Genomic DNA, 115,343 nt, shown 5'->3' on the forward strand with positions numbered 1-115,343 from the left:
CAGTACGTGGAGAATGTTGCACGTGAAACATTTAAAAAATACAATTATGGTGAAATTCGTACGCCTATGTTTGAACATTACGAGGTCATTTCACGTTCAGTAGGTGATACAACTGATATCGTTACTAAGGAAATGTATGATTTTCATGATAAGGGAGACCGTCATATTACACTCCGCCCAGAAGGAACAGCACCGGTTGTACGCTCTTATGTAGAAAACAAACTCTTTGCGCCAGAGGTCCAAAAACCTGTTAAAGTTTATTATATTGGATCAATGTTCCGTTATGAACGTCCTCAAGCAGGACGCTTGCGCGAGTTCCACCAACTAGGTGTAGAGTGCTTTGGCTCAAAAAATCCAGCAACAGATGTTGAAACAATTGCCATGGCCTACCAACTCTTTAATACGCTTGGCATTAAGGATGTTACTCTTCATTTGAATAGTCTTGGAAATACTGACAGTCGTCTGGCTTATCGTCAGGCCTTGATTGACTATTTGACACCAATGCGCGAGAGTTTGTCAAAAGATAGCCAACGCCGTTTGGAAGAAAATCCTTTGCGAGTACTTGATTCAAAAGAAAAAGAAGATAAGGTTGCAGTTGAAAATGCTCCATCTATCCTTGATTATTTAGATGAAGAAAGTCAAACTCACTTTGATGAAGTGCGTGCCATGCTCGATAGTCTTAACATTCCATATGTGATTGATACCAATATGGTACGTGGTCTGGATTACTATAACCACACGATTTTTGAATTTATTACCACTATTGACAAGTCTGAGTTAACAATCTGTGCGGGCGGTCGTTATGATAGTTTGGTTGAATATTTCGGTGGTCCAGAAACAGCTGGATTTGGTTTTGGACTTGGTTTAGAACGCTTGCTTTTGGTTCTTGATAAGCAAGGCATTAAACTTCCGGTAGAAGAAAGTCTTGATGTCTACATTGCAGTACTTGGTTCGGGCGCTAATGGCAAAGCTCTTGAGTTAGTTCAATCCATCCGCTACCAAGGATTTAAAGCTGAACGTGATTACCTTGGACGTAAGATTAAGGCACAGTTTAAGTCAGCAGATACCTTCAAAGCCAAGACTGTTATCACATTAGGTGAGAGTGAAGTGGAGTCAGGTGTGGTTAAGGTCAAAAATAATGCTACTCGTGAGGAAGTTACTGTAAGTTTTGAAGAGCTAACTACAAACTTCGCAACAGTCCTCAAACAGTTAGAAAAGTAGGGGGTATATGGTTAGTATAGTTGATATGCTCAAACGGAGTGAAAAATTCAGTTTGGCTTTTGATCGTAGTATGCCCATTCGTTTCCAACAACAGTTTTGGCAGTTGATTGCATTTCTCGATAAACATGAGATTACGTGGTTTAATGATGAACCTGCGAGTGATCATGCTATGTGTCAACAATTGCTTGGTCAAGTTTGGCGCCAAGATTGTCAAGATGTAGTTTTGAATTTTGAAACCCAGGAACGCTATTTGGGCTGGCAAGTAGATGAGGAAACTGATGAACTTAGTGTTATCATTGAAGATGTTTATGGTTTCCGTTGGAATAGTTTGCTTGATTTAGAAACAGCTGACTACCGTTTTGAAGATTTTGAAGAATTTGCTGAAGATTATGTGGATACTAGTGAATTGTTTAAACAATTTGGTAAATAGTTTTATAAAAAAGAAAGTCTATTAAAATTCGATCCTGAAATGGGTGGGGTTTTGATGGGCTTTTTGCTATAATAGTTAAGACTAAAAAATTAACGAAAGAAGTGTATTTATGGAACGTTCTATGTATGCCGGTCGTGTTCGTAGTGAACATATCGGAACTACTATTACTTTGAAAGGTTGGGTATCTCGTCGTCGTAACCTCGGAGGTTTAATTTTTATCGATCTTCGTGACCGTGAAGGTTTGATGCAGTTGGTTGTTAACCCTGAAAATACTGATGCAGCTGTTGTTGAAACAGCTGAGAGCTTGCGTAGCGAATTTGTTATTGAAGTAACAGGAACAGTTGAAGCGCGTGAACAAGCTAATGATAACTTGCCTACAGGTGCTGTCGAGCTTAAAGTTGAAGATCTTAAAGTCCTTAATACTGCCAAAACAACACCGTTTGAAATCAAAGATGGTGTTGAGGCTAGTGATGATACACGTATGCGTTACCGTTACTTGGATCTTCGTCGTCCAGAGATGTTGGAAAACTTTAAGCTTCGTGCCAAGGTAACTCATACCATTCGTAATTATCTTGATGACTTGGAATTTATCGATGTTGAAACACCAATGTTGACAAAATCTACACCAGAAGGTGCACGTGATTACTTGGTTCCAAGCCGTGTTAGCCAAGGCCACTTTTACGCTCTTCCACAAAGTCCTCAGATTACTAAACAATTATTGATGAATGCTGGTTTTGACCGTTATTATCAAATTGTAAAGTGTTTCCGTGACGAAGATTTGCGTGGTGATCGTCAACCTGAGTTTACACAAGTTGACTTGGAGACTTCTTTCCTTAATGAGCAAGAAATCCAAGATATTACAGAAGGATTGATTGCTAAGGTTATGAAAGAAACTAAAGGGGTTGAGGTGACACTACCATTCCCACGCATGTCTTATGATGATGCTATGAATAACTATGGATCTGACAAGCCAGATACACGCTTTGACATGCTTTTACAAGACTTGACAGAACTTGTCAAGGATGTAGACTTCAAAGTATTTGCTGAGGCACCAGCTGTTAAGGCGATTGTTGTTAAAGGAAATGCAGATAAGTATTCACGTAAAAGCATTGACAAGTTGACAGACTTTGCCAAACAATTTGGTGCTAAAGGTCTTGCTTGGGTTAAGATGACTGATGGAGTTCTAGCAGGTCCAGTTGCTAAATTCTTGACAAGTATTGAAGAAAAGTTGACAGATGCTTTACAGATTGAAGAAAATGATTTGGTTCTTTTTGTAGCAGACACACTTGAAATCGCTAATAACACACTTGGTGCTTTGCGTAATCAAATTGCTAAAGAACTTGACATGATTGACAACACTAAATTTAACTTTCTTTGGGTTGTCGATTGGCCAATGTTTGAGTGGTCTGAAGAAGAGGGCCGTTATATGTCCGCCCACCACCCATTCACTTTACCAACAGAAGATTCTGCAGCAGAACTCGAAGGAGATCTTTCTAAGGTACGTGCTGTAGCCTATGATATTGTCTTGAATGGTTATGAGCTTGGTGGTGGTAGTCTACGTATCAATCAGAAAGACTTACAAGAACGTATGTTGAAAGCCCTTGGTTTCTCTGAAGAATCTGCCTATGAGCAATTTGGTTTCCTTCTCGAAGCTATGGACTATGGATTCCCACCACATGGTGGCTTGGCTCTCGGGCTTGACCGTTTTGTTATGCTTCTTGCAGGTAAAGATAATATTCGTGAAGTGATTGCCTTCCCTAAAAATAATAAGGCATCCGATCCTATGACTCAGGCTCCAAGTCTTGTGGCTGATAAACAGTTGGAAGAACTTGCCCTTCATGTAGAATTAGAAAATGAATAAAGCACCTCTTCATAAATATGTTAAGTATATAGAGAAAAAATCTGCAAAGAAAATGGGCGTTTTACAAGCGGCACGTAGTATCTCTCGTGAAAAATATACTGAAAAATTTTCAGCGTCAGTACTCTATGGGCTCTTGTCATCAATTGCTGTGAATTTCTTCTTTCAACCTGGGCATGTCTACTCCAGTGGATCTACAGGGTTGGCGCAGATATTATCAGCATTGAGTCTCAGGACTCTAGGCTTTGAGATTCCAGTATCATTGACTTTCTATGCGATTAATATTCCACTCTTGATTTTAGCTTGGTATAAGATTGGCCACAAATTTACCATCTTCACCTTCATTACGGTAACAATGAGTTCCCTTTTTATTCAGGTGATGCCTCATGTGACCTTAACGGAGGACCCATTGATAAATGCTATTTTTGGTGGTCTGGTCATGGGAGCAGGGATTGGTTTCGGTTTAAAATCACGTATTTCTAGCGGAGGAACAGATATCGTCAGTCTCACTATTCGTAAGAAAACGGGTCGTGATGTTGGGAATATCTCCTTGATTGTCAACGGGATTATCATGATTTTTGCAGGTATTCTTTTTGGCTGGAAATACGCTCTCTATTCTATGGTTACAATTTTTATTTCTAGTCGAGTAACGGATGCAATTTTCACTAAACAGAAGAAAATGCAAGCCATGATTGTCACAAGTAATCCTGATCCAGTTATAAGGATGATCCATAAGAAACTTCACCGTGGTGTAACGATGATTAACGATGCGGAAGGAACTTATAATCACGAAAAGAAAGCAGTATTGCTAGCTATTATTACCCGTGAAGAGTATACGGACTTCAAGTATTATATGAGAAAAGCAGACCCTAAAGCTTTTGTTTCAATCGCAGAAAATGTACATATTCTAGGTCGTTTTGTTGATTTAGATGATTAATAAAGAAGGGAGTTGACGACTGTTTGCTTCCTTTTTTACTAGAGAGAATTCTTGACGAAATGCCAGCATGGCTTTACAATAACAATATGATTAAATTTTTAATTCCAACTGCAAAAGAAATGAAGCCCAGTAAGGAAGTCCCCTCCCAAAAACTATCTGAAAAGAGTGAAGCTATTCTAACAGAAATGGCTAAGTTATCCACAGACGATTTGTCCATAGCTTATAAAATAAAGCCTGAGCAGGCTGAGAAAGAAAAGCAGCGTTGGGATGCAATTTTAGCAGGTGAAGCGAAGAATTACCCAGCTGTCGAGCTTTTTAACGGACTGATGTATCGTTACATTAAACGCAAGGACTTATCCACATGTGAAAAAGATTTCCTCAGTCACCAAGTATTTATCACATCTTCTTTTTATGGGATTATTCCCGCTTTCTATCCGATTCAAGAACATCGTCATGACTTTCATACAAAGGTTAAGGTTAATGGTCAGTCCTTAAAAAATTATTGGCGTGCTGAATATGACCAATTCCTAGAAGATAGTCAAGTTCCAGTTGTTTCCTTGCTTTCAAGTGAATTTGAAGATGTCTTTAGTCCAAGTCTTCGTAAGCAGTTATTCACAGTTAGTTTTATGGAAGACCGTAATGGTATTCTTAAGACACATTCAACGATTTCTAAAAAGGCTAGAGGAGCTTTTTTGACAGCTGTAATGGAGGAAAGTTGTCAAACCATAGATGCCTTACGAGACTTATCCTTTGATGACTTTTACTATCGTAAGGATTTATCTTCTGATAGTGAATTGTTTTTTGTAAGAAAAGTTAAAAAAGCCTGAGTTACAAACTCAGACTTTTTCTTATATCATGTCTTTACGATCGACTTGCTCATAGTTTTTTTGACCGTCATTCAACTTGTCCCAGATAACAACCTTTCCTTGATCAAGAGATTTTTTGACATCAATAATACGTTGATTAGATGATCCTCGAAACTGGAGCATAAGGTTCTTTTTAGTAATATCAAAACGTCCATCTACGAGAATGTCAACGAGATGAAGAAGTTCTATCTTATCAGGAGTTTCAAGCATTAGCTCTTCCCAAGTATAACCAGTCCAAGACCAAATGTCTTTTTCGGGTAGTTCCTTACGGATACGCTTGACTAAGGGAGTTAGAATACCAGTATTTAGAAAAGGTTCTCCACCCAGTAGTGTGAGACCTTGCACATAGGGTTGTGCTAAATCTTGTATGATTTGTTCCTCTAGTTCTTTGGTATAGGGAATCCCTGCCTTGAAGGACCAGGTAGCAGCGTTATAGCATCCCTCACAGTGAAACATGCAACCAGAGACATAAAGTGAGTTACGGACCCCTTCACCATCAACAAAATTAAAGGCCTTATAGTCAATAATGCGTCCTTGGCTAAGCTCTTCGGACTTCCATTCTTGTGGTTTTGGTGTATTCCATGTCATGATTTTACTCCAAATCTATCCAATAGCGCTCAGTTTCGTTACAAATGTCCTCTAGTTGACCACCGTTGGCTAATATAACAGCTCGGCTGGCTGGATTTTCTGTGCTACAAGTGACCAGAGCACGCTGAATATTCTTCTCCTTGGCTACTTGCAGGCCTTGACGGAGAGATTCTTTTGCATACCCCTTGCCACGTTCAGATGGACGGATGGAGTAGCCAATATGACCACCTTTTTCTAGTAAGCGCCCATTTAAACGAAGACGAAGATGTAGAAAACCAAGAGCATGACCTGATTCGTTGAAACTGACCAGCTGTATAGCAGGAACCCAGTTTTCAGGGATATTAAGTCCTGCTTCTGACTGAAGATTTTCTTCTAGCCATTCTTCATAAATAAAATTGTCCGTGTTCCAAAATCCACCATCATGGACAGATTTCTCCCTTTCAAATTCACCCATCATGTCTAAGATAGCTTCTTTATCTGCTTGACTTGGTCGGCGTAAAATCATCTTATTTCTTCTTTCCAGCTTTTTTTAAAAGGGCTTGGACACGTGCTTTTTTGTCATTTTTGACGGTTGCATTTTTTTCGTGGTAACGTTCCACCTGTTGCATACCTTTATAATCTAATTGATATTTACCCATTGTATCCCTTTCTAAAAACTAAATAAGCAAAGCAGTTGGAGGGAATTGGAGGGTATTATCCAGCTGCTTCTAGTTTATTATAATGCATTATAGGTCTTATTAGAGATGTTTGCCACCATATTTGATAGTTGAACCATTCATATGTTTGACTCGGGCTGAGATTTCTTTGTGGCGTCCTTTAACCATAGGGCGGGCCTGTGGATTCCCTAAATAACCGCAAGTACGTTTGACGACATCAACTGTTTTAGGATCTGTGTTACCACAATTAGGGCACATGAACCCACGTTCTGTTGGAGTGAAATCCCCTTCAAAGTCACACTTGTAGCATTTATCAATTGGAGTATTAGTGCCAAGATAGCCGACACGGTCATAGGCAAAATCCCAAACAGCTTCAAGTGCCTTAGGATTTTGTTGTAGGACTGGATATTCACAATAATGGATGAATCCACCAGTTGCACCAGCCTCTGGGTAATCTTTCTCAAATTCCAACTTTTCAAATGGTGTTGGATTTTTACGGACATCGTAGTGGAAGGAGTTGGTGTAATATTCTTTATCTGTGATATCAGTTACGACACCGAATTTTTCAGTATCCAATCGACAGAAGCGATCTGTTAAACTTTCTGATGGTGTTGAATAAACAGAGAAATGATAGTCATATTCGTCAGACCAACTTTCACAAGCATTTTTCATCGCTTTAACGATATTTAAAGTAAATGTCTTGGCTTCTAGATTAGTTTCCCAATCGCTACCATAAAAAACAGATGCTACTTCATAAAGTCCAATGTAACCAAGTGATACGGTTGCACGACGATGTTTGAAGAGTTGGTCGACGCTGTCGCATTTACGCAGACGCTGACCAAAAGCGCCATACTGATAAAGAATAGGTGCATTGGCAGGTGTAGCTTCTTTTACCCGCTCAACTCGGTAAACGAGAGCATCTTTGGCAATTCCCATTCTTTCTTCAAAAATTTCCCAAAATTTATCTTGGTCTCCTTTAGACTCTAGCGCAATTCTAGGGAGATTAAGGGTGACTACGCCAAGATTCATTCGTCCAGAATTAACTTCAACGCCATTTTCATCTTTCCAACCCTGAAGGAAGGAACGACATCCCATAGGGGCTTTGAAGGAGCCTGTCAATTCAATGATTTTGTCATATGATAGGACATCTGGATACATACGCTTAGTTGCACATTCAAGTGCTAGCTGTTTAATGTCGTAGTTAGGTGAGTTAGGTTCCAAGTTAAGTCCGCGTTTTAGGGTGAAGATGAGTTTTGGGAAAATGGCTGTGCGGTGCTCTGATCCAAGGCCTAAAATACGAACTTGGAGGATAGCTTTTTGGATTTCACGTTCAAACCAGTTTGTTCCCAAACCAAAACCGAGAGAGGTAAATGGTGTTTGACCATTTGAGGTGAAAAGCGTATTTATCTCATATTCAAGAGATTGCATAGCATCATAGATATCTTTACGCGTTTTAGCACGAGCATAGTCTTCCTGTTTTTCCTCAGTCACCCATTCTTTAGCATCTGCTAAATGTTTCTTGTAGTTGAGTTCTGCATAAGGCGCCAAGAATTCATCGATGCGATCTGCTGTACAGCCACCATACTGACTAGAGGCAACATTTGCGATGATTTGTGAAATTTGTGCTGTTGCAGTTTGAATGGATTTGGGACTTTCTACTTCAGCGTTACCGATTTTAAAACCATTTGCCAACATGCCTTTGAAGTCAATCAAACAACAGTTTGTCATAGGCGTGTAAGGGCTATAGTCTAAATCGTGGAAATGGATATCTCCCTTTTGATGAGCATTTGCTACATGTGGAGGAAGCATCTTAAGTCCAACGGATTTTCCAACAATACCTGCGGTTAAATCACGTTGTGTATTGTATAAATCACTATCCTTATTGGCATTCTCATGAACAACAGCCTGATCTTTATTAACAAGTTTGTTAATGGTGAAATTGATATCAGTAGCCTGAGAACGCTCAAAATCACGTTTGGTACGGTAGTTAATGTATTCTTGAGCGATAGCGTATTCGTTAGCTTCGAGTAACTCATGCTCTACGATACTTTGAATTTCGTATATTTTGATATTGTGAGAGAAGCGATCATTGATTTCGGCCACAACACGGTTGGCAATTCCCTCCAATTTAGTCTCAATTAATGGTGTGATAGGTGTAATAGTTTCGCTTGCTTTGAGAATAGCTTCATATATTTTACTTGAATCAAAAGTAACCATACGCCCATCGCGTTTGATAACTTTGATATCGGGGTTGACTGTAACTTTTTCTTTTTCTAATATAATCATCTAAAAATCACCTCGCTGCTAATTATAGCACTAATTATAGCACTAGGCAAAAAAAATCAATATATTGTGGTGTATTTTTATCTCAACCACTATATATTGATTTTCGACCTATTTTAGGACATAGATAGTATATCGTTCAACGCCTTTTACAGGTGCTTTTTTATAGTTTTTTGAAAGTGTCGATTTAAACTCAGAAGGCAATTGCGTATCTTGTTGGACAACAAGATATTGTGCAGAATCTTGAACAAGAGTGTCTAAAAGAGCCTTTTGATGACTTGATTTAGCTGTGTTAAGATCAGGAAGAACAAATGGTGAAGCTGATTTACGATTACTTTTCAAATAAATTTTTGCCGATGAATCATAAACGTAAATAGTTTCATCTTTCTTGGTATTTTTAGCGAGGTAATTTGCGACACTGCTACGTTCAGCATTATTTCCTAAATCAAATAGGAACATGATGATTGGTATAGCAAAGGCAAATGCAAAAACGACTATAGGTAAGAAATAATTACGGCTAAGGAAGATACCAAAAACTTTTAGCGTGCGGATTTGGTTATCATTACGACGTTGGTGAGAGGTTCGCTCCGCTCTCTTTTTAATAGCATCATCCAGAGAAAGTGCAGTCAAGACTAAACCATATGGGACGATGGTAAGAATGCTGTAAAGTCCAAAACTTTGAGAGAATAGACTGTAAACTAGTGTAAAGATAAAGCTAAGGATTAATACCCATTTAATGATTTTATCTTTAGCATCACCAAGGAGATGGTTACCTATAGTAACTACACCAATAAGGAGTCCAGAACCTATAACAGCAAAACTTTGGTAAGCCAATGTCAGTAGGAAGTTATTTTTTTCTACAGCGAGTTGTGTAAAGTTGTAAACTAGAACTTGATTAATATAGTCCGAAGTGATTTGCAAGTTTAGGATGAAATAAAGGCATAGGTACAGTACTAAAATATTACCAAAAATAATACAAAGGACTTGATAAAAACCACGAGCAAAGTGCTTGTTGACAAGATTGTAAACGAATATTGTCACAAGTGACAATACCCAGAAAATAAGAGTTCGAGCTTCAAAGAGTGCTCCAGTAGCACCAGCAAAACCGTAAAGAATAAAGGCTTCATCACGACTGTGACCAGCAAAGTACCGGGTTAAGAAGAAAATAGCACCGAGGACAAAAGGCATGGCAAATTGGATAGGATAGAGTCCACCAAAACCAAGTGTTCCATTAATTAAAAAGAAAATAATACTAATTAGAGTTGCAATTTCCTTCTTATTTGTCATATGCATGACAACCTTGTAAAGGTAGCTGCCAGAAAGATAGTAGGTTAGAAACTGTATTGGAATTAACCAAAGAGTAGACCCCAGACGAAAAGCCAGAGAAATTAGGAAATAATAGAAGAACCCACCTGTCGCAAAAAAGTCAGAATAGGGTAAACTACCGTTGGCAAACATTTTTGCAATGTAAAGGTTTTGGGATTGTATATTATTGGAAAAGTCTGTAAAGCAAGGGACTGATATACTACATGCACTCAAAATCAGACTGAGGATAAGGATATGTGTTTTATGCTTACAAGGAAGTGAAATCTTAGTTTTTTTCTCTATCTGATAAGAAGTTGATTCTTTTGTACGCCCTTGAATTGTTACTTCACCCTTTTCAGATTGCTTATCATGTGTATGAGATTGATGGGGGCTTCGATGATAACCTTGATAGCTACCTGATCCTGGGATATTGTCTTTGTTATATGGACTCAAATTAAACTCCTTTGCTGTCATTTTGAAAGTTACAAATAAGGGAAAAATCCAAAATTTCTTATTTAAAGTATATCAGATAATACCATTTAGTCAATTTCTCTCTTATTTCTTACATTTAAGAAAAAACCGTCTAAAAAAGAGACTGAAATAAACTATTTCAGTCTCTTTTTTAGAAGTAAATGATTAGGCTTAGTTACGCCCAATATTATTTTTTAGTTTTCATCGATAAAGCTATTGAAAACTTCTTCGATCATATCCCATTCAGCATCTGAATCTTCAGGAATTGGTTGAAGGTCGCCTTCAGTGCCATCCTCATTTTCAGTGAATGAGTATGCCTGGATTTCGATTTCTCCATCTGCATCTTCTTCAGCACCAGCTGGAACCAAAAGAACGTAGTTCTTACCGAATTCTTCACGTCCATCAATCGTTAATAAGATTTCAAAAAGTGTTTCATTCCCTTGTTCGTCTACTAAAGTGATGACTTCATGGTCATGGTTGTGATCGTGATTGTGTGACATATTGTTCTCCTTTTTGAAGAGAGTACTCAATAGTGAGGTGAATCTAGAAGTTCTGACTGGTAGTTCACTAGATTGTCGCTCGACTAATCGGTCTCTATTTACAGTTTATTAAAACATTCGATCGAGGTAGTTTTGCAGAATAAGTTGAGCAGCCAATTTATCAATAACTTTTTTACGCTTATCACGGCTGACATCTGCTTGTTCAACTAACATACGTTCTGCCTGAACAGTTGTCAATCGCTCGTCTTGATAATCTACAGGAAGGTTAAAGATTTCCTTAATTTTATCACCATAAGCTTTGCTAGCCTCAACACGTGGTCCTTCAGTGTTATTCATATTTTTAGGGAGACCAACGACAAATTTATCTACCTGATATTCTTTAACGAGTTCACCTAGACGGTCGAAGCCAAACTCTTTAGCTTCCTCGTTAATTTTGATAATTTCAACGCCTTGGGCCGTAAAACCAAGTGGGTCACTAATAGCAACACCCACTGTTTTTGAGCCAACATCAAGTCCCATTACTCGCATTAGAGGTCAGTTCCATTTCCTTTAAGATAATAGCGAACGAGTTCTTCAACGATTTCATCACGTTCGTATTTGCGAATTTGGTTACGGGCATCATTGTAACGCGGAACATAAGCAGGGTCACCGCTCAGAACATAACCAACGATTTGGTTGATAGGATTATAACCTTTCTCAGCCAACGAACGGTAGACATTTGTCAAAGTATTACTGATTTCATTTTTATCACCGTCGTTTAGGTTGAAACGAACAGTTTCATCTGTAAATCCCATACTGACACCTTCTTTCTATAAGGATTATCTATTAGTTCCTTATTATAACATAAGTATACCCAAAAGTGAAAGACGATGAACATTAAAAGAGATGACTGATGTCATCTCTCTTAATGTCTAATAAGATTAAACGCGTTCAACTTTACCAGATTTAAGTGCACGAGCTGAAGCCCAAACTTTTTTAGGTTTACCGTCGATAAGAACAGTAACTTTTTGAAGGTTAGGCTTAACGACACGTTTAGTTTTGTTCATAGCGTGTGAACGGTTGTTTCCAGAAACAGTTTTACGTCCTGTAAAGTAACATACTTTAGCCATTTCGTGTTTTCCTCCTAGGTAGAATTTATTACGGATGTGCTAGCACCACATACCAAAATATTCTATCATAAGAATTTAGGTTTGACAAGAACTATTTATAATTTCTTTTTACAGAAAAATAGTATATTCTTATTATAAGAAGAATAAATAGTTAAAAAAAGGAGAGAAGATGCCAGATAATCTTGCCTTACGCATGCGTCCACGTTCAATTTCAGAGGTGATTGGTCAGAAACATTTAGTTGGTGAAGGTAAAATTATTCGCCGTATGGTAGAGGCGAATATGCTGTCGTCAATGATTCTCTACGGACCTCCAGGAATCGGGAAAACCTCGATAGCCAGTGCTATTGCAGGAACAACAAAATTTGCTTTTAGAACTTTTAATGCCACTGTCGATAGCAAAAAACGTCTACAGGAAATTGCAGAAGAGGCTAAATTTTCAGGTGGTTTAGTTCTACTTCTAGATGAGATCCATCGTTTGGATAAAGCGAAACAAGATTTTTTGTTACCATTATTAGAGAACGGAAATATTATCATGATTGGTGCCACAACCGAGAATCCGTTTTTTTCTGTAACACCAGCCATCCGTAGCCGTGTACAAATATTTGAGTTGGAACCACTCTCTAATGAAGATATCAAGGAAGCTATTTTGAATGTTCTAGGGGACAAGGAGCGTGGCTTCGCCTTTGAGGTTCACTTAGATGATGATGCTCTAGATTTTATTGCGACAGCTACTAATGGTGATTTACGATCGGCATATAATTCTTTGGATCTGGCTGTCATGTCGACACCAGCTTCAGGAAATGGTCAGCATCATATTACCCTAGACATAGTGGAAAATAGCTTACAACGCAGTTATATTACTATGGATAAAGACGGTGATGGGCACTATGATGTCCTTTCTGCCTTGCAAAAATCTATTCGAGGATCTGATGTTAATGCCAGTCTTCACTATGCGGCACGTTTGGTTGAGGCAGGGGATTTGCCTAGTCTAGCACGTCGCTTGACTGTGATTGCCTATGAGGATATTGGTTTAGCTAATCCAGATGCACAAGTTCACACGGTCACAGCCTTGGAAGCTGCACAGAAAATAGGTTTTCCGGAGGCACGTATTTTGATTGCCAACGTAGTTATTGACTTAGCATTATCACCTAAGTCGAATTCGGCTTATAAGGCAATGGATGCTGCCCTGGCGGATCTTAGAAAGTCTGGGAATTTACCTATTCCGCGTCATCTGAGAGATGGACACTATGCTGGAAGTAAGGCACTGGGTAATGCACAAGATTATAAGTATCCACATGCCTATCCTGAAAAGTGGGTTAAGCAACAATACCTTCCAGATAAATTAAGAGGAGTCAATTATTTCCAACCTAATGAAACTGGGAAATACGAAAGAGCTCTTGGAGCTAATAAAGAACGAATCGATAAGTTATCTAGATAATACGAGAAGAATCAACGAAAACGATTGCAAAAAAAATGATTTTTCCTCTTGCAATAATTTTCAAAAGTGGTATTATAAAAACATAGAAATTGCTGTGGTATACGAATCCACATATAAGTGTTGACCGACTAATTTTTGTATTATCGGGAGACAGAGGTCTATTAACAGTGTGCAGGCTGGCTCACCCAGAAGCAACTGAAGTTAGTAGCGAGTCGCCCACCTGCTTTTTTACGTCGCGGGTTCAATACAAACTGTGGATCATCGGTACCAATACAGCATCCAGCCTCCTTAGCTCAGTTGGTAGAGCAGTGGACTCTTAATCCATGGGTCACAGGTTCGAGCCCTGTAGGGGGCATCAAACTTCAACAGTAAAAGCCTTGATAACCAAGGCTTTTTTGCTTGTCTTAAGAGCATTTGCCCCATCGTTTGCCCCACATTTTTTTATGAGCAATCTTTCCAGATATCTCTGATTTGATTAAATTCCTCAAAAATTTTCTCTTCTAAAGTGTATCCATATACTTCTACCAACATTGAAATATCTCTATGCCCTAGAATTTTTGCAATAACTCCAAGGTCAAACCCTTTGTGCCAGAGGTAGCTTCCATAGGTGTGACGTGCTCCTTTTGTCGTGATAATTGGATAAATGTCCAACTCATTTAAGAGAACACTCAAAGCTTTATTGACGCTTGCAATATCTGGAACTGAATGAATATATCCAAAATGTTGAAAGATCATTCGATATCGATTTTTGATTCCTAACTCCATGTTTGCTCTTTCTTGCTCCGTTTGTAAAAGGCGCAAAATTTTGATACACTCTTCGTCTATTGGAACCATCCGAATAGACGTTTTATTTTTTGGTGGAACAAACTTATGAGAGAGAGTATTATACCTCCTGTATGTTTTTAACAATCCTCTGTCAAAATCAACCTCATTCCAAGTTAACGCTACTAACTCTCCAAACCTCATGCCTGTTTTTAATAGAAAATAGACGATATAAGGAACAATTGAACGTTGGTAATCGAATTTTCTCTTTACTGCTAAAAGTAAATCCAGATAGTCCTTTTCTGTATGTAAATATTTCTCTTCTGTCATCTGTTGTTCTTTGGATGAAAACAACTCGACATGTTGTGTAAAATCATCTATTAGAACTTTGTCAGCAATTGCCATTTGGATGCTCTGATGAATCCCCGTATTCAATCTACCAAGAAAATTTCTACCAACTGTTTGCCCATACTTATTCATAATTCTTTGGTATTCACTCGCACGAATTTGAGTGACTTTTTTATTTCCAAATAATCTTTCAATTGTGTTTTTACGGAGAAGATATTTTTTCTTTGTTTCTTCCGACCTACTACTTGGTAAAATTTTTAGTTCAAGCCATTCTTGATATAGATCGGCAAGAGAAATATCTCTAGAAATTCTTTTTCCTAAACGAAGTTCTTGCAGAATCGGTTCAGCTTCTGACTCTGCAAGTTTTTTTGTTTTAAAACCGCTATTATGAGCAACAGTTTTTCCTTCGTTACGAATTTCATAGGTCCATAAATTACTATCTCCTCGCTTTCGGTAAAGAACACTTGCCATATTACGCCACCTCTGTTCCTAGAATCTCATTTACAACACTTTTTGGAACAACCATCAAACGTTTGCGATTATAAAATGTATAGACTCGTGATACAAGTAATTCTCTTGCCTGATGGATGATATCATTTGCAGTGTGAGGGCGATAGCCCATTTCAATTAATTCTTTGTTGCTAATTAAATTATTATCCATAGTTATCCTCCTTATTGATTTTCTAAAGTCAGAAACTCACCTACAAGTAGTTGTAATTCTGTATTTAATTTAGGGAGATTCTGTATTAATACTTCTTTTAATTCTTCCGCAAATTGATTCGTTTCTTCTCTCAATAGTTTGCGGACTCTTGTTTTTTTCTTTTTGATGCTGTCTGATTTTAAATTTGGAAAAGCTAATGATAACAGTTCAGGATTGCTTAGAAAGATAATTGTAAAGGCTCTTTGATCCACTCGAATATGTTCTAGCTTATAAAATCCGAAATTATCAAGTCGATTCATAATATCTTGCACCATATCCTCCCCAATCGCTTTAGTTCTGAGTTGGAACTCTAGTCTCCACCAAAACGGATTTACACCCAAATCTAGCTTCTCTTCGTGCTTATGAGCAATGATTTCTTTATTCTTATCATATAACCTAACTTGTACATTACTACCGCTAGAACCCCAATATTTCGTCTCTAATTCGCCCCCTCTACCATAGAAGACCTTATGGGTAACACCACCTTTAATATGTTGCAAATTAACGATTTCAGGCCTGTTGAAAATGTCAAATGCCAAATCAAAACGAGACAAACGTACCGTCAATGAATTCAATCTGGCAAAGTACATTAATTACCTCCATACTTTCATTCCATCAAATTCTTTTAAAGTGTTAGGATTGAAATCAATCCGAATCAATTGTTCACCTCCATAAGTGGATAATTGGAAAAATATAATATTGATTGAATCATACTCATTAAAATCCTTAGCTAAAGTAAAGACATCATCTCGCACGTTATCATGTATTTCAAATGAGTCAACTCTTGTACTTATTGCCTGTTTCAGATTTTTGAAAATTCGTCTTAGGGGACCAGTGTCTGTATCCCAGATAACCGTTAATCTATCAATACTGACATCTAACCTCTGTACTAATTCTCCTATTTCACATCGTTCTTGAATGCTTCTTAAATCTTGTATAGAAATCAACAAAATTGTCCCCCCTTCTTTTAGATTTTTTAGGCCTCAGAAACACCGTCAAATCAACGTTTGCTCGTTCCGTCGTTCTTTGGACGTTGTCCTAAGTGTACCTTTTTGCTGGCTGTTAGAATAGCCAGCTTTTGCTTGGCTAGAAATTGTCTGGACGGCAGCCTGCAGGACTTCGCCTGACTTCACGTCAGGCTCGTCCCTTGCCCTTGTCCACACAATTTCTAGCTCCAAGGCTTCGAATAGTCATCAGTCATAGTCATAGTCTCGTCCTCAAATTCCTCCTCACTCACTATTCCTAAACATATGAGCTATTTGTATCATTTAAAAAATATTTTGAGCAGTCAACTAAAAACTTGATTTGTAAGTTTATAGGTGATAGAATAAGTTTAAAACACAACATAGGAGTTTATCATGACCTTTATTATTCAGAATTTTGGACCCAATTTGGCACGACTACGCATAGAAAAAGGAGTAAGTCAAACTCAACTTGCGGAATATTTAGGAATCGGTAAACAATCCATCTCTGACTACGAAAAACAAAAAAGCTATCCTACCTTTGCAAATTTGGATAAGATAGCAGAATATTTTAATGCAACTCCAACCCAACTATTTGGAACTAGTAAAGAGATTGAATTAGAAAAGAGTGTTCTTGAATCGAATGAATACTCTGATAAAGTAAGTGAGATCTTAAAGGCTGTCAAATACATCGAAAATTTTCTAGAAACTGATGGACAGTACTTAGAGGATTTACTTTACCTAACAAGAGGCAAACAACTATACACAGAAGATGGAGACGAGTTGTATACTGATCCAACTTCTCAGAAAAGAACATTTCATAACCAATATGAACCTGGTTTTATTGTAGCAAGAGACAAATCTCCACTAGAACTCTTGATTGAAAATAAGGAATTATTTGATAAATAGAAAAAGCGAGTTTGAACTCGCTTTTTCTGTTATGAAAGAAATAACTTATTTTCTAGTTTTTTAGATAAATCCTCTCTCCAAATATCCGTCACGGTCGCTTCTTCCCAGTTCTTTGGGCTTACGCAAGATTTTAATCAATTTTGAGTTAAAAATAAATACTCTAAATACTCATTCAATTCATTAATTATTTAGTCAATGGTTGCTTTGTATCCACAATTCCAAATAGTTCTAAATGAGATTTTAGGAACTTTGAAAACTTTAAAAAACGCATTCTTATCACTTTGAAGATAAGAAAAGAGAGAACGAATTGTGTCCTCTCTCGATGTTAGCTTTTCATCAACTCAAGACAGTTGACAAAGAGCCTTTCAGATATACAATTTGTCTATAGACACTATTGGCATAACTACTTTTTCAAATGAATCACTTTATCATAGCGCTTCAAGTCTTCCTTGGTGTAGTGGTGAATGACCTCCACCACAGCTTGAGGAAGTGAAAAGAGCAGCTGGTTGATTTTTTCTTGATTTTTGGCGTCCAGGTTAGCCTTGACCTCATCTGCTAGGATAAACTGTCGCTTGTGATAGAGAGCACGGGCGATTTCAAGGCGCTGTTTTTCACCGCCTGATAAAGTTTGGTTGCTGGGTACCTTGCCTTTTAGGCTGAGGAGCCCTGTTTCTTGCAAGATGTTATCCATTCTTTGCTGGTCAATTTCCTGTCCCAGAGCGATGTTTTCCTCCACAGATAAATCGTCAAAAACATGACTAGATTGCAAGATATAGGCACCAGCCTGATAGAGTTGACAGCTGGTTAGTTCCCGTCCTTGATAACGAATTTGCCCCTGACTAGGATGGATTTCCCCGTATAGGATGTTGAGCAGGGTGGTTTTGCCCGCTCCGCTTTCTCCGATGATAGCAATCTTTTCCCCAGCGTGGATAGTCAGATCACAAGGAGCTAGAATGGTCTCCCCATCCTTCTCCACACTGACCTGCTCCAACTGGATAGGAAAGACAGATTGGTCAAATATGCTGTCAGTAGCCAACTTATTTCCAAACAAGTCTTGATACTTATCGCAGAGGGACTTGGCAGACTTGCGGGTATTGATAAAGTAGGACAGTTCTTGAAACTGGTAGCCGATGTTGTGGGAGACCAGATAAATGCCGACAAAACTAGCCGCAGAAAGGTAGTTCTGGTAGGTCATGAATCCGCCAATCACAATGGGCGCCACAGAGCAAAATGCATCTATACTGTTGATAAATAAACTGTTCAGTGACCGTTGCTTTTCGTAGGACACTTCTTCTTGCAACGCCTGTTCTAGGTCTTTAGAAAATCTCTTGAAAAACAAATTCTGGCCCTGATAATGACGAATAGGAGCAATACCTGCAATCATATTGTTGACACGGGCGATATAATTCTGATTTGCCAGGGATTTTTGCTCCGCAATCCTATCCAAACGCTTCGAACCCAGTCCGCTACACAAAACTGGTACCGAGTAAAAGATGATAAACAATAACCCCAGATAGAAATTGGTCCAGAGGGCATATGCGATGGAAACGACTGTAAAACCTAGCGAGGATACGATAATGACGGTCGGCTCTATATAGCTATTTTCCAACTGTTGGACATCATTTTCCAGATCAGACAGCACCTCCTCATCAGGAATCTGACGGCTGTATAAAAAAGTCCGAAAAATAGCGCGTTTTATCCCAACCTTAAAGTCAGTCATCAAACGAGCATAGTAATAGCGCTTCCCAGCCAAGCCCAGGACAAGCACCAGATTGCCCCCAATCCCCCAGAGCAAAATCTGCCAGAGGAGATGCAACTGGCGGTTGGTAAAACTAGCGACGATATACTGGATAAGGGCAGGGGTGATAATGGCCTCTAACCAAGTGATGACGATGGCTAGAAAATAGAAGGTGAGATGTTTTTTCGTTACATAACTCCTAAGCATAGCGTATAAACCCCCTAAAATTATTTACCAACCTAGATAATTTTTCTCTGTCCTTGGATAAATATATAATCTGTTTAATACAGTATTCCATCAGTTCTGGTTTAGAGCATTCAAGAAATTCCCCATCTTCACTAATTACAGAAGAATATCCATCAATAACATTGGCAACACATTCCAAGCACATACCTCTACACCAGCAGTTTTTACACTTTTCAAAGTTATCTTTGTTGTTAAATGATTCCGCTTTAGGACTGTTGTGAGTTCCCCAAAATCTGAAACATAGTTTCTTACTACCATCTACATCATAAGTTAATGTATTCGAAGGGTCAATATCATCACAAAATGTACGATTCGTACTCTTGTATATCATTGATATTAATACATCATATAAAATAGGACTGATAAATGCCTTCTCATTGTTGTTGATTACATGTTGAATGGATTTATCTATGAACTGTTTTCTTTCAGCCAAACTTTTTTCCATTTCTTTCACAATTAGCACTTTATTTTTAGTAAAAACATCATTTATATTAAAATGCACATCCATATCAGTAAAATATTGAAAGATATCTTCTCTACTTAGACCATTTTTTTGATGAAGTCTAGTATATGTCGAGGCTATTTCAAAATTTTCATAATCAATATTCTTTAAATAATTAATAAAACGTAATGTTTTTCGATGGCTCCCTCTTCCTCTGAGTCTATCATGAACAATTTCTGGTCCATCTAAACTTATGGTTAAATAAGGATGAAATTTAACAAGCATTTCTTTAACACGCTTATTTAAAACAGTACCATTAGTAACTGTTTCAATTTTCACTACATTTAATAATGTAGATAATTTTTCTATAAAATATATAAATAATTCTATATTTAAAAAAGGTTCTCCCCCGAAAAGTATGAGACGGTTGATTTGTGTAACTCCTTTACTTGCTATCTCTTGGATAATATTATCAGCAGTAGTTAAATCCATAATACGATTATCCATACCATAGTTACCACCATCTGCATAACAATACGAACAAGATAAATTACAACTATTAGAAATATTTATAACTACTTTTTTAATACACCATCTTCAACAGAATCTAGAGTTGGTGAACTTTGTTTTGAAATAGGTGACAAAGATAAAGTAAAATTAACAGAATCAAAATAATATGTTCCTATATCTGTTTCTATTGTCTTTATCATAATTATCCTCCAGACTAAAAACTGAGATGAGGAATCACTCCTCATCTCGGAAGAAGCTATCGACCACCGCCACAAGAATGACTTGGACCACAGCTAGCATTAATTACATACCCTTGATCAAACTCTAAAAGTTCTTCAAGGTCAATCACCTGAAGTTTTTCCATGGTTTTTACCTCCTTTATTTGATAGTTTCATTATATAACCTTATCAGAAGAGGATAATATTTTCCCTTATACGCAATTCACCTCATGTCATCTAATACTTTTTGTAAATAATTTTCAAATTTTATAGATATTTGATTGCTATCTACCAATTTCGTGGCAGCAATACATTTTCTCATTTCCAAAACAGCATGTCGATTATTATTTTTCTTTAGATCATATAAATTATTAGCATAATGGAGCACTAGTTTTTCATACATTTCAGTCTCTGAAAAGTTACAATATTTTAGCTGTTTTTCAAAATAAAGAGCGTCCATCCATTCATTGCGTTCAATACAGGTGATATAAGCATTGAGCAACATAGTTGCCAATAAACGTCTATTATTTGGAATATCTCTATAAAAATCCAAACGATGACACATTTCTTTGGCTAAAATCATCATTGTGTTATGATTTAAAGCGTCTATTGTATTCATAAACAGTAGCAATTCATAATAACCCCAGTATTCCGCAGAAAACAAGTAATCACTGATAGTAACAATCTCTTGGTCTGTTACATAAGTTTCTCCTGATAAATCCTGTAATCTTATTTTAATCAAAATTGTGTTAAATGAAGCGAAAGGTTCCTTTTTATCCTTCTTTTCCATTTGGCTAATTAATAGCTTTTTCATTCCGTCTATATCACGATTTGATACTAAATACCGAATCTTTTCTAAAAGTTCATTAAAGTCATCTCTGCGGAAATCACGTACAGCGTAAACAAATTCTTCGATAGGCATATGTATTGCATCTAACGCTAAAAAAATTGCTGATGGTTAAATCAGCCTCATCATTTTCAAATCTTGAGAGATGGGAACTTGAAAGACCTGATTTTGCAACATTTTTTAAAGATAAACCTCGAGATTCTCTAAATTTTTTAAAAATTTTTCCATATTTCATTCTAGTCACCTCCTAAATTGCTTATAAGGGAAATTTCTTCACAAATATTAAAAATATTATATCATATAAGAAAACGAAAAGAGGTATTTACCATGAATAAAAAAGCATTGTTTAGTTTGTTGTTTGTAATACTTGAAGGTATTATCGTTATCGGAGTAGGTTAGCCAAATGATAAAGAGATTAGGCAAGAAACCTTAAAAATAAAAAATAGCTTAGAATTGCGTCATTATAAACGTTGATTCCAAGCTATTTTTGGTTATTAAAATTTTAATCAGAAGGGTAAACTTGTAGTTTTTGCCCAACCTCTCTTGATTTTATGGAAAAAGAATCCCGTATTTTGGATACGAAATGCTTTCAATAAGTGTAAATCAGTTTTAACGTTTACTAAATTTCGATGCTTTACGAGCCTTTTTCAAGCCTGGTTTTCAAAGCAAGTTGGAAACCTTTATGAGTCATTCGTTTTTGCCCCACTTTTGCCCCATTTTGAAATAATTATATTTAAAAATGCTCCAAGTATCTTCTAAAAATAACTTATATTTCAACATTTTTGATTATTTTCAATATGAAAAATTCATACAAATTCATGTAGGGGGCATCATACTATACATAAAAAAGCCTTTAAATAAAGGCTTTCTTACTTGTCTAAAGAGGAAATGTCCCATCATTTGTCCCCGAAATAATTTCCAAACTTTTGATAAATATTATTTTTGTATAAATTAATTTTTGTTGTGTATAGTAACATTGAATTCTCAATTTAAAGTGTAATAATACTATGAAATCTATCTAGTAGTTTTTCCTGTAAGTGATGAGAGACAGTAATGTACATCCTTGTAGGATCGTTTAATAGCTGGTTCTCAATTAGAAAAGCGTTATCTCTATCTAAATTTGCCATAGATTCATCCATTATTATTACGTTAGTTTTAGTAAGATAGGCACGTGCAATACCTAATCTTTGCTTTTGCCCTTCTGATAAAAAAGACATACTTACTTCATCATCTAATCGTGGAATTAAATCTATTAAATTAACTTGTTTAAGGATATTGATAATTTCTGATTCATTTATTTTATTATCCCAAAGTGTTAAATTATTTCTAAGAGAATCATGATAAATATGAGTAATATTTCCTATATATGAAACGCTTTTAAACAATTGAGATTCTTCAATATCAGATATCTCTACATCATTGTATTTTACACTTCCACTATATTGCTTATTATTTCCTAAAATTATATTTATTAAAGTTGATTTTCCACTACCTGACTCTCCAACTATGGCATAATTTTTTCCTTTTTCAAAACTACAATTTATATTTTTGAAAATTTCCTTATCTTTGAAGGAATACCCGACATTAGTTAACTTGATTTCTTCAATATCTTTATCAATATATCTATAATGGGAACTCTTCTCAAAAGCTCCAAATTTTTCAAATATAATATTTACTGATGATATTGATACCTGTAATTGATTAAACGTAGTTAATGAGTTAAATATATTTCCGGAAATTTGTCCGACTGATGATATTGAACCAATTGAAACTTGTTTTAAAATGATAAGATAACCTGTTAAAAGTAGTACTAACATTTGAGAAATAATTGAAAATAAACTCATTATTATTTCAATTAAGCTACTAGTTTTAATAAATACTATTTTTTCAAAAATAAATTTTTTTATTACCTCTCCACATTTAATTGATAACATCTCTTTTTTATTTGAATAATATAGCGTATCATATCCCAGTAATTGATCTGTTAGTGATGAAATAAATGTTTCATTACCTATAGAAAATCTTTTCATAGCTTTTTCCATCTTATGGGCAAAACTTCGTGGAAGGTAAGTTAGGATCAAAGTAAGTAGTATAGATAAAAGCACTATTCTATAATCATAACTAAACAGAGCAATAATTGAAAAAAAAGTTGTGAAAACTGTTGAAACTAATGAATAAAAACTTTCAAATCCGCTTTCTTCGATAATTTTTATATCGTTATTTAAAATTGACAAGTGTTCTCCAACAGTCTTATTTTTAAATTCACTAAACGATTTTCTAGTTAGACTGTTAATATAATCATCTCTGAGAGAAAGAGTCATTTTTTGAATTAATTTAGTCTGATTTACTCTAATTAAGTATGTATCTGCCAAAAATAACAAATAAACTCCAAATTCAATGCCTAACCATATGAGGAAGCCTTTAAAATCACTTTCAACCAATTTATTTAACATGATTGAGAGTGTGACTGATGCTCCAACTAAAAATGCAGAACTAAATCCTATTAATATTATATGTATAAGATTTAGCAGTTTATATTTTAGTATATATTTTTTCATTATGTTATTCCTTAATTATATTTAGCAACTCATTAATAAAGTACAACTGCCCCAACATTCCTTTTGAATATGTATAATCAATTTCTTCGGACATCGGGTCTATCAATATAGTTTTTGTATTTTGTTTAATAGAAAAATCAAAAATATGTTCGCAAATCTTAATACTCGTTTTAAGAAATGAAGTTTCTTTAAAATAATAATAAAGCCAAGCATTTGCCAAACCCAATCCTGCTAATCCATAATACAATGAGGTTCCCTTAGCATATGTATAACTAATTCCTTCTGATAAACTTCTAATCCATTCATCGAACTTCATTGTATTGTTATTTTTACTGAACTTAATAAGTTCAATGATTAACCCAGAGTTACCAGTTATTAAATATGGGCTAAAATACTCATTGGATTTTATATATTTCACTCCATCAATACACTTAATATCATTTTTGATGATTGAATTTAGGACCTTTATAAAGTAGACTCTATCACATATTTTAGTGTCATTGAAAAGTCTGAGTAGATAATATTTTTGATAGTAGCTCATATTATGTAGTAGTTCATCTAAATTACAATTTAAAAAAAGTTCAAAATTATTATCAAGTATAGCGATTCCGATTAAGTCATCTATACTTTTATTACAATTATCATAAAGAGAAGAGAAACTGGGATCGCTAGAAAATTTTAAATCCATATTACTAATATGTTTATAATTATCAATTGACTCTAATATTGTTTTTCCATAAATTGATACTGTCAATAATTATGTGTAAACACTCAAGTAGAGTTGAAGAATGTTAATCAAATAAGCTTTCAAGTGTGTCAGCACATTGGCCAAACCCTTTATGGATGCGTTGATTTTGCTTGAAATTATAATCTTCAAACAGGGTAACTAAATAACGTTCCAGAGCCTCCTCGTTAGGAAAAAGAACCTTCTTTTTCGTTTGACGTTTGATTTCTTTGTTAAGAGACTCAATGAGGTTTGTCGAATAAATGCTATGCCAAATCTGGTAGGGAAACTGATAAAAAGTTAAAAGATTATCCGTATTCTCCAGACTTTCCATGACTTTCCTATACTTTGGTTTCCATTCGGCGATAAAGTTCTCTAAAATTTGCACTGCCATTTCTAAATTTTCAGCACGATAAATCGTTTTAAATTGCTCCAGAATAACCGCTCTATCTGCTCGTTTCACTTTACTAGCTAGATTTCGACTAATATGAATTAAGCAACGTTGTTGTTTAGCTAATGGGTAAGCCTGATTGATAATCTGTTCAAGCCCCTTGAAGCCATCGGTCACTACAAGAGAAACCTGTTGGATTCCTTGGTTTTGAAGCTTGTCTAACAGGGTGGACCAAGAAGCATTGTTTTCATTTGGGGCGATTTCATATCCAAGAACAGCCTTCTGTCCTTCTGGTGTAATGCCAAGTGCGATATGAATACATTCTTTACTAACGGTTCCACGTCTTAAGGGGAGATAGGTTCCGTCAAGAAATAAAACAGAGTAATTGGCTTCTAAGCTTCGCTCATGAAAAGTAGCGACATTCTCCTGAGTTGCTTTTGAGATATTAGAAATTGTGGCAGGACTATAGTGATGACCATACATTCGCTCGATGATATCACTAATTTCTCGAGTCGTTACACCGGTTTGATAGAGTTTGATAACCATCTCTTCCAAGTGGTCATCTCGACGTCCATAAGCGGGAAGCAAAGCTGGACTAAAGTTCCCATTACGATCTCTAGGAATACTCAACTGAACAGTCCCATATTTGGTTTCGAATTTCCGTGCATAGCTTCCGTTACGACTATTCCCAGAATTATAGCCTAATTTATCGTAAGGTTCATACCCTAAAAAGGCTGATAACTCTGCTTGAAGCAGATCATTCATTGCTGTTTCAAGAGAAGTACGGAAAAATTCATCAATATCTTGCTTTTGGGCTAGGAAGTTAAGTAGTTCTGTGGTAAACTGAGTCATAGGAATAAATCTCTTTCTAGTAATGTTTTGCAACTCTACTATAACGGATTTATTCCTTTTTGTGTTTACACAACTTATTTTACACTACCCATAAATTTCAAAAGTATTATGGGAAAGTATAGTTTCTGTTAAATCTTGTTGCATTCTAACTATTTTTTCTATATTTAAACCCATTTCAATAAATTTTATTATAAATGTATTCTTAAAGTCCACTATACTAAAATCATTAATAAATTTTTTTCTTAAAGATTTAGGTAAATTATTCTCTAAACTCATTTTATAAAATAAATTTAAGGTACTCACTCCTGTATTATCATATTTTAAAAGACTAGTAGAATTAGTTAATAAATCAATTATACAATACCACATTTTAACAATATCTCGCTGTTCATTTTTTTGAGAAATGTTTTTGGGATAGCATTCATTTGTCGTCTCAACAATAATTCCATCATTCTTATTATATGCGGTTTCGAGATCAATAAAAAATACTCTATCATCATTTGTTAAAAGAATATTACTTGAAGATATATCCTCTAATATTATTCCCTCCTGATGGATTTTATATAAACTTAAAAATAGATTAGAAATTATTTTTTTTACTTTTTTATTATATCTTCCTAACTCGCTAGAATTTCGTTTTATCAACAAATTATATTCAGGCTTTAAAATATCCAATCTTTGTCCATCAATGAATTCCTCAACAAGATATAAATTTCCCTCAATTGTAAAGCACTCAATGTAATTTGGAATATCGACTTTACCTTTCAATTTTTTTAGAATACATTTTTCATTTAAAAGGAGATCTATTGCTAAAATCTTTTCTGTAATATATACTTTTTTTCTAGCTTCTTTTATAATAACCTTTTCTTCATTAATAGTATCAATCGCAATATATACATTACCTGCTCCTGATTTATGAATAATAGATTCCATTTGATATCTATCATGGAATAAAGATTCAATATTATAGTCATCTACAACTTTATTAAATATGATATCTTCAACAAATGGGGGACATGTATAGTATGGTTCCGTTATATCTTCATAAAAGGTTCCATTAAATTTAAGTTTTGGTCGCTCATTATTAATTAAACGTGCATTCATTACTCCATATCTATAAAAAATTATTTCTGAGTCTTTATAACTTCTATCTGTCAAAATTTGAACTCCAGTATATTTGGGTATCTTATCATATAGTTCTTCCAATAATAATAAAAAAGTTTCTTTGTTTTTAGGATATATAGTTATAAATTTTCCAATCTCTAATTGCGAAACGTGTTTTGATAAAATACGGAATAACTCAGATATTTTATTGATATACTTAAATGGCGTTTGAAAAATAGAACAAACATGGTAAACATTATCTAAAATAGACTGATAATCTATTAAATTAGCAGATATATGAATTTTCCAACCTTGATAAGGAACAAAAGCATTTGAATATGAAATATAATCATATATTTCCCCTTTTTTTCTATTAATGATTCTCTTTTCACTTGGTGTAATTAGTTCTTCCATGATAAATCTCCTATTAAAAATAAAATACTGCTGTATAACTATATAACTAGTGTAACAGCAGTATTTTATTTTTAGTAAAAAGTGTCATATAATAGAATTCAATAATTCTTCATATTCATTTTCTCTCATTAGCAGTAAATTCTCAGCACCTAAATTTTTGAGGGATTCCAAAGCTAGTTCAATTTTCTTCTTGCCGACTTCTATTTTACCTATAAGTATCCAATATGTACCTATTAATATATTATATTCCACTCGCTCATAGAGATAAACTTCAGGAATGGTAAGTGTATCAAAAAGATCAATATAGAACTTGGCATAATTTAGTTCTTTCCTCTCTAAAAATATTGAGATTCCGTTTAAAATAAGATCAATTTTTATTTTTTTATTTTCCTCATTATTACCAAATAAAGTAGTCTTATAAATAATTTCTTTTATTAATAAATTTAATGTATTTGTAGGCACCGCTGACATACTATTACCTAATATTACTAACTCTCTTTTCCCCCATTGATCTACATCGAAAAGATAATCAGAAATAACTTCAATATGTTTTTTATTCATTTTTTTACCTGTTATCGATATTAAAAATGAATCAATCAAAATAGAATTATATAAAAATATTTTTTTGTGTGTTGAATTAAACTTTTCTATTTCTTCATAATAATATTTTTTTAGAGCAGGTATGTTATTTTGTTGAAATGCCTTACTGACCCTTGCTAGTAATTCCTCAGTTCTTGTAGGATTATCTTTCGATAAAATTCCGTAAATTTCTTCGATACTTACATCCAAATTTTCCAATATACAAAGAAAACGAGAAAGTGAAATCTCAGACTCGCCACGTTCAAACTTAGATAAAAACGAAACCGAAAGATAATCACCAGCAACATCTTTTAATGAAAGTTTTTTTGATAATCTAATTTTTTTCGTTAAAGAACCTATGTCAATAGTATCAATCATAAAATAACTCCTTTTATACAATTATAACAAAAAACGCAAACATAGTGCAGTCTGCGTTAACCTTTTGAATATTAGGAGTATATTGTAATACGAAGTCTAGATACTGTCAATAATTATGTGTAAACACTCAAGTAGAGTTGAAGAATGTTAATCAAATAAGCTTTCAAGTGTGTCAGCACATTGGCCAAACCCTTTATGGATGCGTTGATTTTGCTTGAAATTATAATCTTCAAACAGGGTAACTAAATAACGTTCCAGAGCCTCCTCGTTAGGAAAAAGAACCTTCTTTTTCGTTTGACGTTTGATTTCTTTGTTAAGAGACTCAATGAGGTTTGTCGAATAAATGCTATGCCAAATCTGGTAGGGAAACTGATAAAAAGTTAAAAGATTATCCGTATTCTCCAGACTTTCCATGACTTTCCTATACTTTGGTTTCCATTCGGCGATAAAGTTCTCTAAAATTTGCACTGCCATTTCTAAATTTTCAGCACGATAAATCGTTTTAAATTGCTCCAGAATAACCGCTCTATCTGCTCGTTTCACTTTACTAGCTAGATTTCGACTAATATGAATTAAGCAACGTTGTTGTTTAGCTAATGGGTAAGCCTGATTGATAATCTGTTCAAGCCCCTTGAAGCCATCGGTCACTACAAGAGAAACCTGTTGGATTCCTTGGTTTTGAAGCTTGTCTAACAGGGTGGACCAAGAAGCATTGTTTTCATTTGGGGCGATTTCATATCCAAGAACAGCCTTCTGTCCTTCTGGTGTAATGCCAAGTGCGATATGAATACATTCTTTACTAACGGTTCCACGTCTTAAGGGGAGATAGGTTCCGTCAAGAAATAAAACAGAGTAATTGGCTTCTAAGCTTCGCTCATGAAAAGTAGCGACATTCTCCTGAGTTGCTTTTGAGATATTAGAAATTGTGGCAGGACTATAGTGATGACCATACATTCGCTCGATGATATCACTAATTTCTCGAGTCGTTACACCGGTTTGATAGAGTTTGATAACCATCTCTTCCAAGTGGTCATCTCGACGTCCATAAGCGGGAAGCAAAGCTGGACTAAAGTTCCCATTACGATCTCTAGGAATACTCAACTGAACAGTCCCATATTTGGTTTCGAATTTCCGTGCATAGCTTCCGTTACGACTATTCCCAGAATTATAGCCTAATTTATCGTAAGGTTCATACCCTAAAAAGGCTGATAACTCTGCTTGAAGCAGATCATTCATTGCTGTTTCAAGAGAAGTACGGAAAAATTCATCAATATCTTGCTTTTGGGCTAGGAAGTTAAGTAGTTCTGTGGTAAACTGAGTCATAGGAATAAATCTCTTTCTAGTAATGTTTTGCAACTCTACTATAACGGATTTATTCCTTTTTGTGTTTACACAACTTATTTTACACTACCAAACAATGCTTCTTGGTCCACCCTGTTAGACAAGCTTCAAAACCAAGGAATCCAACAGGTTTCTCTTGTAGTGACCGATGGCTTCAAGGGGCTTGAACAGATTATCAATCAGGCTTACCCATTAGCTAAACAACAACGTTGCTTAATTCATATTAGTCGAAATCTAGCTAGTAAAGTGAAACGAGCAGATAGAGCGGTTATTCTGGAGCAATTTAAAACGATTTATCGTGCTGAAAATTTAGAAATGGCAGTGCAAATTTTAGAGAACTTTATCGCCGAATGGAAACCAAAGTATAGGAAAGTCATGGAAAGTCTGGAGAATACGGATAATCTTTTAACTTTTTATCAGTTTCCCTACCAGATTTGGCATAGCATTTATTCGACAAACCTCATTGAGTCTCTTAACAAAGAAATCAAACGTCAAACGAAAAAGAAGGTTCTTTTTCCTAACGAGGAGGCTCTGGAACGTTATTTAGTTACCCTGTTTGAAGATTATAATTTCAAGCAAAATCAACGCATCCATAAAGGGTTTGGCCAATATGCTGACACACTTGAAAGCTTATTTGATTAACATTCTTCAACTCTACTTGAGTGTTTACACATAATTATTGACAGTATCCATTGTTTTCATTTGGGGCGATTTCATATCCAAGAACAGCCTTCTGTCCTTCTGGTGTAATGCCAAGTGCGATATGAATACATTCTTTACTAACGGTTCCACGTCTTAATGGAAGATAGGTTCCGTCAAGAAATAAAACAGAGTAATTGGCTTCTAAGCTTCGCTCATGAAAAGTAGCGACATTCTCCTGAGTTGCTTTTGAGATATTAGAAATTGTGGCAGGACTATAGTGATGACCATACATTCGCTCGATGATATCACTAATTTCTCGAGTCGTTACACCGGTTTGATAGAGTTTGATAACCATCTCTTCCAAGTGGTCATCTCGACGTCCATAAGCGGGAAGCAAAGCTGGACTAAAGTTCCCATTACGATCTCTAGGAATACTCAACTGAACAGTCCCATATTTGGTTTCGAATTTCCGTGCATAGCTTCCGTTACGACTATTCCCAGAATTATAGCCTAATTTATCGTAAGGTTCATACCCTAAAAAGGCTGATAACTCTGCTTGAAGCATATCATTCATAGCTGTTTCAAGAGAAGTACGGAAAAATTCATCACTATCTTGCTTTTGGGCTAGGAAGTTAAGTAGTTCTGTGGTAAACTGAGTCATAGGAATAAATCTCTTTCTAGTAATGTTTCGCAACTCTACTATAACGGATTTATTCCTTTTTGTGTTTACACAACTTATTTTACACTACCAAATTATTCTGACAAAACAATAGTTTTAAAGAATCAAAAGCAGTTAAACAATTATATGAAGAAGGTTAAAAAATATAGTAAGTAATTAGTTGCAATCTGGATTGTAACTGTCAGAATATTTTGATATAAAAGATTTCATCGTTGAACAATTAGTCTCTTTTCTGATATAATAAACTGTAACGCAAAACTTGTGGGTGAAATTCCCACCGTGAAGTTTTTCAAGAAAGGTGGGGACAGTCTCGTAAAGATGGAGCTGTCCGTTATCAAAATAATATGACATCAGTAGTTGTTATAGGTACCCAGTGGGGTGATGAAGGTAAAGGGAAAATCACAGACTTCCTAAGTCAAGATGCCGAAGTAATTGCACGTTATCAAGGTGGGGACAATGCAGGTCACACGATTGTTATCGATGGTAAGAAATTCAAATTGCACTTGATTCCATCAGGTGTTTTCTTCCCAGAGAAAATCTCTGTCATTGGTAATGGTGTCGTAGTGAATCCTAAATCACTTGTCAAAGAGTTGGAATATCTTCATACAGAAGGTGTATCAACAGAGAATCTTCGCATTTCTGACCGCGCACATGTTATCTTGCCATACCATATTAAACTTGATCAACTGCAAGAAGCTGCTAAAGGTGACAATAAAATTGGTACAACTAACAAAGGTATCGGTCCGGCCTATATGGATAAGGCTGCGCGTGTTGGTATCCGTATTGCCGATCTTTTGGACAAAGAAATCTTTGCTAGTCGCTTGAAGACAAACCTGGCTGAGAAAAACCGTCTTTTCAGTAAGATGTATGAGTCTGAAGAGTTATCATTCGATGAGATTTTCGAAGAATACTACGCCTACGGACAACAAATTAAACAATACGTCACAGATACATCTGTTATCTTGAATGATGCTCTTGATGCAGGTAAACGTGTCCTCTTTGAAGGAGCTCAAGGAGTTATGCTTGATATTGACCAAGGAACATACCCATTTGTAACGTCATCAAACCCAGTTGCTGGTGGTGTTACAATTGGTTCTGGTGTTGGGCCATCTAAAATTAATAAGGTTGTGGGTGTATGTAAGGCCTATACAAGTCGTGTCGGCGATGGTCCTTTCCCAACTGAGTTGTTTGATGAAGTGGGTGAACGTATCCGTGAAGTTGGCCATGAATATGGAACAACAACGGGACGTCCACGTCGTGTGGGATGGTTTGACTCAGTGGTAATGCGTCATAGCCGTCGTGTATCAGGTATTACAAACCTTAGCTTGAACTGTATCGATGTTCTTTCTGGTCTTGATACTGTGAAAATTTGTGTAGCCTACGATCTTGATGGTGAGCGCATTGATTACTATCCGGCTAGCCTTGAGCAATTGAAACGTTGTAAACCAATTTATGAAGAATTGCCAGGTTGGGAAGAGGATATTACAGGTTGCCGTAGTTTAGATGAGCTTCCTGAAAATGCCCGTAATTATGTTCGTCGTATTGGTGAGTTGGTCGGTATACGTATCTCTACCTTCTCTGTAGGACCTGGACGTGAACAAACAAACATTCTTGAGAGTGTTTGGTCAAATATCTAATAATGAAGATAAAGAATCTAGGAAACTAGGTTCTTTTTTTCTTTAGTCAGTAAACATAATAAGGTCCTAAATGACTTGGTAACTGTTAAAAAAAACGCGTGTCAATTTTTCGATAGTATTAGAAGAGAAATCTTTCTATTTGATTAGTTTTTCGGTATAATATGGTTTGATTAAATGAAAATTAACGAGAACCTACTTTCATGATTTAGGAGTATAGCAACAATTGTAACCAAGAGAATAAGTGAGCAAATTTCTTAATAGCTTTGGGGTAAGAGGTGAGTAATGAATAAGGTTGTATTTGTTTGTCTGGGAAATATTTGTCGAAGCCCTATGGCGGAGTTTATAATGAAAGCGCTTGACCAAGATGGGTCTTTGCATATTGAAAGTCGTGCAACTTCGTCTTGGGAACATGGAAATCCAGTTCACCAAGGAACTCAAAAGATTTTAAGGAAATATGGGGTTTCTTTTGATTCTTCCAAAGGCTCACAACAGATAAGTCAGTCAGATTTTGAATTCTTTGATCTGATTGTGGGGATGGATGAGTCAAATGTTGAGGATCTCCTACAAGTATCTGCGGGTCGTTATGACGATAAAATTAAGCTCTTTAGACCTGGTGGGGTTCCAGACCCATGGTACACAGGTGATTTTGAAGAAACATACAATTTGGTAACTGCAGCTTGCCAAGATTGGCTACAGTGGATTAGGGATAGACAATGAATTTTAAACAGCTAAAGAATTTTGATTTCAAAAATATTGATATTAATCGTAATCAATTTGAGCATATCACGGTAGGGCTTATTATTTTATGCGCTCTGTCCTTGTTGTTGGTGACTATAAAAACGCAACATTCTATTAAAATTGATGGGACTAAAATCACCTATAAAGGTCAGATGCAGAACCATCGTTTAAACGGTCAAGGAACTCTGACCTATGATAATGGTGATACCTATACGGGTGGATTTAAAAATGGTTCTTTTAATGGTCAAGGAACTTTTAAATCTCACGAAGGTTGGACTTATGAAGGAGAGTTCAAGTCTGGTCAAGCAGATGGCCAAGGAAAATTGACTACTGAAAATAAGGTTATCTACAAAGGAAAATTTACACAAGGGATTTTTAAAGGATGAGAATTAACTGGTTTTCTTATATTCGTGTGACAGGGCTCCTTTTAGTTCTTGTCTATCATTTTTTTCCAAGCGTTCTTCCTGGGGGATTCATTGGTGTTGATGTCTTCTTTACCTTTTCAGGCTATCTGATTACGGCACTTTTGATTGATGAGATGTCTAGGACACATCGCATTGATTATCTTGGTTTTATGCGACGACGCTTTTACCGTATAGTACCCCCACTTGTACTGATGGTTCTTATCTGTACCCCTTTAGCACTCTTGGTTCGAAATGATTTCATTGCAGGCATCGGGCATCAGATCACCTCTGTTATTGGTTTTGTAACTAACTATTATGAAATTTTAACTGGGGGGAATTATGAGAATCAGTTTAACCAGCATATCTACCTCCATACATGGAGTCTGGCTATTGAGGTTCATTATTATATTCTCTGGGGTGCCTTACTTTGGTTCCTAGCAAAGCTTGTTAAGCATCAAAATCAATTTAGAGGCCTAGTTTTCATGGTATCTCTTACCTGCTTTACGGTGAGTTTCCTATCAATGTTTATTAGTGCTTTCTTTGTTGATGGTTTTTCTCGCTTGTATTTTTCTTCAATCACGCACGCTTATCCTTTCTTTTTAGGTTCGATTCTTGCGACACTTTCAGGTGTACATGAGACGACTGCTAGGTTTAAGAAAAATGTTCGCCTATGGGAACTTAAAAAGACAGTTCTTTATATGGTTGGTAGCTTTGCTCTGCTCTTATTGTTGGGCTTAGTCCTTCATTTTGAAGAACGTATTACCTATCTATTTGGGTTTGTTTTGGCTAGTTTGTTTACAGCTGTCATGATTTACTCCGCACGTATTCTCCATGAGAAGCTACCTGGCAAATCAGAGCCTGCTTTTATTAGTTATTTGGCGGAAATCAGTTACAGCGTTTATTTGTTCCACTGGCCGCTATATATTATCTTCAGCCAATTAACCAATAATATCATTGCAGTCATACTGACAACAATTTTGTCAATCGTTTTTGCAACACTTTCCTACTATATAATAGAGCCGTTTATTGCGGGAAGAAAGGGAAGTCTCTTTGGAATAGATTTGGACTTGACACCTTACCGACATATTGTGCTCTATATCTTCAGTGGGCTCACCTTAATTACAGTGCTCATTTCTCTCTTTGCGCCAGCTGTTGGGAACTTTGAGAAAGATTTGGTAGCTAAGGGATTGTCACAAGCTCAGACGAAGATGAAATTAACACGTACCAATGCTGAAAACAGTCAAGCTACCTCTTTTGGTGTGAATAAAGGAGTGGTAATTCTAGGGGATTCCGTTGCTCTTAGGTCGAAAGATCAGATTGAATCAAGTATTGATAATGTCGCTATAGATGCAGTAGTCAGCCGTAATCTATCAACTATTAATGATTTACTTAAAGATTATGCAGATAGTAACGCCCTTGCAAAAGATGTTGTTATTGCTGGTGGTGTTAATGAGATTGATGACTATAAAGGGGTCATTAATAAAATGATTAAAAATCTACCTAAAGGTCACCATATCATCTTTGTGACACCATATAATGGTAGTAAGTCTGGAAGTAAAGCCGTATCTTTGGTTCAGTTACGTAAGTATGAGTTAGAGATGGCTAAGAAATATGACTTTGTGACGGTTGCTGATTGGTATCAAGTTGCTAAAGAAAATATTTCTATCTGGAATGGTACAGATGGGGTTCACTTTGGCTCCGATAGTGACTCTATTAACCGTGGGGCTAAATTATATACCAATACGATTAAAGAGGCTATCGCGAAAGCAAATCAGAAACCTGTTAAGGGTGGTAAAAAATAATAAAAAAAAGAAGATAAGAGTTGTCTTCTTTTTTTGTGGACAAATTTTGACTCAGTTTTTTGTTTTGTGCTAAAATAAGCCTATGGCAAGAATATTAGATAATGATTTACTAGGAGATGAGGAGTATGTGGAGCGTACCCTTCGCCCTCAGTACTTTAAGGAATATATTGGTCAAGATAAGGTTAAGGACCAATTAAAAATTTTTATAGAAGCAGCTAAACTCCGTGATGAGGCTCTAGACCATACCCTTTTGTTTGGCCCACCTGGTTTGGGTAAAACGACTATGGCATTTGTAATCGCCAATGAGATGGGAGTGAATTTGAAGCAAACATCTGGGCCGGCAATTGAAAAGGCTGGTGATTTAGTTGCCATACTCAATGACTTGGAGCCGGGAGACATCTTATTTATTGATGAGATTCATCGTATGCCTATGGCAGTGGAAGAAGTTCTTTATAGCGCTATGGAAGATTACTACATCGATATCATGATTGGAGCAGGTGAAACAAGTCGTAGTGTTCATCTAGACCTGCCTCCCTTTACTTTGGTTGGTGCGACCACACGAGCAGGTATGCTGTCAAATCCCTTGAGAGCTCGCTTTGGAATCAATGGTCATATGGAATATTATGAGTTACCTGATTTGACAGAGATTGTAGAACGTACTTCGGAAATCTTTGAAATGACAATAACACCAGAGGCTGCCTTGGAATTAGCACGGCGTAGTCGTGGAACACCACGTATTGCTAACCGCCTGCTTAAGCGCGTGCGAGACTATGCTCAAATCATGGGTGATGGTGTCATTGACGATAAGATTGCAGATCAGGCATTGACTATGCTGGATGTAGATCATGAAGGGTTAGACTACGTTGACCAAAAAATCCTCCGAACTATGATTGAGATGTATGGGGGAGGCCCAGTTGGCTTAGGTACTTTATCAGTTAATATTGCTGAAGAGCGAGAAACAGTGGAAGATATGTATGAACCCTACCTAATCCAAAAAGGTTTCATTATGCGTACACGAACAGGACGTGTCGCAACTGCTAAAGCCTATGAGCATATGGGATATGACTATACTCGAGATAATTAATAAAGAATCCATCTAGAAAGGTGGATTCTTTATTTAGTTTAAAAATAAAATAAAACAAGGGAAAAATTTCAAAAATCCCTTGCAATGAATGGGTTCTTCTGTTATTATATTATGGTGCTGTTAAAACAGTGCTTAGCTATGATACAAGAGGTTGCGACACGCCTGGTTGCACTGCCACGCAATCCGTGTTGGTTTTCTTGAGGAGCTAGCCTATTATCTTAAATAGACGAAAGAGGAGAAAAAATGGCAAACAAAAAAATTCGTATCCGTTTGAAAGCTTACGAACACCGTACGCTTGATACAGCGGCTGAAAAAATCGTAGAAACTGCAACTCGCACTGGTGCGACAGTTGCTGGGCCAGTCCCACTTCCAACTGAACGTAGTCTCTACACAATTATTCGTGCGACTCACAAATATAAAGATTCTCGCGAACAATTTGAAATGCGTACACACAAACGTCTCATCGACATTATCAACCCAACTCAAAAAACAGTTGACGCTTTGATGAAACTTGATCTTCCAAGTGGTGTGAACGTCGAAATCAAACTTTAATTTAAAGATTGATTCATTGAGCATAAAAAACGCTCGTTAAAAACTTTTTTGAGCATAAAAAACGCTCATAAAAAACTTTTTGAAATACATTATTAAAGTAAAGGAAGTATTTTCTCATGACAAAAGGAATCTTAGGGAAAAAAGTGGGAATGACTCAAATCTTCACTGAAGCAGGTGAATTTATCCCTGTTACTGTCATTGAAGCTACTCCAAACGTTGTGCTTCAAGTTAAAACTGTTGAAACAGACGGTTACGAAGCAGTTCAAGTTGGTTTTGATGACAAACGTGAAGTATTGAGCAACAAACCTGCCAAAGGCCACGTAGCGAAAGCTAACACAGCTCCTAAGCGCTTCATTCGTGAATTCAAAAACATTGAAGGCTTAGAAGTTGGATCAGAAATCACAGTTGACATATTCGAAGCTGGAGATGTTGTTGATGTAACTGGTACTTCAAAAGGTAAAGGTTTCCAAGGTGTTATCAAACGCCACGGTCAATCACGCGGACCTATGGCTCACGGTTCTCGTTACCACCGTCGTCCAGGTTCAATGGGACCTGTAGCGCCTAACCGTGTTTTCAAAAACAAACACTTGGCAGGACGTATGGGTGGCAACCGTGTGACAATTCAAAACCTTGAAATTGTACAAGTTATCCCAGAGAAAAATGTTATCCTTATCAAAGGTAACGTACCAGGTGCTAAGAAATCTCTTATCACTATCAAATCAGCAGTTAAAACTGCTAAATAATAAGAAAGGAGAAATCAGTTAAAAATGGCAAACGTAAAACTATTTGACCAAACTGGTAAAGAAGTTAGCACAGTTGAACTTAATGACGCTATCTTCGGTATCGAACCAAACGAATCAGTAGTATTTGATGTCGTAATCAGCCAACGTGCTAGCCTTCGCCAAGGTACTCATGCGGTTAAAAACCGTTCAGCAGTATCAGGTGGTGGACGTAAACCATGGCGTCAAAAAGGAACTGGACGTGCTCGTCAAGGTTCTATCCGCTCACCACAATGGCGTGGTGGTGGTGTTGTCTTCGGACCAACTCCACGTTCTTACGGATACAAACTTCCACAAAAAGTTCGTCGCCTTGCATTGAAATCTGTATACTCAGCTAAAGTTGCAGAAGATAAATTTGTAGCGGTTGAAGCTCTCTCATTTGCGGCTCCAAAAACTGCTGAATTCGCAAACGTTCTTTCAGCTCTTAGCATCGATTCTAAAGTACTTGTTATCGTTGAAGAAGGAAACAAATTCGCTGAACTTTCAGCACGTAACCTTGCAAACGTAACTGTTGCAACTCCTGCAACTGCAAGCGTACTTGACATCGTAAACGCAGATAAACTTCTTGTTACTAAAGAAGCTATCTCATCAATCGAGGAGGTTCTTGCATAATGAATTTGTATGACGTAATCAAAAAACCTGTTATCACTGAGAAATCTATGATTGCTCTTGAAGCAGGAAAATACACTTTCGAAGTTGATACACGTGCACACAAACTCTTGATCAAACAAGCAGTTGAAGCTGCATTTGAAGGTGTTAAAGTTGCTAGCGTGAACACTGTAACTGTTAAACCAAAACAAAAACGTGTAGGACGTTACACTGGTTTCACTTCAAAAACTAAAAAAGCTATCATCACTCTTACAGCTGATTCTAAAGCAATCGAGTTGTTTGCAGCTGAAGCTGAATAATCAAAGGAGAAATTAACGTGGGTATTAAAGTTTATAAACCAACGACAAATGGCCGTCGTAACATGACTTCTTTGGATTTCGCAGAAATCACTACAAGCACTCCTGAAAAATCATTGCTTGTTTCTCTTAAGAACAAAGCTGGTCGTAACAACAATGGTCGTATCACTGTACGTCACCAAGGTGGCGGACACAAACGCCACTACCGTTTGATTGATTTCAAACGTAACAAAGATGGCGTTGAAGCAGTTGTTAAAACAATTGAGTACGATCCAAACCGTACTGCAAACATCGCTCTTGTACACTACACTGACGGGGTTAAAGCTTACATCATCGCACCTAAAGGTCTTGAAGTAGGTCAACGTATCGTTTCAGGTCCAGATGCGGATATCAAAGTTGGTAACGCTCTTCCACTTGCAAACATCCCAGTAGGTACAGTTATCCACAACATTGAGCTTAAACCAGGTAAAGGTGCTGAACTTGTCCGTGCCGCTGGTGCTTCTGCTCAAGTTTTGGGTCAAGAAGGTAAATACGTACTTGTTCGTCTTCAATCAGGCGAAGTTCGTATGATTCTTGGAACTTGTCGTGCAACTATCGGTACTGTGGGTAACGAACAACAATCACTTATCAACCTTGGTAAAGCTGGTCGTAACCGTTGGAAAGGTGTTCGCCCAACAGTTCGTGGTTCTGTAATGAACCCTAACGATCACCCACACGGTGGTGGTGAAGGTAAAGCACCAGTTGGACGTAAAGCGCCATCTACTCCATGGGGTAAACCTGCGCTTGGTCTTAAAACTCGTAACAAGAAAGCTAAATCTGACAAACTTATCGTTCGTCGTCGTAACGAAAAATAATTTAGTCGCTTAGTATATGACATCCGCCAACTCGGTAGCGCTTCTTAGCGCAAGCCGCTGTGGTACATTTAATTTAAAGGAGAAAACTACAAAATGGGACGTAGTCTTAAAAAAGGACCTTTCGTCGATGGGCATTTGATGAAAAAAGTTGAAGCTCAAGCAAATGACGAAAAGAAAAAAGTAATTAAAACTTGGTCACGTCGTTCAACGATTTTCCCAAGTTTCATCGGATACACTATCGCAGTTTATGATGGACGTAAACATGTTCCTGTTTACATCCAAGAAGACATGGTAGGTCACAAACTTGGTGAATTTGCACCAACTCGTACTTACAAAGGTCATGCAGCTGACGATAAGAAAACACGTCGTTAATAGGAGGAGGACACAATGGCAGAAATTACTTCAGCTAAAGCAATGGCTCGTACAGTGCGTGTTTCACCTCGTAAAACACGTCTTGTTCTTGATCTTATCCGTGGTAAGAACGTTGCTGATGCAATCGCAATCTTGAAATTCACTCCAAACAAAGCAGCTCGCATTGTTGAGAAAACACTTAACTCTGCTATCGCTAACGCAGAAAACAACTTTGGTTTGGAAAAAGCTAACTTAGTAGTATCTGAAACATTCGCAAACGAAGGACCAACAATGAAACGTTTCCGTCCACGTGCGAAAGGTTCAGCTTCACCAATCAACAAACGCACAACTCACGTAACAGTAGTTGTGTCAGAAAAATAAGGAGGTAAACTCGTGGGTCAAAAAGTACATCCAATTGGTTTGCGTGTCGGGATCATCCGTGATTGGGATGCGAAATGGTATGCTGAAAAAGAATACGCAGATTACCTTCACGAAGATTTGGCAATCCGCAAATTCATTCAAAAAGAGCTTGCAGACGCTTCAGTTTCAACTATTGAAATCGTACGTGCTGTAAACAAAGTTATTGTTTCACTTCACACTGCTAAACCAGGTATGGTTATCGGTAAAGGTGGATCAAACGTTGATGCTCTTCGCGCTCAACTTAACAAATTGACTGGAAAACAAGTTCACATCAACATCGTTGAAATCAAAAAACCTGATTTGGACGCTCACCTTGTTGGTGAAACTATTGCTCGTCAACTTGAGCAACGTGTTGCTTTCCGTCGTGCACAAAAACAAGCTATCCAACGTGCAATGCGTGCTGGAGCTAAAGGGATCAAAACTCAAGTATCAGGTCGTTTGAACGGTGCAGATATTGCCCGTGCAGAAGGATACTCAGAAGGGACAGTTCCACTTCACACACTTCGCGCTGATATCGATTACGCTTGGGAAGAAGCTCACACAACTTACGGTAAACTTGGTGTTAAAGTTTGGATCTACCGTGGAGAAGTTCTTCCAGCCCGTAAAAACACTAAAGGAGGCAAATAACAAATGTTAGTACCTAAACGTGTTAAACACCGTCGTGAATTCCGTGGAAAAATGCGCGGTGAGGCTAAAGGTGGTAAAGAAGTATCATTCGGTGAATACGGTCTTCAAGCTACAACTAGCCACTGGATTACAAACCGTCAAATCGAGGCTGCTCGTATTGCCATGACTCGTTACATGAAACGTGGTGGTAAGGTTTGGATTAAGATCTTCCCACACAAATCATACACTGCTAAAGCTATCGGTGTACGTATGGGTTCTGGTAAAGGGGCACCTGAAGGTTGGGTAGCACCAGTTAAACGTGGTAAAGTAATGTTCGAAATCGCAGGTGTTTCTGAAGAAGTTGCACGTGAAGCGCTTCGTCTTGCTAGCCACAAATTGCCAGTTAAATCTAAATTCGTGAAACGTGAAGCAGAATAAGGAGAAGACATGAAACTTGAAGAAATCAAAAAGTTTGTTGCTGAGCTTCGTGGCTTGTCTCAAGAAGAGCTTGCTAAAAAAGAAAACGAACTTAAGAAAGAACTTTTCGACCTTCGTTTCCAAGCTGCAGCAGGTCAACTTGATCAAACTGCCCGTTTGAACGAAGTTAAAAAACAAATTGCACGTATTAAAACTGTGCAATCTGAAATTAAATAATAGATTGGGAAAGGAGCAATTCTAATAATGGAACGTAATCAACGTAAAACCCTTGTTGGACGCGTAGTATCTGACAAGATGGATAAAACAATCACAGTTGTAGTTGAAACTAAACGTAACCACCCAGTCTATGGTAAACGTATCAACTACTCTAAAAAATACAAAGCACATGATGAAAACAACGTTGCTAAAGAAGGCGATATCGTTCGTATCATGGAAACTCGTCCACTTTCAGCTACAAAACGCTTCCGTCTTGTAGAGGTTGTGGAAGAAGCTGTTATTATCTAATAAAACTAAAAGGAGACAATTGAAATGATTCAACAAGAAAGTCGCTTAAAAGTTGCTGATAATAGCGGTGCTCGTGAGATCTTGACTATCAAAGTTCTTGGTGGTTCAGGACGTAAATTCGCTAACATCGGCGACGTTATCGTTGCAACTGTTAAACAAGCTACACCAGGTGGAGCTGTTAAAAAAGGTGATGTTGTTAAAGCTGTTATCGTACGTACAAAAACTGGTGCTCGCCGTTCAGACGGTTCATACATCAAGTTTGATGACAACGCTGCAGTAATCATCCGTGATGACAAAACTCCTCGTGGAACTCGTATCTTTGGCCCTGTTGCACGTGAATTGCGTGAAGGTGGATACATGCGTATTGTATCTTTGGCGCCAGAAGTACTTTAATCTGAATTAACACAAACTTAGTCCCCTGATATGTTCAGGGTGCCCATTAGGGCGTAAGAAATAATAGGAGAAATACTCAAATGTTTGTAAAAAAAGGCGATAAAGTTCGCGTTATTGCTGGTAAAGACAAAGGAACTGAAGCAGTAGTTCTTAAAGCTCTTCCAAAAGTAAACAAAGTTGTTGTTGAAGGTGTTGCAATCATCAAAAAACACCAAAAACCATCAGCTGAAAACCCTCAAGGTGCTATCGTGGAAAAAGAAGCACCAATCCACGCTTCAAACGTTCAAGTTCTTGACAAGAACGGTGTAGCTGGACGTGTAGGTTACAAAGTTGTTGACAGCAAAAAAGTTCGTTACAACAAAAAATCAGGCGAAGTGCTTGACTAATCACGAAGGAAAGGAGAAAGTATTAAATGGCTAACCGTCTTAAAGAAAAATACACTAATGAAGTAATTCCAGCTTTGACTGAAAAATTTAACTATTCTTCAGTTATGGCTGTGCCAAAGGTTGATAAAATTGTTATTAACATGGGTGTTGGTGAAGCTGTAAACAACGCTAAAACTCTTGAAAAAGCTGCTGCTGAATTGGCACTTATTTCAGGTCAAAAACCATTGATTACTAAAGCTAAGAAATCAATCGCTGGCTTCCGTCTTCGTGAAGGTGTAGCAATCGGTGCTAAAGTTACCCTTCGTGGTGAACGCATGTACGAATTCTTGGATAAATTGGTATCAGTATCACTTCCACGTGTTCGTGACTTCCATGGTGTTCCAACTAAATCATTTGATGGACGTGGTAACTACACACTTGGTGTTAAAGAACAACTTATCTTCCCAGAAATCAACTTCGACGATGTTGATAAAGTACGTGGTATGGATATCGTTATCGTAACTACTGCTAACACTGACGAAGAAGGTCGTGAATTGCTTAAAGGCCTTGGAATGCCTTTTGCAAAATAATCTAGGAGGTAAATAAATTGGCTAAAAAATCATTGATTGCTAAGAACAAACGCCCTGCGAAGTTCTCTACGCAAGCTTACACTCGTTGCGAACGTTGTGGACGTCCACACTCAGTTTATCGCAAATTTAAACTTTGCCGTGTTTGCTTCCGTCAGTTGGCTCACAGAGGTCAAATTCCAGGTGTTACCAAAGCTTCTTGGTAAAAACATGGTACATTTAAGTTAGTTTCACCTAATTTGAATGTATTTAACACAATCTGAGCCTAGCTCAATCATTAACTAGCAAGTGAATTATTCAAACTACTAGTAAGAGGAGAAAATATAAAATGGTTATGACTGACCCAATTGCAGATTTCTTGACACGTATCCGTAACGCTAACCAAGCTAAGCACGAAGTTCTTGAAGTACCTGCATCAAACATTAAAAAAGGTATTGCTGAAATCCTTAAACGTGAAGGTTTTGTAAAAAACGTTGAAGTTATTGAAGATGACAAACAAGGTATCATTCGCGTATTCTTGAAATACGGACAAAATGGTGAACGTGTTATCACTAACTTGAAACGTATCTCTAAACCAGGTCTTCGTGTTTACTCTAAGCGTGAAGATATTCCTAAGGTTCTTAACGGACTTGGAATCGCGATCATTTCTACTTCAGAAGGTCTTTTGACTGACAAAGAAGCTCGTCAAAAGAACGTTGGTGGAGAAGTTATCGCTTACGTTTGGTAAGAGGTTAACAGTAAGCGCGATTGTTTAACTAGTCGTGCGAGTTTCATTGATTTAATTCTTTGAAACTCATCCCCGTGAAAACTAGTCACTTAGTGGCTTGATAATCTAACAGGAGAATTAAAGACTATGTCACGTATTGGTAATAAAGTAATTACTTTGCCTGCTGGTGTTGAAATAACAAACAACGATAACGTTGTTACTGTTAAAGGACCTAAAGGCGAACTCACTCGTGAGTTTAACAAAAACATTGAAATCAAAGTTGAAGGCAACGAAGTTACACTTCACCGTCCAAACGACTCAAAAGAAAACAAAACAATCCACGGCACTTCACGTGCAAACTTGAACAACATGGTTGTTGGTGTTTCTGAAGGTTTCAAAAAAGAACTTGAAATGCACGGTGTAGGATACCGTGCTCAACTCCAAGGAACAAAACTTGTTCTTTCAGTTGGTAAATCTCACCAAGACGAAGTTGAAGCTCCAGAAGGCATTACTTTTGAAGTACCATCTGCAACTTCAATTGTTGTTAGCGGTATCAACAAAGAAGTTGTTGGTCAAACAGCAGCTTACATCCGTAGCCTTCGTTCTCCAGAACCTTACAAAGGTAAAGGTATCCGTTACGTTGGTGAATACGTACGTCGTAAAGAAGGTAAAACTGGTAAATAATAGGATTTTATCCTTGTGGCTATTCTTTTTGGATTTCCCACTTACCAAAAGCTCTCATGAGCAATCATTATAATTAAGAGGTGAAAATTGTGATTTCGAAACCAGATAAAAACAAACTCCGCCAAAAACGCCACCGTCGCGTTCGCGGAAAACTCTCTGGAACTGCTGATCGCCCACGTTTGAACATTTTCCGTTCTAATACAGGCATCTACGCTCAAGTAATTGATGACGTAGCGGGTGTAACGCTCGCAAGTGCATCAACTCTTGATAAAGAGGTTTCTAAAGGAACTAAAACAGAACAAGCCATTGTTGTCGGTAAACTTGTTGCTGAACGCGCAGTAGCTAAAGGTATTTCTGAAGTGGTGTTTGACCGCGGTGGATATCTCTATCACGGACGTGTTAAAGCTTTGGCTGACTCAGCTCGTGAAAACGGATTGAAATTCTAATAGGGAGGACACTTAATAATGGCATTTAAAGATAATGCAGTAGAACTTGAAGAACGCGTAGTTGCTATCAACCGTGTTACTAAAGTTGTAAAAGGTGGACGCAACATGCGTTTTGCTGCTCTTGTTGTTGTTGGTGACCGTAATGGTCGCGTAGGATTTGGTACTGGTAAATCTCAAGAGGTTCCAGAAGCTATCCGTAAAGCAGTTGAAGCAGCTAAGAAAAACCTTATCGAAGTTCCTATGGTTGGTACAACTATTCCTCACGAAGTTCGTTCAGAATTTGGTGGAGCGAAAGTATTGTTGAAACCAGCTGTTGAAGGTGCTGGGGTTGCCGCTGGTGGTGCAGTTCGTGCCGTCGTCGAATTGGCTGGTGTTGCTGATGTAACATCTAAATCACTTGGTTCAAACACTCCAATCAACATCGTTCGTGCGACAGTTGAAGGATTGAAACAACTTAAACGTGCTGAAGAAGTTGCGGCTCTTCGTGGCATCTCAGTATCTGACTTGGCATAAGAAAGGAGATAACAATGGCTCAAATTAAAATTACTTTGTCTAAGTCTCCAATCGGACGCAAACCAGAACAACGTAAAACAGTTGCTGCTCTTGGACTTGGTAAATTGAATAGCTCAGTTGTTAAAGAAGACAACGCTGCTATCCGTGGTATGGTCAACGCAGTATCTCACTTGGTAACTGTAGAAGACGTTAAATAAAAATTGATTTAAGTCGTGAGGGTTACCTTGCGACTTAAACTGAATTTCATGTATAGGCGAGTTTCTAATCAAGCTACCTTACTTGATTAGAGGCGCTAGCATTTTACAAAAAGAGGAGAAAATAATAATGAAATTTCATGAATTGAAACCTGCTGAAGGTTCTCGTAAAGTCCGTAACCGTGTAGGTCGTGGTACTTCATCTGGTAACGGTAAAACTTCAGGTCGTGGTCAAAAAGGTCAAAAAGCTCGTAGCGGTGGTGGCGTACGTCCAGGATTTGAAGGTGGACAAACTCCATTGTTCCGTCGTCTTCCAAAACGCGGATTCACTAACATCAACGCTAAAGAATACACCCTTGTAAACCTTGATCAATTGAACGTTTTTGAAGATGGTACAGAAGTAACTCCAGTAGTTCTTAAGGAAGCTGGAATCATTCGTGCTGAAAAATCAGGCGTTAAAGTTCTTGGCAACGGCGAATTGACTAAGAAATTGACTGTTAAAGCAGCTAAATTCTCAAAATCTGCTGAAGCAGCTATCACTGCTAAAGGTGGTTCAATCGAAGTCATCTAATGAGGGGTAACTCATTATGTTTTTTAAACTATTAAAAGATGCGTTGAAAGTCAAAAACGTTCGTAATAAGATTTTATTTACAATCTTCATTATTTTCGTTTTTCGTGTCGGGACTCATGTAACAGTTCCTGGTATCAACGCTGAAAGTTTGAAACAATTAAGTGATTTACCTTTCTTGAACATGCTTAACTTGGTGTCTGGTAATGCTATGAATAACTTCTCTATCTTTTCAATGGGGGTTAGTCCGTATATTACAGCATCAATCATTGTCCAACTTTTGCAGATGGATATCTATCCAAAATTTGTAGAGTGGGGCAAACAAGGGGAAGTTGGTCGGCGTAAATTAAATCAGGCGACTCGCTATATTACTCTTGTTTTAGCCTTTGTTCAATCGATTGGTATTACAGCTAGTTTCAATACACTCTCATCAATTTCATTGGTTAAGACACCTAATATTTCAACCTATCTATTGATTGGGTCAATTTTAACTGCTGGTAGCATAATTGTGACGTGGCTTGGTGAACAAATTACTGATAAGGGCTTCGGTAATGGTGTGTCAATGATTATCTTTTCTGGTATCATTGCTTCCATTCCAAAGATGTTCTCAACAATTTACGAGGATTTCTTTGTCAATGTTCGTACAGGAGATTTGACTCGTTCCTATATCATCGTCGCTTTGTTGATTGTGGTAGGTTTGGCAATTGTCTTCTTTACGACATTTGTACAACAAGCAGAATATCAAATTCCAATTCAATATACGAAATTGGTTCAAGGTGCTCCAACGAATTCATACTTACCTTTGAAAGTCAATCCAGCTGGTGTTATTCCCGTTATCTTTGCTAGCTCGATTACGACAATTCCTAGTACTATTCTTCCATTCTTCTCTAAGGTTACGTGGTTATCACATTTACAAGGATTACTCTCGTATAATACACCTAGTGGAATGATTACTTACGCGATATTGATTATCTTATTCTCATTCTTCTACACATTTGTCCAAGTAAATCCTGAAAAAACTGCAGAATATCTTCAAAAGAATGGGTCTTACATTCCTAGTGTTCGTCCAGGTCGTGAGACAGAAAAGTACATGTCTTCATTGCTTAAGAGATTGGCAACAATCGGGGCTGTATTTCTCGCGTTTATTTCATTAGCTCCAATTGCGGCTCAACAGTTTATGCACCTCACAAGTTCAATTGCACTTGGTGGTACATCACTCTTGATCTTGATTTCAACTGGTATCGAAGGTATGAAACAACTTGAGGGTTACCTATTGAAACGTCAGTATGTTGGATTTATGAATCTTGAAGACTAAGTTTTCTCATGAGCAATCGAGAGGGAAAGAAAGGTAAGTTTCTGTCCCTTCTCTTTTGTTTTTAAATAACTCTATCAAGGTTTAACAACCTTGATAGAGTTATTTAAAAACAAAAATAAGGAGTTCGTAAGATGAATCTTTTAATTATGGGTCTACCAGGTGCTGGTAAAGGGACTCAAGCTGCAAAAATTGTTGAAGAATTTGGTGTAGCTCACATCTCAACTGGTGATATGTTCCGTGCTGCTATAGCTAATCAAACAGAAATGGGAAGGTTGGCAAAATCATTCATCGATAAAGGTGAATTGGTACCAGACGAAGTTACAAATGGAATTGTTAAAGAACGTTTGGCTGAATCTGATATTGCTGAAAAAGGTTTCTTGCTAGATGGTTACCCACGTACTATTGAACAAGCTCACGCTTTGGATGAAACATTGAAAGCACTAGATATTAAACTTGACGGGGTGATTAATATTGAAGTTAATCCAGAGAGCTTGGTTGAACGTCTTTCTGGTCGTTTCATTTGTCGCTCATGTGGTTCCACTTACCATAAAGTATTCAACCCAACTAAGGTTGAAGGAACATGTGATGTTTGTGGTGGACATGAATTCTTCCAACGTGAAGATGACAAACCTGAAACTGTTAAACGTCGTCTAGATGTAAACATTGCTCAAGGTGAGCCAATTATTGCACACTACCGTGAGCTTGGTCTTGTATCAGATATTCAAGGAAACCAGGACATTGATGATGTATTCGCTGATGTTAAAAAAGCGATTGCAGCAATTAAATAATTATAGAATCTTACTTGCGTATCAGACTTTGGCATGTTATAATACTTTAGTCTGACTTATAATTGTTACCTCTGTGCTCAGAGGAAATCAAATCGAAATTTTAGGGGGGACTTTTGCGTGGCAAAAGAAGACGTGATTGAAATTGAAGGTAAAGTTGTTGAAACTATGCCTAATGCTATGTTTACTGTTGAGTTGGAAAATGGACACCAAATTTTGGCGACAGTTTCTGGTAAAATCCGTAAAAACTACATTCGTATTTTGGTCGGTGACCGTGTGACTGTTGAAATGAGTCCTTATGATTTGACACGTGGACGCATCACATACCGCTTTAAATAATCGAAATAATTGGAGGGATTAAAACATGAAGGTAAGACCATCGGTTAAACCAATTTGCGAATACTGTAAAGTTATTCGTCGTAACGGTCGTGTTATGGTAATTTGTCCAACAAATCCAAAACACAAACAACGTCAAGGATAATATAGAAAGGAGAAATCATGGCTCGTATTGCTGGAGTTGACATTCCAAACGATAAACGTGTAGTAATTTCACTTACTTACGTATATGGTATCGGACTTGCAACATCTAAGAAAATCTTGGCTGCTGCAGGCGTTTCTGAAGACATCCGCGTTAAAGATTTGACAAATGATCAAGAAGACGCTATTCGTCGTGAAGTGGATGCAATCAAAGTTGAAGGTGACCTTCGTCGTGAGGTTAACCTTAACATCAAACGTTTGATGGAAATCGGTTCATACCGTGGTATCCGTCACCGTCGTGGACTTCCTGTCCGTGGGCAAAACACTAAAAACAATGCCCGCACTCGTAAAGGTAAAGCTGTTGCGATTGCAGGTAAGAAAAAATAATCTAAAATAAAATAGGAGGTAAAAACATTGGCTAAACCAACACGTAAACGTCGTGTGAAAAAGAATATCGAATCTGGTATTGCTCACATTCACGCTACTTTCAATAACACTATTGTTATGATTACAGATGTGCATGGTAATGCTGTAGCTTGGTCATCAGCTGGTGCTCTTGGTTTCAAAGGTTCTCGTAAATCTACACCATTTGCTGCCCAAATGGCTTCTGAAGCTGCTGCTAAATCTGCACAAGAACACGGTCTTAAGACAGTTGAAGTAACTGTTAAGGGTCCTGGTTCAGGTCGTGAGTCTGCTATCCGTGCTCTTGCTGCTGCTGGTCTAGAAGTAACAGCAATTCGTGATGTAACTCCTGTACCACATAATGGTGCTCGTCCTCCAAAACGTCGTCGTGTGTAATTTTTAATAACAATAGTACACAAGATTCGTTTCGAGGGAGTATAATAAATGATTGAGTTTGAAAAACCAATAATAACAAAAATTGATGAAAATAAAGATTACGGCAAATTTGTCATCGAACCACTAGAACGTGGTTATGGTACAACTTTGGGTAACTCTCTTCGTCGTGTACTCTTGTCATCACTTCCAGGTGCTGCCGTAACATCAATTAAAATTGATGGAGTGCTCCACGAGTTTGATACCGTACCAGGCGTCCGTGAAGACGTGATGCAAATTATCCTTAATATTAAGGGACTTGCTGTAAAATCTTACGTCGAAGACGAAAAAACAATTGAACTTGATGTTCAAGGTCCAGCTGAGGTTACTGCTGGAGATATCTTGACTGATAGTGACATTGAAATTGTTAACCCTGATCATTATCTTTTTACTATCGCTGAGGGTGCTTCATTCCAAGCAACAATGACAGTATCTACAAACCGTGGTTATGTTCCAGCAGAAGAAAATAAAAAAGATGATGCACCAGTGGGAACTTTGGCTGTAGATTCAATCTACACACCAGTGAAAAAAGTCAATTATCAAGTTGAACCTGCTCGTGTAGGTAGCAATGATGGTTTTGATAAATTGACAATCGAAATCGTGACAAACGGAACAATCATCCCAGAAGATGCCCTCGGTCTCTCGGCTCGAATTTTGATTGAACACTTGAATTTGTTTACGGATCTTACTGATGTGGCTAAAGCTACAGATGTGATGAAGGAAACTGAAAAAGTGAACGATGAAAAATTGCTTGATCGTACCATCGAAGAACTTGATTTGTCTGTACGCTCATATAACTGTTTGAAACGTGCCGGTATCAATACCGTTCATGATTTAACAGAGAAGACTGAGCCTGAAATGATGAAAGTCCGTAACCTAGGTCGTAAATCACTTGAAGAAGTCAAAGTTAAATTGGCTGATCTTGGACTTGGACTTAAAAATGATAAATAATAATATAGGAGGATAACATGGCATACCGTAAACTTGGACGCACAAGCTCACAACGTAAAGCGGTTCTTCGTGATTTGACTACAGATCTTATCATTAACGAAGCAATCGTTACAACTGAAGCACGTGCTAAAGAAATCCGTAAAACAGTTGAAAAAATGATTACTCTTGGTAAACGTGGTGATTTGCACGCACGTCGTCAAGCAGCTGCATTTGTACGTAACGAAATTGCATCTGAAAGCTATGATGAAGCAACTGATAAATATACATCAACAACTGCTCTTCAAAAACTTTTCTCAGAAATCGCACCTCGTTATACTGAACGTAACGGTGGATACACTCGTATCCTTAAAACAGAACCACGTCGTGGCGATGCTGCCCCAATGGCAATTATCGAACTTGTTTAATTTTTATCAATTTTGTTGAGTGTTATGATGATGGAATAGCTTAGCTTTTCTTAGTCTAGCTCTGGTCTACCGCTGGGCGCAAGATGCCCAGCGGGAACACTCATCATAAAAAAGGGAATAAATAAGCATGTAACGCTTGTTTACGAAAGATAATACTGTTATTTTTCGTAAGCAGGCGTTTTTCATATCTTGAATTGTCAAATTAAGTGCATACTTTCCCCATAAAATACTTCATAAAGTGTTTTCCAGTTAAGATATTTTTGTGGGCTATTATTAAGTTTGTTCTTCCACAGCTGAATAATCTGATCATTAACCAATGTTACATCACTCTCTTTGGGAAAATGTTCTCTTAGTAGTCCATTCGTATTCTCATTAGTCCCTCGTTGCCATGGAGCATGGGGATCAGGAAAATAGACTTCAATTTTTAATTGATCACACAACTTCTGATGATAGGTAAACTCTTTCCCTCTATCAGAAGTCACAGTATGCTTGGTCAAGGGTTCTAGCATTTTTACCATAGCTTCTATTACCAACTTACTTTTCTTGACAGCTACCTTCTGGATTTTTAGAAAACGATAATAACGGTCAGTTAGAGTCACTAAACAAGATTTTCCAGTTTTACCTGCAACAGTATCGTCTTCTCAACCTCCTATTCTAGTTCGGTTATTAGCATCTTTGGGTCTTTCTTGAATTGTATGAGATATAGAGATTTTCCCTCTATTTTCGACATAATCTTTTGTATGACGCTTTTTTCCACGATGGCGGAGCTTGCGAATGACACCACGAGCACCATGAGATAGTGAGTTGTTATCAAAATGTCCTTTGTAAATAGCTCTATAACTTGTTTGATAACTAATAACAGCTTTTCCATACTCTAATCTCAACTGACCTTCTATTTCTTCAGGAGACCATTGATACTCGAGAAATAGATGTTTGACGGACGGTATTGCTTAAATTGCGATCTATTTCAAGTATCCGTTTCCGCCCAAAGTGTGATTTAGCAATATAGTAGGATTTCTGTGCATAACATGGAGATAGTTTCCTTCTCTTAGATGTCGCTTTCACTCACGACTAATACTAGATAACGATGAAGTAACTTAGCAATTTGAGACAAATTTAGGCCTTGCGTACGGTAAACGAGAATACTTTCACGCTCTTCTATGGTAAAGTGATGGTAGCTCATAAGACTTCCTTTCGTAACTAGTTCGTTCAATTCTATTTTACTAGAAAATCTTATGAGTTTTTATTGTGCACTTATATTGTATATTTAAACTATAAATAGTCTGAATATTTTGAATATAATGGAAAAAAACTTATTTTTACATGGGGGATTTTATTGTGACAAGAGCCAAGGAGCTGCTTAAACAAAGGTACTATAAGCCAATCAAAGATCATCCTAAACTATTTGTTGAAATCGAGTTGGAATACCCTGTAGTTAATTTGAGTGTGAATGCTACTGATGTTTCTCTATCGAAATAGCTATTCATCTATCTTCTAAATAATTTTGATTTTCATGCAGATAAGTTTGATTCTGATAATAATCCTATTCAGCTTATTGATCAGGTTTCTGGTGATATGATTCTTTTTGAGGTCTCATACAATATAATTGAATTTGCTTTTGCAAAGGCTAGCCGCATTGCTGAAGTTGAGGAACGTCTAGGCACTTACCTCAGTATGATTCAACCGTATCTTCGTGACCATAATCATGAGTTGCAAGGATGGGGCGTAAATCCAAACTGGGCAAAAAATGATAATAGGCCTGTTAAATCTCCTCGTTATAAGATGCTTATGAATTTTCTTGAGCTCTCTAAAGCAAAGAATGATCCTTTCTTTCACGATTACCCTGAATATGGCTCTTTTATCTGTGGAAGTCAGGTACAGTTAGATGTCTCAAAAACATCCTATTCGAGAGTTCTAAATGCTTTTAATCAAATAGAGGGACCCAAGGCGGTATTATTGGCAAACTCTTAATTTTGGGGTTCTGATTGGGATCTTGCGCTTTCACGTGATGTTTTCTGGGAGAATTCCATGCATGGTGTGTTTGAGGAAAATGCGGGGGTATTTCCGAAGGTGTTTGAAAACGAAGATGACTATTTTTCTTATCTATCCGAGACTGCAATTTTTACAGCTACGAGGGGTGAAGTGACTTACTATTTTGAACCTATTCGTGCTAAAGACTACTTGAATAAACCAGCTATTCAAGCCTGGTCTATTCATGGTAAAGAAGTTTCAATTCAGCCGAGTGAGGACGACTTTCAAACGCATCGTTCTTATCAATTTCAAGATTTAACGACTAGGGGAACCGTTGAGTTTCGAAGTGTTTGTACTCAGCCTTTCTCAGCGACTTTTGTACCAGCAGCCCTTCATCTTGGACTTTTAGTTAACTTAGAGGCACTAGAAAGTATTTTAAAAGGCACATCTTTATTTGAAGTTTTTGATTATGATTATCCTAGAATTCGTTGCTTGTTTTCGAAAAAGAAAATCTCAAAGACTGATTTAAAATTGATCTTGCCTTTGACAGAGGCTCTGCTAACTTGTGCAGAGGATGGGCTCAAAAATCGTGGCTTTGGAGAAGAAGTTTACTTAGCTCCTCTTCAAGAAAGATTAGCTGCTTTGAAAAATCGTTTAGACTAACTCCAGATAGTATAAATGTAATGTTTCGGAAAAGCTAAAAAAGTCAAAAAGCTTATTGACAATAGCATACAATAAATGGTATTATATAATAGTTGTTTCGAAAGAGACAAAAGAGAGTTTCAAAAAAACTTTCAAAAAAGTATTGACATTGATGGTCAAATTTAATATAATAACTAATGTTGTTAGCGGAAATGGCGGAATTGGCAGACGCGCAGGACTAAGGATCCTGTGACCGCTTTAGGTCGTGAGGGTTCAAGTCCCTCTTTCCGCAGAGTAACCAGTCAAGAGACTGGTTTTTTTTATATTAAAAAAATCAAAACGCTTACAAATCATAGAAAAACTAGTTTTTTGAGTCTAATTGTGATAAAATAAACATGTAAACGGGTTCAAACCCAAAAAAATATAGGAGGCCTTTATAATGGCAATCGTTTCAGCAGAAAAATTTGTTCAAGCAGCTCGTGACAATGGTTATGCAGTTGGTGGATTTAACACGAATAACCTTGAGTGGACTCAAGCTATTTTGCGTGCAGCAGAAGCTAAAAAAGCTCCAGTACTTATCCAAACTTCTATGGGTGCAGCTAAGTACATGGGTGGTTACAAATTGTGTAAAGTTCTTATCGAAGAATTGGTTGAATCAATGGGTATCACTGTACCAGTTGCTATTCACCTTGATCACGGTCACTACGATGATGCTCTTGAGTGTATCGAAGTTGGTTACACTTCAATCATGTTTGATGGTTCACACCTTCCAATTGAAGAAAACCTTAAGTTGGCGAAAGAAGTTGTAGAAAAAGCACACGCTAAAGGTATCTCAGTTGAAGCTGAAGTTGGTACTATCGGTGGTGAAGAAGACGGTATCGTCGGTAGAGGTGAATTGGCACCAATCGAAGATGCTAAAGCTATGGTTGCAACTGGTGTTGACTTCTTGGCTGCAGGTATCGGTAACATCCACGGTCCTTACCCAGAAAACTGGGAAGGTCTTGACCTTGACCACTTGCAAAAATTGACAGAAGCTGTACCAGGTTTCCCAATCGTATTGCACGGTGGATCAGGTATTCCTGATGATCAAATCCAAGAAGCTATCAAACTTGGTGTTGCTAAAGTTAACGTTAACACAGAATGTCAAATCGCATTTGCTAACGCAACACGTAAATTTGTTGCTGAATACGAAGCAAATGAAGCAGAATACGACAAGAAGAAACTCTTCGACCCACGTAAATTCTTGAAACCAGGTTTCGATGCTATTACAGAAGCTGTTGAAGAACGTATCGATGTATTTGGTTCAGCAAACAAAGCTTAATTAGACTGTAAAAACAAGATCCAGAAAGGATCTTGTTTTTTCATATCTTGAATTGTCAAATTAAGTGCATACTTTCCCCATAAAATACTTCATAAGGTGTTTTCCAGTTAAGATATTTTTGTGGGCTATTATTAAGTTTGTTCTTCCACAGCTGAATAATCTGATCATTAACCAATGTTACATCACTCTCTTTGGGAAAATGTTCTCTTAGTAGTCCATTCGTATTCTCATTAGTCCCTCGTTGCCATGGAGCATGGGGATCAGGAAAATAGACTTAAATTTTTAATTGATCACACAACTTCTGATGATAGGGACACTCTTTCCCTCTATCAGGAGTCACAGTATGCTTGGTCAAGGGTTCTAGCATTTTTACCATAGCTTCTATTACCAACTTACTTTTCTTGACAGCTACCTTCTGGATTTTTAGAAAACGATAATAACGGTCAGTTAGAGTCACTAAACAAGATTTTCCAGTTTTACCTGCAACAGTATCGGCTTCCCAATCTCCTATTCTAGTTCGGTTATTAGCATCTTTGGGTCTTTCTTGAATTGTATGAGATATATAGATTTTCCCTCTATTTTCGACATAACCTTTTGTATGACGCTTTTTGCCACGATGGCGGAGCTTGCGAATGACAACCACGAGCACCATGAGATAGTGAGTTGTCATCAAAATGTCCTTTGTAAATGGCTCTATAACTTGTTTGATAACTAATAACAGCTTTTCCATACTCTAATCTCAACCGATCTTCTATTTCTTCAGGAGACTATTGATACTCGAGAAATAGATGTTTGGTGGTATTGCTTAAATTGCAATCTATTTCAAGTATCCGTTTCCGAAGGGGACCTTGTTTTTTGTAGCAGAATAATGAGCAAGTCTTTGTCGATAGATAAACAAAGACTAATCTTCTATCTGGACTTTATTTGAGAGATATCCCTTTTAAGATAATAGGACCTATTTCCTAACTTTTAAGATATGCTATAATATGAATATGTTTGATAATTATATTGTACCTGTATTTTGACCTAGTCAAGCATTTTTGTAACACTAGTGTATAAAAATGCTTGACTAGGTCACCCTATTTAGATGAACTAGCAGATTACCTAACTTCCGATGATTCGATAGACAAAAAGAGAGATGCAAAATTTTTTATAGCTAATTATGTTTTAAATAGTGACCTTCTCGGTGATTGTGAAGATGAATGTCTAGACTTCAAAGAGATGGATGAGTTGGTCTTATACATTATAGAAAAATTGAAAAAAATGTCCGGTTTGCAAAACTAGCTGATTATTATTTTGTTCTAAGATATTTATTTGGATTTGCGAGATGTTATTAATTCAAGAATGTCAATTGATTTACTATTAGATTTAAGTAAAGTTCATAATCCTTATGCTAAACAATTTTTATCTTTTTTTAGAAAAATACTCTAAAACAATTTTTTTCACAGATTGTGAACGACAGATCACATCTCTTTTTATATAATAATCTTATCAAAATGTGAGAGGTAAAAATTATGAATATCGCAGCAAAAGAATTTATTGAAACAGGAATTGATTGGGCAAGTGCAGCATTGTCAAGATTAGCCAAGGAACATGGTGGACCCGAAAAACTTATTGCAGATATTTACGAAAATGGCTATCTAGATGGATATAGAGATGCAATAAAAGGAGAAAAAATTAAGCAATACGGAATCATTGGAGTTGGTCTGACTGGCGTGGTCGCCTTGTGTGGAGTAACCTATCATTTTTATAAGCAATCAAAAAATAAGCAGAAGGAACTTGAGTGGCAGTTGCAAGAAAATGCTAGGCTTAAATCCGAAAAGTTCGCTTCTGAGATTTTGAGTGAAGAAAATAAAGTTTTAGACAGAACCGATAATGTTGTAACAGTAGATTTTAAAAGAGGAGCATAATTTTAAGAGTATATATGTTGAAGTAATTTACTGAAAATAGTGTGATATGCTTATTATGGTTTATGATTTGTTATTTAATCCAACACGGTTATAAATTTCATCCACTATATCATTTGCTATTTTATCTGTAGAGATTACAAAATCGCTACTTTTCATAATCAATTGTTCGAATTCTCTTTTGTCATTTTTTATTTTTTCCCAATCATGATTGCTTTTCCCAAAGGAATTATTCTCTCTAGATAAAATGCGCTCATGCATTATTTCTATTGGTGCAGTGAGCGTAATAATAAAGTCTAGATATGGATAGTTTCAATTTTTAAGCCTAAAACTTCACTGATTCTCATACCAGTAAGTGCCTGGAACTCAAATATTCTTGCGTATTGTTCGTTATATTTTTTAACTATCTCTAAGACCTCCCTAAGTTCCGATGACTCTAAGTAATAATCTTCAATATTTTTCTCCTTAAGAATTTTAATCTCTTCCTCAAGTCCTTTTTTGCCAATTGTAATGTAGGGCATAGGATTCTGGTCTGGAGAGATAAAGTTATTAGCAATTGCGTATTTAAAAATAGATGATAAATCTGATTTTACACTTTGAGCTATTCTTTTGTGACTCCCGATAGGATATAAAGAATCGATAAAGTTTTTAATTAAATTTGTAGGGATATTTTTTATTAGGGTCTCTTGAGGAATATACTTTTGAATATGATTTCTATATCCACACTGCAATCGACAGCACCTTTTCCATGCTTGATTTGGGTGCGAAGGTGGATGCATTGACAAATATCACGACCGAAATGTTCCCAGCACTACTTAAAGCAATGGATATCAAGATTACGCTTGATGATGGGACATTGGTTGGCCGGCTTGCACCTGAGATTGATAAGAGCTTGGCTCTTTTGAAACGTAGAAATTATGCTTACTGATTTAAGAAGTCACACCCCGTTCACACAATCCGTTGTATAATCACACAAACTGTTGTATAATATAGTCAGGTAGGATTAAAGGGAGGTGTGCTTATGGCGAGTGATGAAGGTCTTGGCAAGAAGGTTTTGGGTATTGGTAAAAAAACGGGAGAAATAACTCAAGAAAAGATGCTCAAAGCTCTTGATTGGTCATATGAGGCAACTTTAAATGGATTGCCAGGTCAGAAAACAGTTGATGATTTAGTAGAGGACTATTTATCTAAATACGATAAGGAGACAGCTATTAAGAAGCTGGTTAATTTTCAAACTACTAAAGCAGCGGTGTCTGGATTTGTCACAGGATTTGGTGGAGTCATTACGATGCCTGCTGCTTTACCACTTAACGTAACGACTGTAATACTCTTTCAGATGCGTATGATAGCAGCGATTGCAAAGATACGGGGGTATGATTTAAGAAGTGATCAAGTTCAAACCTTTGTATATGCAACGTTAGCAGGAACTTCTGTTGCTGATATTATGAAGAAGACTGGGATTGTATTCGGGAATAAGTTAGCTATTGGACTTATCAAGAAGATACCTGGAAAAGCTCTAACAAAAATTAATCAAGCCGTTGGATTTCGTTTGGCAACTAAGTTTGGTTCAAAGGGACTGATTAATCTAGGAAAGATGGTCCCAGTTGTTGGAGCAGGGGTTGGTGGTGTTTTCGATACTGCTACAACAAGGACAATTGCTGGATTGGCCAATAAAACATTTACTGAAGCAGGAATAAATCTTGGTGATGGAACAATCCTAAAAAAGAAAGATTTAGATAATATCGAATGGTACTGAGGGCTCGGATATTCCGAGCTTTTTTCGTGTTCAGAAGGAGGTGGTAGCTTGAATGCATTTATTTTAGACGGAACAATTAACTCACGGACTGACCTTGGACTTCGCATTACGCAGGTTCCGGTCATTCCGACAAGTGAACGAGTGATTGAAAGTATTGAAGTTGATGGCCGAGAGGGAGATTTGACCTTGCTCAAAGGTTGGAATGATATGACGGGTTCTGTTGCAAAGTTTTAAATAAAGAATAAAATCCCTTACGGTATCTATGATTTAAGCTGGGATTCCCAATAATACCTTGATTTCAGTACAGACCGAAAACCCGAAGAGAGTGCCTTCTTTTCGGGTTTTCTTATATAATCCTCGAATGGCTTCCATGCCTTTAATCGTGGTAGAGGCAGTGCGTAAACTTCGATAGAATTTATTGCGTCTCTTTACTGGACGATGGTCTTGTTCAATCAAATTATTCAGGTATTTAATGGTACGATGTTCTGTCCCTTGATAAAAGCCATATTCTTTTAGTTTCTTAAAGGCACTTGTAATAGAGGGGGCTTTATCTGTGACTACAACCTTCGGTTCATCAAACTGCTTCACTAACCGCTTAAGAAAAGCATAGGCTGCTTGTGTGTCCCGTTTTTTACGTAACCAAATATCCAAGGTTAAACCATCTGCATCGATGGCTCGATACAAATAATGCCATTTTCCTTTAATTTTGATGTACGTTTCATCCATTTTCCATGAATAAAAGGATTTTTTATTTTTCTTTTTCCAAATTTGATAGAGTAGTTTGCCATATTCTTGCACCCAACGATAAATCGTCGTATGAGAAACGTTAATGCCACGATCATATAAGATTTCTTGAACTTCACGATAGCTAAGGTTATAACGAAGATAGTAGCCCACGGCTACAATAATCACATCCTGCTGAGATTGCTTTCCTTTAAAATGATTCATCGTCATTCCTCGTGCTCTCTTTTTCTATTATTCTACCTTATTTGATAGTAGATTTAAAACTTTGCAACAGAACCGCTCATTTCTATAATGACTTCTAAAACAGTAGTATTGACGTTAAGTCTAGTTTTTAGAGTAACAAACGTAGAATTTTAATCTATTTATTTTAAGCACTTACCTTTTCAAATTGATTAGGTGTAAGATACCCTAAACTTTGATGGAATTGTGGCAAATTTAATTTAATATTTTGCCTCAAATTAGCCACACTTTTTATAGAACTAAGAGGAATAATGAAGTTTTCTTCCTATTAATGTGGTTGTTTAATATCTTAAATATAGCGTTTTACGGTGTAATGGGAAGTATGGCGAATAAATCAACTATGTTCAGTAAACAAAGCTTAATTAGACTGTAAAAACAAGATCCAGGAAGGATCTTGTTTTTTGTAGCAGAATAATGAGAAAGTCTTTGTCGATAGATAAACAAAGACTAATCTTCTATCTGGACTTTATTTAAGGGATAGCCCTTTTAAGATATGCTATAATGTGAATATGTTTGATAATTATATTGTACCTGTATTTTTTGGTGGTGGAGCTCTTGCTCTACTTGGTTTATTGTTATTTGGTTGGGCCTTGCCTTCATTTTTGAAGGGGAAGTGGTCCTATTTGATTTCCTTACTAGGCCTAGGTTTGGTTGCTTTTGCTTATTTTGATGGGACGATTGTTATCACTTATAAAATATGGCTTGGTTTGCTTGGTGTTATCATGATTGGTTGGGGCTTTCCTTTCAACAATCGCAAGGGACGCTGTGCTATGACCATTTTTTGGAGCATCATGGCCATTGTTGTTGGTATTGCTGCTCTTGCTTTCGTTTTTGCTTATGGTGTTATTAACCGCCACTAACATGAATCTATAAAACATGCTATAATAATGGCATGTTTTATTTTATGACCCTATCATTTATTATCATGCCTGCTTTGGGATGCTTCTTAATCGGTTTAGCATTGTCTAAATCAGATCGTTGGACTTTTTCTTGTATTCTATCCTTAATAGGTCTTGTGGCTTTTATTTCTTCTTTTTGGCATATAGAGCGTGCAGACCTATGGTTTATGCTTAGCTATAGTTTTGGTCCTTTTTTGATGGGATTTGGTTTTACATGGGATCTAAGTAATAAGCGTCGTATGCAGTTGCTACTGTTAGGGCTGTTTTTCCTTATCTTTTTTATGATTTTGTACTATCTTATTGTTCGAATCTTGAATACAGCTGTTGTTTAAAGGAGGTCTGTGATGTTGCTAGATTTAGAAGAGAAAACACGTGTACTTGTTGAAGACATTGTTGAGCGTTCGGCAATTGGATCTGGAGCCATATTTGTATTAGGTTTATCTTCCAGTGAGGTTGTTGGTGGAATTATCGGAAAAGCTTCTAGTCGTGAAATTGGTCAACGAATTGTAAAAACTATTCTTGAGGTTTTGGAACCTAAAGGAATTTACTTGGCTGTACAAGGCTGTGAACATTTGAATCGGGCTTTAGTTGTTGAGCGTGAGCTTGCTTTGGCTAAAGATTTGGAAATTGTCAATGTGCTTCCAACTCTGCATGCTGGTGGGAGTGGTCAGTTGGCTGCTTTTGATTACATGGAGGATCCTGTTGAGGTAGAAGAGATATTGGCTCAGGCTGGTATTGATATTGGGGATACGTCTATTGGTATGCATGTGAAAAGGGTTCAGGTTCCTCTTCGCCCTATTACTTCAGAATTAGGAGGTGCCCATGTGACTGCTTTGGCGAGTCGCCCTAAGTTGATTGGTGGTGCTCGTGCGGAGTATTTAGCGGATCCTATTCGTAAAAACTAAAAAGTATCGGACGTTTATGTGTCCGATACTTTTTATGTTGGTCGGGTCTTTAGCTTCAGTGATGACGCTTGGCATAATAGACAAATTTGAACTTTTCAAGTTTATGTCGGCTTTCAGTGAACTGGAACTGATTTCCATTATTCAGATAAACTTTTGAGCGTATGCAGACGACGTGATGATCTTTACCGATATCGATGAGGATTTTGTCTTGCTCGCTAGTGTTGTCAATGGTGATTTCTTTAAAGGCATGAGAAATGCTAAGGTGGAGCTGATTTTCAAGATAATCATAGATGGAGTTCTCAGCGATGCTGCGGTTGAGTTGAGGCATAAGTCTCACATCAAGGTAATCAATATCAACAACAGAGGCACAGCCATCAACTATCCTTTGCCGAATAAGACACCAAACCTGTTGGCTTCTTGAAAATCCCGTTTTCTCTGAGAGAATGATGTCAACGATGATTTTGTCTAGAGAGATAATGTTAGTTTGTGATTTAAGGCCTTGTTGTTCTATGAGTTCTTGGTAACTGGTTAAGTCAGATACAGGGAAGTTCACTTGTTCTTGACTAATAACTTGAGAACCTGCCCCATGAATCTTTTTAACCAGACCTTATTCAACGAGTAAAGACAATACCTTTCGTATGGTGTATCGACTGACTTTGAAAGTTTCTACTAATTCTTGCTCGGTTGGCAGGAAGTCACCAACTTGATACTTTTGACAGTGGATAGCTTTTTCTAAATCTTTATAAACAATCTGATATTTTTTCATCTCATCCTTACTTGTTGGCAAAAAAATATACAACTATTATTTTTTCAAAGGTGCCAATCTTTGGTGCCTTCTATGCGCCTTTCGTTATCACTGGTCTTCACCATATGACTAATGCTATTGACCTTGAATTGGTGCGTACGGCAGGTGGTACTGGTTTATGACCAATGGATTTCCCTCTCTAACATTGCGCAGGGTTCAGCAGTGTTTGCTTACTATTTTATTAAACGTCATGATGAACGTGAAGCATAGATTTCACTTCCAGCAATTATTTCAGCTTATCTTGGTGTCACTGAACCAGCACTATTTGGTATTAACGTTAAGTATGTCTATCCATTAGTAGCAGGGATGTCTGATTCTGCCTTATCAGGATTACTTTCAACAGTCTTTGGCGTCCAAGCAAACTCTATTGGTATTGGTGGTCTTCTAGCTATTCTCTCTATTAAACCCCAATATTGGGGAATCTTTGCGATTATTATGGTTGTTGATATTGTGGCTGCTATGGTATTGATATTCCTCTTTCACAAAACTGGATTTTTAACGAAAACAGAGGAAGATGGACATGCACAAGAAACACTTAAAGAAGCTTCAGAAGGTTTGGTAGAACCAACTGTTTTTACTGAAACAACAGAGGTTATTAGTCCACTTGCTGGTCAAGTTAAATTGCTTAGCCAAGCGACAGACCCAGTATTCTCATCAGGTGTGATGGGATAGGGTCTTGTTATCGAACCAAATCAAGGTGAATTGGTTTCACCAGTAAATGGTACAGTGACAGTACTCTTCCCAAATAAGCATGCAGTAGGCATTGTTTCTGAGGAAGGTGTTGAAATGTTGATACACATCGGTATGGATACTGTTAGCCTTGACGGAAAAGGATTTGAAGCACATATGAACAAGGGGATAAGGTTGTTGTTGGTCAAAAACTTATCACTTTTGATGTGGAAGCGATTAAAGGTGCAGGTCTTATCACTGAAACACCAGTTATCATTACAAATCAAGATGATTTTCAAGCGGATGTTGAAGGGAATCTTCCACGTAATATCAAATGTGGTGATATTCTTATGATCATTCATCGCACAAAATAATCACGCATAAGGAGTGGAGACAATAGTCCCAACTTTTGACTTAAAAGTTCGGAAAAGGAATTAAATATGGCATTAGATAAAACAAAGGTTATTTATCAAATCTATCCGAAATCATATAGGGACACTACAGGAAATGGAATCGGTGATTTCAGAGGCATCATTGAAAAATGCCTTATCTGTCAGAACTAGGCGTGGATATGGTTTGGCTTAATCCTTTTTATCCAAGCCCACAACGTGACAATGGTTACGACATTTCAGATTATACAGCGGTAAATTCTGTATTTGGGGATATGGCTGATTTTGAAGAAATGGTCCGAGTTGGTAAAGAACACAAGATTGACTTTATGCTAGACATGGTGCTTAACCATTGCTCAACGGAGCATGAGTAGTTTCAAAAAGCATTGGCTGGGGACAAGTATTATCAAGATTTCTACTTTATTCAGGACCAGACAACAGATTGGTTGTCTAAATTTGGCGGCTCTGCTTGGGCACCATTTTGGGGATACGGGGAAATACTATGATCAACCTCGTGCCTTGAATCGCTTTTTGGATATCAAGAACTTCCGTGATGAAGGAGCGACCGTGCTAGCCGCTAGCATTCACTTGTCAAGTAGAACACCATACATCTACATGGGTGAAGAAATCGGGATGGTTGATCCAGACTATGATTCGATGGCAGATTACGTAGATGTGGAATCCATCAATGCTTATCAAATGCTTTTGGACCAAGGTAAATCTCCTGAGCAAGCCTTCAAGATTACCCAAGCTAAGTCACGTGATAATTCTCGTACGCCAATGCAATGGGATGCTTCTGAGAATGCAGGTTTTTCAACAGGTACTCCATGGTTGAAAGCTAGTAAATCTTACAAAGACATTAACGTTGAAAATGAGATTAATAGATCAATCTTTAAATTCGATAAAGAATTAATTCGCTTGCGTAAAGAAATGCCGATCATTTCAGAAGGAAGCTACCAGCCAGCACTTGAAGATAGTCAACAGGTCTACGTCTTTGGACGCTACTTAGGCGATCAAAAACTCTTGGTGCTCAATAATTTTTATGGAAGTGAAGCTGAAGTGGGGATTCCAGAAGAATACCAAGCAGGGCGCGTGCTCTTGTCCAACTATGACGATGCGGAGCTTACTGAAAAGGTAAGCCTAAAACCTTATCAAACCCTATCAATCTTAGTTAAATAAGACAAACTTTCCTCAGTAAATGTTTTTGCTGGGAAATTTTGTTATAATAAAAACACTTTTATGTTGATGGAGGAAGTGTAATGACACGCTTACAAGATGATTTTTACCATGCGATTAATGGTGAGTGGGAAAAGACAGCAGTGATTCCAGATGACAAACCATGTACAGGTGGTTTCTCAGATTTAGCAGATGAAATTGAAGACCTCATGCTTGAAACAACTGATCAGTGGTTGGCAGGAGAGAATGTTCCTGACAATGCCATTCTACAAAACTTTATAAAGTTTCACCGTATGACTGCGGACTATGATAGACGTGAGGCAGTTGGTATAGAGCCTGTTAAACCTTTGATTGAAGAATACAAGAAGCTTTCCTCATTCTCAGAATTTGCTTCGAAAATTGCTGAGTATGAGATGTCTGGTAAGCCCAATGAGTTTCCATTCAGTGTGTCTCCAGACTTTATGAATGCTCAATTAAATGTCCTCTGGGCTGACGCACCGGGTATTATTTTGCCTGATACTACCTATTATACGGAGGATAATGAGAAGGGAAAGGAGCTTTTAGAAATTTGGCGTGAGATGCAAGAAGAACTCTTGGGGAAATATGGCTTTACAGCTGAGGAAATCAAAGACCTCTTGGATAAGGTTATTGACCTTGATGCTAAGTTGGCTAAGTATGTCCTTTCGCACGAAGAATCTTCAGAGTATGTAGAACTCTACCACCCATATGATTGGGCAGATTTCACCAAGCTGGCGCCTGAACTCCCACTTGATAGTATCTTCACAGAAATCTTGGGACAAGTCCCTGACAAGGTTATCGTCTCTGAAGAGCGCTTCTGGACAGAATTCGCGGCGGAATATTACTCAGAAGCAAATTGGGAGTTACTAAAGGCGGTCCTACTTATCGATGCTACAACATCATGGAATGCCTATTTGACAGACGAACTTCGTGTTCTATCTGGAAAATATAGCCGTGCGCTTTCAGGAACACCACAAGCTATGGATAAGAAAAAAGCAGCTTTCTACTTGGCACAAGGACCTTACAATCAGGCTCTAGGACTTTGGTATGCAGGTGAGAAATTCTCGCCAGAAGCCAAGGCAGACGTCGAAGCCAAAGTAGCAACTATGATTGACGTTTATAAATCACGCCTTCAAACAGCGGATTGGTTGGCTCCTGAGACGCGCGAAAAAGCTATAACGAAGCTGAATGTCATCACACCTCATATCGGTTATCCAGAAAAATTGCCAGAGACCTATGACAAGAAGATTATTGATGAGAACTTGTCACTGGTTGAGAATGCACAGAAGTTAGTTGAAATTTCAATTGCTCATAGCTGGAGCAAGTGGAATAAACCTGTTGATCGTAGTGAGTGGCACATGCCTGCCCACATGGTTAATGCTTACTATGATCCACAGCAGAACCAAATTGTTTTCCCGGCAGCTATCCTGCAAGCACCTTTTTATGATATTGCGCAAAGTTCATCAGCCAACTATGGTGGTATTGGGGCTGTAATTGCTCACGAGATTTCCCATGCCTTTGATACTAATGGTGCTTCCTTCGATGAAAACGGTAGTCTTAAGAACTGGTGGACTGAAGACGATTACGCAGCCTTTAAAGAACGTACTGATAAAATTGTGGACCAGTTTGAGGGCTTGGATTCTTATGGTGCTAAGGTCAACGGCAAACTGACTGTTTCTGAGAATGTGGCAGACCTTGGTGGTGTGGCGTGTGCCTTAGAAGCAGCTAAACGTGATGAAGATTTTTCGGTTCGAGAATTCTTTATCAACTTTGCGACGATTTGGCGTACGAAGGCACGTGAAGAATATATGCAAATGTTGGCTAGCGTGGATGTTCATGCCCCAGCTAAATGGCGTACCAATGTTATCGTGACCAACTTCGACGAATTTCACAAAGAATTTGACGTCAAAGAGGGAGACGGCATGTGGCGTGCCCCAGAAGATCGTGTTATTATTTGGTAAAAAGTGATGAAATCTGTCCAAAATGGACGGATTTCTTTATTTTTATACATGTAAGGGTTTACATAATATGTATAAACACTGTAATAGATTTGTGTTAAAACTTGTGAAGTTTTTAACAAGCATTCAAAGGAGTTTCATATGACTAAACAAACTAAAGATGTTCAAACAGTAATAGATGAATTGGCAACAAAAGGTGTTGAAGCCCTCGATGCCATGGCTAACTTTACGCAGGAGCAAGTGGACCACATTGTTCACCAAGCTGCGATTGCTGCTCTAGATAAACATATGTATTTGGCAAAATTGGCTGTTGATGAAACAGGCCGTGGTATTTATGAAGATAAAGCCATCAAAAACATGTATGCTTCTGAATACATTTGGAATAGTATTGAATATGACAAGCCAGTAGGCGTTATCGCTGAAGATAAAGAACAAGGTTTGGTTTCTATCGCTGAGCCAGTAGGCGTTATCTGTGGGGTGACACCAACAACTAACCCAACCTCAACAACGATTTTCAAAGCCCTTATCGCTCTTTAGACTCGCAACTCTTATTGTCTTTGCCTTCCACCCATCAGCTCAAAAATCATCTGCAGAGGCAGCTCGTATCGTCCGTAATGCAGCTATTGAAGCGGGTGCACCTAAGAACTGTATTCAGTGGATTGAAGAGCCATCTATCGAAGCAACTGTTCTTTTGATGAACCATCCTAAGATTGCCACAGTACTTGCGACTGGTGGGCCTGGTATGGTTAAGGCAGCTTATTCAACTGGTTAAACCTGCTCTTGGTGTAGGCGCTGGGAATGTCCCATCTTATATTGCTGCTGATGCTAAAGTTAAGCGTGCTGTCAATGATCTCATCGTTTCAAAAACTTTTTGACAATGGTATGATTTGTTCTTCTGAACAAGCAGCTATCGTTGACGCAGCTATTTATGATGAAGTTAAGGCTGAATTTGAAGCACATCAATGTGTCATTATTTCTAAAAAAGCTGATATTGCTAAATTGGAAAAAGTAGTTCTTAATGAAGCACGTATAGCTATAAACGGCGCTATTGTAGGTCACTCAGCTATCGAAATTGCTGAAAAAGCTGGTCTTAAAGTACCTGAAGGAACAAAAATGCTTTTGGCAGAAATTCCAGATGCAACAATGGAACACCCACTTGCCTTGGAAAAATTGTCTCCAGTACTTATCCTTATCAAATCTGATGGCGTTGAAGATGGATTCAAAAAAGTAGAAGGCGTGCTCAATTTGGGAGGTATTGGACATACAGCTGTTATTCACACTGAAAATGAAGAGCTCCAACTCCAATACGGTATCCGTATGAAAGCTTGCCGTGTCTTGGTGAATAGTCCATCGGCTGAAGGTGGCATTGGTAATATCTATAACAACATGATTCCATCATTAACTCTTGGTTGTGGTTCACATGGTCATAACTCAATTTCACACAATGTTAGCTCATTTGATCTCTTGAATGTCAAGACATTGTCAAAGCGTCGCAATAACATGCAATGGTTTCGTGTCCCAACAAAAATCTTCTTCGAAAAAGATTCAATAACTTACTTGCATCACATTGAAGCTGACCGGGTGATGTTGGTTTGTGACCCTGGTATGGTTCAGTTTGGTTACGCTGACTTGGTTAAACGCAATTGGAACTTAACCGCCATAGACCAGCAGTAGATGTTTTCTCAGATGTTGAGCCAAATCCATCTACAATACAGTTTATAAAGGGTTGGAACGTTTTGTAGACATCCAACCAGATGTGATTATCGCTCTTGGTGGTGGTTCTGCAATGGATGCTGCTAAGGCTATCTGGATGTTCTTTGAATACCTAGATGTAAGCTTCTTCGGTGCTAAACAAAAATTCTTGGATATCCGTAAACGTACCTACAAGATTCCTTACGCTCAGAAGACACAATTCATCTGTATCCCAACAACTTCAGGGACAGGATCAGAAGTGACGTCATTTGCGGTTATCACTGATAGTGAAACTCACATCAAGTATCCATTGGCAGATTACGCTTTGACTCCAGATATGGCCATCGTTGACCCTGCTTTAGTAATAAGTGTGCCTGCTAGTGTTACAGCGGATACAGGTATGGACCGTTTTGACGCACGCTATTGAGTCTTACGTATCAGTAATGGCTAGCGACTATACACGTGGCCTCTCACTTCAAGCGATTAAACTTGTTTTTGAAAATCTCGAACATTCTTACCACTTTGCTGATGAAGAATCACGTGAAAAGATGCATAATGCGTCTACAATGGCTGGTATGGCCTTTGCCAATGCCTTTCCTTGGTATCAACCACTCACTAGCTCACAAGGTCGGTCCTATGTTTGACATTCCACACGGACGTACCAATGCGATTTTGATGCCTCACGTAATCCGTTACAATGGTCGTAATCCTCAAAAACATGCTATGTTCCCTAAAGATGATTACTTCCGTGCAGACAAGGATTACGCAGACATTACTCGTTTTATGGGATGGGGTATTGATAAACAATCAGATGCCGAATTGGTTGAAGTTTTGGCACAAAAAGTTTACGAATTGGGTGTTGCCGTGGGTATCAACATGAACTGGAAAGGCCAAGGGGTTACGAAGAAACTTCTTCAAGACACTGTCTATACTTTGGCAGAGCATGCGTACGAAGACCAAGATACAACTTGCTAATTCCAAAGAACCTCTTATTTCAGAATTGAAAGAAATTGTCGAAGTTGCCTTTGACTACAAAGGTTAAGTGATAGCCTAAAGTAGCTCTATGAGGGCTACTTTTTTGCTAAAGGCTACTATATTAGAGTGCTTATCCAAATTAAAAATAAAGGGCTTTCCTGAATAAGATAGAAAACGCTTTAAAAAATTGTTATAATAACCTTACAGTAAAATAAAGAGAGTTCTATGACAAAAGAAGAAGGACTTGGTTTGATGCCACAGTGCATCTTCTCAATCCTCAGGAAATGAGGCCATTAAGGGTCTCCATATGAAGGGAATAGAGCGACTAATAAGTTTAAAGAGATTTAATGTTGATAGGATGGTAACTGTTTACTTCAATCCTGGTCAAAAATTAAAATAATCAAGGTACACAGTAACTTCAAAGAATAGTGTGGTGAGGGTAAATCAAAAGATATCAATTTTTCAACTAAGAATGATACCAAAGATAAATTTTAAAAGAAAATCTGGGATAGAAATTCCGGATTTTTTCCGATATTTAAATGAAATTAAACAAGTGAAATCCGAATGATTCTCTCACAAGTTACAATATGTGTAGAAATTTTCTGACAATTATGCTACAATAAAGTCAAAGACTATCTAAAAAAGAGGATTTACCATGACACTTGTATACCAATCAACACGTGACGAAAACAATAAAGTAACAGCTAGTCAGGCTATTCTTCAAGGATTGGCAACAGATGGTGGCTTGTTCACTCCACTGACAACACCTGAAGTTACTTTAGACTTTGATCACTTGAAAGATGCTTCTTACCAAGAAGTTGCTAAATTAGTTTTGTCTGCTTTCTTGGATGATTTTACTGAAGAAGAATTGGATTACTGTATCACAAATGCTTATGATGATAAGTTTGATACAGCTGCCATTGCTCCAGTGGTCAAACTTCAAAACCATTACAACCTTGAGCTTTTTCATGGTTCTACCATTGCTTTCAAAGATATGGCGCTTTCAATATTGCCCTATTTGCTAACAACATCAGCTAAGAAACAAGGTGTTGATAACAAGATTGTTATTTTGACAGCGACATCAGGGGATACTGGTAAAGCTGCCATGGCTGGTTTTGCAGATGTCCCTGAAACTGAAATTATTGTCTTTTATCCAAAAGATGGCGTTTCAAAAATCCAAGAATTGCAAATGACAACTCAAGCAGGTGCTAATACTCATGTTATTGCAATTGATGGTAACTTTGATGATGCCCAAACAAATGTGAAACGTATGTTTAACGATGTTGATTTGCGTGAGAAATTGTTGACTCATCATATGCAATTCTCATCAGCTAACTCAATGAACATTGGTCGTTTGGTACCACAAGTGGTTTACTATGTGTATGCCTATGCGCAGTTGGTGAAGGCAGGTCATATCAAAAATGGGGATAAGGTTAACTTCACAGTACCAACAGGAAACTTTGGTAACATCTTGGCGGCTTACTATGCAGGTCAAATTGGTGTTCCAGTTGGTAAAATAATCTGTGCTTCTAACGAAAATAATGTCCTTACAGACTTCTTTGCAACAGGTACTTATGACAAGAAACGTGACTTCAAGGTAACGACAAGTCCTTCTATGGACATTTTGGTATCTTCTAACCTAGAACGCTTGATTTTCCATCTCCTTGGTAATGATGCGGTTAAGACTAAAGAGCTTATGGATGCGCTTGTGACTAAAGGTGAGTACACTTTGGCTGATGCAGATAAAGGTATCCTTGATTTGTTTGCAGCGGGATTTGCAACTGAGGATGAAACAGCTGCTGAAATCAAACGTGTTTATGAAGAAGACAAGTATATTGAAGATCCTCACACAGCGGTTGCCTCAGCTGTTTACGAAGCATACGTTCAAAAGACAGATGATCACACACCAACAGTTATCGCTTCAACAGCTAGTCCATACAAGTTCCCACGTGTAGCGGTTTCAGCTGTTACTGGTAAAGATAGTGGTGATGACTTCAAGGCGGTAGAAGACTTGCACCAACTTTCAGGAGTAGATATCCCAGCTGCTGTAGATGGACTTGAACGTGCAGAAGTTCGCCATAAAACAGTTGTTGCTGCAGCTGATATGCAGAAAGCAGTTGAGAGCTATCTTGGTGTATAAGAAAAAAATAGGAGCTGAGAAATCAGCCCTATTTTTATCAATATAAAAGAAAGTATTATGACAGAAACAAAGAAAATTTTAAACATAGCCTTACCGGCTATGGCTGAGAACCTCTTACAAATGTTGATGGGGATTGTTGATTCTTACCTAGTAGCTCAGGTTGGTATTGTTGCTATATCGGGGGTTTCCGTGGCCAATAATATCATTACGATTTATCAGGCTATCTTCATTGCGCTGGGGGCTTCAAGTGCTAGTGTCATTGCTAGAAGCCTAGGAAAAGGAGACGTTAAAGCGACTAACAGAGATATCTGGGATGCTATTATTATTACTCTTGCTCTTAGTATCGTCTTGGGTCTACTCTCCATTTTTTTTGGTGGAGCCATTCTTAATCTTCTGGGAACTGAGCAATCTGTGACTCAGGCTGGCAGCCTCTATTTGGCTATAGTCGGTGGAGGTGTGATCTTTCTGGCTTTGATGACTACCTTTGGTAACATACTACGAGCCAAGGGACGTCCTCGTATTTCCATGGTCGTCAGTCTTTTGACCAATCTTCTTAACGCTCTTCTATCTTCTTTGGCTATTTTTGTTGGACATTGGGGGATTATTGGGGTAGCTACAGCTACGGTTTTTTCTCGCCTAGTTGGGACAGTCATATTATGGACTGCAATGAAATTGGATGTGAAACAGTTTGAAGTTACCAAACCTTTTAACAAGGAGTTGTTGGGAATTGTTCTACCAGCAGCAGGTGAGCGGTTGATGATGCGTGCAGGGGATGTTGTTATAGTAGCCATCATCGTTACCTTTGGTACAGCAGTTGTTGGTGGTAATGCCATTGGTGAAAATCTCATCCAGTTTAACTATATGCCAGGTATGGGGGTGGCTACAGCCACGGTTATCTTGGTTGCTAATAGTTTGGGGCGAGGGGATACGGCGCAGATGAAGCGTATTATACGAGAGTCTTACTGGATTTCAACTTTCTTGATGGTTTTGGTTTCTGGAAGCATCTTACTTTTTGGCCAGGGCTTGTCAAGTTTCTTTACAGATAACAAAGTAGCTATTGCTGCTAGTCAGGTCGTTATTCTTTATTCATTCCTAGGAAATCCCGTAACTTCGGCGACTTTAGTCTTCACAGCAGCCTGGCAAGGTCTTGGGAAGGCCAAGATACCTTTTTACGCAACGACTATTGGGATGTGGCTAATCCGAATTTTCTCAGGCTACTTCCTAGGAGTGAGTTTGAGAATGGGCCTTGCAGGTGTCTGGATTGCAACGGTTGTTGATAATATATGGCGTGCGATCTTTCTCTACGTGATGTATCGTCATTATCTAGCAAAGAGACAGTTTAGATAGTAACATGATGGGGAGATGCTTTTATTTAAAAGGTATCTTCTTCTTATTTTTTACAAGTAGTCTCGAATATGATAGAATAAACTGATAAAAACTTTTTGAGGTAGTAATTATGACTGTAAAAATCAATACAAAAGATGGTCAAATCGAATTGTCAGATGATGTCATCGCAACAGTAGTTGGCGGTTCAGCAACAGAAATTTTTGGCGTTGTCGGTATGGCAAGTAAGAGTGCTATCCGAGATAATTTTCAAGCACTTCTTGGAAAAGAAAACTACGCAAAAGGAGTTGTCGTGAAATCTACTGATGCAGGTATCGCTGTGGATGTCTACACTGTTATGAGTTATGGTGTTAAGATTAGTGAGGTTTCAAAAAATATTCAAGAACGTGTGAAATTTAATCTTGAGAATCAACTCGGTATCAAGACAGAGGCAGTAAATGTTTACGTTCAAAATATCAAAGTTGTAGGAGAAAACTAGTGTCTAAAATTACAACAAGCTTACTTCAGGAGATGGTCCAAGCAGCAGCAACGCGTCTAGGTAAGCAAGCAGAATATGTGAATTCACTCAATGTCTTCCCAGTACCAGATGGAGATACTGGAACTAACATGGGAATGACTATGGATAATGGATCCAAAGCTGTCGCAGATCAAACAGCTTCAACAGTTGGTGAAGTTGGTCAGATTTTGTCTAAAGGTCTCTTGATGGGTGCCCGTGGTAACTCAGGTGTTATTACGTCACAATTGTTTCGTGGTTTTTGTCAAAGCATCAAGGATAAAACGGAACTTGACGGCCAAGATCTAGCTCACGCCTTCCAATCAGGTGTTGAAGTTGCGTATAAAGCTGTTATGAAACCTGTCGAAGGAACAATCCTTACAGTATCACGTGGTGCAGCTTCAGCAGCGATTAAGAAAGCTGAGTCTACTAATGATGCTGTTGAGGTTATGCGTGCAGCTCTTGACGGAGCTAAGGCCGCTTTGGCTAAGACACCAGAGATGCTTCCAGTATTGAAAGAAGTTGGTGTAGTAGATTCAGGTGGTCAAGGTTTAGTCTTTATTTATGAAGGTTTCTTGTCAGCCCTAACAGGTGAGTATATCGCTTCAGAGGACTTCCAAGCGACACCTGCTACTATGACAGAGATGATCAATGCAGAACATCATAAGGCAGTTGCAGGTCATGTTGCAACAGAAGATATTACCTTCGGATACTGTACGGAAATCATGATTGGTCTCAAACAAGGTCCAACTTATGTGATAGACTTTGACTATGAGGAGTTTCAAAATTACTTGAGTAATCTTGGGGATTCTCTCCTTGTTGTTAACGACGATGAAATTGTAAAAGTTCACGTCCATACAGAGGATCCGGGTCTTGTCATGCAAGAAGGCCTTAAATATGGTGCTCTTGTCAAAGTTAAGGTTGAAAACATGCGTAATCAACACGATGCACAAGTTCAAAAAGCAGCAGCCATTCAAGCTTCGCCTTCTGCTCCTAAAGACTTTGCCTTTATTGCAGTTGTTGCCGGAGATGGACTTGCAGATATCTTTAAATCACAAGGAGTTGACTATGTGATTTCAGGTGGTCAAACAATGAACCCATCAACGGAGGATATCGTTAAGGCTATTGAGCAGGTTAATGCCAAGAATGTTATCATCTTGCCAAATAATAAAAACATCTTTATGGCAGCACAATCAGCCACTGAAGTAGTGGATGTTAATGCGGCTGTTGTTGAAACACGTACAGTTCCACAAGGCTTTAGAAGCTTGCTTGCTTTCGATCCAAACCAAAGTATCGAAGCTAATGTTGAAGCTATGACAGTTAGTCTTTCGGATGTAACAAGTGGTAGCGTGACTTTGGCAGTACGTGACACAACTATTGATGGCCTTGAAATTCATGAAAATGATATCCTTGGTATGGTAGACGGTAGGATTCTTGTATCTACACCAGATATGGATCAAGCCCTTCTTGATACCTTTGAAAAGATGATTGACGAAGACAGCGAAATTGTTATGATTTACGTCGGCGAAGAAGGCAATCAAGAACAAGCACAAGCGATCGCTGAAAAATTGGAAGAGATTCATGAAGATATCGAAGTTGAAATCTTCCAAGGGGACCAACCTGTGTACCCATATATCTTTAGCGTTGAATAATTTAAAAATAATCATTTTGGAAGTCTTAGGGCTTCCTTTTTTGTTTAAATAGTTTCGATACTAAAAAGTCATTTTTTGGAATTACAGAAATATTCCGAAAATTCATTGATATTACCTTCCAAAGTGGTAACATATGTTGTAAGAAATTTTATAGATTGAAGGTAAGATCATGAGAAGTGATATGATCAAAGTTGGTGTTGATAAAGCACCAGCACGTGGCCTTTTGTATGCGACTGGACAGGTTAAATCTTCTAAGGATATGCAAAAGCCCTTTATGCTATTTGTAATTCTTATATTGATATTGTTCCAGGACATGTCCACCCACGTGAATTAGCGGATATTGCCAAGGAGGCTATCCGTGAAGCTGGTGGTATTCCTTTTGAGTTTAATACTATTGGTGTGGATGACGGGATTGCCATGGGACATATTGGGATGCGTTACAGCCTCCCTTCACGAGAATTAATTGCTGATGCTGCAGAAACCGTTATTAATGCCCACTGGTTTGACGGTGTGTTCTATATCCCAAACTGTGATAAGATTACACCAGGAATGATTTTGGCAGCCATGCGTACTAATGTGCCGGCGGTATTCTGTTCAGGTGGACCTATGAAGGGTGGCGTTGATATGACTGGTCATCAGGCTACTTTATCAAGCTTGTTTGAAGCTGTAGGTACTTACCAGTCTGGAGATATGAGCAAGGAAGAGCTTGATTATTTAGAGAAAAATGCCTGTCCAACTTGTGGTTCATGTTCAGGAATGTTTACTGCTAACTCAATGAACTGTTTAATGGAAGTTTTGGGTCTTGCCCTTCCAGGTAACGGTACTATCCTAGCTGTTTCAGACGAACGTCGTGAATTGGTTCGTCAAGCAGCCACAAAATTAATGGATAACATCAAAAATAATGTTCGCCCACGTGATATTGTGACCAAAGAAGCCATCGATGATGCTTTTGCTCTAGATATGGCTATGGGTGGTTCAACCAATACCGTTCTTCATACCCTTGCTATTGCGCGTGAGGCTGGTATTGACTATGACCTTAAGGACATTAATGATATTGCTAAGAAGACACCTTATCTCTCTAAAATTGCTCCCTCCAGCATCTATACCATGCATGATGTACATGAAGCAGGTGGTGTTCCAGCCATTATTAATCAGTTGATCAAGAAAGGTGCCATTAAGGGTGATCGTATTACGGTTACTGGTAAAACCTTAAAAGAAAATGTAGCTGGTGCTAAAATCAAAAATGAAGAAATTATCCATCCAATCGAGCAACCTATTTCACCGGTTGGCGGTTTGTCTATCCTTTATGGAAATATTGCTCAGGATGGGGCTGTTATCAAGGTTGGTGGTGTAGATCCATCCGTTAAAACTTTCCGTGGTAAGGCTATTTGTTGCGATTCACAAGCTCAAGCTCTTGAATTGATTGATAATGGAACAGTTAAGAAGGGCCATGTTGTTGTCATTCGTTACGAGGGTCCTCAGGGTGGTCCTGGTATGCCAGAGATGTTAGCGCCAACCTCTAAGATTGTAGGCCGCGGTCTTGGCAAGGATGTTGCTCTGATTACTGATGGTCGTTTCTCAGGAGCAACTCGTGGTATTGCTATTGGTCACGTATCTCCAGAAGCTGCGGAAGGTGGCAATATAGCTCTGATTGAAGATGGGGATGAAATTGTGATTGATCTTCCGAATCGTACCCTTGATTTGCTCGTTGATGATGTGACACTTGAAGCACGCCGTAAGCACTTGAAGCCTTTCAAATCTAAGATCTCAAGTGGCTGGTTACGCCGTTACACTGCTTTTGCTAAATCAGCTAATATCGGAGGAACTCTTATGAGTAATGAAGAATTTGAAGAACGTAAAGCAGAACGTCAGGCACAAGAAAAAAACTAAGAATATTATTTCCGAAGAGTTTGTGATATTTTTCTCTGAAACCCTTGCAAATTTAGTTAAAAATGTTAGTATAGTATACAAGGTTTTGAATTTTTAGATAATTTGAAAAAAACAATTGCTAAAGGAGGTCCATGTGGAGAAAATTGAACTTGAAGAAGCACGCTCTGGTGCTGATTTGATTCTTGATACACTTCTCGAACTTGGGATTTCAACCATTTTTGGGTATCCTGGCGGAGCGGTTCTTCCTTTGTATGATGCTATTTACAAAAATGAAGAGATTAATCATATTTTGTCTCGTCATGAGCAAGGAAGCCTGCATGAAGCTGAAGGTTATGCTAAATCAACTGGGAAACTTGGTGTTGCTCTTGTAACGAGTGGTCCCGGTGCAACGAATGCTATTACTGGGATTGCAGATGCTATGAGTGATAGTGTACCTCTTCTGGTCTTTACGGGTCAGGTAGCAACATCAGGTATTGGTAAGGATGCCTTCCAAGAAGCTGACATTGTCGGAATTACCATTCCAATTACCAAATACAACTACCAGATTCGTGATACGGCTGATATTCCTCGTATTATTCGAGAAGCGGTTCATATCGCAACGACAGGACGTCCTGGTCCGGTTGTTATAGACCTTCCAAAAGATGTTGTAGCTAAGGAAACTACCTTCATCAACGATCCTGAAATCAATCTTCCAAGTTACCAACCGACGCTAAGACCAAACGAGATGCAAATTAATAAAATCTTGAAACAGTTGGGTAAAGCTAAGAAGCCGGTTATTGTAGCTGGAGGTGGAGTGGCTTATTCTGAATCTGCTAAGGAGCTAGTTGCTTTTGCAGAACGCTACCAAATTCCTGTTGTTACAAGTCTTCTAGGTCAGGGAACAATTGCTACTAGTCATCCCCTCTTTTTGGGTATGGGTGGTATGCACGGTTCGTATGCAGCTAATATTGCTATGACTGATGCTGACTTTATGATTGCCATAGGTTGTCGTTTTGATGACCGCTTGACAGGTAATCCAAAAACATTTGCTAAGAATGCAAAGGTTGTTCATATTGATGTGGATCCGGCTGAGATTGGCAAGATTATTGCGGTAGATTTGCCAGTTGTTGGTGATGCCAAGCAAGCTCTTGAAATGCTCTTAGCAGAACCAGTGGTTAAGAATAACACTGAAAAATGGATTGAAAAAGTCAAAAAAGATAAAGAGCGTGTACGTTCTTACGATAAGAAAGAACGTATGGTACAGCCTCAGGCGGTTATCGAGCGTATCGGTGAATTGACCGATGGTGATGCAGTTGTTGTCACTGACGTTGGGCAACATCAAATGTGGACAGCTCAGTATTATCCATATCAAAATGAGCGTCAATTGGTGACATCAGGTGGCCTTGGAACTATGGGATTTGGTGTTCCAGCAGCAATTGGTGCTAAAATTGCTAATCCTGATAAAGAAGTTATCCTCTTTGTTGGTGATGGTGGTTTCCAAATGACGAACCAAGAATTGGCTATTTTAAATATTTACAAGGTGTCAATCAAGGTTGTTATGTTGAATAACCACTCACTTGGTATGGTACGTCAATGGCAAGAGTCCTTCTACGAAGGGCGTACATCAGAGTCTGTCTTTAATGCTCTCCCTGATTTTCAACTGATGGCTCAAGCTTATGGGATTAAGTCTTATAAGTTTGATAATCCAGAAACGATTGATCAGGATTTGGAAGTTATCAAAGAGGATGTGCCAATGTTCATCGAGGTTGATATTTCTCGTAAAGAGCATGTTTTGCCAATCGTTCCAGCTGGTAAAAGTAATCATGAAATGTTGGGGGTGAAGTTCAATGCGTAGAATGTTAACAGCTAAACTTCAGAACCGATCAGGTGTTCTTAACCGTTTCACTGGAGCGCTTTCACGCCGTCAGGTCAATATTGAGAGTATTTCCGTTGGAGCAACGGAAAATCCTGATGTTTCACGTATTACAATTATCATTGATGTGAATTCTCATAATGAGGTTGAGCAGATTATTAAACAGCTTAATCGTCAGATTGATGTGATTCGCATTCGTGACATCACTGATGTACCCCACTTGGAACGTGAGGTTATCTTGGTTAAGGTGTCGGCACCAACTTCTAAACGTGCTGAAATCTTGGCAATCATTCAACCTTTCCGTGCTTCGGTGGTGGATGTTGCACCAAGCTCTATTACTATCCAGATGACTGGAGATGCTGAAAAGAGTGAGGCGCTTCTACGAGTTATTCGACCTTACGGTATCAAGAATGTTGCTCGTACGGGTGCTACTGGATTTACCCGTGATTAAAAAATCCATTATAAATTTGTTAACCTAGCCTTAAAAAGGCAATTAAATATTATTTTAGAAAAGAGATATACTACTATGGCAGTTCAAATGGAATATGAAAAAGACGTAAAAGTACCAGCACTTGATGGTAAAAAAATCGCCGTTATTGGTTACGGTTCACAAGGTCACGCTCACTCACAAAACTTGCGTGATACAGGTCACGATGTTATCATCGGTGTTCGTCCAGGTAAATCATTTGATAAAGCTAAAGAAGATGGTTTTGATACTTACACAGTAGCAGAAGCAACTAAATTGGCTGATGTTATCATGATTTTGGCTCCAGACGAAATCCAACAAGAACTTTACGAAGCAGAAATCGCTCCAAATCTTGAAGCTGGTAACGCTGTTGGTTTTGCTCACGGTTTCAACATCCACTTTGAATTTATTAAAGTACCAGCAGATGTTGATGTATTTATGTGTGCACCTAAAGGACCAGGTCACTTGGTACGTCGTACATTTGAAGAAGGTTTTGGTGTACCTGCCCTTTACGCAGTATACCAAGATGCCACAGGTAACGCTAAAGACATCGCTATGGACTGGTGTAAAGGTATTGGTGCAGCACGTGTAGGTCTTCTTGAAACAACATACAAAGAAGAAACTGAAGAAGATTTGTTTGGTGAACAAGCAGTTCTTTGTGGTGGTTTGACTGCCCTTATCGAAACTGGTTTTGAAGTCTTGACTGAAGCTGGATATGCACCAGAATTGGCTTACTTTGAAGTACTTCACGAAATGAAATTAATCGTTGACTTGATTTACGAAGGTGGATTCAAGAAAATGCGTCAATCAATTTCTAACACTGCTGAATTCGGTGACTATGTATCAGGTCCACGTGTTATCACTGAACAAGTTAAAGAAAACATGAAAGCAGTTCTTGCTGATATCCAAAATGGTAAATTCGCTAATGACTTCGTTAACGACTATAAAGCTGGACGTCCAAAACTTACTGCTTACCGTGAAGAAGCTGCTAACCTTGAAATCGAAAAAGTTGGTGCTGAATTGCGTAAAGCAATGCCATTCGTTGGTCAAAACGACGATGATGCATTCAAAATCTATAACTAATGTGATAGTCTCAAAAACCAGCCTAGTGCTGGTTTTTTGTGTTCTTAAGAAAGTGGTTAGGTGTTAAGCTTATGGCTTTGTGTGTAAAAAAATTCACTCCACTAGGGAGTGAGAATGGTCATAAATTAGTAAGTTAAAACAAAGTTTTTCTTCTTACCGCGACGGATAACAGTGATTTCATTGTCAATCTTATCGGTATCTGAAAGAGTGTAATCCAAGTCTTGCACGCGTTCACCGTTGATATAGATAGCACCGTTTTGCACGTCTTCACGTGCTTGACGTTTAGATGGTGAAATTTTAGCATTGACGAGAAGTTCAACAATGTTAAGATTTTCATCTGCTGAAATCTCATAGGTTGGAACACCATTGAGGGCAACTTTAAGGTCACGTGCTGAGAGGGCTTTAATGTTACCAGCGAAGAGTTGTTCGGTGATGTGAACAGCTTGTTCATAGGCTTCTTTACCGTGAACCAAAGTAACAACTTCGCGAGCCAGAACCTTTTGTGCTAAACGTTGGTGACGAGCTTGGTCAAATTCTTTACCGATTTCTTCGATTTCTTCAAGTGACAAGAAAGTGAAAATTTTCAAGAAACGAACGGCATCATCGTCCATAACGTTAAGCCAGAATTGGTACATTTCGTAAGGTGTTGTCTTAGTAGCGTCAAGCCAGACAGCGTTGCCTTCAGATTTGCCGAATTTTTTACCAGTTGAATCTGTGATAAGTGGAACTGTGATTACGTGTCCAGATTTGTCCGCTTTACGACGCAAGAGCTCAGTACCTGCTGTCATGTTACCCCATTGGTCAGAACCACCAATTTGTAGGGTTACGCCATATTTAGCATTGAGTTCATAGAAGTCGTAACCTTGCATAATTTGGTAAGCGAACTCAGTGTAAGAGATACCTGTTTCGATACGTTTCTTAACAGATTCCTTGCTCATCATGTAGTTAACTGTGAAGTATTTACCGACATCACGCAAGAAATCGATGAAACTAACTGAACCAAACCAGTCATAGTTGTTGACCATAACGGCTTTGTTATCACCATTTTCAAAATCAAGGAAGCGAGAGAGTTGGCCTTGGATTTTTTCTACCCAACCTTCAACGGTTTCTTTGGTTTGGAGGCTACGCTCAGCATCTTTAAATGATGGGTCACCAATCAAACCTGTCGCACCCCCAACGAGGGCGTAAGGTTTGTGGCCAGCCAATTGAAGGCGACGACTAGTAAGGATAGCGACGAGGTGTCCAAGGTGGAGACTGTCTGCTGTTGGGTCATAACCGGTGTAGAATGAGACTGGCCCTTCTTCAAAGGCTTTTACAAGGGCTTCTTCATCTGTGGTTTGAAAAATCAAGCCACGTGCTTTTAGTTCTTCAAAAATTGTCATGATATTCTCCAGTAAAGTATATTCTGCACCATTATACCAAAAGAAAGCAACCCTATGCAAGCTTTGTCAAAGTTTGCTATAATAGGCCTTGAGGTATTTCTATGAATTTTGAAAAAATAATAAATTATTTTAGACGGTTAGGGAAGGTTTTTCGTGAAAAGTTTGCCGGCCTCAATTTTAAAAAAAGAGATAAATCTTTGAAAGCAAGGAAGGTTGGAATTAAATCTAAGTGGAATCGTAAGAAAGCGGAGAAGTCGCCTGAAGACAGAGTAACAGTCTTAGACATGGCTGATGTTTTTTTAAAGACATTAAAGCTCTTGTCTGATTTCTTTTATGTGGTCATTATCGTCTTAACCTTGTTTGGTGCTGGGCTTGGCTTGGGTTATCTGGGCAGTCAGATACAGTCTGTTCCATTGATTAAGGATAAAACCTTGTTGAATCAGATTGGCGAGGTTAGTTTGGTGTCTTCGATGAGTTATTCTGATTCTAAAAAGATTGCTGATATTGATACGGACCTGCTTAGAACTCCTATTGAAAGTGATGCAATTTCTAATAATGTTAAAAATGCCATTATTGCTACTGAGGATGAAAATTTCAATAAGCATAAGGGGGTTGTACCAAAAGCTGTCTTTAGAGCCTTGGTATCTTCAGTCTTGGGGGTAGGTTCCTCTAGTGGTGGTTCAACCCTAACACAGCAGTTGATAAAACAACAGGTTACAGGAGATACTCCAACATTTAAACGTAAAGCGGCAGAGATTATCTATGCACTACAACTGGAACGTCATGCTTCGAAAAATGAAATTTTAACTGATTATCTGAATGTTTCTCCTTTTGGTCGTAACAACAAGGGGAAAAATATTGCTGGTATCGAAGAGGCTGCACAAGGGATCTTTGGGGTCTCTGCTGCAGATTTGACAGTTCCTCAGGCAGCTTATCTGGCAGGTTTACCACAGAGCCCGATTGTCTATTCACCCTATACTGCGGATGGTCAACTAAAAAATGAAAAAGATCTTTCCTATGGCTTGGCACGTCAGAAAGATGTGCTCTACAATCTCTATCGAGGCGGTTACCTAGATAAGTCACAATACGAAAGTTATAAGAGTTATGACGTTACTAAAGATTTCAAGGCTGGTGAGAATCCAGATGCTGTCAGTCATGACTATTTGTACTATTCAGTCATGTCTGAAGCTCAAGATATCATGTATGATTATTTGGTGAAGCGTGACAAGGTATCAAGTCAAGATTTGAAAAATGATAAGACAAAGGAAGCCTACCGTGAGATGGCTCTCCGAGAGCTACAAACAGGTGGTTATCATGTTAAGACAACAATTGACAATGCTGTCTACCATGCGATGCAAGATACTGCGAACCAATATGGAGATCTACTTGATCAGGGTGGAAATAACGGGGTCGAAGTTGGAAATGTACTCATGGACAATGCGACTGGAGCGATTTTAGGATTTGTTGGTGGTCGTAATTATGAGAATAACCAGAATAACCATGCCTTTGATACTGCTCGTTCTCCTGGATCTTCTATTAAGCCTATTATTGCTTATGGAATTGCCATTGACCAAGGTTTAATGGGTAGCTCAAGTATCCTTTCAAATTATCCAACTAATTTTACAGGTGGGACACCGATTCTTCATGATGGCGATAAGGGAACGGCCATGATGAATTTGCAAGAGGCGCTTAATATGTCGTGGAATATTCCTGCCTTTTGGACCTATCAAATGCTTCAACATCATGATGTTGACGTTGAGGGCTATATGACCAAGATGGGTTATAAGATTGCTAACTACAATATTGAGAGTCTGCCCCTTGGTGGTGGGATTGAAACTACTGTTGCTCAGCAGGTAAACGCCTATCAAATGCTTTCAAATGGCGGTGTTTATGAAAAAGGTTATATGATTGATAGTATTACTGATAGCACTGGTGAGGTTATTTATCAACATAAATCTAAAGGGGTTCAGGTCTTTACAAGGGCTACGGCTAGCATTATGGATAACTTACTTAAAGAAGTTGTGGTTAAGGGAGCGACAACCCAATTTTATTCGGAGTTGAAAAATGTCAATGGTGCAGCGGCCTCAGCTGACTGGATGGGTAAAACAGGGACGACTGATAACTTTGCTGATGCTTGGTTGGTTGTGTCGACGCCTGGCATTACCCTTGGGGGTTGGGCTGGTTATGATGACAATGCACCTACCAATTCTAAAATGGGTTACACTTACAATGCCCAATATATGGCTCGTTTGACTTCAGCCATCTATAATGCTAATCCAGGTATTTTCAAAACGGGAGATAAGTTTAATATAGATTCAAGCGCCATTAAGGCAAGTGTGCTCAAGTCGACAGGCCTTAAGCCAGCAACGGTATCGGTCAATGGCCGTAATGTCTCCGTAAGTGGTGAAATGGTTGATAGTTATTGGGCTAAAAATGGACCTGGCGATACAATCTACAAGTTTGCCATTGGTGGAACGGATAGTGACTACCAAAAAGCTTGGTCTAGTATTCTTGGAGAACATTAGGCTGTCTCAAATAATACTTGCAAAATAGTTAAAATTTAGGTACAATATAGACAACTATTTGTCGTCTTATTTGATTGAAATATTGTCCAATCAAGAGATACAGCAGTTAAATCAACGTTTTTTCGGTCAGATTTAGCTGCTATTTTTGTGCTTATTTTTAGGGTTTTTGGATTTTGTAATGAATATTTAAAAGTTCTAAAAATTCACATATTAAAGTTATCGCTTATCGTTAATCCGATAAGTCGATGTTAATATCTAATCACTTGTTATCGGGACAAGCAACCAAAAAAGGCAGGAGACAAATATTTAAAGTGCACGACTTGCAAAGCAGGTCTCGAATGTAGAAAAGGAGTAGAAGACTTGGCAGGACATGACGTTCAATACGGGAAGCATCGTACCCGTCGTAGTTTTTCAAGAATCAAAGAAGTTCTTGATTTACCAAACTTGATTGAAATCCAAACGGATTCATTCAAAGAATTCTTAGATACTGGTCTTAAAGAGGTTTTTGAGGATGTACTTCCTATTTCAAACTTCACAGACACCATGGAATTGGAATTTGTTGGTTACGAATTGAAGGAACCTAAGTATACACTTGAAGAAGCTCGTATCCATGATGCATCATACTCAGCACCAATCTTTGTGACTTTCCGTCTTATTAACAAAGAAACTGGTGAAATTAAAACTCAGGAAGTCTTCTTCGGAGATTTCCCAATTATGACTGAGATGGGTACTTTTATCATCAATGGTGGTGAACGTATTATCGTTTCTCAGTTGGTGCGCTCACCTGGTGTTTACTTTAACGATAAGGTCGATAAAAACGGTAAAGTGGGTTACGGATCAACAGTTATTCCTAACCGTGGGGCATGGCTTGAGCTTGAAACTGATTCAAAAGACATCGCCTACACTCGTATCGACCGTACGCGTAAGATTCCATTTACAACGCTTGTGCGTGCACTTGGATTCTCAGGTGATGACGAAATTGTTGATATCTTTGGTGATAGCGAGTTGGTTCGTAACACTATTGAAAAAGATATCCACAAAAATCCAGCAGATTCACGTACTGATGAAGCGCTTAAAGAAATTTATGAAAGACTTCGTCCAGGTGAACCAAAAACTGCTGACAGCTCACGTAGCTTGCTTGTAGCTCGTTTCTTTGATCCACGTCGTTACGACTTGGCTGCTGTTGGTCGTTACAAACTTAACAAAAAACTTAACATCAAGACACGTCTTTTGGGACAAACAATTGCTGAAAACTTGGTAGATCCTGAAACAGGTGAAATCCTTGTTGAAGCTGGGACTGAAATGACACGTGATGTGATTGATTCAATCGCAGAACACTTGGACGGTGATTTGAACAAATTTGTATACACACCAAACGATTATGCAGTGGTTACAGAACCTGTTGTTCTTCAAAAATTCAAGGTCGTTGCACCAAATGATCCAGATCGTGTGGTTACAATTGTTGGTAATGCCAATCCAGATGATAAAGTTCATGCTTTGACAACAGCGGATATCTTGGCTGAAATGAGCTACTTCCTCAACCTTGCTGAAGGTATCGGTAAAGTAGATGATATCGACCACCTTGGTAACCGTCGTATCCGTGCCGTTGGTGAATTGCTTGCTAACCAATTCCGTATTGGTTTGGCTCGTATGGAACGAAACGTGCGTGAACGTATGTCAGTTCAAGATAATGAAGCCTTGACACCACAACAAATCATCAATATTCGTCCTGTAACTGCAGCTGTTAAAGAATTCTTCGGTTCTTCACAGTTGTCACAGTTCATGGACCAGCACAACCCATTGTCAGAGTTGTCACACAAACGTCGTTTGTCAGCCTTGGGACCTGGTGGTTTGACACGTGACCGTGCCGGATATGAAGTTCGTGACGTGCATTACACGCACTACGGTCGTATGTGTCCAATTGAAACACCTGAAGGACCTAACATTGGTTTGATCAATAACTTGTCTACATACGGACGCCTTAACAAGTACGGTTTCATTCAAACACCATATCGTAAGGTTGACCGTGCAACTGGTAAAGTAACAAACGAAGTGGTTTGGTTGACTGCCGACGAAGAAGATGAGTACATAGTTGCTCAGGCTAACTCTAAATTGAACGAAGATGGAACATTTGCAGAAGAAATTGTCATGGGTCGTCACCAAGGTGTTAACCAAGAGTACCCATCACACCTTGTAGATTTCGTGGATGTTTCTCCTAAACAGGTAGTTGCCGTTGCGACAGCATGTATTCCTTTCTTGGAAAACGATGACTCTAACCGTGCCCTCATGGGTGCCAACATGCAACGTCAAGCTGTGCCATTGATTGATCCAAAAGCACCATTTGTTGGTACTGGTATGGAATATCAAGCTGCCCACGATTCAGGTGCTGCAGTTATCGCTAAACATGATGGTAAAGTTGTCTATTCTGATGCCGATAAGGTTGAAGTTCGTCGTGAAGATGGTTCTCTTGACGTCTATACTATTCAAAAATTCCGTCGTTCAAACTCAGGTACTGCGTATAACCAACGTACTTTGGTTAAGGTTGGTGATATTGTCGAAAAAGGAGATTTTATCGCTGATGGTCCATCTATGGAAGGTGGAGAAATGGCCCTCGGTCAAAACCCTATTGTCGCATACATGACATGGGAAGGTTACAACTTCGAGGATGCTGTTATCATGAGTGAACGCCTAGTGAAAGACGAAGTTTATACATCTGTTCACTTGGAAGAATTCGAATCAGAAACACGTGATACAAAGCTTGGACCTGAAGAAATCACACGTGAATTGCCAAACGTTAGTGAAGAAGCCCTTAAAAACCTTGACGAAATGGGTATTATCCGTATCGGTGCTGAGGTTAAAGAAGGTGATATTCTTGTTGGTAAGGTAACACCTAAGGGTGAAAAAGACCTTTCTGCTGAAGAACGTCTTCTCCATGCTATCTTTGGTGATAAATCTCGTGAAGTACGTGATACATCACTCCGTGTACCTCATGGTGGTGATGGTGTCGTTCGTGATGTTAAAATCTTTACACGTGCAAACGGTGATGAATTGCAATCAGGTGTTAACATGCTTGTTCGTGTTTACATCGCTCAAAAACGTAAAATCAAGGTCGGAGATAAGATGGCTGGTCGTCACGGTAACAAAGGGGTTGTTTCTCGTATTGTTCCTGTTGAAGACATGCCTTACCTTCCAGACGGTACACCAGTTGACATCATGTTGAACCCTCTTGGGGTACCATCACGTATGAATATTGGTCAGGTTATGGAACTTCACCTTGGTATGGCTGCTCGTAACTTGGGTATCTACATCGCAACACCAGTCTTTGATGGGGCAAGCTCAGAAGATCTCTGGGATACTGTTCGTGAAGCTGGTATGGATAGTGATGCTAAGACAATCCTTTACGATGGACGTACAGGAGAGCCATTTGATAACCGTGTGTCAGTTGGTGTCATGTACATGATCAAACTTCACCACATGGTTGATGATAAACTTCACGCTCGTTCGGTAGGTCCTTACTCACTCGTTACCCAACAACCTCTTGGTGGTAAAGCACAATTTGGTGGACAACGTTTCGGTGAGATGGAGGTTTGGGCTCTTGAAGCTTATGGTGCTTCAAACATTCTTCAAGAAATCTTGACTTACAAGTCAGATGACGTTAACGGACGTTTGAAAGCCTATGAAGCTATCACTAAAGGAAAACCAATTCCAAAACCAGGTGTACCAGAATCATTCCGAGTGCTCGTTAAAGAATTGCAATCACTTGGTCTTGATATGCGTGTTCTTGATGAGGATGACTATGAAGTTGAATTGCGTGATCTTGATGAAGGTGAAGATGATGACGTCATGCACGTTGATGATCTTGAAAAAGCACGTGTACAACAAGCCAAAGAAGCTGCTGAATTAGAAAAAGCTAAAGAAGAAGCTTTAGATAAAACAGAATAAAATAAGCTTTAGAGAGGGAGTTAAATTTCTCTGCTAAGGTAGCTGATAAAGGTGAAAATAGCGCTGCTATTGTCAATAGAACAAAAGAAAGGTAATACTAGTGGTTGACGTAAATCGATTTAAAAGTATGCAAATTACACTAGCTTCACCAACTAAGGTCCGTTCATGGTCTTACGGTGAGGTTAAGAAACCTGAAACAATCAACTACCGTACGCTCAAACCAGAACGTGAAGGTCTGTTCGACGAAGTGATCTTTGGTCCTACTAAAGACTGGGAATGTGCGTGTGGGAAATACAAACGTATCCGTTATAAAGGGATCGTTTGTGACCGCTGTGGTGTTGAAGTAACACGTGCTAAGGTTCGTCGCGAACGTATGGGTCACATCGAGTTGAAAGCACCAGTATCACATATCTGGTACTTCAAGGGAATCCCTTCTCGTATGGGATTGACTTTGGATATGAGTCCTCGTGCACTTGAAGAAGTTATTTACTTCGCAGCTTACGTGGTTATCGATCCAAAGGAAACACCGCTTGAGCGAAAATCTCTCTTGACTGAACGTGAATATCGTGAAAAATTGCAAGAGTATGGTCAGGGTTCATTTGTCGCTAAAATGGGTGCAGAAGCTATCCAAGATCTCTTGAAACAAGTAGATTTGGAAGCCGAAATTGCTGAACTCAAAGAAGAGTTGAAGACAGCAACTGGTCAAAAACGTTTTAAAGCAGTTCGTCGTTTGGACGTTCTTGATGCCTTTTACAAGTCTGGTAATAAACCAGAATGGATGGTGCTTAACATATTGCCAGTATTGCCACCAGATCTTCGTCCGATGGTTCAATTGGACGGTGGACGTTTTGCAGCATCTGACTTGAACGACCTCTACCGTCGTGTTATCAACCGTAACAACCGTTTGGCTCGTTTGCTTGAGTTGGGTGCTCCAGGTATCATCGTGCAAAACGAAAAACGTATGTTGCAAGAAGCGGTAGACGCTCTTATTGATAATGGACGTCGTGGTCGTCCAATTACTGGACCAGGTAGTCGTCCACTTAAATCTTTGAGCCACATGCTTAAAGGTAAACAAGGTCGTTTCCGTCAAAACTTGCTTGGTAAACGTGTCGACTTCTCTGGCCGTTCCGTTATTGCCGTTGGTCCAACACTTAAAATGTATCAATGTGGTGTGCCCCGTTTGATGGCCATCGAACTTTTCAAACCATTTGTTATGCGTGAAATCGTTGCGCGTGAATACGCAGGTAACGTGAAAGCTGCTAAACGTATGGTTGAGCGTGGTGATGAACGTATTTGGGATATTCTTGAAGATGTTATCAAGGAACACCCAGTGCTTCTTAACCGCGCACCTACCCTCCACCGTTTGGGTATCCAGGCCTTTGAACCCGTCTTGATTGATGGTAAGGCTCTTCGTCTTCACCCATTGGTATGTGAGGCCTACAATGCCGACTTTGACGGTGACCAAATGGCCATCCACGTTCCATTGTCTGAAGAAGCTCAAGCTGAAGCACGTTTGCTCCTTCTTGCGGCAGAACACATCCTTAACCCTAAAGACGGTAAACCAGTCGTAACACCATCTCAGGATATGGTTCTTGGTAACTATTACTTGACAATGGAAGATGAAGGCCGTGAAGGTGAAGGTATGATCTTCAAGGATATTGATGAGGCAGTTATGGCTTATCATAATGGTTATGTTCACTTGCATAGCCGTGTAGGTATTGCAGTCGATAGCATGCCTGATAAACCTTGGAAAGAAAACCAACTTCACAAAATCTTAGTAACAACTGTTGGTAAGATTCTCTTCAACTCAATCATTCCATCAGAAATTCCATATCTTCAAGAAACAACAAATGAGAACTTGACAGATAGTACACCAGATAAATACTTCCTTGAACCGGGCCAAGATATCCAAACAGTTATCGATAGTTTGGAAATTAATGCGCCATTCAAGAAGAAACATCTTGGTAACATCATTGCTGAAATCTTCAAACGTCTTCGTACAACTGAAACATCAGCTTTCCTTGACCGTTTGAAAGACCTTGGTTACTACTACTCAACACTTGCTGGATTGACAGTGGGTATCGCCGATATCCCAGTTATTGATAACAAACAAGAAATTATCGATGCTGCTCACCACCGTGTTGAAGAAATTAACAAAGCTTTCCGTCGTGGTTTGATGACAGAAGATGACCGTTATGTTGCTGTTACAACAACATGGCGTGAAGCGAAAGATGCACTTGAAAAACGTCTGATTGAGACACAAGATCCTAAGAATCCAATCGTTATGATGATGGACTCAGGAGCTCGTGGTAACATCTCTAACTTCTCTCAACTTGCCGGTATGCGTGGTTTGATGGCTGCTCCTAACGGACGTATCATGGAATTGCCTATCCTTTCAAACTTCCGTGAAGGTTTGAGCGTTTTGGAAATGTTCTTCTCTACTCACGGTGCGCGTAAAGGTATGACCGATACAGCCCTTAAGACTGCCGACTCTGGTTACCTTACTCGTCGTTTGGTTGACGTTGCCCAAGACGTTATCATTCGTGAAGACGATTGTGGAACTGACCGTGGTCTTGTTATTCGTGCCATTACTGATGGTAAAGAAGTAACAGAAACTCTTGAAGAACGTCTTTTTGGTCGTTACACTAAGAAATCTGTTAAACATCCTGAAACTGGCGAAGTTATCGTTGGTCCAGATACTTTGATTACTGAAGATATGGCTGCAGCTATTGTCAATGCTGGTGTTGAAGAAGTAACTATCCGTTCAGTCTTTACATGTAAGACTCGTCACGGTGTCTGTCGTCACTGTTACGGTATCAACTTGGCAACAGGTGATGCGGTTGAAGTTGGTGAAGCAGTTGGTACTATCGCTGCCCAATCTATCGGGGAACCAGGTACACAGCTTACCATGCGTACCTTCCACACCGGTGGGGTAGCCTCAAACACCGATATCACACAGGGTCTTCCACGTATCCAGGAAATCTTTGAAGCACGTAACCCTAAAGGGGAAGCGGTTATCACTGAAGTTAAGGGTACTGTTATCGAAATCGAAGAAGATGCTGCGACACGTACTAAGAAAGTCTTCGTTCAAGGTAAGACTGGAATGGGTGAATATGTCGTTCCATTTACAGCTCGTATGAAAGTAGAAGTTGGTGACGAAGTACACCGTGGTGAGGCCTTGACAGAAGGGTCAATCCAACCGAAACGTCTCCTTGAAGTACGTGATACCTTGTCAGTTGAAACTTATCTTCTTGCAGAAGTGCAAAAAGTTTACCGTAGCCAAGGGGTAGAAATCGGTGACAAACACGTCGAAGTAATGGTTCGTCAAATGCTTCGTAAAGTACGTGTTATGGATCCAGGTGATACAGATCTCCTTCCAGGTACACTTATGGACATTTCTGACTTCACAGATGCTAACAAGGATATTGTTATCTCTGGTGGTGTTCCTGCAACATCTCGTCCAGTCCTTCTTGGTATTACTAAAGCCTCACTTGAAACAAATTCATTCTTATCAGCGGCTTCCTTCCAAGAAACGACACGTGTGCTTACAGATGCAGCTATCCGTAGTAAGAAAGATCATCTTATTGGTCTTAAAGAAAATGTTATCATTGGTAAGATTATCCCTGCTGGTACAGGTATGGCTCGCTACCGTAACATTGAACCTCTTGCAGTTAACGAAGTTGAAGTTATTGAAAACATTGCTGTTGATGAAGCAATTGTGGAATCATCTGAAGACTAAGACTAAAACAAAAGAACTCACAAATGTGGGTTCTTTTTGTATTTATATCATCAAAAACGCTTCTATTCTTGCTATATGTGAAACATAAGACCATAATTTTTATCTTTTCCAGAAAATTTTGTATAATAAGGATACCAAAGATGAAGTGAGAAAGAAAAATGTACCAAGTAGTTGAAATTAAAGGGGATATGGAACCGTGGTGGTTCTTGGAAGGTTGGCAGGAGGATATCATAAGTACTAAGGAATTTGAAAATTTTTACGATGCCCTAAAGTACTATAAAAAACTTTGGTTTGCCATGGAAGAAATCTTGCCAAGTTACATCAGCCGTAGTAGTGTCATGACTGCTTTTTGGGACCAAGAGGATAAACACTGGTGTGAGGAGTGTAACGAATACTTGCAGGTCTATCGATCGATTGCACTTTTATATGATTGGCAGGAAATTCCTGAGGAAAAACACCGTCCGGGATATGAAAAGCAAAATGACCTTCCAAATCATGCCCATTGTAGAATAAAACGTTAAACAATGTAGAAGCTCGAATTTTTTCGGGCTTCTTTTCATTTTCTTAAACTTTTTACGAATAGGTTTATGAGGAGGTCCTTATGGTAACAGAATTTGCTAAGGAAATGATCAAAAATGCTGATAGTTGTGGGGCTCAAGACATCTATGTCATTCCACGTCAGGATAATTATGAGCTCTATATGCGAGTCGGGCAAGAGAGGAGATTGATTGATGTATATCGGCCTGATTTCATGGCTAGTCTTATTGGTCACTTTAAATTTGTGGCGAGAATGATGGTGGGTGAGAAGCGTAGGAGTCAACTGGGTTCATGTGACTATGATTGTGGTGACGGTCACTTGGTTTCTCTGCGTTTATCAACTGTTGGAGACTATCGAGGTTTGGAGAGCTTGGTTATCCGTATCCTACATTCCGAACGTCGAGAATTAGTGTATTGGAATCAAGGAATCCAGCCTATTAAGGATGCCTTGGATTATAGAGGACTGTATCTCTTTGCGGGTCCCGTAGGTTCTGGGAAGACCACACTTATGCATGAGTTGGTTCAGGAGCGTTTTAAGGGGCAGCAGGTAATTTCTATTGAGGATCCTGTTGAAATCAAACAGGATAATGTCTTGCAACTCCAGGTTAATCAGGCGATTGATATGACCTATGATAGTTTGATTAAGCTATCTCTACGTCACCGTCCAGATGTTTTGATTATTGGGGAGATTCGGGATAAGGAGACTGCCCGGGCAGTTATTAGAGCTAGTCTAACAGGTGTAACTGTTCTCTCAACTATTCATGCTAAGAGTATTGCTGGCGTTTACGAACGTCTCTTGGACCTTGGTGTAGATAAGTCTGAGTTGGATAATGCTCTACAAGGCATTGCCTACATGCGTTTGATCAAGGGAGGAGGTGTGATTGATTTTGCCAGAGAAAATTTCCAAAACCATTCGTCGACCAACTGGAATCAGCAGTTGGAAGGTTTGGTTAAACAAGGATGTCTCACTGAGAGGGATATCCAAGGGGAAAAAATTAAAGATTAGTCAGCAAGTTAAGGTCATCCAGCTCTTCAAACAACTTTTAAAGGCCGGTTTTACCTTAACTGAAATCGTAGCCTTTTTGGAGCGAAGTCACTTGCTGAAAGAAACATCCTTGTCTCTTATGAAAGAGAGTTTAATACGCGGTGATAGGTTGTATCAGATGTTAGCGTTAGTGGGGTTTTCGGACAATATTGTTACTCAGATTTCTCTTGCTGACAAGCACGGTAATCTTCTAGGGAGTCTAACAAAGATTGAAACCTATATGCTTCGTATGACAAAGGTTCGCAAGAAACTCATGGAGGTGGCGACTTATCCCATACTACTTCTGGGTTTTCTGATTCTGATTATGCTAGGACTTAAAAATTATCTTCTACCCCAACTCTTAGAGGGTGATGGTAAGAATAATTGGGCTGTACAGTTGGTTCAAATTTTTCCCCAGCTTTTTTTTGTGAGTTTGTGTGGACTCCTTGTGTTGGGTTTAATTCTCTATCTATGGGTGAAACGACAGTCAGCCCTTGTTTTTTATAGGCGAATGGCCAAAATCCCTTTTATTGGTCAGACAGTAAGGCTTTACACGACCGCCTATTATGCTAGGGAATGGGGAAATTTATTAGGTCAAGGCGTTGATTTGCTAGATTTGGTGGCTCTTATGCAAGAGCAAAAGTCTAAACTCTTCCGTGAGCTGGGAGCCGATTTGGAAGAAGCCCTGATGCTGGGACAGAGTTTTCCTGAACGTATTGCCAGTCATCCGTTTTTTACTAAGGAGCTCTCACTAATTATTGCTTATGGGGAGGCCAATGCGAGGTTGGGCTATGAGTTGGAAGTTTATGCCGAGGAGGTTTGGCAAAACTTCTTTAACCGTCTTAATAAGGCAACAACCTTTGTGCAACCCCTCATTTTTGTTATTGTTGCAGTTGTGATTGTAATGATCTATGTAGCCATGCTATTACCAATGTATCAAAATATGGAAGGAATGATGTCATGAAATTGATGTTAAAAAAATTGAATGCCGTTAAATTACGAGCCTTTACTCTGATTGAAATGCTAGTCGTACTTCTCATTATCAGTATTCTCCTTTTGCTCTTTGTTCCTAACTTAAGCAAGCAGAAGGATTCCGTTAAGGAAACTGGAAATGCGGCTGTAGTCAAGGTCGTGGATTCTCAGGCAGAACTTTATGAAATGAAGAATAACAAGACAGCTAGCTTGGCAGCTCTTGTTTCAGAAGGTCAAATTACGCAAAAACAGGCAGATTCATACAATGATTACTATGCGAAACATGGTGGTGAAAGCCGCTCAGTGGCCAATTAGAGCTTTCACCTTGTTGGAGAGCCTGATGACACTAGCAGTGGTTGTCTTTCTCACTCTGAGTTTGTCAGGCTCAGTCACAGGTATTTTTCAGCAGGTCGAGATTAATCTTTTTTATCTGCGTTTTGAGTACCTATATCGAGATAGTCAGCGCTTGGCATCAGCGGAAGGATCTAATGTTGAATTGCAGTTAACTAAGGATAAGGTTAGTAATGGAAGGTCTAGTCTGCTTATTCCTAAAAGTATTCATCTGGATAAGGGGCAGACGCTAGTGTTTGATGCTAAAGGAGGCAACTCGAGCCTCACGAAAATTCGTTTTTCAAGTGATAAGGAGGTGGTGACCTATCTGCTTAACATGGGCAGTGGTAAATATAAAAAGACGATCTCTTAGAGGTTATATTCTTATTGAAAGTCTGGTAGCTATGGCTGTTTTAGTACTTGTCAGCAGTCTGATATTGGAACAAATTAATACCAACCGCAGACTAATGGCTGATAATCTCCATCAACAAGAGGTCTTGAGTGTGGCAACAATGGCAGTTCAGACCAAGCAAGACCAGTTAACGCTGAATGGCATAGCGGTGACAGTTAAACGTAGCCAGCAAGGTATCACGGTTTATGAATCGGGAAAGGAGATTATTCATGTATCTAAGCAGTAAGCTGCGTGCCTTTACCCTCTTGGAATGTCTAGTGGCCTTGTTGGTCATTGCTGGCTCAGTTCAAGTTTATCAAGGGTTAACCACTGTACTTGTGAGTAATGTTAAGCAGGTAAGACAACAAGAAAACCAAGATTGGCTTCTATTTGTTCAACAAATGGAGGCAGAATTAGAAGGATGTCAGTTGGTCAAGGTAGAGGGGAACAAACTCTATGTCAAGCAGGATAATCAAGACTTGGCTTTTGGTCTTTCAAGTGCCTCTGATTTTCGAAAAACAAATGCTGATGGTCGAGGTTATCAACCAATGCTTTTCGATGTCAAATCTAGTAAGGTAAGTCAAAAGAACCAGATAGTTACCATCCAAGTGACTCTTAAAAATGAACTACAAAGGAGTTTTGTTTATGCTTTTGAAAAAACAGGTTAGGGGAGGCGTTCTTCTCTACGCTCTTTTTATGGCTGGCATTTTTATACTCCTTCTTCAGGTTTATCTGGAACGGGTGGTAGCTAGCTCTAGACAAAACCAAGCGCAAATAGTGGCCAGTCAAAGCCGTCTCATGGCAGAGATGACTATGGACTTGGTGGATAAGGAAGCAGGTGCTTTTAGTTTTTCTCAGGGGACTACGACTTACGAGGTTAAGGGTAAGCAAGTGGTTGTCAGAGTTGTCAGTAAAGGCCAAATCAAGACCTATCGTTATGTGAAGAAACAAGATCAGAAATAGAAATTCTCTTTCCTTTTTGATATGATAGAGGAACGGAGGAAATCATGAATTTTGAAGCAATTGAGACAGCTTTTGAGCTGTTGTTAGAAAATGTCCAAACTATTGAAAATGATCTTGGAACCCATGCTTACGATGCACTTATTGAGCAAAATTCCTATTATTTGGGGGCTGAGGTTGCTAATGAGCTCATCATCAAAAACAATGAGAAATTACGGGCGCTTAATCTAAGTAAAGAGGAGTGGCGTCGTGCTTTTCAGTTTTTGTTTATCAAACTAGGGCAATTGGAAGCTTTACAAGCCAATCACCAATTTACACCAGATGCTATCGGATTTATCATTCTGTACTTGCTCGAAGGTTTGACCCAGGAAAAACAATTAGATATCTTGGAGATTGGTTCGGGAACAGAAAACTTGGCTGAAACTCTTCTAAATAATAGTCAGAAAACCCTTAATTATATGGGGATGGAAGTTGATGATCTTCTTATCGATTTGTCAGCTAGTATTGCTGAGGTGGTGAATTCAGTAGCGGTTTATATCCAAGGGGATGCTGTTCGACCACATATTCTCAAAGAGAGCAACGTTATTATCAGCGATTTACCTATAGGTTACTACCCTAATGATGAGATTGCGAGTCGTTTCAAGGTGGCAGCAACTGGCGAACACACTTATGCCCATCATCTTCTTATGGAGCAATCGCTTAAGTATTTGAAGAAAGATGGTATTGCTATTTTTTTGGCACCAACCAATCTTTTGACAAGCCCTCAAAGTGATCTGCTTAAGAAGTGGTTATCAGGATATGCTGATATTATTGCTGTTATTACTCTTCCAGAAGCAGCTTTTGGCAATAAACATAACATGAAGTCTATCTTTGTGCTAAAAAAACAAACTAAAAATGCTCCTGAGACCTTCGTTTACCCACTTAGCGATTTGAAAAATCCAAGGGTCCTCAAGGATTTTACAGAGAATTTCCAAAAATGGAAATCAGATAATTCCATTTTCTAGTAAAACATGATAGAATAGGTATATATTATTGAAAGCGTTTTATAAAGAGGTGCTTATGACAAAAACAATAGCAATCAATGCAGGAAGTTCAAGCTTGAAATGGCAATTATATGAAATGCCAGAAGAAGTTGTTCTTGCTAAGGGTTTGATTGAACGTATTGGATTGAGAGATTCTGTTTCAACAGTAAAATTTGCTGACCGTTCTGAATCGCAAACCTTAGATATTGCTGACCATGTTCAAGCGGTAAAAATTTTGCTTGATGACTTGATTCGTTTCGATATTATCAAGAGCTATGATGAAATTACAGGTGTTGGTCACCGTGTGGTTGCTGGTGGAGAATATTTCAAAGAATCAAGCTTGGTGGACGAATATGCCTTGGCTAAGATTGAAGAATTGTCAGCCTTGGCACCGTTACACAATCCAGGTGCAGCCTCAGGGATTCGTGCCTTCAAGGAGCTTCTACCAGATATTACAAGCGTTGCTGTTTTTGATACAGCTTTTCATACATCTATGCCAGAAGTGGCTTACCGTTACCCAGTTCCTAACCGTTATTATACAGACTATCAAGTTCGTAAATACGGAGCACACGGAACTAGCCACCAATATGTTTCTCAAGAAGCAGCTAAGCTACTAGGAAAACCTATTGAAGAAACGAAGATTATCACAGCCCATGTGGGAAATGGTGTTTCAATTACTGCCGTTGATGGTGGTAAATCCGTGGATACTTCAATGGGGTTGACACCACTTGGCGGAGTTATGATGGGAACACGTACTGGGGATCTCGACCCTGCGATTATTCCATTCATTATTGACCGTGAGCCTGACATGGCCGATGCTGAACGTATACGTCATGTCTTTAACAAGGAATCAGGTCTTCTTGGTATTTCTGAAAAATCAAGCGATATGCGTGATATCATTGCTGGTAAAGAGGCTGGTGATGAAAAATGTACGTTGGCCTATGATCTTTATGTGGATCGTTTGCGTAAATACATCGCTCAATACTTTGGTGTCATGAATGGAGCGGATGCTATCGTCTTTACAGCGGGTATCGGTGAAAATTCTGCGGATGTTCGCGCTTCAGTTTTGGATGGTCTCACTTGGTTTGGTATTGAAGTGGATCCTGAAAAGAATGTTTTCGGACGTGTTGGCGATATTACAACAGCAGATTCAGCTGTTAAAGTGTTTGTTATTCCAACGGATGAAGAATTGGTGATTGCGCGTGATGTTGAGCGCCTTAAAACTAAATAAGTTATCAAAAATTTGATAAGACCAGAAAAGTTGGCTGAGCAATTGGCCAGCTTTTTTGAATGCTTTGAAAGAATCATTCAACTATTTCTGTGTGTGGTCATTGAAAAGCTAAAGAAAATTTCGCAAAAAATGTAAAAAAGAGTTTACAAAATATGTAAAGTAAACTATACCATAAATGTAAAGCAAATTTGACAAAAAAGGAAAAGAGCCGAAATATTTGAGAAGAAACGATAGAGTTGAGGTATCATATGGAAACAAAGATTCAGGAACTTCGCAAGGCTAATAAGATTAGTCAGGCAGAATTAGCAGATGAGATGGGAGTCACGAGGCAGACCATCATTTCACTCGAAAAAGGGCGCTATAATGCGTCGTTGGAACTAGCTTTTAAAATTGCTAGGTATTTTGGAAAGACTATTGAAGAAGTCTTTATTTTTGAAGAAGATTAAGGAGTAAAGATATGTTTAAACAAGTAATGAAGAAAATTGGCGTTATTTTTTTAGCGCTCACTCTACTAATCTTAGATTTAACACTATTAGATGCTTTCCCGCTACTTACTCAGGATGGTAAGTTTTCACTTGTGGAGCAAATAGGTTACGGTGTTTGGGCATTAGGGAGTTTGGCTATTTTTATCGTGATTGCTTATGGATTTAAACTCTTATTGCTTAAAGAGATTAATTGGAGACGTCTCGTTGCGATTGCTTCTCTTAATCCTCGTCATCTTTTTCCTAGGTGATCTTCTAGGGTATTTTGTTGGTCAGTTAACACATAATGCAGCTATGGAAAATCAAGATGCTTTAAATAAGATGTTTATTCACGTACCAACCTATCTTCAGTTTGCAGTAGTAGGTTTTATCATTCCTATTATGGAAGAAATCATTTTTAGGGGACTCTTAGCCAAGGTGCTTTTTGGAAAATACTTTAAGATGGGTCTTGGTATTTCCAGTCTTCTCTTTATGGCTGGGCATTCAGCATCTACGCCTCAGACAATTGTCATCTATGGTATTATGTCAGCTGGTCTTGCCATAACATATTATAAGACTGAGCGTATCGAGTACAGTATGGGTGTCCATATCTTAAACAACAGTATAAGTGTCCTACTTAGCCTTTTTGTTTAAGGTGAATGTTTAAAGTTATCATTGAAAAATTTTATATTGCTCTTTTAAAGGATAATGAAGGGAGTATCTAGATATGTTATTAAAAACGTTAGGAAAGAAAAAAACAGAATCAGAGTATAAAAAATACATAGCTCGAGTAGCATGTTCTTTCTTTTCTTTGGGTATTTTGGGATTATTTATTGTTCGCTCTAACAGTCTTAGTGATTATGCGTTAGGATTAGTAATGGGAGTTACCATTGGGAGTTATGCCCTGTCGATTTATTATTTTGCAGCGCTTAGGCATTCGAAACGTCTTCATCAGATGTACATTGCTGCCTACGATGAGCGAAATAAACAGATTTTGCAGGTGACAGCAGTTGCAACACTGGTTCTGGAGTTTTTGCTTATCTTTGCTTTGATTGCCCTATATGCCTTTGCTAATATTCAGTTGCCCTATGTTACAGTCCTATCTATCTTGCTCTATGGCTTGGTTCTGGGATTTGCTCTTATTCGTCTGATTCTATCTAAAATAAGATAAGATTCCTGAATTATACCTCTATTTTCATGGTGTCTTGTCAAAATAGTAGATTTGTATTATAATAAAAGTACAAAATATAAAAAGAGGTAGCTTACTATGAACAAAGAGTCCATTTTAAAACGTTTTCTTTATTTTTTACTGGCTTTCCTAATTTTGTGTATTGAACAAGCTCCAACCATATTTGTTCGTGTTAAAGACGTGAGGGCAGTGAGTCTCCTAATTTTGGTTATGCTACTCATTAGTGCAGGAGCTCTTTTCTTAGGAAAACGCATGGGTCTTCTTGAGGGGTTCAAGACACTGTCTTCCTTAAAAGCATGGGGGATGATTGGCTTGACCTACCTAGGTATTTACATTGTTACTAGGATTGGTGCAATGGTCATGATGTGGGAAGGTGTTAGTAATAGCACCAATCAGGAAATCATAGAAAATGCCCATATGAATCCCTTTGTTCTCATAACAGTTACAGTGATTATGGCACCGATTGTGGAAGAGTTGATTTTTAGAGGGCTCCTCATAGGACGAGTCTTTAATCCAGATTCTATTGTTGGCTTGATTTTGAGTAGCTTACTCTTTGGCCTTGTTCATATGCCTAATAGTATAGGTGTCTGGATTATATATGCAGGTATGGGGTTTACCCTTGGGACAGTATATCGTAAGTTTCAAAAGTTAGAGTACTGTATCATGGCCCATATGATTAACAATAGTATTGCGGTTTCAATGATGTTACTTTTGCAATTGTTAGCGCCCTATATCAAATAAAGCTCGGAATTTTCCGAGCTTTATTTTTACTATAGTTTTTTGGCTTTGGCAATGGTTGTATCAATACTTGAAGCCACACTATGGGTGAGACCTGTACGCTCAAGGTCCATGAGACCGGCGATAGTGGTCCCACCAGGGCTACATACCTTGTCAATAAGATCATGTGGACTATCGCTACCTAGACTGAGATTTTCAGCAGTAGCTAGAACTGTCTGTGTGGCAATGGTCAGAGCAACTTGCTTACTTAGGCCATTTTTGACGCCAGCCTTAGCCAGAGCCTCGATAAAGAGGGCGATATAGGCCGGACTAGAGCCAGCTAGAGCAGTAAAGGTATCGAAGTCCTTCTCAGCCAATTCAACAGTAGTTCCAAAACTATCTGTGATTTCCTTGGCAATTACCAAAAGGTCCTCAGACACCTTATCATTGGTACAAAGGCCAGTAGTGCTCTTAAGAATTTGAGCATTAAGGTTAGGCATGATACGAATAAGAGGTAGGTCTGCACTTGTGAGTGAAGCTAGGCGTTCCAAGGTCACTCCAGCAGCCATACTCATGATAGGTTGATGGAAGTTGAGGTCAGTTAGCACCTTATCAAACATTTGAGGTTTAATACCAAGGATGATCAGATCAGCATTTTCTACTAATTCTTGATGGGAAGCAGCAGCTTCAACCTCTAGTTCCTCTGCAATTTGGCGCGAACGAGCCAAAGAAGACCCTGAAATAATGATACGATGTGAGCTTTTATTTAGGCCGTTGATAATAGCTGTTGCCATTTTTCCGACACCGATAAAACCGATAATCATGGGTTACTCCTTATCTTAGTAGTTCTTAATCAAATCTACTGTTGAGCGATCCAACTTCTTAACAATAGCTTGTAAAAAGGCTTGTGCTTCTAGGAAGTCATCCATAGCATATAGGGTTTGGTGCGAGTGAATGTAACGGGCACAAACACCAATAGTTGTTGATGGTACTCCAGAATTTTGCAAGTGAGCGGCACCAGCATCTGTCCCCCCTGCAGCGCAGTAGTATTGGTATTTGATACCAGCTTCTTCAGCAGTAGTTAAAAGGAAATCCTTCATATTTGGCAACATGATGTGACCTGGATCGAAGAAACGAATAAGGGTACCATCACCTACCTTACCTTGATTACCATAGATGTCACCTGCAGGGGAGCAGTCCACTGCAAAGAAAACTTCAGGATCAAATTTAGTGGTAGAAACATGGGCACCACGTAAACCAACTTCTTCTTGAACGTTGGCACCAGCAATTAGAGTATTATTGAGTTCTTGATCTTTAACATTTTCCAAGAGTTCACGAATCATGAGAACACCATAACGGTTGTCCCAAGCTTTAGAGATCACATTTTTTTGATTAGCTGTTAGAATCGTTTCTGATTCAGGAATAATGACGTCACCCGGGAAAACACCGTAGGTATTAGCTTCTTCTTGGTTGGCAAAACCAGCATCAAAGACAATATCAGAGACACCAGGAAGACTTGAAGTCCCACTGCTGCCACGCAAGAAATGAGGTGGGACTGAACCTGAGATGACAGGATAGATACGGCCGTCACGAGTGTGTAGGGTAAAGCGTTGAGAACTGACAACCAGTGGGTTCCAACCCCCAAGCTCTACTACACGGAAAGTCCCGTCTGCCTTGATTTCTTTAATCATAAACCCAACTTCATCCATGTGGGCAGCCACGAGCACCTTAGGGGCATTTTCCGTTTGACTATGCTTGATACCGAAAATACCACCAAGACCATCTGTTTGCACCTCGTCTACGAGCGGTGTGATAGTTTTACGAAGGTAGTCACGTACAGGTGTCTCAAAGCCCGCAGCTGCCTTGAGTTCGGTTACTTCTTTAATTTTGTTAAATAGGGTAGTCATAAAATCCTCCTTGAGTAGTACTTGCTACTATTTTAGCACGATTCTCAAGAGATAGGTAGCCTCTCCCCATTCCTCTAAAATTATGGTAAAATGTTTCTTATGAAACGTAGAACATTGGCCTTGTTTGCTGGAGGCGTAGGAGCTTTAGGTCTCTTGGCAATGACAGAGAAGTATAGACAGTCACGCGTAGAAATGAAGAAAGCTGCATTAATCCAAGATATTAGACAAGAATTATCACATCTTGGCCCCATCGCAGTTCTTTATACGAATCCTACGGATAAAGAAAATCCTGGGCTCACAGGAGGTATCGTCTTAGAGGATGGACGTGTCTATAGCTTTGTTTATGCAGAGGACAAGCTGACCTATGAGGAGGAACAAGCATGATTATTCCTAAGAATCTTGAAGAACTGGCGAGCTATGTTGATAGTGATCAAAAAGTGGTCTTCTTTTTTACTGCCGATTGGTGTCCGGACTGCCAGTTCATCTACCCCGTTATGCCTGAAATTGAAGCCAGCCATCCAGATATGACCTTTGTGCGTGTTAACCGTGATGATTATATGGCTTTAGCACAAACGTGGAATATTTTTGGTATCCCAAGTTTTGTCGTGACTCAGAATGGTCAGGAATTGGGTCGTTTGGTCAATAAAGCTCGTAAAACCAAAGAAGAAATCACTGCCTTTTTGGAAACACTATAAGGAGAATCCATGATTTTTGCATACAATAAAGAACAAGTTGGCGACGTTTTGTTAGTTATCTTGGAGGATACTAAGGACATTAAACGTAGCGTAGAACGTAAAGGTAAGGTGGCTCGTGTCACAGCTGATGAAACAGGTAAGACTCTTGCTTGGAACATTTTTGAAGCATCAAGCCTCATTGATATCGAAGGAAATGGTCAAGTTTTCTTGTCTGACCAAGATGTAGCTACCTTAAATGAGGAATTGGCTAAAGAGGGCTTTGAAGAGCGTTTGGAAAATACGCAAGGTCCAGTCTTTGTGGTTGGACAAATTGATGAAATGGTTCCACATCCAGACAGTGACCACCTTAACATCTGTCAAGTGAACATCGGTGATAAGAAGGTCCAAATCGTTGCAGGAGCACCAAACGCATCCCCTGGTCTTAAAACTATCGTAGCTCTCCCTGGTGCTATGATGCCTAGCGGGGCTCTTATCTTCCCAGGAAAACTTCGTGGTGAAGATAGCTATGGAATGATGTGTTCCCCACGTGAGTTGGCCCTTCCGAATGCCCCGCAAAAACGTGGGATTATTGAACTTGATGATTCAGCAGTAGTCGGCGAGGCTTTTGATCCAGCTAAACACTGGAAAAGGTAAGTAAGAGAAGAAGCGGTAATAATCCGCTTTTTTTGTTTGCCATAAAGAAAGTTTATGGCTAACCATAAAAAAGAAAGATTATACAAGTTATAATATTTTTTTTATAATGTATTCAATATTTACTTTAGGAGGTACTTATGCTTACGACTGCTCTTTCTGGTGGGATCATTGGTCTGATATTTGGATTCGTTTTGCAACGAACTCGTTTTTGTATGACGGGTGGTTTTCGAGACATGTATATTGCACGTAATAATACCTTATTTTACGCTTTCCTTATTGCAATCACAGTAGAAAGTATAGGAGTGCTTTTCCTGATTAAATTAGGTATTGTTGGAAATCCCTATGAAGAATTTTCCGTGTTAGGAGCTATTGTGGGTTCCTATCTATTTGGAATTGGAATTATTCTTGCGGGGGGATGCGCCACAGGAACGTGGTATCGTGCAGGTGAAGGACTCTTAGGTAGCTGGGTTGCACTATTTTTTTATATGACAAGTGCAGCAGCTATGAAATCAGGATTCCTTGTACCTTTGAATCAATCAATAGCTAAGCGATGGGTGATTAACGATGATTTAGCGAGTCAATTAGGAATTCCGGTTTGGTATTTTCTTGTTTTCTTAGTAGCTATAACAAGTTTTGTTGTCATTCGAGAGTTACGTAAGCCCAGACGTCAGATTGCTTCGCTTCCATCAAAATATAAGGGAGTGAGACACTACCTATTTGAGAAAACTTACCATAAATATTTTGCAGGACTTCTAATTGGTCTTGTTGCTTTAATTGCTTGGCCAGCTAGTCAGCTGACTGGTCGTGTTGGAGGGTTAGGGATTACAACACCATCGGCACATCTAATTAGTTATATTATTACAGGCGATAGTAAGCAACTTGGTTGGGGTGTTTTTCTTGTATTAGGTATTTTTATCGGTTCCTTTCTTGCTGCAAAGGGATCTCAAGAGTTTCGCTGGCGTTTGCCAGACTTGCCAACCATCGCTAAAAGCACACTAGGAGGTATTTTTATGGGAATCGGTGCTTCTTGGGCTGGTGGCTGTACAATTGGTAATGGTTTAACAGCTACAGCAATTTTTTCTAGTAAGGGATGGATTGCTTTGCCAGTGACTATTTTAGGTGTTTGGACGGCTTCCTATATTATCTTTGTAAAACCAAACAAAAATTAAGAGGAGAATATGATATGACTTTGGTAAAACTTGAAACTGGTGGACTGGTATGCCCATTTCCGTTGATTGATGCGAAGAAAAAAATGGCTGAATTAGCTACAGGTGATGAGTTGTTGATAGCTTTCGATTGTACGCAAGCAACGGAAAGTATACCAAACTGGGCTGCAGATAATGATTATCCTGTGACGCGCTTTGAACAAGTCGGCCCTGCTTCATGGGAAATTGTAGTTCAAAAACGTTGAGCTAGCTAAACGAGTAGAGAAAATTTAAAGATCAATTGTTGCAATGAAAATATCCTATGGAGTACTATTTCTAGAAAAATAATAACCTTCGAGTAGTAGAGAGATTCGAATATTAGAAGGGATCCTCTCGAGAGAATCTGTAAAACTATTTAAAAATAATCTATTTTTTACTTCCTCTTACGAATAGATAGGTGGAGGTAAAAAATGTATAACAAAGTAATTTTAATTGGACGTTTAACAGCTACTCCTGAAATGGTTAAGACTGCTAGCGATAGGTCTTTTACACGTGTCACAGTTGCGGTTAATCGTCGCTATAAGACGCAAAATGGTGAGCGTGAGGCTGACTTTATTACAGTGGTTGTCTGGGGGCGTTTGGCTGAGACCTTAGCCTCTTATGCTAGCAAGGGGAGTTTAATTTCTCTTGATGGTGAGCTTCGTACCCGTAAGTACGATAAGGATGGCCAAACCCATTACGTTACTGAGGTGCTTTGTTCCTCTTTCCAACTTCTGGAGAGTCGTGCTCAGCGTGCTGTTAGGGAAAATAATCCTGATAATGACTTGGCTGACCTGATTTTAGAAGAAGAGCTTCCCTTTTAGTTTATCCTTTGTCTAGCTATCTAGGTCTCCTATCTTTGAAGTCACCTCTCCAAAAAAAATCATTATCTTATTCCATACCTTGTTTTGAAGAATTGTTGGAGATAAAACATTAAACACCTGTTAGACTAATAAAAAGTAAAATTAGATAAGACTTAGGATGATAGGAGTTTAAAAGTATAGATAGAGTAGAGAAAGTTATTCGAAAAACCTTAAAATGCAGATATAACATGGTTTTTTGCTATTTGGTTAATTAGCCAAAATAGTGTACACAATTAACAGTTCTTTCTCATTTATGTCATTGTTTTATTACCAATTTTTAAATTAAATGATAGAGGTTTCGTGATAAACTATAGGTGGGTAAGGAAAAGCTATAAAAGTTACTTTTATAGTAGGCATTATTTGTTTGGAAGGAAAGTATGAAATATCACAACTATAATACTATGCTTGCAATTGTTTGAGACAGTTACATTTTAGTTTATTGTTGTGAGGCTTATAGGTCGATTCAATGATTTCACAGACAATTGACTGTGACACTCCGACTGACATATAAATTAGGATGTTAAGTGGTCGTTGACTTTTCGTCTAGCCTTGGGAGAACACATTGGTGTGATTTCTAAGACTCACCAAACTATTGTGTTTGAAGCTAGGATGATTCGTCTTAGCTTTTTTTTGTACCCTTTAGAAAGGGAATGTTTTTCTTATGCTATAATAGAAGGACTAAGCGAGACGCCATCTCGTAAATCTTGGAACAGGAGTAAGACTAATGCTTGACTATAGCCAAGAAGAGAAAGAGATTTTTATGTCTGAGGCTCTTAAGGAGGCTCAAAAATCTCTAGATAAAGCAGAAATTCCAATTGGTTGTGTTATTGTTAAGGATAGAGAAATCGTTGGTCGTGGGCATAATGCGCGTGAGGAGCTCAACCAAGCTATTATGCATGCGGAGGTCATGGCCATTCAAGAGGCCAATAGGACAGTGGGCAACTGGCGTTTGTTAGACTGCACCCTTTTTGTGACTATTGAACCCTGTGTCATGTGTAGTGGAGCCATTGGTCTGGCGCGTATTCCCAAAGTTATCTATGGAGCATGTAATCAAAAATTTGGTGGTGCAGGTAGCCTTTATGATATCTTAAGAGATGAGCGTCTCAATCATCGCGTAGAAGTTGAGACTGGTGTCATGGAGGCGGACTGTGCTAAGATTATGCAAGACTTTTTCCGCCAGAGCCGCGAACGCAAAAAAGAAGCCAAACGATTGGCTAAATTAGAAGTCGTGCAAGATATGTAAAGACAAAATGCAAGCCAAAAGAGCTTGCATTTTTCAATAGGAGATTAGAGGGAGTCTTGTTTTTTTGAAGGATCTTTAAGTCACTCTTCCTTAGTCTTATGTTTTTCTTGTTCTCTTGTCAAAAGAAAAATAGGCATGAAGAGTATAAGTGTCCAAAAAGCTGACTTCAAATTAGTGTCAATAATTGGTGTTCCTAATCGTTCATGAAAGATTAGGTTGATTAGGAGTATGAGAAATAGGCTACTGATAATTCCAGCTAAAGCGATTTTTACGAGTAAATAGTTGTTCATTTTAGGGAATTGATTAGCAGTAGTACCATTTGTTTGATTTCTTGTAAGCTTCATAAGTTATCATTCTCAAAATCTTGGAGATGTCAGTTGAAGTTAAGTTCTTTTATTAGTGTTTGAGATTGCAGAAAGATTTACCCGCAGCATAGCTTAGATCATAAGTCAGTTTTGCGCCAGCAATTCCTACTGAAATAGCAGCCCAAGGAACTGTACCACCTGATACGATTTCGAGTTCTTGAGTAGTCATTTTCTTACGGTTGTTGATTGTTTCAGTCATTGTTCTTATTGTCCTTTCTTCTTATCGAGCAGTATCCATTCAATAAAGTCAGTTATGTCACTAGCTTTTGGTGCTTTCCTCAAGCTGCGGATTTATTATAAGGTGAAGAGAAATAAAAAAGTAGTGACATTTCTGTTACTATGGCATTGCTAGGGTTTATCAAAGTTTATACTGATGAAAAAAAATAATGAGCTTCGATGAGGGATAATCCTATCTAGTCTTGTCTTAAGTTTCCTACTTGCAATCACTTCGATTTATGGTATAATATTTCTCGGAGCAACATCTGTGCGTGAAGCGGGTCAGGGGAGGAATTCAGCAGCCCTAAGCGATTTCAGGTGTGTGCTCTTTTTTTGTGTCGAGGAGGATTTATGGCCAATTTTAGTGTTTTTAAAAATCAAGAAAGCCTTTTTGCTTGTCCTATTTGTCAGGCTTCAATGCATTTGGACCAGTCTAGCTTGGTTTGTCAGAATAGGCATACCTTTAATATCGCCAAGCAGGGCTTTGTCAATTTTTTGAGACAGAACAAGGGAGATAAACACTATGATATGGCTTCTTTTGAAAATAGGAGTCAGATTCTTGCGGCAGGCTACTATGATTCCATCCTGGAGGTGATTTCCGAGCGTTTGCGTGACCTTCCTAGACATTCGCATGTTCTAGATGTTGCCTGTGGTGAGGGCTATTACAGCCGTCAGTTGGCTTTAGCATTTGACAAAGATTTCATGGCCTTTGATTTGTCTAAGGACTCCATCCTTCTTGCGGCTCGTCAAAATCCTCAGAAAAATGTGGCATGGTTCGTTGGTGATTTGGCTAAACTGCCCTTGCGTGAGCACAGTATAGACCTGATTTTAGATATCTTTTCACCAGCTAATTATCAAGAATTTGGACGACTTTTGACTGATCAGGGGTTGATTTTCAAGGTTATTCCTCATGAAGATCATCTTAAAGAGTTTCGCCAACTATTACCGGAGGTGCATGCTTACTCTAATCAGGATGTTGTGGAACATTTCCAGGAATCCTGTGAACTTTTGGAGCGTGTGACTATTGTCAGGACTTGGTCTATGCCACCAGAACATGTTCAAACATTTGCAGAGATGACACCTCTTTTCTTCCATGTTGATAAGAACGGTTTAAATTTGTCCTCGGTGACGCAATTGACAGTTGCAGGAGAGTTACTGATTGGTCGTATTAAAAATGATAAGTAATCCTAACGGTTGTTGGGATTTTTTTGATGGGAAAATTTCTTGGTTAGTTTGTTTGATTTTCTTAAAAGATATATGATAAAGAATAAGAAATCTTGAGTAATGAGTAAAAAGGCTTTGATGAATAACGTTTATAAGAATTACATTTTTGATTTTTATGGAACCTTGGTTGATATCCTAACCGATGAGAAAGATCCTGCGTTATGGGATAAATTAGCCCAACTTTACCAAGCTTATGGGGCGAATTATAAGGGTGAAGGTCTTAGAAAATCTTATGCTAAGCGTGTGGCACTGGCTCGTGAGGAGTTAATAGAGCTTAAAGGAGTTGCGTATCCAGAAGTTGACTTAGCTCACATTTTCAACCAGCTTTATGTAGATGGTCGACCTCAGTCTAGTTGCCTTCATCAGCTAGAGGATTGGGGCCAATTGATAGCTATAGTCTTTCGCGTCTTATCTCGTGTAAGCGCTTGTTAGTTTATCCGCATACCAAGGAGGTTTTGACCTTTCTAAAAGATCAGGGATGCCATCTTTATCTCTTATCTAATGCTCAAGCAGCCTTTACGAACGCCGAGATTGACCCTAATGGAGTTAAGATCTTGTTTTGATACCATTTATTTGTCTTCTGATGCGGGTATCTGTAAGCCTCAACCAGAATTTTTGAAGCAAGTTCTAGATGACTATGGGTTGAACCCATCTGAGACTGTCATGGTGGGAAATGACTTGACGACGGATATTGCTGTAGCTAAAGCGGTTGGAATTGATGGAATCTTATTGAATACTTTCCCTTATTCTCGTCAAGAGCTGGAGACATCCCCAATCAAGCCAGACCGAATGATTACAGATATAGAGGATCTAAAGACAGTTTTTACATAAAAATACATTCGATTTGGCAAAAGTAAAGACAATTATCAGAATTTTTGGTATAATAATTCCTAACTTTATGTGAATGGAGAATCTCATGACTGCACAAAAAATGTCTGCACAAGAAATTATTGCTTTTATCGGTAATGCAGAAAAAAAAACAAATGTTAAAGTAACTTTTGAAGGGGAATTGGCAACTGCTGTTCCAAGTTCTGTCACTAAGCTTGGTAATGTTCTTTTCGGTGACTGGAAAGATATCGAGCCACTTCTTGCAAATTTGACGGAAAATAAGGATTATGTTGTGGAACAAGATGGCCGCAACTCAGCTGTTCCATTGCTTGATAAGCGTCACCTTAATGCCCGTATCGAGCCAGGTGCCATTATACGTGACCAAGTAACGATTGAAGACAATGCCGTCGTTATGATGGGGGCTGTAATCAATATCGGAGCGGAAATCGGTGCAGGTACTATGATTGATATGGGTGCTATCCTTGGTGGTCGTGCTACTGTTGGTAAAAACAGCCACATTGGTGCGGGTGCAGTCCTTGCTGGCGTGATTGAACCAGCTTCAGCAGAGCCAGTACGTATCGGTGATAACGTGCTTGTTGGTGCTAATGCTGTTGTGATTGAAGGTGTTCAAGTAGGTAACGGTTCAGTCGTTGCCGCTGGCGCTATCGTTACTCAAGATGTCCCTGAAAATGTGGTTGTAGCAGGTGTTCCAGCTCGCATCATCAAGGAAATCGATGAAAAAACACAACAAAAAACAGCACTCGAAGACGCTTTGCGTAACTTGTAATATATTGATAGTAGAGGCCCGTAAGGCCTCTATTTCTAGATTCTCTATAAAATAAATATAAATAAAAAGGACAAAAACATGACACTTGATTTAATCAAAATCAGACGAGACCTTCACCAAATTCCCGAAATTGGTTTGGAAGAATTTAAAACGCAAGCTTATCTCTTAGAGCGTATTGCTGAAATGACTGAAGGTAAGGACTTTGTGGAGCAACGTACTTGGCGTACAGGAATCCTTGTTTTTCTTCATGGTTCTGCGCCTGAGAAAACTATTGGTTGGCGTACAGATATTGATGGTCTACCAATTGTAGAGGAAACAGGTCTTGACTTTAAATCTATTCATGAAGGTCGTATGCATGCTTGTGGTCACGATATTCATATGACAACAGCGCTTGGTCTCTTGGACCAGATGCTTCAAGTACAGCCTAAAAATAACATGCTCTTCCTTTTCCAGCCAGCTGAAGAAAATGAAGCTGGTGGTATGCTTATGTATGAGGATGGTGCCTTTGGAGATTGGTTGCCAGATGAGTTCTATGGGCTCCACGTCCGTCCAGATTTTAAGGTAGGAGATATTGCTACAAATACGAATACCCTTTTTGCAGGAACTTGTGAAGTACTCGTTACTTTCAAAGGTAAGGGAGGTCATGCCGCCTTTCCACACGAGGCCAATGACGCTCTTGTAGCAGCTTCTTACTTTATTACACAGGTACAAACTATTGTTAGTCGTAATGTTGATCCTATCCAAGGCGGCGTAGTTACCTTTGGTTCTTTCCATGCAGGAACGACCAACAATGTTATCGCTGAAACAGCAGAGGTCTATGGTACTATTCGTACTCTTACTCAGGAAATGAGTCTCCTCATCCAGAAGCGCGTGCGCCAGATTGCAGAAGGCGTAGCAGCTAGCTTCGGTATGGAAGTGGATATCATGTTGAAACAAGGTGGTTATCTCCCTGTGGAAAATAATCCAGCCTTGGCTAAAGAGTTGATGGCCTTCTTTGATGCTAGTCCAATGGTGAACTTGATTGATTGTTTGCCAGCTATGACGGGCGAGGATTTTGGTTATTTGCTTAGTAAGGTTCCTGGTGTCATGTTCTGGTTGGGGATTGATACGCCATATGCACTTCACCATCCTAAGATGAGTCCAAACGAAGAAGCTCTGGCTTTTGCAGTGAGTGAAATTGGTAAGTTCCTTAAATACAAGGCAGAGGACTAATGATAGTTGATAAAGCTAAAAAAACTACCAAATCTGATTTTTGGTAGCTTTTTTGATATGATAAACCTATGAAAAATAAACTTAGAAAAACGGTCTTGTCTCAGTTGACTTCACAAGAACCTGAGACTAAGGCTGAGATAGATAAAAATCTTTTGGAGAAATTGATTGCCTTACCTGCTTATAAAGATGCCCAGGTGATTGCGACCTATCTGGCTTTTCCGCATGAATATGATACCAGTCTCTTAATCAAGCAGGCCTTAAAGGATGGTAAGCGTCTTTTGATTCCCAAAACCTATAAACAAGGTCAAATGATTTTTGTGGATTACGATCCAGATAATCTTGTTGCAACCTCTTTTGGCTTGATGGAACCTGCCTCTGATTTGGCAGTGGAAAAATCAGAGATTGATTTGATTCATGTGCCGGGAGTAGTTTTCAATGCTGAAGGCTATCGTATTGGTTACGGAGCAGGTTACTATGATCGCTATTTGTCTGATTTTGAGGGGGAGACAGTTAGCACGGTTTATCCCTGTCAGGAAATGGATTTTATTCCATATAGCCATGACATCGCCGTTAGGGAGGTTATTACATGCAAGTAAATGAATGGAAGAAATACCCTGCAACCTATCTATTGTTGGGGCTCACGACGCTGACTTTTATCTGTCAATATCTTTTAAATAGCTTTCAAGCGACGTCACCTCTTAGTCTCTTTAAGATGGGAGCTATGTTTGGGACCTTCGTTCAATACAATCCCTTAGAACTTTGGCGTCTTATAACACCTATTTTTGTCCATATAGGTGTCGAGCATTTTCTTTTCAATATGCTTACCCTTTATTTTATGGGGAGGATGGCTGAACAGATTTTTGGTACTCTACGTTTTCTAGGGCTTTATTTACTAGCTGGTGTTATGGGAAACGCCTTTACCTTGTTTTTTACACCTAATGTTATTGCAGCTGGTGCTTCGACCTCCTTGTTTGGCCTATTTGCGGCTATTGTGATTCTTGGTTATTACAGTCACAGTCCCTTACTCAATCAGTTGGGCCGTAATTATTTGGCTTTGATTGTTATTAACTTAATCTTCAACCTATTTACACCTAGTGTTGGGATTACAGGTCATATCGGTGGTTTAGTTGGAGGTGCTCTGGCAGCTATCTTTTTGGCCAATAAGGTTGAAAGTCGCCTATTTAGTAAGGGGTGGCGCTTCACTTCCCTTTTAACTTACGTTACACTCTTGCTAATTGTTCTAGGCTTTACTTATCTTTAAATTAAATGAAAAATCCATCGAATATTAGATTCGATGGATTTTATACTAGTCTTTTTTAGTGGGTTTGCCTTCAAGTTTGTGGCCCAATTCAATAAGGTATTGCTTAAGGTCATCTTTAATTTGAGGGTGTTTAAGTGCGTAATCAATAGACGTCTTCATAAAGCCAAATTTGTCACCGACATCATAACGATCTCCTGTAAATACATGAGCAAAGACGCATTGTGTTTTGTTAAGAGTATCGATAGCATCAGTCAATTGGACTTCATTCCCAGCACCTGGTTCTTGATTTTCTAAGATACCGAAAATCTCAGGTGTTAAAAGGTAACGTCCGATGATAGCAAGATCACTTGGTGCATCTTCTGGATTTGGTTTTTCAACGAAAGTTTCAACGCTGTAACGCCCATTTTCGCCTTTACCCTGAGGAGCGATTACACCATAAGCAGAGACTTCTTCATGAGGAACAGACATAACCGCAATAGTAGATGCATGTGTCTCCTCATAATCGTTGATAAGTTGTTTAGTCAAAGGTACCGCTTTGTCGTTAGTAATATCCATGAGGTCGTCACCAAGCATGACAACAAAAGGTTCATTTCCGACAAATGCTTTGGCTTGGAGAACAGCATCTCCGAGACCACGTGGGTGACTTTGACGGATAAAGTGGAGATTAATAGAAGTGGTGTCATTAACCAAATTCAACAAGTCAGTCTTACCTTTTTGTTCCAAGTTATATTCTAATTCGAAGTTTGAGTCAAAATGGTCTTCGATAGAGCGTTTTGATTTACCGGTAACAACCAAGATATCTTCAATACCAGACTTAAGAGCTTCTTCAACGACAAATTGGATGGTTGGTTTGTCAACGATTGGCAACATTTCTTTGGCCAATGCTTTAGTAGCTGGTAAAAAACGTGTTCCGAGTCCTGCAGCGGGGATGATAGCTTTTCTAACTTTTTGATTCTTCATGAGAACTCCCTAGATTTTTTATTTTTTATCCCATTCATTTTCAGAGCGCAAATCATTGGACATCATATCGAGAATAGATTCCTTGATATCAGCACCCTCATAGATAGATTTGTAGATTGCTGTTGTAATTGGCATGTAGACGCCAAGTTCTTGAGCGATTTCGTAGGCAACCTTAGTGGTTGAAATTCCTTCGATAACCATACCCATGTTACGTTCAATGTCTTCTAGTTTTTCGCCACGACCAAGCGCATATCCGGCACGCCAGTTACGTGAATGGATAGAAGTTCCAGTAACGATGAGGTCGCCAACGCCAGATAGACCGCTGTAAGTCAAAGGGTCAGCTCCGAGTTTTACACCAAGACGAGTGATTTCTGCCAGTCCTCGAGTAATTATGGCTGCCTTAGCGTTGTCTCCATAGCCCATACCATGGAGAGCACCAGCACCGACTGCGATAATGTTTTTAAGGGCACCGGCTGTTTCAACACCAATCACATCAGAGTTAGTGTAGAGACGGAAATAGCTATTACTAAAAATACCTTGGACATACCTTGCTGTTTCAAGGTCCTTAGATGCTGCTGTAATCAGGGTGATGTCACGAACAATAGTTTCTTCAGCATGACTTGGGCCAGATACAACGACAATCTCACTTCGCATTTCCGAAGGAATCTCCTCTTCAAGGATTGTAGAGAGGCGTTCGTGTGTTCCTGGTTCCAAACCTTTTGAAGCATGCATGACAACAACTTTGTGGTCTAAAAGTTCGGCAACTTGCTTAGCAACTAAGCGAGTGACCTTAGTTGGAACAACAAAGAGAATAGCATTAACACTATCTAGGGCTTCAGATAGCTCTTTGTAGGCTTTAATGTTTTCATCCAAAATCACATCTTTAAAATAGCGGGTATTGGTATGTTTTTCGTTGATTTCATCAATTTGTTCAGGGATGTTTCCCCAAATACGGACCTCGTGTCCGTTATCGTTGAGTACCTGAGCGAGAGCTGTTCCCCAAGAACCAGGGCCCAAGACAGCGATTTTTTGTTTTTTCATCATTCGGTCTCCCTTTATGTCCTTTCTAACAAAGCAGAAAAAGACTATATTCTTTCTCATTATAGCATAAGAGAAGCGAGTTTGTCTTGTCCGCTCTGTTAGGAAGATTGCTGGCTATTTATTTTTTAGCCAATTTTTAGCAATGTGGCCTCCAATGAGAGCAGCCATAAGAGTTCCCGCCAATCAGGATTAGAGCATGATTGGCTATGAATG

117 protein-coding genes, 2 tRNA genes, 2 other RNA genes and 15 pseudogenes (2 of these 136 cut by a window edge) are annotated in these 115,343 nt (G+C 38.6%); 98 read left to right on the forward strand and 38 right to left on the reverse strand.

The window, feature by feature from the left end; genetic code table 11:
* The 5 genes from hisS to yaaA form a co-directional block, all read left to right on the forward strand.
* Window positions 1–1,221 carry the 3' portion of a histidine--tRNA ligase gene (gene hisS, locus MHH90_RS00385; RefSeq protein WP_011681741.1) on the forward strand. 60 nt of this gene lie to the left of the window's left edge, so the window shows 1,221 of its 1,281 coding nt (coding positions 61–1,281); its start codon lies off the left edge, out of view; its stop codon occupies window positions 1,219–1,221.
* A 7-nt stretch (window positions 1,222–1,228) separates the two neighbouring features.
* A complete protein-coding gene (locus MHH90_RS00390) occupies window positions 1,229–1,651 on the forward strand; it encodes a hypothetical protein (RefSeq protein WP_002946366.1) in 423 nt (140 codons plus the stop codon).
* 109 nt (window positions 1,652–1,760) lie between these two features.
* Window positions 1,761–3,512, forward strand: a complete 1,752-nt coding sequence (gene aspS, locus MHH90_RS00395; RefSeq protein WP_011681740.1) for an aspartate--tRNA ligase — start codon at window positions 1,761–1,763, stop codon at window positions 3,510–3,512.
* Window positions 3,505–4,446, forward strand: coding sequence for a YitT family protein (locus MHH90_RS00400; protein ID WP_011681739.1), 942 nt, complete (start codon window positions 3,505–3,507; stop codon window positions 4,444–4,446). The genes aspS and MHH90_RS00400 overlap by 8 nt, the downstream gene beginning before the upstream one ends.
* Before the next feature lie 86 nt (window positions 4,447–4,532).
* Window positions 4,533–5,273 carry a peroxide stress protein YaaA gene (gene yaaA / locus MHH90_RS00405; RefSeq protein WP_024704270.1) on the forward strand — a complete coding sequence of 247 codons (741 nt, stop codon included), beginning with the start codon at window positions 4,533–4,535 and terminating at the stop codon, window positions 5,271–5,273.
* A gap of 21 nt (window positions 5,274–5,294) precedes the next feature.
* Here the strand turns inward: yaaA and nrdG are convergent, their stop codons facing one another.
* The 9 genes from nrdG to rpmB all read right to left on the reverse strand — a co-directional run bounded on the left by nrdG (window position 5,295) and on the right by rpmB (window position 12,224).
* The gene (gene nrdG / locus MHH90_RS00410) at window positions 5,295–5,900 is read right to left on the reverse strand and encodes an anaerobic ribonucleoside-triphosphate reductase activating protein (protein ID WP_011681737.1); all 606 of its coding nucleotides are present in this window, start codon (window positions 5,898–5,900) and stop codon (window positions 5,295–5,297) included.
* A gap of 4 nt (window positions 5,901–5,904) precedes the next feature.
* Window positions 5,905–6,405, reverse strand: coding sequence for a GNAT family N-acetyltransferase (locus MHH90_RS00415; RefSeq protein WP_011681736.1), 501 nt, complete (start codon window positions 6,403–6,405; stop codon window positions 5,905–5,907).
* 1 nt (window position 6,406) lies between these two features.
* Window positions 6,407–6,538 (reverse strand): hypothetical protein, encoded by a 132-nt coding sequence (locus MHH90_RS00420; RefSeq protein WP_002885877.1) that lies wholly within the window; start codon window positions 6,536–6,538, stop codon window positions 6,407–6,409.
* A 99-nt stretch (window positions 6,539–6,637) separates the two neighbouring features.
* The gene (gene nrdD, locus MHH90_RS00425; protein WP_011681735.1) at window positions 6,638–8,842 is read right to left on the reverse strand and encodes an anaerobic ribonucleoside-triphosphate reductase; all 2,205 of its coding nucleotides are present in this window, start codon (window positions 8,840–8,842) and stop codon (window positions 6,638–6,640) included.
* Between the two features lie 108 nt (window positions 8,843–8,950).
* On the reverse strand, window positions 8,951–10,597 hold the full coding sequence (locus tag MHH90_RS00430; protein ID WP_011681734.1) for a membrane protein: 1,647 nt from the start codon (window positions 10,595–10,597) through the stop codon (window positions 8,951–8,953).
* Window positions 10,598–10,809: 212 nt separating this feature from the next.
* Window positions 10,810–11,115, reverse strand: coding sequence for a DUF1292 domain-containing protein (locus MHH90_RS00435; protein WP_011681733.1), 306 nt, complete (start codon window positions 11,113–11,115; stop codon window positions 10,810–10,812).
* A 108-nt stretch (window positions 11,116–11,223) separates the two neighbouring features.
* Window positions 11,224–11,643 (reverse strand): Holliday junction resolvase RuvX, encoded by a 420-nt coding sequence (gene ruvX / locus MHH90_RS00440; RefSeq protein WP_011681732.1) that lies wholly within the window; start codon window positions 11,641–11,643, stop codon window positions 11,224–11,226.
* Window positions 11,643–11,909, reverse strand: coding sequence for an IreB family regulatory phosphoprotein (locus MHH90_RS00445; RefSeq protein ID WP_011681731.1), 267 nt, complete (start codon window positions 11,907–11,909; stop codon window positions 11,643–11,645). Before MHH90_RS00445 ends, ruvX begins: the two co-directional genes overlap by 1 nt.
* 126 nt (window positions 11,910–12,035) lie before the next feature.
* A complete protein-coding gene (gene rpmB, locus MHH90_RS00450) occupies window positions 12,036–12,224 on the reverse strand; it encodes a 50S ribosomal protein L28 (protein ID WP_002952184.1) in 189 nt (62 codons plus the stop codon).
* A 169-nt stretch (window positions 12,225–12,393) separates the two neighbouring features.
* Here rpmB and MHH90_RS00455 point away from each other — a divergent pair, with 169 nt between their 5' ends.
* The 3 genes from MHH90_RS00455 to MHH90_RS00465 all read left to right on the forward strand — a co-directional run bounded on the left by MHH90_RS00455 (window position 12,394) and on the right by MHH90_RS00465 (window position 14,017).
* A complete protein-coding gene (locus tag MHH90_RS00455) occupies window positions 12,394–13,662 on the forward strand; it encodes a replication-associated recombination protein A (RefSeq protein ID WP_002952183.1) in 1,269 nt (422 codons plus the stop codon).
* An 86-nt stretch (window positions 13,663–13,748) separates the two neighbouring features.
* Window positions 13,749–13,944, forward strand: a non-coding RNA gene (ssrS, locus tag MHH90_RS00460) — 6S RNA.
* Window positions 13,945–14,017, forward strand: a tRNA-Lys gene (locus MHH90_RS00465).
* 86 nt (window positions 14,018–14,103) lie between these two features.
* Here the strand turns inward: MHH90_RS00465 and MHH90_RS00470 are convergent.
* The 4 genes and pseudogenes from MHH90_RS00470 to MHH90_RS00485 all read right to left on the reverse strand — a co-directional run bounded on the left by MHH90_RS00470 (window position 14,104) and on the right by MHH90_RS00485 (window position 16,650).
* Complete coding sequence (locus tag MHH90_RS00470; protein WP_340725733.1) at window positions 14,104–15,243, reverse strand: site-specific integrase; 1,140 nt, start codon at window positions 15,241–15,243, stop codon at window positions 14,104–14,106.
* Window position 15,244: 1 nt separating this feature from the next.
* Complete coding sequence (locus MHH90_RS00475; protein ID WP_113870463.1) at window positions 15,245–15,433, reverse strand: DUF3173 domain-containing protein; 189 nt, start codon at window positions 15,431–15,433, stop codon at window positions 15,245–15,247.
* Window positions 15,434–15,444: 11 nt separating this feature from the next.
* Window positions 15,445–16,422: pseudogene (locus tag MHH90_RS00480) on the reverse strand (replication initiation protein).
* Window positions 16,423–16,467: 45 nt separating this feature from the next.
* The gene (locus MHH90_RS00485) at window positions 16,468–16,650 is read right to left on the reverse strand and encodes a hypothetical protein (RefSeq protein WP_024704268.1); all 183 of its coding nucleotides are present in this window, start codon (window positions 16,648–16,650) and stop codon (window positions 16,468–16,470) included.
* Window positions 16,651–16,830: 180 nt separating this feature from the next.
* Between MHH90_RS00485 and MHH90_RS00490 the strand changes: the two genes are divergently transcribed.
* Window positions 16,831–17,343: a helix-turn-helix domain-containing protein gene (locus MHH90_RS00490; protein WP_011681725.1), complete on the forward strand. Its 513-nt coding sequence runs from the start codon at window positions 16,831–16,833 to the stop codon at window positions 17,341–17,343.
* Window positions 17,344–17,746: 403 nt separating this feature from the next.
* Here MHH90_RS00490 and gggC read toward each other — a convergent pair whose 3' ends face one another.
* The 10 genes and pseudogenes from gggC to MHH90_RS00540 all read right to left on the reverse strand — a co-directional run bounded on the left by gggC (window position 17,747) and on the right by MHH90_RS00540 (window position 29,667).
* On the reverse strand, window positions 17,747–19,288 hold the full coding sequence (gene gggC / locus MHH90_RS00495) for a streptosactin export ABC transporter GggC (protein ID WP_014622049.1): 1,542 nt from the start codon (window positions 19,286–19,288) through the stop codon (window positions 17,747–17,749).
* Window positions 19,281–20,479 (reverse strand): annotated as a pseudogene (gggB, locus tag MHH90_RS00500) (streptosactin maturase GggB). Before gggB ends, gggC begins: the two are co-directional and overlap by 8 nt.
* A 56-nt stretch (window positions 20,480–20,535) precedes the next feature.
* Window positions 20,536–20,643 (reverse strand): streptosactin, encoded by a 108-nt coding sequence (gene gggA / locus MHH90_RS10180; RefSeq protein ID WP_002953591.1) that lies wholly within the window; start codon window positions 20,641–20,643, stop codon window positions 20,536–20,538.
* 77 nt (window positions 20,644–20,720) lie between these two features.
* Window positions 20,721–21,579 (reverse strand): annotated as a pseudogene (locus MHH90_RS00510) (Rgg family transcriptional regulator).
* Window positions 21,580–22,333: 754 nt separating this feature from the next.
* Window positions 22,334–23,902 (reverse strand): ATP-binding cassette domain-containing protein, encoded by a 1,569-nt coding sequence (locus MHH90_RS00515; RefSeq protein ID WP_002948640.1) that lies wholly within the window; start codon window positions 23,900–23,902, stop codon window positions 22,334–22,336.
* A 4-nt stretch (window positions 23,903–23,906) separates the two neighbouring features.
* On the reverse strand, window positions 23,907–24,656 hold the full coding sequence (locus tag MHH90_RS00520) for a hypothetical protein (protein WP_340725734.1): 750 nt from the start codon (window positions 24,654–24,656) through the stop codon (window positions 23,907–23,909).
* Window positions 24,657–24,693: 37 nt separating this feature from the next.
* Entirely contained in the window at window positions 24,694–25,869 is a 1,176-nt protein-coding gene (locus MHH90_RS00525; protein WP_340725732.1) for an IS256-like element IS1191 family transposase, read from the reverse strand.
* Between the two features lie 84 nt (window positions 25,870–25,953).
* Window positions 25,954–27,387, reverse strand: coding sequence for a class III lanthionine synthetase LanKC N-terminal domain-containing protein (locus MHH90_RS00530; protein ID WP_340725735.1), 1,434 nt, complete (start codon window positions 27,385–27,387; stop codon window positions 25,954–25,956).
* 84 nt (window positions 27,388–27,471) lie between these two features.
* Window positions 27,472–28,344, reverse strand: coding sequence for a helix-turn-helix domain-containing protein (locus MHH90_RS00535; RefSeq protein ID WP_011681722.1), 873 nt, complete (start codon window positions 28,342–28,344; stop codon window positions 27,472–27,474).
* Between the two features lie 147 nt (window positions 28,345–28,491).
* A complete protein-coding gene (locus tag MHH90_RS00540; RefSeq protein ID WP_340725732.1) occupies window positions 28,492–29,667 on the reverse strand; it encodes an IS256-like element IS1191 family transposase in 1,176 nt (391 codons plus the stop codon).
* A gap of 90 nt (window positions 29,668–29,757) precedes the next feature.
* On the opposite strand from MHH90_RS00540, the pseudogene MHH90_RS00545 reads away from it, so the two are divergent.
* A pseudogene (locus MHH90_RS00545) lies at window positions 29,758–30,327 on the forward strand (IS256-like element IS1191 family transposase); the annotation flags it as partial.
* Window positions 30,328–30,376: 49 nt separating this feature from the next.
* On the opposite strand, the pseudogene MHH90_RS00550 reads toward MHH90_RS00545, so the two are convergent.
* Window positions 30,377–30,988 (reverse strand): annotated as a pseudogene (locus MHH90_RS00550) (IS256-like element IS1191 family transposase); the annotation flags it as partial.
* 362 nt (window positions 30,989–31,350) lie between these two features.
* Between MHH90_RS00550 and MHH90_RS00555 the strand changes: the two are divergent.
* From MHH90_RS00555 to rplQ, 34 genes are all read left to right on the forward strand, one after another.
* Window positions 31,351–32,643 carry an adenylosuccinate synthase gene (locus tag MHH90_RS00555; RefSeq protein ID WP_011681720.1) on the forward strand — a complete coding sequence of 431 codons (1,293 nt, stop codon included), beginning with the start codon at window positions 31,351–31,353 and terminating at the stop codon, window positions 32,641–32,643.
* 282 nt (window positions 32,644–32,925) lie between these two features.
* Window positions 32,926–33,360 (forward strand): low molecular weight protein-tyrosine-phosphatase, encoded by a 435-nt coding sequence (locus MHH90_RS00560; RefSeq protein ID WP_011681719.1) that lies wholly within the window; start codon window positions 32,926–32,928, stop codon window positions 33,358–33,360.
* Window positions 33,357–33,767 carry a membrane protein gene (locus MHH90_RS00565; RefSeq protein WP_002948620.1) on the forward strand — a complete coding sequence of 137 codons (411 nt, stop codon included), beginning with the start codon at window positions 33,357–33,359 and terminating at the stop codon, window positions 33,765–33,767. The genes MHH90_RS00560 and MHH90_RS00565 overlap by 4 nt, the downstream gene beginning before the upstream one ends.
* A complete protein-coding gene (locus MHH90_RS00570) occupies window positions 33,764–35,587 on the forward strand; it encodes an acyltransferase family protein (protein WP_011227608.1) in 1,824 nt (607 codons plus the stop codon). Before MHH90_RS00565 ends, MHH90_RS00570 begins: the two co-directional genes overlap by 4 nt.
* An 82-nt stretch (window positions 35,588–35,669) precedes the next feature.
* A complete protein-coding gene (gene ruvB, locus MHH90_RS00575; protein WP_002948618.1) occupies window positions 35,670–36,671 on the forward strand; it encodes a Holliday junction branch migration DNA helicase RuvB in 1,002 nt (333 codons plus the stop codon).
* 243 nt (window positions 36,672–36,914) lie between these two features.
* Complete coding sequence (gene rpsJ, locus MHH90_RS00580; protein ID WP_002885653.1) at window positions 36,915–37,223, forward strand: 30S ribosomal protein S10; 309 nt, start codon at window positions 36,915–36,917, stop codon at window positions 37,221–37,223.
* A 116-nt stretch (window positions 37,224–37,339) separates the two neighbouring features.
* Window positions 37,340–37,966 carry a 50S ribosomal protein L3 gene (gene rplC, locus MHH90_RS00585; protein ID WP_113870464.1) on the forward strand — a complete coding sequence of 209 codons (627 nt, stop codon included), beginning with the start codon at window positions 37,340–37,342 and terminating at the stop codon, window positions 37,964–37,966.
* Window positions 37,967–37,990: 24 nt separating this feature from the next.
* Window positions 37,991–38,614, forward strand: a complete 624-nt coding sequence (gene rplD / locus MHH90_RS00590; protein ID WP_002885795.1) for a 50S ribosomal protein L4 — start codon at window positions 37,991–37,993, stop codon at window positions 38,612–38,614.
* Entirely contained in the window at window positions 38,614–38,910 is a 297-nt protein-coding gene (locus MHH90_RS00595; protein WP_002887066.1) for a 50S ribosomal protein L23, read from the forward strand. Before rplD ends, MHH90_RS00595 begins: the two co-directional genes overlap by 1 nt.
* Window positions 38,911–38,927: 17 nt before the next feature.
* Window positions 38,928–39,761 carry a 50S ribosomal protein L2 gene (gene rplB / locus MHH90_RS00600; RefSeq protein ID WP_002952161.1) on the forward strand — a complete coding sequence of 278 codons (834 nt, stop codon included), beginning with the start codon at window positions 38,928–38,930 and terminating at the stop codon, window positions 39,759–39,761.
* A gap of 93 nt (window positions 39,762–39,854) precedes the next feature.
* Window positions 39,855–40,133, forward strand: coding sequence for a 30S ribosomal protein S19 (gene rpsS, locus MHH90_RS00605; protein ID WP_002952159.1), 279 nt, complete (start codon window positions 39,855–39,857; stop codon window positions 40,131–40,133).
* Between the two features lie 15 nt (window positions 40,134–40,148).
* Window positions 40,149–40,493: a 50S ribosomal protein L22 gene (rplV, locus tag MHH90_RS00610; protein WP_002887063.1), complete on the forward strand. Its 345-nt coding sequence runs from the start codon at window positions 40,149–40,151 to the stop codon at window positions 40,491–40,493.
* A gap of 12 nt (window positions 40,494–40,505) precedes the next feature.
* Complete coding sequence (rpsC, locus tag MHH90_RS00615; RefSeq protein ID WP_011681716.1) at window positions 40,506–41,159, forward strand: 30S ribosomal protein S3; 654 nt, start codon at window positions 40,506–40,508, stop codon at window positions 41,157–41,159.
* 3 nt (window positions 41,160–41,162) lie between these two features.
* A complete protein-coding gene (gene rplP, locus MHH90_RS00620; protein ID WP_002952157.1) occupies window positions 41,163–41,576 on the forward strand; it encodes a 50S ribosomal protein L16 in 414 nt (137 codons plus the stop codon).
* A 9-nt stretch (window positions 41,577–41,585) separates the two neighbouring features.
* Window positions 41,586–41,792: a 50S ribosomal protein L29 gene (gene rpmC, locus MHH90_RS00625; RefSeq protein ID WP_002952156.1), complete on the forward strand. Its 207-nt coding sequence runs from the start codon at window positions 41,586–41,588 to the stop codon at window positions 41,790–41,792.
* A 27-nt stretch (window positions 41,793–41,819) separates the two neighbouring features.
* Window positions 41,820–42,080, forward strand: a complete 261-nt coding sequence (rpsQ, locus tag MHH90_RS00630; protein WP_002885836.1) for a 30S ribosomal protein S17 — start codon at window positions 41,820–41,822, stop codon at window positions 42,078–42,080.
* Window positions 42,081–42,104: 24 nt separating this feature from the next.
* On the forward strand, window positions 42,105–42,473 hold the full coding sequence (rplN, locus tag MHH90_RS00635; RefSeq protein WP_002952155.1) for a 50S ribosomal protein L14: 369 nt from the start codon (window positions 42,105–42,107) through the stop codon (window positions 42,471–42,473).
* Between the two features lie 80 nt (window positions 42,474–42,553).
* Window positions 42,554–42,859, forward strand: a complete 306-nt coding sequence (rplX, locus tag MHH90_RS00640; protein ID WP_340725736.1) for a 50S ribosomal protein L24 — start codon at window positions 42,554–42,556, stop codon at window positions 42,857–42,859.
* Between the two features lie 26 nt (window positions 42,860–42,885).
* Entirely contained in the window at window positions 42,886–43,428 is a 543-nt protein-coding gene (gene rplE / locus MHH90_RS00645; protein ID WP_002887058.1) for a 50S ribosomal protein L5, read from the forward strand.
* 17 nt (window positions 43,429–43,445) lie between these two features.
* A complete protein-coding gene (locus MHH90_RS00650; protein ID WP_011681715.1) occupies window positions 43,446–43,631 on the forward strand; it encodes a type Z 30S ribosomal protein S14 in 186 nt (61 codons plus the stop codon).
* Window positions 43,632–43,753: 122 nt separating this feature from the next.
* Complete coding sequence (gene rpsH / locus MHH90_RS00655; protein ID WP_002952146.1) at window positions 43,754–44,152, forward strand: 30S ribosomal protein S8; 399 nt, start codon at window positions 43,754–43,756, stop codon at window positions 44,150–44,152.
* A 126-nt stretch (window positions 44,153–44,278) separates the two neighbouring features.
* On the forward strand, window positions 44,279–44,815 hold the full coding sequence (gene rplF / locus MHH90_RS00660) for a 50S ribosomal protein L6 (RefSeq protein ID WP_002946167.1): 537 nt from the start codon (window positions 44,279–44,281) through the stop codon (window positions 44,813–44,815).
* A gap of 89 nt (window positions 44,816–44,904) precedes the next feature.
* On the forward strand, window positions 44,905–45,261 hold the full coding sequence (rplR, locus tag MHH90_RS00665; RefSeq protein WP_011681714.1) for a 50S ribosomal protein L18: 357 nt from the start codon (window positions 44,905–44,907) through the stop codon (window positions 45,259–45,261).
* Between the two features lie 18 nt (window positions 45,262–45,279).
* Complete coding sequence (gene rpsE, locus MHH90_RS00670; RefSeq protein WP_002946171.1) at window positions 45,280–45,774, forward strand: 30S ribosomal protein S5; 495 nt, start codon at window positions 45,280–45,282, stop codon at window positions 45,772–45,774.
* Between the two features lie 14 nt (window positions 45,775–45,788).
* A complete protein-coding gene (gene rpmD / locus MHH90_RS00675) occupies window positions 45,789–45,971 on the forward strand; it encodes a 50S ribosomal protein L30 (RefSeq protein ID WP_002946172.1) in 183 nt (60 codons plus the stop codon).
* A 127-nt stretch (window positions 45,972–46,098) separates the two neighbouring features.
* Entirely contained in the window at window positions 46,099–46,539 is a 441-nt protein-coding gene (gene rplO / locus MHH90_RS00680; protein WP_014622040.1) for a 50S ribosomal protein L15, read from the forward strand.
* 16 nt (window positions 46,540–46,555) lie between these two features.
* Complete coding sequence (gene secY, locus MHH90_RS00685) at window positions 46,556–47,851, forward strand: preprotein translocase subunit SecY (RefSeq protein WP_014622039.1); 1,296 nt, start codon at window positions 46,556–46,558, stop codon at window positions 47,849–47,851.
* A 131-nt stretch (window positions 47,852–47,982) separates the two neighbouring features.
* Window positions 47,983–48,639, forward strand: a complete 657-nt coding sequence (locus MHH90_RS00690; RefSeq protein ID WP_011681712.1) for an adenylate kinase — start codon at window positions 47,983–47,985, stop codon at window positions 48,637–48,639.
* A 117-nt stretch (window positions 48,640–48,756) separates the two neighbouring features.
* A complete protein-coding gene (gene infA / locus MHH90_RS00695) occupies window positions 48,757–48,975 on the forward strand; it encodes a translation initiation factor IF-1 (RefSeq protein WP_001040189.1) in 219 nt (72 codons plus the stop codon).
* A gap of 25 nt (window positions 48,976–49,000) precedes the next feature.
* Window positions 49,001–49,117 (forward strand): 50S ribosomal protein L36, encoded by a 117-nt coding sequence (gene rpmJ / locus MHH90_RS00700; RefSeq protein ID WP_000868345.1) that lies wholly within the window; start codon window positions 49,001–49,003, stop codon window positions 49,115–49,117.
* Between the two features lie 17 nt (window positions 49,118–49,134).
* Window positions 49,135–49,500: a 30S ribosomal protein S13 gene (rpsM, locus tag MHH90_RS00705; protein ID WP_002885820.1), complete on the forward strand. Its 366-nt coding sequence runs from the start codon at window positions 49,135–49,137 to the stop codon at window positions 49,498–49,500.
* Between the two features lie 27 nt (window positions 49,501–49,527).
* On the forward strand, window positions 49,528–49,911 hold the full coding sequence (rpsK, locus tag MHH90_RS00710; RefSeq protein WP_002887520.1) for a 30S ribosomal protein S11: 384 nt from the start codon (window positions 49,528–49,530) through the stop codon (window positions 49,909–49,911).
* A 48-nt stretch (window positions 49,912–49,959) separates the two neighbouring features.
* A complete protein-coding gene (locus MHH90_RS00715) occupies window positions 49,960–50,898 on the forward strand; it encodes a DNA-directed RNA polymerase subunit alpha (protein ID WP_002952135.1) in 939 nt (312 codons plus the stop codon).
* 17 nt (window positions 50,899–50,915) lie between these two features.
* Entirely contained in the window at window positions 50,916–51,302 is a 387-nt protein-coding gene (gene rplQ, locus MHH90_RS00720) for a 50S ribosomal protein L17 (protein WP_002952134.1), read from the forward strand.
* A 197-nt stretch (window positions 51,303–51,499) separates the two neighbouring features.
* On the opposite strand, the pseudogene MHH90_RS10185 reads toward rplQ, so the two are convergent.
* Window positions 51,500–52,485: pseudogene (locus MHH90_RS10185) on the reverse strand (IS30 family transposase).
* Between the two features lie 155 nt (window positions 52,486–52,640).
* On the opposite strand from MHH90_RS10185, the pseudogene MHH90_RS00740 reads away from it, so the two are divergent.
* From MHH90_RS00740 to MHH90_RS00750, 3 genes and pseudogenes are all read left to right on the forward strand, one after another.
* Window positions 52,641–53,936 (forward strand): annotated as a pseudogene (locus MHH90_RS00740) (gamma-glutamylcysteine synthetase).
* Between the two features lie 185 nt (window positions 53,937–54,121).
* Window positions 54,122–54,207, forward strand: a tRNA-Leu gene (locus MHH90_RS00745).
* Between the two features lie 147 nt (window positions 54,208–54,354).
* A complete protein-coding gene (locus MHH90_RS00750; protein WP_011681711.1) occupies window positions 54,355–55,236 on the forward strand; it encodes a class II fructose-bisphosphate aldolase in 882 nt (293 codons plus the stop codon).
* A 55-nt stretch (window positions 55,237–55,291) separates the two neighbouring features.
* Here MHH90_RS00750 and MHH90_RS10190 read toward each other — a convergent pair.
* Window positions 55,292–56,075: pseudogene (locus tag MHH90_RS10190) on the reverse strand (IS30 family transposase); the annotation flags it as partial.
* 675 nt (window positions 56,076–56,750) lie between these two features.
* Here MHH90_RS10190 and MHH90_RS00760 point away from each other — a divergent pair.
* Window positions 56,751–57,146, forward strand: coding sequence for a hypothetical protein (locus MHH90_RS00760; RefSeq protein WP_011681709.1), 396 nt, complete (start codon window positions 56,751–56,753; stop codon window positions 57,144–57,146).
* 60 nt (window positions 57,147–57,206) lie between these two features.
* Here MHH90_RS00760 and MHH90_RS00765 read toward each other — a convergent pair whose 3' ends face one another.
* Entirely contained in the window at window positions 57,207–57,404 is a 198-nt protein-coding gene (locus tag MHH90_RS00765) for a hypothetical protein (protein ID WP_011681708.1), read from the reverse strand.
* Between the two features lie 35 nt (window positions 57,405–57,439).
* A complete protein-coding gene (locus MHH90_RS00770) occupies window positions 57,440–57,874 on the reverse strand; it encodes a hypothetical protein (RefSeq protein ID WP_041827792.1) in 435 nt (144 codons plus the stop codon).
* Between the two features lie 17 nt (window positions 57,875–57,891).
* Between MHH90_RS00770 and MHH90_RS00775 the strand changes: the two genes are divergently transcribed.
* The 3 genes from MHH90_RS00775 (at window position 57,892) to MHH90_RS00785 (ending at window position 59,133) form a co-directional block, all read left to right on the forward strand.
* Complete coding sequence (locus MHH90_RS00775; RefSeq protein WP_011681707.1) at window positions 57,892–58,071, forward strand: hypothetical protein; 180 nt, start codon at window positions 57,892–57,894, stop codon at window positions 58,069–58,071.
* Window positions 58,072–58,164: 93 nt separating this feature from the next.
* Complete coding sequence (locus MHH90_RS00780) at window positions 58,165–58,899, forward strand: EcsC family protein (protein WP_011681706.1); 735 nt, start codon at window positions 58,165–58,167, stop codon at window positions 58,897–58,899.
* 48 nt (window positions 58,900–58,947) lie between these two features.
* Window positions 58,948–59,133, forward strand: a complete 186-nt coding sequence (locus MHH90_RS00785) for a hypothetical protein (RefSeq protein WP_011681705.1) — start codon at window positions 58,948–58,950, stop codon at window positions 59,131–59,133.
* A 33-nt stretch (window positions 59,134–59,166) separates the two neighbouring features.
* On the opposite strand, the gene MHH90_RS00790 is transcribed toward MHH90_RS00785, so the two are convergent.
* A complete protein-coding gene (locus MHH90_RS00790) occupies window positions 59,167–59,847 on the reverse strand; it encodes an IS6-like element IS1216 family transposase (protein WP_011681704.1) in 681 nt (226 codons plus the stop codon).
* 539 nt (window positions 59,848–60,386) lie between these two features.
* On the opposite strand from MHH90_RS00790, the gene MHH90_RS00795 reads away from it, so the two are divergent.
* Genes MHH90_RS00795 through MHH90_RS00805 form a run of 3 tightly spaced genes read left to right on the forward strand, consistent with a single transcriptional unit; the run spans window position 60,387 to window position 61,687 of the window.
* Window positions 60,387–60,743, forward strand: coding sequence for a hypothetical protein (locus MHH90_RS00795; RefSeq protein ID WP_164135671.1), 357 nt, complete (start codon window positions 60,387–60,389; stop codon window positions 60,741–60,743).
* Between the two features lie 32 nt (window positions 60,744–60,775).
* Complete coding sequence (locus tag MHH90_RS00800) at window positions 60,776–61,114, forward strand: hypothetical protein (protein ID WP_041829338.1); 339 nt, start codon at window positions 60,776–60,778, stop codon at window positions 61,112–61,114.
* A gap of 12 nt (window positions 61,115–61,126) precedes the next feature.
* Entirely contained in the window at window positions 61,127–61,687 is a 561-nt protein-coding gene (locus MHH90_RS00805) for a TIGR01440 family protein (RefSeq protein ID WP_084826182.1), read from the forward strand.
* A 55-nt stretch (window positions 61,688–61,742) separates the two neighbouring features.
* On the opposite strand, the pseudogene treR reads toward MHH90_RS00805, so the two are convergent.
* Window positions 61,743–62,453: pseudogene (treR, locus tag MHH90_RS00810) on the reverse strand (trehalose operon repressor).
* A gap of 56 nt (window positions 62,454–62,509) precedes the next feature.
* Here treR and MHH90_RS00815 point away from each other — a divergent pair.
* From MHH90_RS00815 to ilvC, 12 genes and pseudogenes are all read left to right on the forward strand, one after another.
* Window positions 62,510–63,535, forward strand: a pseudogene (locus tag MHH90_RS00815) (glucose PTS transporter subunit IIA); the annotation flags it as partial.
* A gap of 66 nt (window positions 63,536–63,601) precedes the next feature.
* Window positions 63,602–64,729, forward strand: a pseudogene (locus MHH90_RS00820) (alpha-amylase family glycosyl hydrolase).
* Window positions 64,730–64,809: 80 nt separating this feature from the next.
* A complete protein-coding gene (locus MHH90_RS00825) occupies window positions 64,810–66,705 on the forward strand; it encodes a M13 family metallopeptidase (RefSeq protein WP_014608759.1) in 1,896 nt (631 codons plus the stop codon).
* A gap of 138 nt (window positions 66,706–66,843) precedes the next feature.
* Window positions 66,844–69,436: pseudogene (adhE, locus tag MHH90_RS00830) on the forward strand (bifunctional acetaldehyde-CoA/alcohol dehydrogenase).
* Between the two features lie 588 nt (window positions 69,437–70,024).
* Complete coding sequence (gene thrC / locus MHH90_RS00835) at window positions 70,025–71,509, forward strand: threonine synthase (protein ID WP_011681700.1); 1,485 nt, start codon at window positions 70,025–70,027, stop codon at window positions 71,507–71,509.
* Window positions 71,510–71,566: 57 nt separating this feature from the next.
* Entirely contained in the window at window positions 71,567–72,856 is a 1,290-nt protein-coding gene (locus tag MHH90_RS00840; RefSeq protein WP_011681699.1) for an MATE family efflux transporter, read from the forward strand.
* Window positions 72,857–72,965: 109 nt separating this feature from the next.
* Window positions 72,966–73,331 carry an Asp23/Gls24 family envelope stress response protein gene (locus MHH90_RS00845; RefSeq protein WP_011681698.1) on the forward strand — a complete coding sequence of 122 codons (366 nt, stop codon included), beginning with the start codon at window positions 72,966–72,968 and terminating at the stop codon, window positions 73,329–73,331.
* A complete protein-coding gene (locus tag MHH90_RS00850; RefSeq protein ID WP_162780789.1) occupies window positions 73,331–74,998 on the forward strand; it encodes a DAK2 domain-containing protein in 1,668 nt (555 codons plus the stop codon). Before MHH90_RS00845 ends, MHH90_RS00850 begins: the two co-directional genes overlap by 1 nt.
* A 169-nt stretch (window positions 74,999–75,167) precedes the next feature.
* A pseudogene (ilvD, locus tag MHH90_RS00855) lies at window positions 75,168–76,888 on the forward strand (dihydroxy-acid dehydratase).
* A 133-nt stretch (window positions 76,889–77,021) separates the two neighbouring features.
* Window positions 77,022–78,722, forward strand: coding sequence for an acetolactate synthase large subunit (locus MHH90_RS00860; RefSeq protein ID WP_011681694.1), 1,701 nt, complete (start codon window positions 77,022–77,024; stop codon window positions 78,720–78,722).
* Window positions 78,715–79,191, forward strand: a complete 477-nt coding sequence (gene ilvN, locus MHH90_RS00865; RefSeq protein WP_084829140.1) for an acetolactate synthase small subunit — start codon at window positions 78,715–78,717, stop codon at window positions 79,189–79,191. The genes MHH90_RS00860 and ilvN overlap by 8 nt, the downstream gene beginning before the upstream one ends.
* 75 nt (window positions 79,192–79,266) lie before the next feature.
* Window positions 79,267–80,289, forward strand: coding sequence for a ketol-acid reductoisomerase (ilvC, locus tag MHH90_RS00870; RefSeq protein ID WP_002952054.1), 1,023 nt, complete (start codon window positions 79,267–79,269; stop codon window positions 80,287–80,289).
* Window positions 80,290–80,414: 125 nt separating this feature from the next.
* Here the strand turns inward: ilvC and tyrS are convergent, their stop codons facing one another.
* On the reverse strand, window positions 80,415–81,671 hold the full coding sequence (tyrS, locus tag MHH90_RS00875; protein WP_084829139.1) for a tyrosine--tRNA ligase: 1,257 nt from the start codon (window positions 81,669–81,671) through the stop codon (window positions 80,415–80,417).
* Between the two features lie 101 nt (window positions 81,672–81,772).
* Between tyrS and pbp1b the strand changes: the two genes are divergently transcribed.
* From pbp1b to MHH90_RS00965, 18 genes are all read left to right on the forward strand, one after another.
* A complete protein-coding gene (gene pbp1b, locus MHH90_RS00880) occupies window positions 81,773–84,196 on the forward strand; it encodes a penicillin-binding protein PBP1B (protein ID WP_340725737.1) in 2,424 nt (807 codons plus the stop codon).
* A 360-nt stretch (window positions 84,197–84,556) separates the two neighbouring features.
* Window positions 84,557–88,138, forward strand: a complete 3,582-nt coding sequence (rpoB, locus tag MHH90_RS00885) for a DNA-directed RNA polymerase subunit beta (protein WP_340725738.1) — start codon at window positions 84,557–84,559, stop codon at window positions 88,136–88,138.
* Between the two features lie 100 nt (window positions 88,139–88,238).
* Window positions 88,239–91,877 carry a DNA-directed RNA polymerase subunit beta' gene (gene rpoC / locus MHH90_RS00890; RefSeq protein ID WP_340725739.1) on the forward strand — a complete coding sequence of 1,213 codons (3,639 nt, stop codon included), beginning with the start codon at window positions 88,239–88,241 and terminating at the stop codon, window positions 91,875–91,877.
* 158 nt (window positions 91,878–92,035) lie between these two features.
* The gene (locus tag MHH90_RS00895; protein WP_014608746.1) at window positions 92,036–92,398 is read left to right on the forward strand and encodes a DUF1033 family protein; all 363 of its coding nucleotides are present in this window, start codon (window positions 92,036–92,038) and stop codon (window positions 92,396–92,398) included.
* 80 nt (window positions 92,399–92,478) lie between these two features.
* Complete coding sequence (comGA, locus tag MHH90_RS00900; RefSeq protein WP_014608745.1) at window positions 92,479–93,420, forward strand: competence type IV pilus ATPase ComGA; 942 nt, start codon at window positions 92,479–92,481, stop codon at window positions 93,418–93,420.
* On the forward strand, window positions 93,302–94,402 hold the full coding sequence (comGB, locus tag MHH90_RS00905; RefSeq protein ID WP_120764773.1) for a competence type IV pilus assembly protein ComGB: 1,101 nt from the start codon (window positions 93,302–93,304) through the stop codon (window positions 94,400–94,402). The genes comGA and comGB overlap by 119 nt, the downstream gene beginning before the upstream one ends.
* Window positions 94,399–94,725 carry a competence type IV pilus major pilin ComGC gene (gene comGC / locus MHH90_RS00910; protein WP_002946126.1) on the forward strand — a complete coding sequence of 109 codons (327 nt, stop codon included), beginning with the start codon at window positions 94,399–94,401 and terminating at the stop codon, window positions 94,723–94,725. The genes comGB and comGC overlap by 4 nt, the downstream gene beginning before the upstream one ends.
* On the forward strand, window positions 94,685–95,113 hold the full coding sequence (gene comGD, locus MHH90_RS00915; protein ID WP_011226626.1) for a competence type IV pilus minor pilin ComGD: 429 nt from the start codon (window positions 94,685–94,687) through the stop codon (window positions 95,111–95,113). The genes comGC and comGD overlap by 41 nt, the downstream gene beginning before the upstream one ends.
* Window positions 95,085–95,378, forward strand: a complete 294-nt coding sequence (gene comGE, locus MHH90_RS00920) for a competence type IV pilus minor pilin ComGE (RefSeq protein WP_011226625.1) — start codon at window positions 95,085–95,087, stop codon at window positions 95,376–95,378. Before comGD ends, comGE begins: the two co-directional genes overlap by 29 nt.
* Entirely contained in the window at window positions 95,362–95,799 is a 438-nt protein-coding gene (comGF, locus tag MHH90_RS00925) for a competence type IV pilus minor pilin ComGF (RefSeq protein ID WP_011681686.1), read from the forward strand. The genes comGE and comGF overlap by 17 nt, the downstream gene beginning before the upstream one ends.
* Window positions 95,777–96,094 carry a competence type IV pilus minor pilin ComGG gene (gene comGG / locus MHH90_RS00930; RefSeq protein ID WP_011681685.1) on the forward strand — a complete coding sequence of 106 codons (318 nt, stop codon included), beginning with the start codon at window positions 95,777–95,779 and terminating at the stop codon, window positions 96,092–96,094. The genes comGF and comGG overlap by 23 nt, the downstream gene beginning before the upstream one ends.
* A gap of 44 nt (window positions 96,095–96,138) precedes the next feature.
* A complete protein-coding gene (locus MHH90_RS00935) occupies window positions 96,139–97,095 on the forward strand; it encodes a class I SAM-dependent methyltransferase (RefSeq protein WP_340725740.1) in 957 nt (318 codons plus the stop codon).
* A 55-nt stretch (window positions 97,096–97,150) separates the two neighbouring features.
* On the forward strand, window positions 97,151–98,344 hold the full coding sequence (locus MHH90_RS00940; RefSeq protein ID WP_014608740.1) for an acetate kinase: 1,194 nt from the start codon (window positions 97,151–97,153) through the stop codon (window positions 98,342–98,344).
* A gap of 248 nt (window positions 98,345–98,592) precedes the next feature.
* Window positions 98,593–98,790 (forward strand): helix-turn-helix transcriptional regulator, encoded by a 198-nt coding sequence (locus tag MHH90_RS00945; protein WP_002885716.1) that lies wholly within the window; start codon window positions 98,593–98,595, stop codon window positions 98,788–98,790.
* Window positions 98,791–98,801: 11 nt separating this feature from the next.
* The gene (locus tag MHH90_RS00950) at window positions 98,802–99,077 is read left to right on the forward strand and encodes a CAAX protease (RefSeq protein ID WP_084826166.1); all 276 of its coding nucleotides are present in this window, start codon (window positions 98,802–98,804) and stop codon (window positions 99,075–99,077) included.
* A gap of 43 nt (window positions 99,078–99,120) precedes the next feature.
* A complete protein-coding gene (locus MHH90_RS00955; RefSeq protein ID WP_228024408.1) occupies window positions 99,121–99,459 on the forward strand; it encodes a CPBP family intramembrane glutamic endopeptidase in 339 nt (112 codons plus the stop codon).
* A gap of 73 nt (window positions 99,460–99,532) precedes the next feature.
* A complete protein-coding gene (locus MHH90_RS00960; RefSeq protein WP_041829335.1) occupies window positions 99,533–99,976 on the forward strand; it encodes a hypothetical protein in 444 nt (147 codons plus the stop codon).
* A gap of 96 nt (window positions 99,977–100,072) precedes the next feature.
* Window positions 100,073–100,735 (forward strand): type II CAAX endopeptidase family protein, encoded by a 663-nt coding sequence (locus tag MHH90_RS00965; RefSeq protein WP_084826165.1) that lies wholly within the window; start codon window positions 100,073–100,075, stop codon window positions 100,733–100,735.
* A 29-nt stretch (window positions 100,736–100,764) separates the two neighbouring features.
* Here MHH90_RS00965 and proC read toward each other — a convergent pair whose 3' ends face one another.
* Together proC and pepA are read right to left on the reverse strand one after the other, a co-directional pair.
* Entirely contained in the window at window positions 100,765–101,535 is a 771-nt protein-coding gene (proC, locus tag MHH90_RS00970; protein WP_011226616.1) for a pyrroline-5-carboxylate reductase, read from the reverse strand.
* A 15-nt stretch (window positions 101,536–101,550) separates the two neighbouring features.
* Window positions 101,551–102,618 (reverse strand): glutamyl aminopeptidase, encoded by a 1,068-nt coding sequence (gene pepA, locus MHH90_RS00975; RefSeq protein ID WP_002952022.1) that lies wholly within the window; start codon window positions 102,616–102,618, stop codon window positions 101,551–101,553.
* Window positions 102,619–102,717: 99 nt separating this feature from the next.
* On the opposite strand from pepA, the gene MHH90_RS00980 reads away from it, so the two are divergent.
* The 7 genes from MHH90_RS00980 (at window position 102,718) to tadA (ending at window position 107,236) form a co-directional block, all read left to right on the forward strand.
* Window positions 102,718–103,002, forward strand: coding sequence for a DUF4651 domain-containing protein (locus MHH90_RS00980; protein WP_011681678.1), 285 nt, complete (start codon window positions 102,718–102,720; stop codon window positions 103,000–103,002).
* The gene (locus MHH90_RS00985; RefSeq protein ID WP_011226613.1) at window positions 102,999–103,313 is read left to right on the forward strand and encodes a thioredoxin family protein; all 315 of its coding nucleotides are present in this window, start codon (window positions 102,999–103,001) and stop codon (window positions 103,311–103,313) included. The genes MHH90_RS00980 and MHH90_RS00985 overlap by 4 nt, the downstream gene beginning before the upstream one ends.
* Before the next feature lie 9 nt (window positions 103,314–103,322).
* Window positions 103,323–103,946 carry a YtpR family tRNA-binding protein gene (ytpR, locus tag MHH90_RS00990; RefSeq protein WP_082309147.1) on the forward strand — a complete coding sequence of 208 codons (624 nt, stop codon included), beginning with the start codon at window positions 103,323–103,325 and terminating at the stop codon, window positions 103,944–103,946.
* A gap of 137 nt (window positions 103,947–104,083) precedes the next feature.
* On the forward strand, window positions 104,084–105,115 hold the full coding sequence (locus MHH90_RS00995) for a YeeE/YedE family protein (protein WP_340725741.1): 1,032 nt from the start codon (window positions 104,084–104,086) through the stop codon (window positions 105,113–105,115).
* Between the two features lie 14 nt (window positions 105,116–105,129).
* A complete protein-coding gene (locus tag MHH90_RS01000) occupies window positions 105,130–105,357 on the forward strand; it encodes a sulfurtransferase TusA family protein (protein ID WP_064355726.1) in 228 nt (75 codons plus the stop codon).
* Between the two features lie 204 nt (window positions 105,358–105,561).
* Window positions 105,562–105,954 (forward strand): single-stranded DNA-binding protein, encoded by a 393-nt coding sequence (locus tag MHH90_RS01005; protein WP_011227579.1) that lies wholly within the window; start codon window positions 105,562–105,564, stop codon window positions 105,952–105,954.
* Window positions 105,955–106,717: 763 nt separating this feature from the next.
* Window positions 106,718–107,236 carry a tRNA adenosine(34) deaminase TadA gene (gene tadA, locus MHH90_RS01010; RefSeq protein WP_011681675.1) on the forward strand — a complete coding sequence of 173 codons (519 nt, stop codon included), beginning with the start codon at window positions 106,718–106,720 and terminating at the stop codon, window positions 107,234–107,236.
* A gap of 80 nt (window positions 107,237–107,316) precedes the next feature.
* Here the strand turns inward: tadA and MHH90_RS01015 are convergent, their stop codons facing one another.
* Together MHH90_RS01015 and MHH90_RS01020 are read right to left on the reverse strand one after the other, a co-directional pair.
* Window positions 107,317–107,580 (reverse strand): hypothetical protein, encoded by a 264-nt coding sequence (locus tag MHH90_RS01015; protein WP_011681674.1) that lies wholly within the window; start codon window positions 107,578–107,580, stop codon window positions 107,317–107,319.
* A gap of 52 nt (window positions 107,581–107,632) precedes the next feature.
* Window positions 107,633–107,800, reverse strand: coding sequence for a class IIb bacteriocin, lactobin A/cerein 7B family (locus MHH90_RS01020; protein WP_014621998.1), 168 nt, complete (start codon window positions 107,798–107,800; stop codon window positions 107,633–107,635).
* Between the two features lie 268 nt (window positions 107,801–108,068).
* On the opposite strand from MHH90_RS01020, the gene ffs reads away from it, so the two are divergent.
* The 7 genes and pseudogenes from ffs (at window position 108,069) to MHH90_RS01055 (ending at window position 113,129) form a co-directional block, all read left to right on the forward strand.
* Window positions 108,069–108,154: signal recognition particle sRNA small type (ffs, locus tag MHH90_RS01025), an RNA gene on the forward strand.
* A 14-nt stretch (window positions 108,155–108,168) separates the two neighbouring features.
* Window positions 108,169–109,002: a putative RNA methyltransferase gene (locus MHH90_RS01030; RefSeq protein WP_011681672.1), complete on the forward strand. Its 834-nt coding sequence runs from the start codon at window positions 108,169–108,171 to the stop codon at window positions 109,000–109,002.
* A gap of 114 nt (window positions 109,003–109,116) precedes the next feature.
* Window positions 109,117–109,872: pseudogene (locus tag MHH90_RS01035) on the forward strand (HAD family hydrolase).
* 85 nt (window positions 109,873–109,957) lie between these two features.
* Window positions 109,958–110,656, forward strand: coding sequence for a 2,3,4,5-tetrahydropyridine-2,6-dicarboxylate N-acetyltransferase (gene dapD, locus MHH90_RS01040; protein WP_002951996.1), 699 nt, complete (start codon window positions 109,958–109,960; stop codon window positions 110,654–110,656).
* Between the two features lie 78 nt (window positions 110,657–110,734).
* A complete protein-coding gene (locus tag MHH90_RS01045; RefSeq protein ID WP_011681671.1) occupies window positions 110,735–111,868 on the forward strand; it encodes an N-acetyldiaminopimelate deacetylase in 1,134 nt (377 codons plus the stop codon).
* A 68-nt stretch (window positions 111,869–111,936) separates the two neighbouring features.
* Window positions 111,937–112,464, forward strand: coding sequence for a 5-formyltetrahydrofolate cyclo-ligase (locus MHH90_RS01050; protein WP_011226605.1), 528 nt, complete (start codon window positions 111,937–111,939; stop codon window positions 112,462–112,464).
* Window positions 112,455–113,129 (forward strand): rhomboid family intramembrane serine protease, encoded by a 675-nt coding sequence (locus MHH90_RS01055; protein WP_084829128.1) that lies wholly within the window; start codon window positions 112,455–112,457, stop codon window positions 113,127–113,129. The genes MHH90_RS01050 and MHH90_RS01055 overlap by 10 nt, the downstream gene beginning before the upstream one ends.
* Window positions 113,130–113,174: 45 nt before the next feature.
* On the opposite strand, the gene galU is transcribed toward MHH90_RS01055, so the two are convergent.
* The 3 genes and pseudogenes from galU to MHH90_RS01070 form a co-directional block, all read right to left on the reverse strand.
* Window positions 113,175–114,089 carry a UTP--glucose-1-phosphate uridylyltransferase GalU gene (gene galU / locus MHH90_RS01060; RefSeq protein WP_179972326.1) on the reverse strand — a complete coding sequence of 305 codons (915 nt, stop codon included), beginning with the start codon at window positions 114,087–114,089 and terminating at the stop codon, window positions 113,175–113,177.
* 18 nt (window positions 114,090–114,107) lie between these two features.
* Window positions 114,108–115,130, reverse strand: a complete 1,023-nt coding sequence (locus tag MHH90_RS01065) for an NAD(P)H-dependent glycerol-3-phosphate dehydrogenase (protein ID WP_340725915.1) — start codon at window positions 115,128–115,130, stop codon at window positions 114,108–114,110.
* 114 nt (window positions 115,131–115,244) lie between these two features.
* Window positions 115,245–115,343 (reverse strand): annotated as a pseudogene (locus MHH90_RS01070) (MptD family putative ECF transporter S component); it runs 475 nt beyond the window's last position.

Source organism: Streptococcus sp. FSL E2-3488, from assembly GCF_038003585.1.
Classification (GTDB): domain Bacteria; phylum Bacillota; class Bacilli; order Lactobacillales; family Streptococcaceae; genus Streptococcus; species Streptococcus thermophilus.

Excerpts from the sequence above, each read along its gene's own strand:
- MHH90_RS00390 (WP_002946366.1), top strand. The coding sequence starts at position 1,229 with ATGGTTAGTATAGTTGATATGCTCAAACGGAGTGAAAAATTCAGTTTG.
- aspS (WP_011681740.1), top strand. The coding sequence starts at position 1,761 with ATGGAACGTTCTATGTATGCCGGTCGTGTTCGTAGTGAACATATCGGA.
- MHH90_RS00400 (WP_011681739.1), top strand. The coding sequence starts at position 3,505 with ATGAATAAAGCACCTCTTCATAAATATGTTAAGTATATAGAGAAAAAA.
- yaaA (WP_024704270.1), top strand. The coding sequence starts at position 4,533 with ATGATTAAATTTTTAATTCCAACTGCAAAAGAAATGAAGCCCAGTAAG.
- nrdG (WP_011681737.1), bottom strand. The coding sequence starts at position 5,900 with ATGACATGGAATACACCAAAACCACAAGAATGGAAGTCCGAAGAGCTT.
- MHH90_RS00415 (WP_011681736.1), bottom strand. The coding sequence starts at position 6,405 with ATGATTTTACGCCGACCAAGTCAAGCAGATAAAGAAGCTATCTTAGAC.
- MHH90_RS00420 (WP_002885877.1), bottom strand. The coding sequence starts at position 6,538 with ATGGGTAAATATCAATTAGATTATAAAGGTATGCAACAGGTGGAACGT.
- nrdD (WP_011681735.1), bottom strand. The coding sequence starts at position 8,842 with ATGATTATATTAGAAAAAGAAAAAGTTACAGTCAACCCCGATATCAAA.
- MHH90_RS00435 (WP_011681733.1), bottom strand. The coding sequence starts at position 11,115 with ATGTCACACAATCACGATCACAACCATGACCATGAAGTCATCACTTTA.
- ruvX (WP_011681732.1), bottom strand. The coding sequence starts at position 11,643 with ATGCGAGTAATGGGACTTGATGTTGGCTCAAAAACAGTGGGTGTTGCT.
- MHH90_RS00445 (WP_011681731.1), bottom strand. The coding sequence starts at position 11,909 with ATGGGATTTACAGATGAAACTGTTCGTTTCAACCTAAACGACGGTGAT.
- rpmB (WP_002952184.1), bottom strand. The coding sequence starts at position 12,224 with ATGGCTAAAGTATGTTACTTTACAGGACGTAAAACTGTTTCTGGAAAC.
- MHH90_RS00455 (WP_002952183.1), top strand. The coding sequence starts at position 12,394 with ATGCCAGATAATCTTGCCTTACGCATGCGTCCACGTTCAATTTCAGAG.
- MHH90_RS00470 (WP_340725733.1), bottom strand. The coding sequence starts at position 15,243 with ATGGCAAGTGTTCTTTACCGAAAGCGAGGAGATAGTAATTTATGGACC.
- MHH90_RS00475 (WP_113870463.1), bottom strand. The coding sequence starts at position 15,433 with ATGGATAATAATTTAATTAGCAACAAAGAATTAATTGAAATGGGCTAT.
- MHH90_RS00490 (WP_011681725.1), top strand. The coding sequence starts at position 16,831 with ATGACCTTTATTATTCAGAATTTTGGACCCAATTTGGCACGACTACGC.
- gggC (WP_014622049.1), bottom strand. The coding sequence starts at position 19,288 with ATGCTTAGGAGTTATGTAACGAAAAAACATCTCACCTTCTATTTTCTA.
- gggA (WP_002953591.1), bottom strand. The coding sequence starts at position 20,643 with ATGGAAAAACTTCAGGTGATTGACCTTGAAGAACTTTTAGAGTTTGAT.
- MHH90_RS00515 (WP_002948640.1), bottom strand. The coding sequence starts at position 23,902 with ATGAAAAAATATATACTAAAATATAAACTGCTAAATCTTATACATATA.
- MHH90_RS00525 (WP_340725732.1), bottom strand. The coding sequence starts at position 25,869 with ATGACTCAGTTTACCACAGAACTACTTAACTTCCTAGCCCAAAAGCAA.
- MHH90_RS00530 (WP_340725735.1), bottom strand. The coding sequence starts at position 27,387 with ATGGAAGAACTAATTACACCAAGTGAAAAGAGAATCATTAATAGAAAA.
- MHH90_RS00535 (WP_011681722.1), bottom strand. The coding sequence starts at position 28,344 with ATGATTGATACTATTGACATAGGTTCTTTAACGAAAAAAATTAGATTA.
- MHH90_RS00540 (WP_340725732.1), bottom strand. The coding sequence starts at position 29,667 with ATGACTCAGTTTACCACAGAACTACTTAACTTCCTAGCCCAAAAGCAA.
- MHH90_RS00555 (WP_011681720.1), top strand. The coding sequence starts at position 31,351 with ATGACATCAGTAGTTGTTATAGGTACCCAGTGGGGTGATGAAGGTAAA.
- MHH90_RS00560 (WP_011681719.1), top strand. The coding sequence starts at position 32,926 with ATGAATAAGGTTGTATTTGTTTGTCTGGGAAATATTTGTCGAAGCCCT.
- MHH90_RS00565 (WP_002948620.1), top strand. The coding sequence starts at position 33,357 with ATGAATTTTAAACAGCTAAAGAATTTTGATTTCAAAAATATTGATATT.
- MHH90_RS00570 (WP_011227608.1), top strand. The coding sequence starts at position 33,764 with ATGAGAATTAACTGGTTTTCTTATATTCGTGTGACAGGGCTCCTTTTA.
- ruvB (WP_002948618.1), top strand. The coding sequence starts at position 35,670 with ATGGCAAGAATATTAGATAATGATTTACTAGGAGATGAGGAGTATGTG.
- rpsJ (WP_002885653.1), top strand. The coding sequence starts at position 36,915 with ATGGCAAACAAAAAAATTCGTATCCGTTTGAAAGCTTACGAACACCGT.
- rplC (WP_113870464.1), top strand. The coding sequence starts at position 37,340 with ATGACAAAAGGAATCTTAGGGAAAAAAGTGGGAATGACTCAAATCTTC.
- rplD (WP_002885795.1), top strand. The coding sequence starts at position 37,991 with ATGGCAAACGTAAAACTATTTGACCAAACTGGTAAAGAAGTTAGCACA.
- MHH90_RS00595 (WP_002887066.1), top strand. The coding sequence starts at position 38,614 with ATGAATTTGTATGACGTAATCAAAAAACCTGTTATCACTGAGAAATCT.
- rpsS (WP_002952159.1), top strand. The coding sequence starts at position 39,855 with ATGGGACGTAGTCTTAAAAAAGGACCTTTCGTCGATGGGCATTTGATG.
- rplV (WP_002887063.1), top strand. The coding sequence starts at position 40,149 with ATGGCAGAAATTACTTCAGCTAAAGCAATGGCTCGTACAGTGCGTGTT.
- rplP (WP_002952157.1), top strand. The coding sequence starts at position 41,163 with ATGTTAGTACCTAAACGTGTTAAACACCGTCGTGAATTCCGTGGAAAA.
- rpmC (WP_002952156.1), top strand. The coding sequence starts at position 41,586 with ATGAAACTTGAAGAAATCAAAAAGTTTGTTGCTGAGCTTCGTGGCTTG.
- rpsQ (WP_002885836.1), top strand. The coding sequence starts at position 41,820 with ATGGAACGTAATCAACGTAAAACCCTTGTTGGACGCGTAGTATCTGAC.
- rplN (WP_002952155.1), top strand. The coding sequence starts at position 42,105 with ATGATTCAACAAGAAAGTCGCTTAAAAGTTGCTGATAATAGCGGTGCT.
- rplX (WP_340725736.1), top strand. The coding sequence starts at position 42,554 with ATGTTTGTAAAAAAAGGCGATAAAGTTCGCGTTATTGCTGGTAAAGAC.
- rplE (WP_002887058.1), top strand. The coding sequence starts at position 42,886 with ATGGCTAACCGTCTTAAAGAAAAATACACTAATGAAGTAATTCCAGCT.
- rpsH (WP_002952146.1), top strand. The coding sequence starts at position 43,754 with ATGGTTATGACTGACCCAATTGCAGATTTCTTGACACGTATCCGTAAC.
- rplF (WP_002946167.1), top strand. The coding sequence starts at position 44,279 with ATGTCACGTATTGGTAATAAAGTAATTACTTTGCCTGCTGGTGTTGAA.
- rpsE (WP_002946171.1), top strand. The coding sequence starts at position 45,280 with ATGGCATTTAAAGATAATGCAGTAGAACTTGAAGAACGCGTAGTTGCT.
- rpmD (WP_002946172.1), top strand. The coding sequence starts at position 45,789 with ATGGCTCAAATTAAAATTACTTTGTCTAAGTCTCCAATCGGACGCAAA.
- rplO (WP_014622040.1), top strand. The coding sequence starts at position 46,099 with ATGAAATTTCATGAATTGAAACCTGCTGAAGGTTCTCGTAAAGTCCGT.
- secY (WP_014622039.1), top strand. The coding sequence starts at position 46,556 with ATGTTTTTTAAACTATTAAAAGATGCGTTGAAAGTCAAAAACGTTCGT.
- MHH90_RS00690 (WP_011681712.1), top strand. The coding sequence starts at position 47,983 with ATGAATCTTTTAATTATGGGTCTACCAGGTGCTGGTAAAGGGACTCAA.
- rpmJ (WP_000868345.1), top strand. The coding sequence starts at position 49,001 with ATGAAGGTAAGACCATCGGTTAAACCAATTTGCGAATACTGTAAAGTT.
- rpsM (WP_002885820.1), top strand. The coding sequence starts at position 49,135 with ATGGCTCGTATTGCTGGAGTTGACATTCCAAACGATAAACGTGTAGTA.
- MHH90_RS00715 (WP_002952135.1), top strand. The coding sequence starts at position 49,960 with ATGATTGAGTTTGAAAAACCAATAATAACAAAAATTGATGAAAATAAA.
- rplQ (WP_002952134.1), top strand. The coding sequence starts at position 50,916 with ATGGCATACCGTAAACTTGGACGCACAAGCTCACAACGTAAAGCGGTT.
- MHH90_RS00750 (WP_011681711.1), top strand. The coding sequence starts at position 54,355 with ATGGCAATCGTTTCAGCAGAAAAATTTGTTCAAGCAGCTCGTGACAAT.
- MHH90_RS00760 (WP_011681709.1), top strand. The coding sequence starts at position 56,751 with ATGAATATCGCAGCAAAAGAATTTATTGAAACAGGAATTGATTGGGCA.
- MHH90_RS00765 (WP_011681708.1), bottom strand. The coding sequence starts at position 57,404 with ATGCATGAGCGCATTTTATCTAGAGAGAATAATTCCTTTGGGAAAAGC.
- MHH90_RS00775 (WP_011681707.1), top strand. The coding sequence starts at position 57,892 with ATGCTTGATTTGGGTGCGAAGGTGGATGCATTGACAAATATCACGACC.
- MHH90_RS00780 (WP_011681706.1), top strand. The coding sequence starts at position 58,165 with ATGGCGAGTGATGAAGGTCTTGGCAAGAAGGTTTTGGGTATTGGTAAA.
- MHH90_RS00790 (WP_011681704.1), bottom strand. The coding sequence starts at position 59,847 with ATGAATCATTTTAAAGGAAAGCAATCTCAGCAGGATGTGATTATTGTA.
- MHH90_RS00800 (WP_041829338.1), top strand. The coding sequence starts at position 60,776 with ATGTTTTATTTTATGACCCTATCATTTATTATCATGCCTGCTTTGGGA.
- MHH90_RS00805 (WP_084826182.1), top strand. The coding sequence starts at position 61,127 with ATGTTGCTAGATTTAGAAGAGAAAACACGTGTACTTGTTGAAGACATT.
- MHH90_RS00825 (WP_014608759.1), top strand. The coding sequence starts at position 64,810 with ATGACACGCTTACAAGATGATTTTTACCATGCGATTAATGGTGAGTGG.
- thrC (WP_011681700.1), top strand. The coding sequence starts at position 70,025 with ATGACACTTGTATACCAATCAACACGTGACGAAAACAATAAAGTAACA.
- MHH90_RS00840 (WP_011681699.1), top strand. The coding sequence starts at position 71,567 with ATGACAGAAACAAAGAAAATTTTAAACATAGCCTTACCGGCTATGGCT.
- MHH90_RS00845 (WP_011681698.1), top strand. The coding sequence starts at position 72,966 with ATGACTGTAAAAATCAATACAAAAGATGGTCAAATCGAATTGTCAGAT.
- ilvN (WP_084829140.1), top strand. The coding sequence starts at position 78,715 with ATGCGTAGAATGTTAACAGCTAAACTTCAGAACCGATCAGGTGTTCTT.
- ilvC (WP_002952054.1), top strand. The coding sequence starts at position 79,267 with ATGGCAGTTCAAATGGAATATGAAAAAGACGTAAAAGTACCAGCACTT.
- tyrS (WP_084829139.1), bottom strand. The coding sequence starts at position 81,671 with ATGACAATTTTTGAAGAACTAAAAGCACGTGGCTTGATTTTTCAAACC.
- pbp1b (WP_340725737.1), top strand. The coding sequence starts at position 81,773 with ATGAATTTTGAAAAAATAATAAATTATTTTAGACGGTTAGGGAAGGTT.
- MHH90_RS00895 (WP_014608746.1), top strand. The coding sequence starts at position 92,036 with ATGTACCAAGTAGTTGAAATTAAAGGGGATATGGAACCGTGGTGGTTC.
- comGA (WP_014608745.1), top strand. The coding sequence starts at position 92,479 with ATGGTAACAGAATTTGCTAAGGAAATGATCAAAAATGCTGATAGTTGT.
- comGC (WP_002946126.1), top strand. The coding sequence starts at position 94,399 with ATGAAATTGATGTTAAAAAAATTGAATGCCGTTAAATTACGAGCCTTT.
- comGD (WP_011226626.1), top strand. The coding sequence starts at position 94,685 with ATGCGAAACATGGTGGTGAAAGCCGCTCAGTGGCCAATTAGAGCTTTC.
- comGF (WP_011681686.1), top strand. The coding sequence starts at position 95,362 with ATGTATCTAAGCAGTAAGCTGCGTGCCTTTACCCTCTTGGAATGTCTA.
- comGG (WP_011681685.1), top strand. The coding sequence starts at position 95,777 with ATGCTTTTGAAAAAACAGGTTAGGGGAGGCGTTCTTCTCTACGCTCTT.
- MHH90_RS00935 (WP_340725740.1), top strand. The coding sequence starts at position 96,139 with ATGAATTTTGAAGCAATTGAGACAGCTTTTGAGCTGTTGTTAGAAAAT.
- MHH90_RS00940 (WP_014608740.1), top strand. The coding sequence starts at position 97,151 with ATGACAAAAACAATAGCAATCAATGCAGGAAGTTCAAGCTTGAAATGG.
- MHH90_RS00945 (WP_002885716.1), top strand. The coding sequence starts at position 98,593 with ATGGAAACAAAGATTCAGGAACTTCGCAAGGCTAATAAGATTAGTCAG.
- MHH90_RS00950 (WP_084826166.1), top strand. The coding sequence starts at position 98,802 with ATGTTTAAACAAGTAATGAAGAAAATTGGCGTTATTTTTTTAGCGCTC.
- MHH90_RS00955 (WP_228024408.1), top strand. The coding sequence starts at position 99,121 with ATGGAAAATCAAGATGCTTTAAATAAGATGTTTATTCACGTACCAACC.
- MHH90_RS00960 (WP_041829335.1), top strand. The coding sequence starts at position 99,533 with ATGTTATTAAAAACGTTAGGAAAGAAAAAAACAGAATCAGAGTATAAA.
- MHH90_RS00965 (WP_084826165.1), top strand. The coding sequence starts at position 100,073 with ATGAACAAAGAGTCCATTTTAAAACGTTTTCTTTATTTTTTACTGGCT.
- proC (WP_011226616.1), bottom strand. The coding sequence starts at position 101,535 with ATGATTATCGGTTTTATCGGTGTCGGAAAAATGGCAACAGCTATTATC.
- pepA (WP_002952022.1), bottom strand. The coding sequence starts at position 102,618 with ATGACTACCCTATTTAACAAAATTAAAGAAGTAACCGAACTCAAGGCA.
- MHH90_RS00980 (WP_011681678.1), top strand. The coding sequence starts at position 102,718 with ATGAAACGTAGAACATTGGCCTTGTTTGCTGGAGGCGTAGGAGCTTTA.
- MHH90_RS00985 (WP_011226613.1), top strand. The coding sequence starts at position 102,999 with ATGATTATTCCTAAGAATCTTGAAGAACTGGCGAGCTATGTTGATAGT.
- ytpR (WP_082309147.1), top strand. The coding sequence starts at position 103,323 with ATGATTTTTGCATACAATAAAGAACAAGTTGGCGACGTTTTGTTAGTT.
- MHH90_RS00995 (WP_340725741.1), top strand. The coding sequence starts at position 104,084 with ATGCTTACGACTGCTCTTTCTGGTGGGATCATTGGTCTGATATTTGGA.
- MHH90_RS01000 (WP_064355726.1), top strand. The coding sequence starts at position 105,130 with ATGACTTTGGTAAAACTTGAAACTGGTGGACTGGTATGCCCATTTCCG.
- MHH90_RS01005 (WP_011227579.1), top strand. The coding sequence starts at position 105,562 with ATGTATAACAAAGTAATTTTAATTGGACGTTTAACAGCTACTCCTGAA.
- tadA (WP_011681675.1), top strand. The coding sequence starts at position 106,718 with ATGCTTGACTATAGCCAAGAAGAGAAAGAGATTTTTATGTCTGAGGCT.
- MHH90_RS01015 (WP_011681674.1), bottom strand. The coding sequence starts at position 107,580 with ATGAAGCTTACAAGAAATCAAACAAATGGTACTACTGCTAATCAATTC.
- MHH90_RS01020 (WP_014621998.1), bottom strand. The coding sequence starts at position 107,800 with ATGACTGAAACAATCAACAACCGTAAGAAAATGACTACTCAAGAACTC.
- MHH90_RS01030 (WP_011681672.1), top strand. The coding sequence starts at position 108,169 with ATGGCCAATTTTAGTGTTTTTAAAAATCAAGAAAGCCTTTTTGCTTGT.
- dapD (WP_002951996.1), top strand. The coding sequence starts at position 109,958 with ATGACTGCACAAAAAATGTCTGCACAAGAAATTATTGCTTTTATCGGT.
- MHH90_RS01045 (WP_011681671.1), top strand. The coding sequence starts at position 110,735 with ATGACACTTGATTTAATCAAAATCAGACGAGACCTTCACCAAATTCCC.
- MHH90_RS01050 (WP_011226605.1), top strand. The coding sequence starts at position 111,937 with ATGAAAAATAAACTTAGAAAAACGGTCTTGTCTCAGTTGACTTCACAA.
- MHH90_RS01055 (WP_084829128.1), top strand. The coding sequence starts at position 112,455 with ATGCAAGTAAATGAATGGAAGAAATACCCTGCAACCTATCTATTGTTG.
- galU (WP_179972326.1), bottom strand. The coding sequence starts at position 114,089 with ATGAAGAATCAAAAAGTTAGAAAAGCTATCATCCCCGCTGCAGGACTC.
- MHH90_RS01065 (WP_340725915.1), bottom strand. The coding sequence starts at position 115,130 with ATGAAAAAACAAAAAATCGCTGTCTTGGGCCCTGGTTCTTGGGGAACA.